The 114,412-nt window shown below is 71.5% G+C and carries 112 protein-coding genes, 1 tRNA gene, 3 rRNA genes and 1 riboswitch (2 of these 117 only partly in view); of the genes, 73 read left to right on the top strand and 43 right to left on the bottom strand.

Features of this window, described 5'->3' with window-relative positions:
* The 8 genes from IEX42_RS03105 to IEX42_RS03070 form a co-directional block, all read left to right on the top strand.
* Positions 1-232 carry the 3' portion of an acetylornithine transaminase gene (locus IEX42_RS03105; RefSeq protein WP_188778120.1) on the top strand. Its footprint begins 950 nt before the window's first position, so only the last 232 of its 1,182 coding nucleotides appear in the window; the start codon falls outside the window, past its left edge; it ends in the stop codon at positions 230-232.
* Positions 229-1,176: an ornithine carbamoyltransferase gene (gene argF / locus IEX42_RS03100; RefSeq protein ID WP_188778118.1), complete on the top strand. Its 948-nt coding sequence runs from the start codon at positions 229-231 to the stop codon at positions 1,174-1,176. Before IEX42_RS03105 ends, argF begins: the two co-directional genes overlap by 4 nt.
* Complete coding sequence (locus IEX42_RS03095) at positions 1,173-1,766, top strand: arginine repressor (protein WP_188778116.1); 594 nt, start codon at positions 1,173-1,175, stop codon at positions 1,764-1,766. The genes argF and IEX42_RS03095 overlap by 4 nt, the downstream gene beginning before the upstream one ends.
* Before the next feature lie 40 nt (positions 1,767-1,806).
* On the top strand, positions 1,807-3,237 hold the full coding sequence (argG, locus tag IEX42_RS03090) for an argininosuccinate synthase (protein WP_188778114.1): 1,431 nt from the start codon (positions 1,807-1,809) through the stop codon (positions 3,235-3,237).
* A 196-nt stretch (positions 3,238-3,433) separates the two neighbouring features.
* Positions 3,434-4,294 (top strand): class I SAM-dependent methyltransferase, encoded by an 861-nt coding sequence (locus IEX42_RS03085; RefSeq protein WP_188778112.1) that lies wholly within the window; start codon positions 3,434-3,436, stop codon positions 4,292-4,294.
* Positions 4,291-5,730, top strand: coding sequence for an argininosuccinate lyase (gene argH, locus IEX42_RS03080; protein WP_188778110.1), 1,440 nt, complete (start codon positions 4,291-4,293; stop codon positions 5,728-5,730). Before IEX42_RS03085 ends, argH begins: the two co-directional genes overlap by 4 nt.
* Positions 5,731-5,734: 4 nt before the next feature.
* Complete coding sequence (locus IEX42_RS03075) at positions 5,735-6,208, top strand: NUDIX hydrolase (protein ID WP_229660553.1); 474 nt, start codon at positions 5,735-5,737, stop codon at positions 6,206-6,208.
* Positions 6,201-6,821, top strand: coding sequence for a DNA-3-methyladenine glycosylase (locus tag IEX42_RS03070; protein ID WP_188778108.1), 621 nt, complete (start codon positions 6,201-6,203; stop codon positions 6,819-6,821). The genes IEX42_RS03075 and IEX42_RS03070 overlap by 8 nt, the downstream gene beginning before the upstream one ends.
* A gap of 53 nt (positions 6,822-6,874) precedes the next feature.
* Here the strand turns inward: IEX42_RS03070 and IEX42_RS03065 are convergent, their stop codons facing one another.
* From IEX42_RS03065 to IEX42_RS03050, 4 genes are read right to left on the bottom strand one after another with little or no spacing between them, the layout of a single operon-like run.
* Positions 6,875-7,645, bottom strand: a complete 771-nt coding sequence (locus IEX42_RS03065; protein WP_229660552.1) for a potassium channel family protein — start codon at positions 7,643-7,645, stop codon at positions 6,875-6,877.
* Between the two features lie 9 nt (positions 7,646-7,654).
* Complete coding sequence (locus IEX42_RS03060) at positions 7,655-9,973, bottom strand: GNAT family N-acetyltransferase (protein WP_188778106.1); 2,319 nt, start codon at positions 9,971-9,973, stop codon at positions 7,655-7,657.
* The gene (locus tag IEX42_RS03055; protein WP_188778104.1) at positions 9,970-11,289 is read right to left on the bottom strand and encodes a lysine N(6)-hydroxylase/L-ornithine N(5)-oxygenase family protein; all 1,320 of its coding nucleotides are present in this window, start codon (positions 11,287-11,289) and stop codon (positions 9,970-9,972) included. The genes IEX42_RS03060 and IEX42_RS03055 overlap by 4 nt, the downstream gene beginning before the upstream one ends.
* Positions 11,286-12,857, bottom strand: a complete 1,572-nt coding sequence (locus IEX42_RS03050) for a pyridoxal phosphate-dependent decarboxylase family protein (RefSeq protein ID WP_188778102.1) — start codon at positions 12,855-12,857, stop codon at positions 11,286-11,288. Before IEX42_RS03050 ends, IEX42_RS03055 begins: the two co-directional genes overlap by 4 nt.
* A gap of 183 nt (positions 12,858-13,040) precedes the next feature.
* On the opposite strand from IEX42_RS03050, the gene tyrS reads away from it, so the two are divergent.
* The 16 genes from tyrS to xerD all read left to right on the top strand — a co-directional run bounded on the left by tyrS (position 13,041) and on the right by xerD (position 32,036).
* On the top strand, positions 13,041-14,312 hold the full coding sequence (tyrS, locus tag IEX42_RS03045) for a tyrosine--tRNA ligase (protein WP_229660551.1): 1,272 nt from the start codon (positions 13,041-13,043) through the stop codon (positions 14,310-14,312).
* Positions 14,309-15,337 carry an alpha-hydroxy-acid oxidizing protein gene (locus tag IEX42_RS03040; protein WP_188778099.1) on the top strand — a complete coding sequence of 343 codons (1,029 nt, stop codon included), beginning with the start codon at positions 14,309-14,311 and terminating at the stop codon, positions 15,335-15,337. Before tyrS ends, IEX42_RS03040 begins: the two co-directional genes overlap by 4 nt.
* A gap of 511 nt (positions 15,338-15,848) precedes the next feature.
* Positions 15,849-17,369 (top strand): 16S ribosomal RNA (locus IEX42_RS03035).
* 361 nt (positions 17,370-17,730) lie between these two features.
* A 23S ribosomal RNA gene (locus IEX42_RS03030) occupies positions 17,731-20,837 on the top strand.
* A 105-nt stretch (positions 20,838-20,942) separates the two neighbouring features.
* Positions 20,943-21,059: ribosomal RNA gene (rrf, locus tag IEX42_RS03025) — 5S ribosomal RNA — on the top strand.
* Together the 16S, 23S and 5S rRNA genes form the textbook arrangement of a ribosomal RNA operon.
* Before the next feature lie 82 nt (positions 21,060-21,141).
* Positions 21,142-21,990 (top strand): tetratricopeptide repeat protein, encoded by an 849-nt coding sequence (locus tag IEX42_RS03020; protein ID WP_188781203.1) that lies wholly within the window; start codon positions 21,142-21,144, stop codon positions 21,988-21,990.
* Positions 21,991-22,135: 145 nt separating this feature from the next.
* Positions 22,136-22,507 (top strand): single-stranded DNA-binding protein, encoded by a 372-nt coding sequence (locus tag IEX42_RS18045; protein WP_229660550.1) that lies wholly within the window; start codon positions 22,136-22,138, stop codon positions 22,505-22,507.
* A gap of 13 nt (positions 22,508-22,520) precedes the next feature.
* A complete protein-coding gene (locus IEX42_RS03010; RefSeq protein ID WP_188778095.1) occupies positions 22,521-23,531 on the top strand; it encodes an HAD-IIA family hydrolase in 1,011 nt (336 codons plus the stop codon).
* 10 nt (positions 23,532-23,541) lie between these two features.
* Positions 23,542-23,868 (top strand): hypothetical protein, encoded by a 327-nt coding sequence (locus tag IEX42_RS03005; protein ID WP_188778087.1) that lies wholly within the window; start codon positions 23,542-23,544, stop codon positions 23,866-23,868.
* 13 nt (positions 23,869-23,881) lie between these two features.
* Entirely contained in the window at positions 23,882-24,697 is an 816-nt protein-coding gene (locus IEX42_RS03000; RefSeq protein WP_188780864.1) for a TlyA family RNA methyltransferase, read from the top strand.
* Positions 24,698-24,774: 77 nt separating this feature from the next.
* The gene (locus IEX42_RS02995) at positions 24,775-25,701 is read left to right on the top strand and encodes an NAD kinase (RefSeq protein ID WP_188778085.1); all 927 of its coding nucleotides are present in this window, start codon (positions 24,775-24,777) and stop codon (positions 25,699-25,701) included.
* Positions 25,698-27,431 carry a DNA repair protein RecN gene (gene recN, locus IEX42_RS02990; protein ID WP_188778084.1) on the top strand — a complete coding sequence of 578 codons (1,734 nt, stop codon included), beginning with the start codon at positions 25,698-25,700 and terminating at the stop codon, positions 27,429-27,431. The genes IEX42_RS02995 and recN overlap by 4 nt, the downstream gene beginning before the upstream one ends.
* 112 nt (positions 27,432-27,543) lie before the next feature.
* Positions 27,544-29,274 (top strand): CTP synthase, encoded by a 1,731-nt coding sequence (pyrG, locus tag IEX42_RS02985; RefSeq protein WP_188778082.1) that lies wholly within the window; start codon positions 27,544-27,546, stop codon positions 29,272-29,274.
* Positions 29,267-29,890: an NUDIX domain-containing protein gene (locus IEX42_RS02980; RefSeq protein WP_188778080.1), complete on the top strand. Its 624-nt coding sequence runs from the start codon at positions 29,267-29,269 to the stop codon at positions 29,888-29,890. The genes pyrG and IEX42_RS02980 overlap by 8 nt, the downstream gene beginning before the upstream one ends.
* A gap of 63 nt (positions 29,891-29,953) precedes the next feature.
* Entirely contained in the window at positions 29,954-31,072 is a 1,119-nt protein-coding gene (gene ald, locus IEX42_RS02975) for an alanine dehydrogenase (RefSeq protein ID WP_188778078.1), read from the top strand.
* 7 nt (positions 31,073-31,079) lie between these two features.
* Positions 31,080-32,036 (top strand): site-specific tyrosine recombinase XerD, encoded by a 957-nt coding sequence (xerD, locus tag IEX42_RS02970; RefSeq protein WP_188778076.1) that lies wholly within the window; start codon positions 31,080-31,082, stop codon positions 32,034-32,036.
* Between the two features lie 16 nt (positions 32,037-32,052).
* On the opposite strand, the gene IEX42_RS02965 is transcribed toward xerD, so the two are convergent.
* Both IEX42_RS02965 and IEX42_RS02960 read right to left on the bottom strand, forming a co-directional pair.
* Positions 32,053-32,772, bottom strand: coding sequence for a class I SAM-dependent methyltransferase (locus tag IEX42_RS02965; RefSeq protein WP_229660549.1), 720 nt, complete (start codon positions 32,770-32,772; stop codon positions 32,053-32,055).
* Between the two features lie 156 nt (positions 32,773-32,928).
* A complete protein-coding gene (locus IEX42_RS02960) occupies positions 32,929-34,227 on the bottom strand; it encodes a lipopolysaccharide biosynthesis protein (RefSeq protein WP_188778074.1) in 1,299 nt (432 codons plus the stop codon).
* Between the two features lie 50 nt (positions 34,228-34,277).
* On the opposite strand from IEX42_RS02960, the gene IEX42_RS02955 reads away from it, so the two are divergent.
* Positions 34,278-35,156, top strand: a complete 879-nt coding sequence (locus IEX42_RS02955; RefSeq protein WP_188778072.1) for a glycosyltransferase family 2 protein — start codon at positions 34,278-34,280, stop codon at positions 35,154-35,156.
* Positions 35,157-35,176: 20 nt separating this feature from the next.
* On the opposite strand, the gene IEX42_RS02950 is transcribed toward IEX42_RS02955, so the two are convergent.
* Positions 35,177-36,268, bottom strand: coding sequence for a methyltransferase domain-containing protein (locus IEX42_RS02950; protein WP_229660548.1), 1,092 nt, complete (start codon positions 36,266-36,268; stop codon positions 35,177-35,179).
* 16 nt (positions 36,269-36,284) lie between these two features.
* Between IEX42_RS02950 and rfbC the strand changes: the two genes are divergently transcribed.
* Positions 36,285-36,833 carry a dTDP-4-dehydrorhamnose 3,5-epimerase gene (gene rfbC, locus IEX42_RS02945; RefSeq protein WP_188778068.1) on the top strand — a complete coding sequence of 183 codons (549 nt, stop codon included), beginning with the start codon at positions 36,285-36,287 and terminating at the stop codon, positions 36,831-36,833.
* Here rfbC and IEX42_RS02940 read toward each other — a convergent pair.
* Genes IEX42_RS02940 through IEX42_RS02925 form a run of 4 tightly spaced genes read right to left on the bottom strand, consistent with a single transcriptional unit; the run spans position 36,816 to position 40,568 of the window.
* Positions 36,816-37,874 carry an NAD-dependent epimerase/dehydratase family protein gene (locus tag IEX42_RS02940; RefSeq protein ID WP_188778066.1) on the bottom strand — a complete coding sequence of 353 codons (1,059 nt, stop codon included), beginning with the start codon at positions 37,872-37,874 and terminating at the stop codon, positions 36,816-36,818. The genes rfbC and IEX42_RS02940 overlap by 18 nt on opposite strands.
* A 20-nt stretch (positions 37,875-37,894) precedes the next feature.
* Positions 37,895-38,548 (bottom strand): PIG-L deacetylase family protein, encoded by a 654-nt coding sequence (locus tag IEX42_RS02935; RefSeq protein WP_229660547.1) that lies wholly within the window; start codon positions 38,546-38,548, stop codon positions 37,895-37,897.
* Positions 38,545-39,330 (bottom strand): glycosyltransferase family protein, encoded by a 786-nt coding sequence (locus IEX42_RS02930; protein ID WP_188778064.1) that lies wholly within the window; start codon positions 39,328-39,330, stop codon positions 38,545-38,547. The genes IEX42_RS02935 and IEX42_RS02930 overlap by 4 nt, the downstream gene beginning before the upstream one ends.
* A complete protein-coding gene (locus IEX42_RS02925; protein ID WP_188778063.1) occupies positions 39,327-40,568 on the bottom strand; it encodes a class I SAM-dependent methyltransferase in 1,242 nt (413 codons plus the stop codon). The genes IEX42_RS02930 and IEX42_RS02925 overlap by 4 nt, the downstream gene beginning before the upstream one ends.
* Before the next feature lie 248 nt (positions 40,569-40,816).
* On the opposite strand from IEX42_RS02925, the gene IEX42_RS02920 reads away from it, so the two are divergent.
* The 10 genes from IEX42_RS02920 to der are packed head-to-tail and all read left to right on the top strand — an operon-like array spanning position 40,817 to position 48,638.
* Complete coding sequence (locus IEX42_RS02920; RefSeq protein WP_188778061.1) at positions 40,817-41,743, top strand: ParA family protein; 927 nt, start codon at positions 40,817-40,819, stop codon at positions 41,741-41,743.
* Positions 41,728-42,063 carry a hypothetical protein gene (locus IEX42_RS02915; protein WP_188778059.1) on the top strand — a complete coding sequence of 112 codons (336 nt, stop codon included), beginning with the start codon at positions 41,728-41,730 and terminating at the stop codon, positions 42,061-42,063. Before IEX42_RS02920 ends, IEX42_RS02915 begins: the two co-directional genes overlap by 16 nt.
* A gap of 8 nt (positions 42,064-42,071) precedes the next feature.
* On the top strand, positions 42,072-42,968 hold the full coding sequence (locus IEX42_RS02910) for a segregation and condensation protein A (RefSeq protein ID WP_229660546.1): 897 nt from the start codon (positions 42,072-42,074) through the stop codon (positions 42,966-42,968).
* The gene (gene scpB, locus IEX42_RS02905) at positions 42,965-43,621 is read left to right on the top strand and encodes an SMC-Scp complex subunit ScpB (RefSeq protein ID WP_188778055.1); all 657 of its coding nucleotides are present in this window, start codon (positions 42,965-42,967) and stop codon (positions 43,619-43,621) included. The genes IEX42_RS02910 and scpB overlap by 4 nt, the downstream gene beginning before the upstream one ends.
* Complete coding sequence (locus IEX42_RS02900) at positions 43,618-44,376, top strand: pseudouridine synthase (protein ID WP_229660545.1); 759 nt, start codon at positions 43,618-43,620, stop codon at positions 44,374-44,376. Before scpB ends, IEX42_RS02900 begins: the two co-directional genes overlap by 4 nt.
* A 25-nt stretch (positions 44,377-44,401) precedes the next feature.
* Positions 44,402-44,719, top strand: coding sequence for a chorismate mutase (locus IEX42_RS02895; protein ID WP_268236423.1), 318 nt, complete (start codon positions 44,402-44,404; stop codon positions 44,717-44,719).
* Positions 44,720-44,729: 10 nt separating this feature from the next.
* Entirely contained in the window at positions 44,730-45,812 is a 1,083-nt protein-coding gene (locus IEX42_RS02890) for a prephenate dehydrogenase (RefSeq protein ID WP_188778052.1), read from the top strand.
* Between the two features lie 10 nt (positions 45,813-45,822).
* Entirely contained in the window at positions 45,823-46,551 is a 729-nt protein-coding gene (gene cmk, locus IEX42_RS02885; protein ID WP_229660544.1) for a (d)CMP kinase, read from the top strand.
* 12 nt (positions 46,552-46,563) lie between these two features.
* The gene (locus IEX42_RS02880) at positions 46,564-47,289 is read left to right on the top strand and encodes a lysophospholipid acyltransferase family protein (RefSeq protein WP_188778050.1); all 726 of its coding nucleotides are present in this window, start codon (positions 46,564-46,566) and stop codon (positions 47,287-47,289) included.
* On the top strand, positions 47,286-48,638 hold the full coding sequence (gene der, locus IEX42_RS02875; RefSeq protein ID WP_188778048.1) for a ribosome biogenesis GTPase Der: 1,353 nt from the start codon (positions 47,286-47,288) through the stop codon (positions 48,636-48,638). Before IEX42_RS02880 ends, der begins: the two co-directional genes overlap by 4 nt.
* An 82-nt stretch (positions 48,639-48,720) precedes the next feature.
* Here der and IEX42_RS02870 read toward each other — a convergent pair whose 3' ends face one another.
* Positions 48,721-49,830, bottom strand: a complete 1,110-nt coding sequence (locus IEX42_RS02870) for a S1C family serine protease (protein ID WP_188778046.1) — start codon at positions 49,828-49,830, stop codon at positions 48,721-48,723.
* Positions 49,831-50,020: 190 nt separating this feature from the next.
* Here IEX42_RS02870 and IEX42_RS02865 point away from each other — a divergent pair.
* Positions 50,021-50,097 (top strand) — tRNA-Pro (locus tag IEX42_RS02865).
* Between the two features lie 116 nt (positions 50,098-50,213).
* Here IEX42_RS02865 and IEX42_RS02860 read toward each other — a convergent pair.
* The 4 genes from IEX42_RS02860 to IEX42_RS18040 all read right to left on the bottom strand — a co-directional run bounded on the left by IEX42_RS02860 (position 50,214) and on the right by IEX42_RS18040 (position 52,489).
* Positions 50,214-51,182 (bottom strand): site-specific integrase, encoded by a 969-nt coding sequence (locus IEX42_RS02860; RefSeq protein WP_188778044.1) that lies wholly within the window; start codon positions 51,180-51,182, stop codon positions 50,214-50,216.
* Positions 51,183-51,375: 193 nt separating this feature from the next.
* Positions 51,376-51,825 carry a hypothetical protein gene (locus IEX42_RS02855; protein ID WP_188778042.1) on the bottom strand — a complete coding sequence of 150 codons (450 nt, stop codon included), beginning with the start codon at positions 51,823-51,825 and terminating at the stop codon, positions 51,376-51,378.
* A complete protein-coding gene (locus IEX42_RS02850; protein WP_188778040.1) occupies positions 51,822-52,178 on the bottom strand; it encodes a hypothetical protein in 357 nt (118 codons plus the stop codon). The genes IEX42_RS02855 and IEX42_RS02850 overlap by 4 nt, the downstream gene beginning before the upstream one ends.
* A complete protein-coding gene (locus tag IEX42_RS18040) occupies positions 52,175-52,489 on the bottom strand; it encodes a helix-turn-helix transcriptional regulator (protein ID WP_229660543.1) in 315 nt (104 codons plus the stop codon). Before IEX42_RS18040 ends, IEX42_RS02850 begins: the two co-directional genes overlap by 4 nt.
* A 440-nt stretch (positions 52,490-52,929) precedes the next feature.
* On the opposite strand from IEX42_RS18040, the gene IEX42_RS02840 reads away from it, so the two are divergent.
* Both IEX42_RS02840 and IEX42_RS02835 read left to right on the top strand, forming a co-directional pair.
* Complete coding sequence (locus IEX42_RS02840; protein ID WP_188778038.1) at positions 52,930-53,154, top strand: DUF433 domain-containing protein; 225 nt, start codon at positions 52,930-52,932, stop codon at positions 53,152-53,154.
* A gap of 4 nt (positions 53,155-53,158) precedes the next feature.
* Positions 53,159-53,488, top strand: a complete 330-nt coding sequence (locus IEX42_RS02835; protein WP_188778036.1) for a DUF5615 family PIN-like protein — start codon at positions 53,159-53,161, stop codon at positions 53,486-53,488.
* Positions 53,489-54,721: 1,233 nt separating this feature from the next.
* Here the strand turns inward: IEX42_RS02835 and IEX42_RS02830 are convergent.
* The 5 genes from IEX42_RS02830 to IEX42_RS02810 form a co-directional block, all read right to left on the bottom strand.
* Positions 54,722-55,342, bottom strand: coding sequence for a response regulator (locus tag IEX42_RS02830; protein ID WP_188778034.1), 621 nt, complete (start codon positions 55,340-55,342; stop codon positions 54,722-54,724).
* Entirely contained in the window at positions 55,339-56,751 is a 1,413-nt protein-coding gene (locus IEX42_RS02825; protein WP_188778032.1) for a sensor histidine kinase, read from the bottom strand. The genes IEX42_RS02830 and IEX42_RS02825 overlap by 4 nt, the downstream gene beginning before the upstream one ends.
* Positions 56,752-57,465: 714 nt before the next feature.
* Positions 57,466-58,860: a COX15/CtaA family protein gene (locus IEX42_RS02820; RefSeq protein WP_188778030.1), complete on the bottom strand. Its 1,395-nt coding sequence runs from the start codon at positions 58,858-58,860 to the stop codon at positions 57,466-57,468.
* A gap of 186 nt (positions 58,861-59,046) precedes the next feature.
* Positions 59,047-59,706, bottom strand: a complete 660-nt coding sequence (locus IEX42_RS02815; protein ID WP_229660542.1) for a TMEM165/GDT1 family protein — start codon at positions 59,704-59,706, stop codon at positions 59,047-59,049.
* 519 nt (positions 59,707-60,225) lie between these two features.
* Positions 60,226-60,654, bottom strand: coding sequence for a DUF6941 family protein (locus IEX42_RS02810; protein ID WP_188778028.1), 429 nt, complete (start codon positions 60,652-60,654; stop codon positions 60,226-60,228).
* A 289-nt stretch (positions 60,655-60,943) separates the two neighbouring features.
* Here IEX42_RS02810 and IEX42_RS02805 point away from each other — a divergent pair, with 289 nt between their 5' ends.
* Entirely contained in the window at positions 60,944-61,630 is a 687-nt protein-coding gene (locus tag IEX42_RS02805; RefSeq protein WP_188778026.1) for a hypothetical protein, read from the top strand.
* A 250-nt stretch (positions 61,631-61,880) separates the two neighbouring features.
* On the opposite strand, the gene IEX42_RS02800 is transcribed toward IEX42_RS02805, so the two are convergent.
* Both IEX42_RS02800 and IEX42_RS18235 read right to left on the bottom strand, forming a co-directional pair.
* Positions 61,881-62,063 (bottom strand): hypothetical protein, encoded by a 183-nt coding sequence (locus IEX42_RS02800; protein WP_188778024.1) that lies wholly within the window; start codon positions 62,061-62,063, stop codon positions 61,881-61,883.
* Between the two features lie 132 nt (positions 62,064-62,195).
* Entirely contained in the window at positions 62,196-62,330 is a 135-nt protein-coding gene (locus IEX42_RS18235; RefSeq protein ID WP_268236422.1) for a hypothetical protein, read from the bottom strand.
* A 305-nt stretch (positions 62,331-62,635) separates the two neighbouring features.
* Between IEX42_RS18235 and IEX42_RS02795 the strand changes: the two genes are divergently transcribed.
* The 4 genes from IEX42_RS02795 (at position 62,636) to IEX42_RS02780 (ending at position 64,774) form a co-directional block, all read left to right on the top strand.
* Positions 62,636-63,124 carry a DUF3995 domain-containing protein gene (locus IEX42_RS02795; RefSeq protein WP_188778022.1) on the top strand — a complete coding sequence of 163 codons (489 nt, stop codon included), beginning with the start codon at positions 62,636-62,638 and terminating at the stop codon, positions 63,122-63,124.
* A gap of 25 nt (positions 63,125-63,149) precedes the next feature.
* Positions 63,150-63,842 (top strand): PAQR family membrane homeostasis protein TrhA, encoded by a 693-nt coding sequence (gene trhA, locus IEX42_RS02790; RefSeq protein WP_188778020.1) that lies wholly within the window; start codon positions 63,150-63,152, stop codon positions 63,840-63,842.
* A 54-nt stretch (positions 63,843-63,896) separates the two neighbouring features.
* Entirely contained in the window at positions 63,897-64,094 is a 198-nt protein-coding gene (locus IEX42_RS02785; protein WP_188778011.1) for a hypothetical protein, read from the top strand.
* Between the two features lie 299 nt (positions 64,095-64,393).
* Entirely contained in the window at positions 64,394-64,774 is a 381-nt protein-coding gene (locus tag IEX42_RS02780) for a hypothetical protein (protein ID WP_188778009.1), read from the top strand.
* Positions 64,775-65,077: 303 nt separating this feature from the next.
* On the opposite strand, the gene IEX42_RS02775 is transcribed toward IEX42_RS02780, so the two are convergent.
* Complete coding sequence (locus IEX42_RS02775; RefSeq protein WP_229660540.1) at positions 65,078-65,461, bottom strand: MerR family transcriptional regulator; 384 nt, start codon at positions 65,459-65,461, stop codon at positions 65,078-65,080.
* A 157-nt stretch (positions 65,462-65,618) separates the two neighbouring features.
* Between IEX42_RS02775 and IEX42_RS02770 the strand changes: the two genes are divergently transcribed.
* The gene (locus tag IEX42_RS02770; protein ID WP_188778007.1) at positions 65,619-67,124 is read left to right on the top strand and encodes a SulP family inorganic anion transporter; all 1,506 of its coding nucleotides are present in this window, start codon (positions 65,619-65,621) and stop codon (positions 67,122-67,124) included.
* A gap of 1,181 nt (positions 67,125-68,305) precedes the next feature.
* Positions 68,306-70,453 carry a CocE/NonD family hydrolase gene (locus IEX42_RS02765; RefSeq protein WP_188778006.1) on the top strand — a complete coding sequence of 716 codons (2,148 nt, stop codon included), beginning with the start codon at positions 68,306-68,308 and terminating at the stop codon, positions 70,451-70,453.
* Between the two features lie 611 nt (positions 70,454-71,064).
* Here IEX42_RS02765 and IEX42_RS02760 read toward each other — a convergent pair.
* Positions 71,065-71,700, bottom strand: coding sequence for a hypothetical protein (locus tag IEX42_RS02760; protein WP_188778004.1), 636 nt, complete (start codon positions 71,698-71,700; stop codon positions 71,065-71,067).
* Positions 71,701-71,991: 291 nt separating this feature from the next.
* Between IEX42_RS02760 and IEX42_RS02755 the strand changes: the two genes are divergently transcribed.
* From IEX42_RS02755 to IEX42_RS02735, 5 genes are all read left to right on the top strand, one after another.
* Complete coding sequence (locus tag IEX42_RS02755) at positions 71,992-72,444, top strand: DUF6941 family protein (RefSeq protein WP_188778002.1); 453 nt, start codon at positions 71,992-71,994, stop codon at positions 72,442-72,444.
* A gap of 436 nt (positions 72,445-72,880) precedes the next feature.
* Positions 72,881-73,375, top strand: coding sequence for a C40 family peptidase (locus IEX42_RS02750; RefSeq protein ID WP_188778000.1), 495 nt, complete (start codon positions 72,881-72,883; stop codon positions 73,373-73,375).
* 77 nt (positions 73,376-73,452) lie between these two features.
* Positions 73,453-74,262, top strand: coding sequence for a spermidine synthase (locus IEX42_RS02745; protein WP_188777997.1), 810 nt, complete (start codon positions 73,453-73,455; stop codon positions 74,260-74,262).
* Between the two features lie 56 nt (positions 74,263-74,318).
* Positions 74,319-77,114, top strand: a complete 2,796-nt coding sequence (locus IEX42_RS02740) for a DEAD/DEAH box helicase family protein (protein ID WP_188777995.1) — start codon at positions 74,319-74,321, stop codon at positions 77,112-77,114.
* 27 nt (positions 77,115-77,141) lie between these two features.
* On the top strand, positions 77,142-77,711 hold the full coding sequence (locus IEX42_RS02735) for a hypothetical protein (protein WP_188777993.1): 570 nt from the start codon (positions 77,142-77,144) through the stop codon (positions 77,709-77,711).
* 24 nt (positions 77,712-77,735) lie between these two features.
* Here IEX42_RS02735 and IEX42_RS02730 read toward each other — a convergent pair whose 3' ends face one another.
* Entirely contained in the window at positions 77,736-78,191 is a 456-nt protein-coding gene (locus IEX42_RS02730) for an HNH endonuclease (protein ID WP_308422191.1), read from the bottom strand.
* 253 nt (positions 78,192-78,444) lie between these two features.
* Between IEX42_RS02730 and clsA the strand changes: the two genes are divergently transcribed.
* The 11 genes from clsA to IEX42_RS02675 all read left to right on the top strand — a co-directional run bounded on the left by clsA (position 78,445) and on the right by IEX42_RS02675 (position 89,030).
* A complete protein-coding gene (gene clsA, locus IEX42_RS02725) occupies positions 78,445-79,047 on the top strand; it encodes a cardiolipin synthase ClsA (RefSeq protein WP_188777991.1) in 603 nt (200 codons plus the stop codon).
* Positions 79,031-79,900: a DUF881 domain-containing protein gene (locus IEX42_RS02720; RefSeq protein ID WP_188777989.1), complete on the top strand. Its 870-nt coding sequence runs from the start codon at positions 79,031-79,033 to the stop codon at positions 79,898-79,900. Before clsA ends, IEX42_RS02720 begins: the two co-directional genes overlap by 17 nt.
* Positions 79,897-80,229, top strand: coding sequence for a small basic family protein (locus IEX42_RS02715; protein ID WP_188777987.1), 333 nt, complete (start codon positions 79,897-79,899; stop codon positions 80,227-80,229). The genes IEX42_RS02720 and IEX42_RS02715 overlap by 4 nt, the downstream gene beginning before the upstream one ends.
* Positions 80,222-81,049, top strand: coding sequence for a DUF881 domain-containing protein (locus IEX42_RS02710; protein WP_188777985.1), 828 nt, complete (start codon positions 80,222-80,224; stop codon positions 81,047-81,049). Before IEX42_RS02715 ends, IEX42_RS02710 begins: the two co-directional genes overlap by 8 nt.
* A gap of 155 nt (positions 81,050-81,204) precedes the next feature.
* A complete protein-coding gene (gene gcvH, locus IEX42_RS02705) occupies positions 81,205-81,591 on the top strand; it encodes a glycine cleavage system protein GcvH (RefSeq protein WP_188777983.1) in 387 nt (128 codons plus the stop codon).
* Positions 81,592-81,798: 207 nt separating this feature from the next.
* Positions 81,799-82,332, top strand: a complete 534-nt coding sequence (locus tag IEX42_RS02700) for a double zinc ribbon and FHA domain-containing protein (protein WP_188777980.1) — start codon at positions 81,799-81,801, stop codon at positions 82,330-82,332.
* A gap of 10 nt (positions 82,333-82,342) precedes the next feature.
* Entirely contained in the window at positions 82,343-83,062 is a 720-nt protein-coding gene (ftsR, locus tag IEX42_RS02695) for a transcriptional regulator FtsR (protein ID WP_188777978.1), read from the top strand.
* Between the two features lie 51 nt (positions 83,063-83,113).
* Positions 83,114-83,626 carry a bifunctional nuclease family protein gene (locus IEX42_RS02690; RefSeq protein ID WP_188777976.1) on the top strand — a complete coding sequence of 171 codons (513 nt, stop codon included), beginning with the start codon at positions 83,114-83,116 and terminating at the stop codon, positions 83,624-83,626.
* 222 nt (positions 83,627-83,848) lie between these two features.
* Positions 83,849-84,448 carry a MerR family transcriptional regulator gene (locus IEX42_RS02685; RefSeq protein WP_188777974.1) on the top strand — a complete coding sequence of 200 codons (600 nt, stop codon included), beginning with the start codon at positions 83,849-83,851 and terminating at the stop codon, positions 84,446-84,448.
* A 225-nt stretch (positions 84,449-84,673) separates the two neighbouring features.
* A riboswitch (glycine riboswitch) is annotated at positions 84,674-84,772 on the top strand.
* Between the two features lie 117 nt (positions 84,773-84,889).
* Positions 84,890-87,763, top strand: coding sequence for an aminomethyl-transferring glycine dehydrogenase (gcvP, locus tag IEX42_RS02680; RefSeq protein WP_188777972.1), 2,874 nt, complete (start codon positions 84,890-84,892; stop codon positions 87,761-87,763).
* Positions 87,764-87,770: 7 nt separating this feature from the next.
* Complete coding sequence (locus IEX42_RS02675; RefSeq protein ID WP_188777970.1) at positions 87,771-89,030, top strand: serine hydrolase domain-containing protein; 1,260 nt, start codon at positions 87,771-87,773, stop codon at positions 89,028-89,030.
* Positions 89,031-89,039: 9 nt separating this feature from the next.
* On the opposite strand, the gene IEX42_RS02670 is transcribed toward IEX42_RS02675, so the two are convergent.
* Both IEX42_RS02670 and IEX42_RS02665 read right to left on the bottom strand, forming a co-directional pair.
* Positions 89,040-92,096 (bottom strand): AAA family ATPase, encoded by a 3,057-nt coding sequence (locus IEX42_RS02670; RefSeq protein ID WP_188777968.1) that lies wholly within the window; start codon positions 92,094-92,096, stop codon positions 89,040-89,042.
* On the bottom strand, positions 92,096-93,304 hold the full coding sequence (locus IEX42_RS02665; protein ID WP_188777966.1) for an exonuclease SbcCD subunit D: 1,209 nt from the start codon (positions 93,302-93,304) through the stop codon (positions 92,096-92,098). Before IEX42_RS02665 ends, IEX42_RS02670 begins: the two co-directional genes overlap by 1 nt.
* A gap of 106 nt (positions 93,305-93,410) precedes the next feature.
* On the opposite strand from IEX42_RS02665, the gene IEX42_RS02660 reads away from it, so the two are divergent.
* Positions 93,411-94,268, top strand: coding sequence for a formate dehydrogenase accessory sulfurtransferase FdhD (locus IEX42_RS02660; protein ID WP_229660539.1), 858 nt, complete (start codon positions 93,411-93,413; stop codon positions 94,266-94,268).
* A gap of 31 nt (positions 94,269-94,299) precedes the next feature.
* Here the strand turns inward: IEX42_RS02660 and IEX42_RS02655 are convergent, their stop codons facing one another.
* Both IEX42_RS02655 and IEX42_RS02650 read right to left on the bottom strand, forming a co-directional pair.
* Positions 94,300-94,914: a flavin reductase family protein gene (locus IEX42_RS02655; RefSeq protein WP_188777964.1), complete on the bottom strand. Its 615-nt coding sequence runs from the start codon at positions 94,912-94,914 to the stop codon at positions 94,300-94,302.
* 9 nt (positions 94,915-94,923) lie between these two features.
* Entirely contained in the window at positions 94,924-95,973 is a 1,050-nt protein-coding gene (locus tag IEX42_RS02650) for a DUF418 domain-containing protein (protein ID WP_188777962.1), read from the bottom strand.
* Between the two features lie 48 nt (positions 95,974-96,021).
* Here IEX42_RS02650 and IEX42_RS02645 point away from each other — a divergent pair, with 48 nt between their 5' ends.
* Positions 96,022-96,936: an alpha/beta hydrolase gene (locus IEX42_RS02645; protein WP_229660538.1), complete on the top strand. Its 915-nt coding sequence runs from the start codon at positions 96,022-96,024 to the stop codon at positions 96,934-96,936.
* Here the strand turns inward: IEX42_RS02645 and IEX42_RS02640 are convergent.
* Together IEX42_RS02640 and IEX42_RS02635 are read right to left on the bottom strand one after the other, a co-directional pair.
* A complete protein-coding gene (locus IEX42_RS02640) occupies positions 96,927-98,066 on the bottom strand; it encodes a redoxin domain-containing protein (RefSeq protein ID WP_188777958.1) in 1,140 nt (379 codons plus the stop codon). The genes IEX42_RS02645 and IEX42_RS02640 overlap by 10 nt on opposite strands.
* Before the next feature lie 10 nt (positions 98,067-98,076).
* Positions 98,077-98,769, bottom strand: a complete 693-nt coding sequence (locus IEX42_RS02635) for a peptidylprolyl isomerase (RefSeq protein ID WP_229660537.1) — start codon at positions 98,767-98,769, stop codon at positions 98,077-98,079.
* 118 nt (positions 98,770-98,887) lie between these two features.
* On the opposite strand from IEX42_RS02635, the gene IEX42_RS02630 reads away from it, so the two are divergent.
* The 4 genes from IEX42_RS02630 (at position 98,888) to IEX42_RS02615 (ending at position 103,478) form a co-directional block, all read left to right on the top strand.
* Complete coding sequence (locus IEX42_RS02630; protein ID WP_188777956.1) at positions 98,888-100,156, top strand: GAF domain-containing protein; 1,269 nt, start codon at positions 98,888-98,890, stop codon at positions 100,154-100,156.
* A 123-nt stretch (positions 100,157-100,279) separates the two neighbouring features.
* Entirely contained in the window at positions 100,280-101,803 is a 1,524-nt protein-coding gene (gene exaC / locus IEX42_RS02625) for an acetaldehyde dehydrogenase ExaC (protein ID WP_188777954.1), read from the top strand.
* 202 nt (positions 101,804-102,005) lie between these two features.
* Positions 102,006-102,431, top strand: a complete 426-nt coding sequence (locus IEX42_RS02620) for a DUF779 domain-containing protein (protein ID WP_188777952.1) — start codon at positions 102,006-102,008, stop codon at positions 102,429-102,431.
* A 48-nt stretch (positions 102,432-102,479) separates the two neighbouring features.
* Complete coding sequence (locus IEX42_RS02615; RefSeq protein WP_188777950.1) at positions 102,480-103,478, top strand: NAD-dependent epimerase/dehydratase family protein; 999 nt, start codon at positions 102,480-102,482, stop codon at positions 103,476-103,478.
* 16 nt (positions 103,479-103,494) lie between these two features.
* Here IEX42_RS02615 and IEX42_RS02610 read toward each other — a convergent pair whose 3' ends face one another.
* From IEX42_RS02610 to IEX42_RS02600, 3 genes are read right to left on the bottom strand one after another with little or no spacing between them, the layout of a single operon-like run.
* A complete protein-coding gene (locus IEX42_RS02610; RefSeq protein ID WP_188777949.1) occupies positions 103,495-103,959 on the bottom strand; it encodes an SRPBCC family protein in 465 nt (154 codons plus the stop codon).
* A 60-nt stretch (positions 103,960-104,019) separates the two neighbouring features.
* Positions 104,020-104,814 carry a CoA-transferase subunit beta gene (locus tag IEX42_RS02605; protein ID WP_188777947.1) on the bottom strand — a complete coding sequence of 265 codons (795 nt, stop codon included), beginning with the start codon at positions 104,812-104,814 and terminating at the stop codon, positions 104,020-104,022.
* Complete coding sequence (locus IEX42_RS02600; RefSeq protein WP_229660536.1) at positions 104,811-105,767, bottom strand: CoA transferase subunit A; 957 nt, start codon at positions 105,765-105,767, stop codon at positions 104,811-104,813. The genes IEX42_RS02605 and IEX42_RS02600 overlap by 4 nt, the downstream gene beginning before the upstream one ends.
* A 200-nt stretch (positions 105,768-105,967) precedes the next feature.
* On the opposite strand from IEX42_RS02600, the gene IEX42_RS02595 reads away from it, so the two are divergent.
* Positions 105,968-106,243: a hypothetical protein gene (locus tag IEX42_RS02595; RefSeq protein ID WP_229660535.1), complete on the top strand. Its 276-nt coding sequence runs from the start codon at positions 105,968-105,970 to the stop codon at positions 106,241-106,243.
* 7 nt (positions 106,244-106,250) lie between these two features.
* Here IEX42_RS02595 and IEX42_RS02590 read toward each other — a convergent pair whose 3' ends face one another.
* The 5 genes from IEX42_RS02590 to IEX42_RS02565 all read right to left on the bottom strand — a co-directional run bounded on the left by IEX42_RS02590 (position 106,251) and on the right by IEX42_RS02565 (position 110,254).
* On the bottom strand, positions 106,251-106,751 hold the full coding sequence (locus IEX42_RS02590) for a DinB family protein (RefSeq protein WP_229660534.1): 501 nt from the start codon (positions 106,749-106,751) through the stop codon (positions 106,251-106,253).
* A 56-nt stretch (positions 106,752-106,807) separates the two neighbouring features.
* On the bottom strand, positions 106,808-107,245 hold the full coding sequence (locus IEX42_RS02585) for a cytidine/deoxycytidylate deaminase family protein (protein ID WP_229660533.1): 438 nt from the start codon (positions 107,243-107,245) through the stop codon (positions 106,808-106,810).
* Complete coding sequence (locus IEX42_RS02575; RefSeq protein WP_229660532.1) at positions 107,242-108,213, bottom strand: peptidoglycan-binding protein; 972 nt, start codon at positions 108,211-108,213, stop codon at positions 107,242-107,244. Before IEX42_RS02575 ends, IEX42_RS02585 begins: the two co-directional genes overlap by 4 nt.
* 95 nt (positions 108,214-108,308) lie before the next feature.
* On the bottom strand, positions 108,309-109,058 hold the full coding sequence (locus IEX42_RS02570; RefSeq protein ID WP_188777945.1) for an SDR family oxidoreductase: 750 nt from the start codon (positions 109,056-109,058) through the stop codon (positions 108,309-108,311).
* A 29-nt stretch (positions 109,059-109,087) separates the two neighbouring features.
* Positions 109,088-110,254 (bottom strand): low temperature requirement protein A, encoded by a 1,167-nt coding sequence (locus IEX42_RS02565; protein WP_229660531.1) that lies wholly within the window; start codon positions 110,252-110,254, stop codon positions 109,088-109,090.
* Between the two features lie 85 nt (positions 110,255-110,339).
* On the opposite strand from IEX42_RS02565, the gene IEX42_RS02560 reads away from it, so the two are divergent.
* The gene (locus IEX42_RS02560) at positions 110,340-110,762 is read left to right on the top strand and encodes a DUF2177 family protein (protein WP_188777943.1); all 423 of its coding nucleotides are present in this window, start codon (positions 110,340-110,342) and stop codon (positions 110,760-110,762) included.
* Here the strand turns inward: IEX42_RS02560 and IEX42_RS02555 are convergent.
* The gene (locus IEX42_RS02555; protein WP_188777941.1) at positions 110,713-111,291 is read right to left on the bottom strand and encodes a dihydrofolate reductase family protein; all 579 of its coding nucleotides are present in this window, start codon (positions 111,289-111,291) and stop codon (positions 110,713-110,715) included. The genes IEX42_RS02560 and IEX42_RS02555 overlap by 50 nt on opposite strands.
* A 65-nt stretch (positions 111,292-111,356) precedes the next feature.
* Here IEX42_RS02555 and IEX42_RS02550 point away from each other — a divergent pair, with 65 nt between their 5' ends.
* From IEX42_RS02550 to IEX42_RS02540, 3 genes are all read left to right on the top strand, one after another.
* Complete coding sequence (locus IEX42_RS02550; RefSeq protein WP_188777939.1) at positions 111,357-111,764, top strand: VOC family protein; 408 nt, start codon at positions 111,357-111,359, stop codon at positions 111,762-111,764.
* A gap of 106 nt (positions 111,765-111,870) precedes the next feature.
* Positions 111,871-113,265: an HNH endonuclease signature motif containing protein gene (locus IEX42_RS02545; protein WP_188777937.1), complete on the top strand. Its 1,395-nt coding sequence runs from the start codon at positions 111,871-111,873 to the stop codon at positions 113,263-113,265.
* Between the two features lie 151 nt (positions 113,266-113,416).
* Positions 113,417-113,788 carry an iron chaperone gene (locus IEX42_RS02540; RefSeq protein ID WP_188777935.1) on the top strand — a complete coding sequence of 124 codons (372 nt, stop codon included), beginning with the start codon at positions 113,417-113,419 and terminating at the stop codon, positions 113,786-113,788.
* Positions 113,789-113,866: 78 nt separating this feature from the next.
* Here the strand turns inward: IEX42_RS02540 and IEX42_RS02535 are convergent, their stop codons facing one another.
* The gene (locus tag IEX42_RS02535) at positions 113,867-114,295 is read right to left on the bottom strand and encodes a TA system VapC family ribonuclease toxin (protein WP_188777933.1); all 429 of its coding nucleotides are present in this window, start codon (positions 114,293-114,295) and stop codon (positions 113,867-113,869) included.
* On the bottom strand, positions 114,292-114,412 hold the 3' portion of the coding sequence (locus IEX42_RS02530) for a hypothetical protein (RefSeq protein WP_188777931.1). It continues 104 nt past the right edge of the window; 121 of the gene's 225 nt are visible here — the last part of the coding sequence; its start codon lies beyond the right edge, outside the window — the gene reads right to left on this strand; it ends in the stop codon at positions 114,292-114,294. The genes IEX42_RS02535 and IEX42_RS02530 overlap by 4 nt, the downstream gene beginning before the upstream one ends.

Here is a 114,412-nt window from a genome sequence, read left to right as displayed (position 1 = left end):
CCCGCACGTGGTCGAGGTGCGCGGCGAGGGCCTGCTGATCGGGATCAGCCTCGACGCCGAGGTCGCGCCCGCCGCCGTCGCCGCGGCCCAGGACGCCGGCTTCATCATCAACGCGACCGGACCGGACCGGGTCCGCCTGGCGCCTCCGCTGGTGCTCACCCGGGCCGACGCCGACGCGTTCCTCACCGCCTGGCCGCAGATCCTGGCCACCGCCTACGAGGAGGGGTCGTGACCACCGGGGTGCGGCACTTCCTGCGGGACGACGACCTCTCGCCGGCCGAGCAGGGCGAGGTGCTGGAGCTGGCCGCGACGCTGAAGGCCGCGCCGTACGACATCAAGCCGTACGCCGGGCCGCAGTCCGTCGCGATGATCTTCGACAAGGCCACGCTGCGCACCCAGACCTCGTTCGGGGCCGGCATCGCCGAGCTCGGCGGCAACCCGATGCTGGTCGAGGGCAAGCTGGCCGGCATCGGGGTCCGCGAGTCCGTCGAGGACGTCGCCCGGGTGCTGGGCCGTCAGGTCTCCACGATCGTGTGGCGCACCTTCCTCCAGAGCGACCTGGAGACGATGGCCGCCCACGCCGGGGTGCCCGTGGTGAACGCCCTGACCGACGACTTCCACCCGTGCCAGCTGATCGCCGACCTGCTGACGGTGCGCGAGCACCGCGGCGCGCTCGCCGGGCAGACGGTCGCCTTCGTCGGCGACGGCGCCTGCAACATGGGCAACTCGTGGCTGCTCGCCGGAGCCACCGCGGGGATGCACGTACGCATCAGTGCCCCGGAGGGCTACGTCCCCCGACGCGAGATGTTCGACCACGCCTCGGCGATCGCGGCCGGCACCGGCGGCTCGGCGAGCGCGGTGCCCGATCCGGTCGAGGCGGTCGAGGGTGCCGACGTGGTCGTCACCGACACCTGGATCTCGATGGGCAAGGAGACCGAGGAGGAGGCCAGGACCCGCGTGTTCGCGCCCTGGTCGCTGACGGCCGACCTGCTCGGCCACGCCGCCGAGGGGGCGACGGTGCTGCACTGCCTGCCGGCGTACCGCGGCAAGGAGATCGCCGCCGACGTCCTCGAGGGCCCGCAGAGTGCGGTCTGGGACGAGGCGGAGAACCGCCGGCACGCCCAGAAGGCGATCCTCGTCTGGCTGATGCAGCGGGCTGCGGGGGCGACGTCGTGACCCAGCCCGCCCACGAGCCGCACGCCTCGCACTCGCCGCTGACGAAGTCCGCTCGGCAGCGGCGGATCGTCGACCTGCTGGAGAGTCGCCCGGTGCGCTCGCAGAACGAGCTCGCCGAGCTGCTCGCCGCCGCCGGTGTCTCGGTCACCCAGGCCACGCTGAGCCGCGACCTGCTCGACCTGGACGCGGTCAAGGTGCGCACCCCGGAGGGGCACCTGGTGTACGCCGTCCCCGCCGAAGGTGGCGACCGCACCCCGCTCCTGGTGCGCTCGACGGCCTCCTCGGGTGCGCGTCTGGCCCGCCTGGCCGGCGAGCTGCTGGTCAGCGCCGAGGCGTCGGGCAACCTCGTCGTCCTGCGCACCCCGCCCGGCGCGGCGCAGTTCCTCGCCTCCGCGCTGGACAAGGCCGAGCTGGACGGTGTCCTCGGCACCATCGGCGGCGACGACACCGTCATGGTGATCGGTCGCGGCACCCGGCAGTCCGACGGGGAGGCCCTGGCCCGACGACTCGTGGACCTCGCCACGCACGCGGCGAGGTCCGACCACAGCACCGCGGTCGACGAGGACCCCTCGGGTCCACGCCCCGTCTGATCCGTTCCACTCCCACCCCAGTCACGAAGGAGCTCACCTCATGAGCAAGGTCCTCACCTCCCTGCCCTCCGGCCAGCGCGTCGGCATCGCCTTCTCCGGCGGCCTGGACACCTCCGTCGCGGTCGCCTGGATGCGCGAGAAGGGTGCCGTGCCCTGCACCTACACCGCCGACATCGGCCAGTACGACGAGGCCGACATCGACGGCGTCCCCGCCCGCGCCAAGGAGTACGGCGCCGAGATCGCCCGCGCGCTCGACTGCCGCAGCCAGCTGGTCGAGGAGGGCCTGGCCGCGATCGCCTGCGGCGCCTTCCACGTACGCTCCGGCGGGCGGACGTACTTCAACACCACACCGCTCGGCCGCGCGGTCACCGGCACCCTGCTGGTGCGCGCGATGCACGAGGACGACGTCGACATCTGGGGCGACGGGTCGACCTTCAAGGGCAACGACATCGAGCGGTTCTACCGCTACGGCCTGCTGGCCAACCCCGACCTCCGGGTCTACAAGCCCTGGCTGGACGCGGAGTTCGTCACCGAGCTCGGCGGTCGCACCGAGATGAGCCAGTGGCTGACCGAGCGCGGGCTGCCCTACCGCGACTCCGCGGAGAAGGCGTACTCCACCGACGCCAACATCTGGGGTGCCACCCACGAGGCCAAGACCCTCGAGCACCTCGACACCTCCCTGGAGACCGTCGAGCCGATCATGGGCGTGAAGTTCTGGGACCCGAGCGTCGACATCGAGACCGAGGACGTCACGATCCGCTTCGAGGAGGGCCGCCCGGTCGCCATCGACGGCAAGCGCTACGACGACGCCGTCGAGTTGGTCCACCAGGCCAACCTCATCGGCGGTCGCCACGGCCTCGGCATGTCCGACCAGATCGAGAACCGGATCATCGAGGCCAAGTCGCGCGGCATCTACGAGGCGCCCGCGATGGGTCTGCTCTGGCCGGCGTACGAGCGGCTGCTGAACGCGGTCCACAACGAGGACACCATCGAGAGCTACCACACCCACGGCCGCCGGCTGGGCCGGCTGATGTACGAGGGCCGCTGGCTGGACCCGCAGGCGCTGATGCTGCGGGAGTCGATCCAGCGCTGGATCGCCTCGCTGGTCACCGGCGAGGTCACGCTGCGGCTGCGGCGCGGCGAGGACTACACGATCCTCGACACGCAGGGGGAGAACTTCTCGTACCACCCCGACAAGCTGTCGATGGAGCGCACCGACAACGCCGCCTTCGGTCCCACCGACCGGATCGGCCAGCTGACCATGCGCAACCTGGACATCGCCGACTCCCGCGACAAGCTCGAGCTGTACGCCGGCCAGCCGCAGGACCAGGGTCACGTCCTCGTCGAGAACGGGACCCTGTTCGGCGAGCTGCCGGCCGGGGGAGCGGGGCGGATCTCCTCCAACCCGAGCGCCCGCGGCGACGCCGAGAAGGCGCTCGACGAGGCCGCGATGGAGTTCGGCACGGACTGAGCCGCTCGCGCGGTGGTCGAGCCCGAAGCGAGCGCAGCGAGCGAGGCGATGTCCTGAGCAGCGACGGAGGAGCGCGACGAAGGGACGTCGAGACCACTCCCCACCGACCTCGTGAGGACCTGCGATCGGGGTACCTCGTCGCGCAGGACCACCCGACCCACCTGACCCGCCCGACCCCACCCGACTCGGAGGACCAGTGGACGACACCCTGACCGGCAAGGCCGACTTCGAAGACATCTACACCGCCCCGGACCCGCGGCCCTACTTCCGCACGCTCGGGCCCCTGGACTACCGGATCCCCGGCGAGATGCTCCCGCTGGTCGTGCAGGCCCTGCGCTCGGCGCCGGGCCCGCAGCGCCCGGTGCTCGACCTGTGCTGCTCGTACGGACTGAACGGCGCGCTGCTGCGCACCGACCTCGACTTCGCCGGGCTCACGGCGCACTACACCGGCGCCGACCTGGACGAGGGCACGCCCGAGGCGCGCATCGCCGCCGACCGGGAGTTCGTCGGTGCCCACCTGCGTGGCGACGCACCCGTCGTGCGGGGGCTGGACATCGCAGCGCCCGCCATCGACCACTCGGTCGCGGTCGGCACGCTGAGCGCGGGCTGGGCCGAGGACCTGGAGTCCGCCGACCCGTCGGCCGAGCTCGCCGCCGGCATCGCGGACACCGGGTTGCTGATCTGCACCGGCGGCATCGGCTACGTCTCGCAGACCTCCGTCGAGCGGATCCTGGGCTGCCTGGAGCACCCGGAGCGCGTCTGGGTGCTGTGCAGCGTGCTGCGCTCGGTGTCGTACGACGCCGTGCGCGGCGCCTGCTCGTCGTACGGCCTGGTCACCGAGCAGGTCCCGGTGCCACCGCTGCGCCAGCGGCGCTTCGCCGACGCGACCGAGGCCCGCTCGGCGGTGGAGGGCGCGCGCGCCTGGGGCTGCGACACGACCGGGCTGGAGGACGACGGCTGGTGGTACGCCGAGGCGTGGCTCAGCCGGCCCGCCGCCGACGCGGAGGCCCTGCCGGTCGAGGACCTCGCGGCCGCGGCTGGCAGGCTCGCCGCGTGACGAAGGACCTCTCGACCACGCGCACCGGTGCCCTGTGGGGCGGCCGGTTCGCCGACGGCCCCAGCCCTGAGCTCGAGGCGCTGTCGCGCTCGACGCACTTCGACTGGCGGCTGGTGCCGTACGACCTCGCCGGCTCGCGGGCGCACGCCCGCGCTCTCTACCGGGCCGGTCTGCTCGACGACGCCCAGCTCAACGGCCTGCTGGACGGGCTGGAGGCGCTGGGGGACCGCTTCGCCGCCGGCAGCCTGCGACCCGACCCGGGCGACGAGGACGTCCACGGCGCCCTGGAGCGGCTCCTGGTCGAGGAGGTCGGGGCCGACCTCGGCGGGCGGATCCGGGCGGGTCGCTCGCGCAACGACCAGATCGCCACCCTGCTGCGCGCCTACCTGCGCGACCACGCCCGTGTCGTCGCCGGTCTCGTCCTGGACCTCGTCGAGGCGCTGGCCGAGCAGGCGCGCGCGCACCTCGGCGCGACGATGCCGGGCCGTACGCACTTCCAGCACGCCCAGCCCGTCCTGCTCTCGCACCACCTGCTCGCGCACGCCTGGCCGCTGCTGCGCGACGTCGAGCGGCTGCGCGACTGGGACGCGCGCGCCGCCGAGTCGCCGTACGGCGGCGGCGCGCTGGCGGGTGCCAGCCTCGGGCTGGACCCCGAGGCGGTCGCCGCGGACCTCGGCTTCGACCATGCCAGCCCGAACTCCATCGACGGCACGGCGGCGCGCGACGTCGCCGCGGAGCTCGGCTTCGTCGCCGCGATGGTCGGCGTCGACGTCAGCCGGATCGCCGAGGAGGTGATCGTGTGGGCGACCAAGGAGTTCGGCTTCGTCCGGCTGCACGACTCCTGGTCGACCGGGTCGAGCATCATGCCGCAGAAGAAGAACCCCGACATCGCCGAGCTGGCGCGCGGCAAGGCCGGCCGGGTGGTCGGCAACCTCACCGGGCTGCTCACCACGCTCAAGGCGCTGCCGCTGGCGTACAACCGCGACATCCAGGAGGACAAGGAGCCGCTGTTCGACTCCGTGGACACCCTCGAGCTGGTGCTGCCCGCCTTCCGCGGGCTGGTCGCGACCCTCGTCTTCGACACCGAGCGGATGGCCGAGCTCGCCCCGCAGGGCTTCGCGCTGGCCACCGACGTCGCCGAGTGGCTGGTGCGGGAGAAGGTGCCGTTCCGCGAGGCGCACGAGGTCGCCGGCGCGTGCGTACGCCGCTGCGAGGAGCTCGGCTGCGAGCTGTGGGACCTCACCGAGGACCAGCTGGCCGCCATCGACGCCAGGCTCGTGCCCGAGGGCCGGCCGAGCGTGCACGCCGTGCTCACGCTGGAGGGGTCGGTGTCCTCCCGCGACGGTCGCGGCGGCACCGCCGAGGTACGCGTGCGCGAGCAGCTCGACGAGGTCGACGCGGCCGTGGGGGCTCACCGGGCGCGCCTGGCGGGCTGAGACCGTGCCCGCCCACAGCTACGGTCTCGTGCCCTGGCGGCGCGGAGCGGACGGCGTGGAGGTGCTGGTCGGCCACATGGGCGGACCGTTCTGGACGCGCAAGGACGAGCACGCCTGGACCTTCCCCAAGGGGCTGCCGGAGCCGGGGGAGGAGCCGCTGGCCACGGCGCTGCGGGAGTACGCCGAGGAGCTCGGGGTCCCCGCCCCCGACCCGGACGTCGCCGACCTGGTCGCTCTCGGCGAGGCCCGCCAGTCCGGCGGCAAGCGGGTCACCGCCTGGGCCGTCGAGGTGGACCTCGACCCCGCCGACGTCGTGCCCGGCACGTTCGAGATGGAGTGGCCGCCGCGCTCGGGGCGCACGCAGTCCTTCCCCGAGGTCGATCGCGTGGAGTGGGTCCTGCCGGACCGGGCCCGCACCCTGCTGGTCAAGGGCCAGGTCGGTCTGCTCGACCGGCTTCTGGAGCAGCTCGGTGGCTGAGCTCGACGAGGTGGTCCTCGGTCGAGTCGAGGAGGTCGCACCGCTGCTGCTCGGCGCGCACCTGACGTACGCCGGCGTGACCGTGCGGCTCACCGAGGTGGAGGCGTACGCCGGCCCGCCCGGGCAGTACGGCGACGACGACCCCGGCGACCCCGGCGCGCACTCGTACCGCGGTCCGACCAAGCGCAACCGGACCATGCTCGGGCCTCCGGGACGCTGCTACACGTACTTCACCTACGGCATGCACTGGTGCGCCAACGTCGTCACCGGCCCCGCCGGCACCGCCTCGGCCGTGCTGCTGCGCGCCGGCGAGGTCGTCGAGGGACATGACCTGGCGCGCGAGCGCCGGGAAGCGGCCCGGCGCAGCGACCGTCCCCTGGTCGACCGGGAGCTCGCCCGTGGCCCGGCCTGCCTGTGCCGGGCGCTCGCCATCGGCCGGGACCAGGACGGCCTCGACCTCACCGCTCACCTGGAGCTCGCGGGGCCCGTCCCGGCGGACCGGATCAGCACCGGCCCCCGGGTCGGCCTGCGCCTCGCCGCCGACCGCCCGTGGCGGTTCTGGCTCACCGACGACCCGACGGTCTCGCGCTACGTCCGCGCCCCCTCCCGGTAGTCCCTGACGTTTCGGCGGTCGTTCGGCCGATCTGACCGCGAGAACGTCCTGGACTACCCCTTGCGTGAGCGGAGCTCGCCGACCTCCGCCCGGAGCGCGGAGACCTCGTCCAGCAGCCGGTGGATGTCGTCGCGCGTGGCGGCCTCGGCGGCATCGTCGGCGGCGTCGTCGTCCGCCGACACCTTGTCGATCAGCCACGACGCCAGGGACGCGGTGACCGCACCGAGCAGCGCGATGCCCGCGAGCATCAGCACCGCGGCGACCAGCCGGCCCGTCACTGTGACGGGGTAGAGGTCGCCGTACCCGACGGTGCTCACCGTCGTCAGGGCCCACCACACCGCGTCGCCGAACGTCTCGATGTTCGCGCCGGGCGCGCCACGCTCGGCGTCGAGCCCGGCCAGGGCGCCGGTGAGCACGACCAGCGTCGCCGCACTGGCGACGTACGCCGCGACCCGGCCGCGGAACGAGCTGCCCGCCGCCGAGCGGTTCAGCTGGCCCAGGAGGTTCAGCAGCTGCAGCATGCGCAGCGGCCGCAGGGCCGGGAGCACGACGACCAGCAGCTCCGGCACGTGCGTACGCAGGAACCGCGGCCGGTCCTGGCTCACCGCGACCCGGACGACGTAGTCGACCACGAACACGACGTACGCGGCGGCCGTCAGCACGCCGCAGGCGACGCGCCACCCCCTCGGGAGCCCGGGCTGCAGGATCGGCCAGGCGTACGCCGCCAGGAACACCACTGCCGTCACTGTCAGCGGCCACTCCATCGCCGCCTCCCACCGCTCTCTCCGGCTGGGGGGCGGGGCGGGGGCGAGGTCGCTGGTCACCCGCAGACTCTAGGCAGGCCGGTGCGCCGCCAGCGGGTTCACCAGCTCTCCGACGATCGCCAGCGAGCCGGCGGGGTCGGCGAGGTCCAGCATGGAGGTGTTGTCGCGCAGCTGGAGCCGGTTCAGGCAGGACAGCGCGAACGTCGGCGCGAACAGGTCGTGCGCGGCGAAGCGGTCGGCCAGCTCGGGGTGCTCGCGCTGGTACGCCGCCACGACGTCCGCCGCCTGCGCCCAGAAGGCGTCCGCCTGCAGCAGCCCGGACTCGTCGAGCCGCGCGGCCAGGAACCGCAAGAAGCAGTCGACGACGTCGGTGAAGATCGACAGCGTCTGCAGGTCGGGGTCGACGTCGGTCAGCCGGATCCGCTCGGCGAGCTCGGGCAGCTCGACGTCGGCGTCGAAGACCGCCACCTCCTCGCCGACGTCCTTCATCAGCGCACGCACCGGCACGTGGTCGCGCAGCACGAGGATCAGGTTCTCCCCGTGCGGCATGAACACCAGCCGGTGGGCGTAGAAGCAGTGCAGCAGCGGGCGCAGGTACGCCGTCAGGTAGCGGCGCACCCACTCCTCGGCCGCCAGCCCCGAGCCGCGCACGTGCTCGGCCGCGACGGACCGCCCGGAGGCGTCGACGTGGAGCAGCGACGCCATCGTGGCCAGCCGCTCGCCGGGTCCGACCAGGTCGACCGGCGACTCCCGCCACAGCGCGGACAGCATCTTGCCGTACGGCGTCCCGCCGGGCCGCTGCGCGCCGACCTCCTCGTACTCCGCGTGCAGGTAGCCCGTCCCCGCCACCTCGCGCAGCACGTGGAAGCCCACCGAGCGCAGCTCCTCGTCGCCCGCGACCAGGTCGGCCACCCAGCCGCACACCGCCGGGGTGGTGCGCATGTACGCCGGCGACAGGCCGCGCATGAAGCCCATGTTCAGCACCGACAGCGCCGTCTTGACGTAGTGCCGGTCGGGACGGCTCAGGTTGAAGAACGTCCGTACCGACTGCTGCGCCTGGTGCAGGTCCTCGCCGACGCCCAGGCAGACGATCTCGCGCCGTGCCACCTGCGGGGCGAAGGTGACCGCGATCTTGTGCTCCCACTGCCACGGGTGGCAGGGGAGCAGGCGGTAGTCGTCCGGGTCGAGGGCGAGGCCGGTCAGCCGCCCGGCGAAGCGCTCGCGGGTCCCGCTGGAGAGCTCGCCGGCCATCAGGTCCTCGTACGACGGCCCGTCCGTGGCGAAGACGGACAGGTCCCGGCGCACGGCCAACCAGAACAGCCGCACCTCCGACCCGGTCTCCGGCGCGTACGCGGCGTGGTCGCGCACCCCGTAGCCCAGGCGGCCGTTGTTGGCGATGAAGCACGGGTGCCCCTCGGTCATGCCGGACTCGACGTCCTGGAATGGCGCCCGCGACAGCGCGACGGCGTCCAGCGCCTCGGGCCGCTGCTTCCACGCGTGGCCGGCCAGCGTGGCCGCGATCTCCTCGAGGTAGACCGGCAGGGTGGCCGGCCCCATCGGCAGGGTGTCGACGAGGTCGAGCACCAGCCGCTGGGCCTGCACGGCCGAGGGCTCGCCGCCGGCCGTGCGTTCCAGCGATGCCGGATCGACGGACCAGTGGTCCAGCGGAAGCCGCCGCGCGGCGAACGTCCACTCGACGCCGGGGACGTCGGTCGCCAGTCGGAACCGGCCCTCCCCGAGGTCCTCCGGCGCCAGCACCCGCTCGTGGGCGAGCTCGCCGATCGCCTTGGCCACCAGGGCCCGGTCGGCGCGCTGCATCCGCTCGGGGGTCAGGTGCGCCACCCAGGACGCCGGGTCCGCGACGGCACCGCGGTGCTCGACCCAGTCCTCGCGCGTGCAGAACGACAGCAGCGCGTCCTTCTCCGGCAGCCTGACGACGCCGGCGGGGACGAAGCCCGCGGCGGCGTTGAGCACCTGCACCTTGCCGTTGCGCACGTCCGGCTCGACAACCACACGCGTCGCACCGGGCTGCGCGAAGCACAGCTCCAGCACCGCGTCCATCACCGCGCGCGACCAGCCGTGGACCCGCTCGCCGGACGGGGGCGCGACGAGCACGTGCATCCCGACGTCGCCGGGCCGGACGTCGTACGCCTCGGCCAGCTCGCCGATCGCCGGGTCGTAGCGCTCGGCCAGGAAGGCTGGCTCCCCGTCGTGCAGCCCGAGGAACGCCTCGTGGTGGCCGGACGCCGCGATGCCGGCGTACTCCTTCTCGACGTCGGCGACCGACGCGTCCTGCATGTCCCAGAAGGCGGCGTACGGCCGGGTCACCCAGTCGTGCAGCAGCGCCGCGTCCGCAGCGGGGTCGACGGCTCGGAACGTGAACCTCATGCCTCATCCCTCCTCAGGTCGGTCGGCACACCGAACTCCTGCACCGCGATCCGCTGCTCCACCGGGTACGGCGTCCGGCCGGTCACCTGCGCGAGGATCACCGAGCTGCGGTGCGCCCCCATGCCGAGGTCGGGGGCGACGAAGCCGTGCGTGTGCGCCTCGGCGTTCTGCACGAAGATCTCGCCACCGGTGTGGTCGACGGCGTAGTGCTCGTCGGCGTCGAACCGTCCCTGCTCGTCCCACCGGATCCGGTCCCGCACCGGCTCCAGCAGGTCCGGCACCTGAGGCCGGTAGCCGGTGGCCAGCACCAGGGCATCGGTACGCATGCGCAGGGCCTCCCCGCTCTCGGCGTGGTCGGCGTCGATCACGTACCCGGTCCCGGGGGCGTCCTCGCGACGCACGGCGGTGACCTCCATGCCGGTGAGCAGCCGCGTGCGCGAGGTGTCGTCGAGCGCGTAGAGCGTGTCGAAGACGTCGTCGACGACGTCGCCGGAGATCCCCTTGTAGAGGCCCTGCTGCGAGCGCAGCAAGGGGTCGCGCACCTCGGCGGGGAGCCCGCGGAAGTAGTGCGAGTACTCCGGCGAGGTCATCTCCAGCGTGAGCTTCGTGTACTCCAGCGGGAAGAACCGCGGTGACCGGGTCAGCCAGGTCAGCGCGCCGGACGTGCCGCGTTCGCGCAGCAGGTCGCGGAAGACCTCGGCCGCGCTCTGACCGCTGCCGACCACCGTCACGCTCTCCTGCCGCAGCAGGTCCTCCCGGTGGGCGAGGTAGTCGCCGGAGTGGACCACCTGCTTGTCGGCAAGCACGTCGCGGGCGACGTCCGGGACGTACGCCGGCGTGCCCACCCCGAGCACGACGCGTCGCCCGCGGTGGACGTACGAGGCGCCTGCGGCGTCGCGCGAGCGGACGACGTAGTGCTCGCCGTCGTGCTCGACGCTGCGGACCCGGCGGTCGAACCGCACGCCTTCCACCCGGTGCGCCGCCCAGCGGCAGTAGGCGTCGTACTCCCTGCGCAGCGGGTAGAAGCTCTCCCGGATGTAGAACGGGTAGAGCCGCCCCGTCTCCTTCAACCACGCCAGGAAGGAGTACGGCGAGGTCGGGTCGGCCAGGCTGACCAGGTCGGCCAGGAACGGCACCTGCAGCACCGCGTCGGGAAGCAGCATCCCCGGGTGCCAGGCGAAGTCGTCCTCGGCCTCGAGGAACACCGCGTCGACGTCGTCGAGCGGGTCGGCCAGGCACGCCAGCCCCAGGTTGAACGGGCCGAGCCCGATCCCCACCAGGTCGTGCACCGTGCCGTCGTCGTACGCACCCCTCACGACGCCTCCCTCGTTCCCGAGCGGGTCGAGGAGTCGGCCTCGTCGACGACGTCGGCGGCGTGCCGCTCGAGCAGGTCGACGACGTGCTCGAGGTCCGCCACGGTGGTCGCCGGGTTGAGCAGGGTCAGCTTCAGCCAGGACCGGCCGTCCACCTTGGTGGCGGCGACGGCCCCCTCACCCGAGGCGAACAGCCGGTCGCGCGCCTCGTCGTTGGCCCGGTCGAGCAGGTCGCCGTCGGGCACCCCGTCGGGCCGGACCCGGAAGACCACTGTGCTCAGCGGCGGGTCCAGCAGCACCTCGACACCCGGGCGCGCTCGGTAGGCCGCCGCTCCCGCCGTGGCCAGGTCGATGCAGGCGTCGAACATCGTTCCGATCGCGTCCGCGCCAGTCGTCCGCAGCGTCAGCCACAGCTTCAGCGCGTCGAAGCGGCGCGTGGTCTGCAGGCTCTTGTCGACCTGGTTCGGCTTCTCCTCCGGGTCGGCGTCGACCGGGTTGAGGTAGTCCGCGTGGTACGTCGCGTGGCGCAGCGTCCGCCGCTCGCGGACGACGACGACGCTGGAGGCCACCGGCTGGAACCAGGTCTTGTGGAAGTCGACCGTCACCGAGTCGGCCGAACCGATCCCGGCCAGCCGGTCGGCGTACGACGGTGAGGCGAGCAGCCCGCCGCCGTACGCCGCGTCCACGTGCATCCACGCGCCGTGGGCCCGGCACAGGCCGGCGATCGCGGCCAGCGGGTCGATCGCACCGAAGTCGGTCGTCCCGGCGGTGGCCACGACCGCCATCGGCACCAGGCCCTCCTCACGCATCCGGGACAGGGCCCGGCTCAGCGCCTCGGGATCCATGCGCCGGTCGTCGTCCACGGCCACCGGGACGACGGCGTCGCCGCCCATGCCCAGCAGCGACGCGGCCTTGACGACGCTGAAGTGCCCGTCCTCGGAGGCCAGGATCCGCAGCCGGTGCAGCGCGGGGGAGTCCACTGCCTCGCCGCAGAGCATCAGCGTGTGGTCCCGTGCCAGCAGCAGCGCCTGCAGGTTCGACGTCGTGCCACCCGAGGTGAAGACGCCGTTCGCCCGGGGGCCGAGCCCGATCCGGTCGGCGGTCCAGCGCACCAGTCGCCGCTCGATCATGGTCGCGCCCGCGCTCTGGTCCCAGGTGTCCATGGAGGAGTTGATGCTGGAGGCGATGACGTCGGCCGCGATCGCCGGCACGGAGATCGGGCAGTTCAGGTGGGCCACGTAGCGCGGGTGGTGGAAGTAGACGGCGTCGTCGAGGTAGAGCGGCCCCAGCTCGGACAGCGCGTCGTCCAGCCCGCCCAGCGGAGTGTCCAGGTCGGTCGCCGCGACCCGACTCTCCAGGACACCGGGGTCGGCGCCGGTGAACGGCCCGTCCGCGCGGCGTACGGCGTCCGCGGCGACGCGGGTGGCAGCGTGGACGGCGCCGACGAGCGCCTCGCTGGTCTCGGCGTGCAGCAGGGCGTCGTGCCACGGCGCGCGCGGCCGGCTGCCGTACGACGTCGGCGCGGCGTCGGTGGTGACCGGCTCCAGCGGTGGGCGGGGGTCCCGAGACATGGTCGTCCTCTCCGGGGGAAGTAGGTAAGCCTCACCTAAACGGGTCCGGGGTGGCGACCGCAACCCCGGTCCGGGCGAGGCCGGTCACACCCGGGCCGACGCGCGCCGCGCACCGCCGTACGGCAGGCTGGTCGTCGAGCGGCCGCACGGCAGCGGCCCCGACGAACGCGGAGGATGCGCCCCGTGCCCAGTCCCCAGCCGGACCCGACCCTGCTCGACGACCTGGAGTGGCGCGGCCTGCTCGCGCACACCACGGACCGCGCCGCGCTCCGCGAGGCGCTCGGAGCGGGCAGCGTGCGGTTCTACGTCGGCTTCGACCCCACGGCGCCGAGCCTGCACATGGGCAACCTGGTGCAGATCCTCACCGCCAAGCGTCTGCAGCGTGCGGGCCACACCCCGTACGCGCTGGTCGGTGGCGCCACCGGGATGATCGGCGATCCCAAGGACTCCGGCGAGCGCACCCTCAACGAGCTGGCCACTGTGCGGCAGTGGGTCGACCGCGTGCGCGGCCAGATCGAGCCCTTCTTGTCCTTCGAGGGTGAGAACGCCGCGACGATGGTGAACAACTACGACTGGACCTCGACGCTGTCGACCATCGACTTCCTGCGTGACGTCGGAAAGCACTTCCCGGTCAACCGGATGCTGGCGCGAGACGTGGTCCGCAACCGCCTCGAGGCGGGCATCTCCTACACCGAGTTCTCCTACGTCCTGCTGCAGTCGATGGACTTCCTCGAGCTGTTCCGCCAGCACGGCGTCACGCTCCAGTTCGGCGGCTCCGACCAGTGGGGCAACCTCACCGCGGGCGTCGAGCTGATCCGGCGAGCGGAGGGCGGGCACGCGCACGCCTTCGCCACGCCGCTGGTCACCAAGACCGACGGGACGAAGTACGGCAAGACCGAGGGCGGCGCACTCTGGCTCGACCCCGAGCTGATGTCTCCGTACGCGTTCCACCAGTTCTGGCTCAACGTCGAGGACGAGAAGGTCGGCGAGCTGCTGCGGATCTTCACCTTCCTGCCCCGCGAGGAGATCGAGTCCCTCGAGGAGGAGACGCGCGAGCGCCCGTTCGCGCGTGCCGGCCAGAAGGCCCTGGCCGACGCGGTGACCACCGAGGTGCACGGTGCAGGGGAGACCGAGCAGGCCAAGCAGGCGGCCGCCGCGCTCTTCGGCCGCGGCAGCCTCGACGACCTGGCCCCGGCCACGCTGGCCGCCGCGCTGGGGGAGGCCGGGGCCAGTACGGCCGCCCCCGCCGCCTCGGTGCTCGACCTGCTGGTCGTCGCCGGGCTGGCCGCCAGCCGGGGGGAGGCCCGCCGCACCGTCCAGGAGGGCGGCGCCTACCTCAACAACGAGCGCGTCACCGACCCCGACCTCGTGCCCGGGGAGGAGCACCGGCTGGGGGAGTGGCTCGTGCTGCGCCGGGGCAAGAAGCGGATCGCCGGGGTCAGGGTCCTGCGGTGAGCGGCCGCTGGCTCGACGAGATCGAGCAGCTCGCCCGCGAGGCCCTTCCGCCCAGCGTCCACCGCTACATCACCCAGGGCGCCCGCGACGGCGTCGTCACCGGTGAGGCGACCGCCGCGTGGCGCGCCGTGCGCCTCCTCCCGAGGGTGTTGCACGACGTCACCGACGTGGACCTCCGGACGACGTTGCTCGGCACCGAGGTCGCGGCTCCCGTCGCCGTGGCGCCGACGACGCTGCAGCGGGCGGCCCACCCCGACGGCGAGATGGCGATGGCCGCCGCGGTCCGGGACGAGCACGGGCTGATGGTGGTCTCGAGCAACGCCGGCACCCCGTTCGCCGAGATCGGCGGGACCGGCGTCGCGTGGTGGCTGCAGGCGTACCTCACCCAGGATCGCGACCTGTGCCGCCCGATGCTGGAGGCGGCCGCCGCGCACGGCGCCCGCGCGGTCGTGCTGACCCTCGACACCCCCGTGGTCGGCACCAAGTACGACGACGGCAGCCCCACTGTCTGGGACGACGTCGACGTCTCGTTCAACCGGCTCAACCTCGGGCCCGCCGCGACCGCACCCAAGGCGACGGACCTGGGGTCCGACGACCTGGCGTGGGTGGGCGAGGTCAGCGGGTTGCCCGTCGTCGCCAAGGGCGTGCTGCGTCCCGACGACGCTCGGCGTTGCGCGTCGTCCGGTGCGGCCGCGGTCTGGGTGTCGAACCACGGTGGGCGCCAGCTGGACCGCGCAGCCGCGACCGCGTCCTGCCTGGCGCCGGTGGCAGCTGCGCTCGGGTCGACGAGCACGGAGGTGTACGTCGACGGTGGCCTCCGCTCCGGCCTGGACGTGCTCTGTGCGTTGGCGGCGGGAGCGCGCTCGGTCTTCCTCGGACGCCTGCCGCTCCTCGCGCTGGCGGCCGGCGGCCCCGACGGCGTACGACGGTGCCTCGCGGACGTGAGCGAGGAGCTCGAGGAGTCACTGCGTCTCGCTGGATACGCCGGTCTGACGGGGCTCAGCGACCTGATCGCACCAGTGTGACCGGCGACACGTCCTCTCGATTTGCGCGGTCGGGCCCAGCCGCATAATGTTCTGTCTGTCGCCAGGGAGCGGCGGGACACAAGGCCAGAAGGCAGGGTGTCCGGCCCCGAGGCGGTGAGTCACCTTGAAGTTCGAAGCGACAGACTTCCGAGAACGCCTCAGTCGGGCTCGGGTCTGGTCCCACCGGACTTGGTGAAGGTGGCGAGGGAAGGCTGACAGCGAGTTTGACTCGCCGAGGACGACCCGGTAAGTTTCACCAGGTTGCCCCCGAGGCAGGCCGAGAGGCTGGCTAGGGTGCGCGCTGGATCCTTGAGAACTCAACAGTGTGCCAAAAGTCGACGAATTAGTTTGATACCCCGTCGATGCGGATGCTTGGCCTTCGGGTCGGGCTGAAGCTAGACGGTTCCTTTGGTAAGAAACGATGATTCTGACAGCGAATGTCAGTGATTCGGTCTCTTGCCAGGACATCTCTAAGAGTTTGATGCGTGGCTTGCCACGTGTCGCATGAACTTCAACGGAGAGTTTGATCCTGGCTCAGGACGAACGCTGGCGGCGTGCTTAACACATGCAAGTCGAGCGGTAAGGCTCCTTCGGGAGTACACGAGCGGCGAACGGGTGAGTAACACGTGAGCAATCTGCCCTCCACACTGGGATAACCCCCGGAAACGGGTGCTAATACCGGATACGACCACTTCGGACATCCGACGGTGGTGGAAAGCTCCGGCGGTGGAGGATGAGCTCGCGGCCTATCAGCTTGTTGGTGAGGTAACGGCTCACCAAGGCTTCGACGGGTAGCCGGCCTGAGAGGGTGACCGGCCACACTGGGACTGAGACACGGCCCAGACTCCTACGGGAGGCAGCAGTGGGGAATATTGGACAATGGGCGCAAGCCTGATCCAGCAACGCCGCGTGAGGGATGACGGCCTTCGGGTTGTAAACCTCTTTCACCCAGGACGAAGCGAAAGTGACTTAACTGGGAAAAGAAGCACCGGCCAACTACGTGCCAGCAGCCGCGGTAATACGTAGGGTGCGAGCGTTGTCCGGAATTATTGGGCGTAAAGGGCTCGTAGGCGGTTTGTCACGTCGGGAGTGAAAACTCAGGGCTTAACTCTGAGCTTGCTTTCGATACGGGCTGACTAGAGGTATGCAGGGGAGAACGGAACTCCTGGTGTAGCGGTGAAATGCGCAGATATCAGGAAGAACACCGGTGGCGAAGGCGGTTCTCTGGGCATTACCTGACGCTGAGGAGCGAAAGTGTGGGGAGCGAACAGGATTAGATACCCTGGTAGTCCACACCGTAAACGGTGGGCGCTAGGTGTGGGACTCATTCCACGAGTTCCGTGCCGCAGCTAACGCATTAAGCGCCCCGCCTGGGGAGTACGGCCGCAAGGCTAAAACTCAAAGGAATTGACGGGGGCCCGCACAAGCGGCGGAGCATGCGGATTAATTCGATGCAACGCGAAGAACCTTACCTAGGTTTGACATATACGAGAAGCCTCTAGAGATAGAGGTCTCTTTGGACACTTGTATACAGGTGGTGCATGGCTGTCGTCAGCTCGTGTCGTGAGATGTTGGGTTAAGTCCCGCAACGAGCGCAACCCTCGTCTTATGTTGCCAGCACGTAATGGTGGGGACTCATAAGAGACTGCCGGGGTCAACTCGGAGGAAGGTGGGGATGACGTCAAGTCATCATGCCCCTTATGCCTAGGGCTTCACGCATGCTACAATGGCTGGTACAAAGGGCTGCGATACCGCGAGGTGGAGCGAATCCCAAAAAGCCAGTCTCAGTTCGGATTGGGGTCTGCAACTCGACCCCATGAAGTTGGAGTCGCTAGTAATCGCAGATCAGCAACGCTGCGGTGAATACGTTCCCGGGCCTTGTACACACCGCCCGTCACGTCATGAAAGTTGGCAACACCCGAAGCCAGTGGCCCAACCCTTGTGGGGGGAGCTGTCGAAGGTGGGGCGAGCGATTAGGACGAAGTCGTAACAAGGTAGCCGTACCGGAAGGTGCGGCTGGATCACCTCCTTTCTAAGGAGCATCACTGGCGGACGCGGCCATCGGTCGTGATTCGTCCAGGCAGTCTGTTTCGGTGGCAAACGTCCATCGGCAGACACTGCTCACTAGTGGAACGTCGACTATTTGGCCGGCAGCGATCGTGATCGCTCGTCAGTACTGTCCTTCAGGCCTCGCCTGATCGACGTGGAACCTCGAGCAGGATCGTGAGCAGTCGGCCAGGCACACTGTTGGGTCCTGAGGGATCGAGCGATCGACCTCGAGCAGGATCTTCTGTACGTCGAACCACCCGCTACGAGCGGACAGGCGACGAGCTGGCAGGAGAGACCGCCCGTATCTTGAGAACTACACAGTGGACGCGAGCATCTTTGTAGCAAGACAAGCTACTAAGGGCACATGGTGGATGCCTTGGCACCAAGAGCCGATGAAGGACGTAGGAGCCTGCGATAAGCCCCGGGGAGTCGGCAACCAGACGTTATATCCGGGGATTTCCGAATGGGGAAACCCAGCTGGAGTCATGTCCAGTTACCTCTGTCTGAACACATAGGGCAGTAGGAGGGAACGTGGGGAAGTGAAACATCTCAGTACCCACAGGAAGAGAAAACAACAGTGATTCCGAGAGTAGTGGCGAGCGAAATCGGAAGAGGCCAAACCTCATATGCGTGATAGCCGGCAGGCGTTGCATATGAGGGGTTGTGGGGCCGTCATGTCAGAGCTGCCGCTCTGACGCAGAGTCATAAACCATCGATGAAGTCGAAGCGGACTGGAAAGTCCCGGCGTAGAGGGTGATACCCCCGTACACGTAAGTCGATGGCTCTGAGACGTCACCCCAAGTAACACGGAACCCCTGAAATTCCGTGTGAATCTGGCGGGACCACCCGTTAAGCCTAAATACTCCTTGGTGACCGATAGCGGACAAGTACCGTGAGGGAAAGGTGAAAAGTACCCCTGGCGGGGAGTGAAATAGTACCTGAAACCATGTGCCTACAATCCGTTGGAGCCTCGACTTGTTCGGGGTGACAGCGTGCCTTTTGAAGAATGAGCCTGCGAGTTTGCGTTGTGTCGCGAGGTTAACCCGTGTGGGGAAGCCGTAGCGAAAGCGAGTCCGAACAGGGCGACGCAGTGGCACGATCAAGACCCGAAGCGGAGTGATCTATCCATGGGCAGGTTGAAGCGCGGGTAAGACCGCGTGGAGGACCGAACCCACCAGGGTTGAAAACCTGGGGGATGACCTGTGGATAGGGGTGAAAGGCCAATCAAACTCCGTGATAGCTGGTTCTCCCCGAAATGCATTTAGGTGCAGCGTTGCGTGTTTCTTGTCGGAGGTAGAGCACTGGATGGTCTAGGGGGCCCACAAGCTTACCGAAATCAACCAAACTCCGAATGCCGACAAGTGAGAGCGCAGCAGTGAGACTGCGGGGGATAAGCTCCGTAGTCGAAAGGGAAACAGCCCAGACCATCAGCTAAGGCCCCTAAGCGGTGACTAAGTGGAAAAGGATGTGGAGTCGCACAGACAACCAGGAGGTTGGCTTAGAAGCAGCCACCCTTGAAAGAGTGCGTAATAGCTCACTGGTCAAGTGATTCTGCGCCGACAATGTAGCGGGGCTCAAGTCACCCGCCGAAGCTATGGCATTCACGCATTAAACTAGGCCTTCGTGGTCCAGGTGTGTGGATGGGTAGGGGAGCGTCGTGTGGCGAGTGAAGCGGCGGAGTGATCCAGCCGTGGACGCCACACGAGTGAGAATGCAGGCATGAGTAGCGAAAGAAGAGTGAGAACCTCTTCCGCCGAATGATCAAGGGTTCCAGGGTCAAGCTAATCTGCCCTGGGTAAGTCGGGACCTAAGGCGAGGCCGACAGGCGTAGTCGATGGACAACGGGTTGATATTCCCGTACCGGCAAAATAGCGCCCATGACGAACCCGGTGATGCTAAGTGCCCAAAGCCTGATGGATCCTTCGGGACGATTCAGGTGGAGCGCACGACCCGAACCGGTACTAGTCAAGCGATGGGGTGACGCAGGAAGGTAGTCGAACCGTGTGCGATGGTTGACCACGGCTAACTGTGTAGGGCGAGTGGTAGGCAAATCCGCCACTCACGTGCCTGAGACAGGACAGGGAGTCCTTCATTGGACGAGTCGATGATCCTATGCTGCCGAGAAAAACCTCTAGCGAGCTATACGCCGCCCGTACCCCAAACCGACTCAGGTGATCAGGTAGAGAATACCAAGGCGATCGAGTGAACCATGGTTAAGGAACTCGGCAAAATGCCCCCGTAACTTCGGGAGAAGGGGGGCCGGATCCGTCAGCACACTTGCTGTGCAAAGCGGTGATGGCCGCAGAGACCAGGCCCAAGCGACTGTTTACTAAAAACACAGGTCCGTGCGAAGTTGTAAGACGATGTATACGGACTGACTCCTGCCCGGTGCTGGAAGGTTAAGGGGACGTGTTAGTTGGTTCGCCAGCGAAGCGCAGAACTTAAGCCCCAGTAAACGGCGGTGGTAACTATAACCATCCTAAGGTAGCGAAATTCCTTGTCGGGTAAGTTCCGACCTGCACGAATGGAGTAACGACTTGGGCGCTGTCTCAACCGTGGACTCGGCGAAATTGCACTACGAGTAAAGATGCTCGTTACGCGCGGCAGGACGGAAAGACCCCGGGACCTTTACTACAGTTTGGTATTGGTGTTTGGTTCGGCTTGTGTAGGATAGGTGGGAGGCTTTGAAGCGGCGACGCCAGTTGTCGTGGAGCCATCGTTGAAATACCACTCTGGTCGTACTAGATGTCTAACCTAGGTCCGTTATCCGGATCAGGGACAGTGCCTGATGGGTAGTTTAACTGGGGCGGTTGCCTCCTAAAATGTAACGGAGGCGCTCAAAGGTTCCCTCAGCCTGGTTGGTAATCAGGTTTCGAGTGTAAGTGCACAAGGGAGCTTGACTGTGAGAGTGACACCTCGAGCAGGGACGAAAGTCGGAACTAGTGATCCGGCGCTGGCATGTGGAAGCGGCGTCGCTCAACGGATAAAAGGTACCCCGGGGATAACAGGCTGATCTTCCCCAAGAGTCCATATCGACGGGATGGTTTGGCACCTCGATGTCGGCTCGTCGCATCCTGGGGCCGGAGTAGGTCCCAAGGGTTGGGCTGTTCGCCCATTAAAGCGGCACGCGAGCTGGGTTTAGAACGTCGTGAGACAGTTCGGTCCCTATCCGCCGCGCGCGCAGGAGACTTGAGAAAGGCTGTCCCTAGTACGAGAGGACCGGGATGGACGAACCTCTGGTGTGCCAGTTGTTCTGCCAAGAGCACGGCTGGTTAGCTACGTTCGGGAGTGATAACCGCTGAAAGCATCTAAGCGGGAAGCACGTTTCAAGATGAGGTCTCCCACCGGTTCATCCGGGTAAGGCCCCCAGTAGACGACTGGGTTGATAGGCCGGAGGTGTACAGCAGTAATGCCCAGCCGACCGGTACTAATAGGCCGAGGGCTTGTCCCTCAAAGATGTTGCGCGTCCACTGTGTGGTTCCCGAGTTGCGGTCGGGAACCGACGAGATCCGGCCCTGGTGCCAGGATCTGCGTCACCGATACAACTCCATAGAGTTTCGGCGGCCATAGCGAAAGGGAAACACCCGGCTCCATTCCGAACCCGGAAGTTAAGCCTTTCTGCGCCGATGGTACTGCAACCGGGAGGTTGTGGGAGAGTAGGACGTCGCCGGACATCACTTCGCGTCAGGGCCACCCCATGGGTGGCCCTGACGTCGTTTTCATGTGATCGACGTGATGAACAGGATGATCGAGCAGTGAGTGAGCCCAGGGACGGTCGACGCAGGCCGCAGCAGGACGGCGCTCGGCGCGGTGGCAGTGGCCGCGACGGTGGCCGGCGCTCCGGCGATGGTCGCGAGCGCTCTGCGCGAGACCCGCGCCGCGAGGGCGGTGGTGGTCGCACGGCAGCACGCTCGGAGTCGCAGCAACGCTACGACGGCCCCGAGATCCCTGAAGAGATCACGGGCAAGGAGCTCGATCGATCCGTCCGCGACCAGCTGCGCAGTCTGCCCGAGAAGCTGGCACTCCGCGTGGCTCGACACCTTGCCGCGGCGGGTCTCCTGATCGAGTCCGACCCGAAGACGGCGCACCAGCACGCGCTCGCGGCGCGTGCGCGTGCGCAGCGACTGGCGGTCGTTCGCGAGGCGGTGGGCGAGACCGCGTACGCCGCCGGCGAGTACGCCGTGGCGCTGAGCGAGCTGCGCGCCGCGAAGCGGATGAACGGGGCGTGGGACTACGTCGCCATCATGGCCGACAGCGAGCGCGCACTGGGCCGACCCGACCGGGCGCTGGACCTCGCTGGCCGCGCTCCGCACGACCAGCTGAGCAAGCCGTTGCTGGCCGAGCTGACCATCGTGGAGTCGGGAGCGCGCCGCGATCGTGGTGAGCTCGATGCTGCCCTGCGGGTCCTCGAGCAGGCCCCGTTGCAGTCGCAGTCGCGCGACCCCTGGGTCGTCCGGCTTCGCTACGCGTACGCGGACACGCTGGTGGCCGCGGGCCGCCGCACCGAGGCGCTGGAGTGGTTCCACCGCACCGAGGCGATCGATGGTGAGGAGATCACCGACGCGGGGGCTCGTGCCGCACAGCTCACCTCCGACGAGGACTGAGGCAGTCAGCGTCCGTTCCGGGTCCACAGGCCCGGTTGCACCATTCGGTGTCGACAGCCGGCGGGCCTCGTGCCGTGCGACGCGACGGCCGAGCCGGACGATTGCTCCTGCGTGGACGTCGGTCTGCGCGGGAGAGGAGTCGGCCGTGGGCGCCACATCATCGGGCACTGAGGACGAGAGCGGCTTCCGCAACGAGGTCGTGCTGCGCGGGCGGGTCAGTGCCGCGCCGCAGGAGCGCACGCTGCCCAGCGGGGCGCGTGTCGTCGTGGTGAGGCTCGTGATCGGACGGGAGCAGACGGTGATGACGCGCGGCTCGCGTCAGCGGTCGGACTGGGTCGAGTGCGCGGCGTGGTCGGGAGGTATGCGTCGCAAGATGTTGCGGTGGGACGAGGGCGACGTGGTCGAGGTCAGCGGCTCGTTGCGCCGTCGGCACTACCGCTCGGCGGCCGGGTCCTCCAGCATCGTCGAGGTGGAGGCGCTCGACGGGCGGCGGATCACCCGGGCCTCGCCCACGTGACAGGATCGTCGGCGTGCTCCGTGGATCCGACCAGGCGCTGAGCGCCGTCTACGACATCGCCGTCCTCGACCTCGACGGGGTCGTGTACGTCGGCGAGGCCGCGGTGGACGGGGCGGCCCACCATCTCTGGTCCGCCAGCGACGCGGGGATGCAGGTCGCGTACGTCACCAACAACGCCTCGCGCACCCCCCACGCCGTCGTCCGGAAGCTCGACGGTCTCGGGATGCCGGTCGCCGACGGCGACGTCGTCACGTCGGCCCAGGCTGCGGCGCGCGTGCTCGCCGACCAGCTCGCGCCGGGCGCTCGTGTCTTCCTGATCGGTGGCGACGGCCTGGAGACGGCCCTCGTCGACGCCGGGCTCACGCCCGTCCGCGAGGCGGCCGAGGATCCCGAGGCCGTGGTGCAGGGATTCGGCCCCGACCTGCCCTGGTCCCGTGTCGTCGCCGGGGCGACGCTCGTCCGGCAGGGGCTGCCGTGGGTGACCAGCAACACCGACCTGACCTTCCCGACCGCGCTCGGGATCGGACCGGGCAACGGCACCCTGGTCCGGCTGATCGCCGACTTCGCGGGGCGCGACCCGGTCGTGGCCGGCAAGCCGTCGCCGCCGCTGCTGCAGGAGACGCAGCGCCGCGTCGGTGGGCAGCGCCCGCTGATGGTCGGTGACCGGCTCGACACCGACATCGCGGGCGCCGACGCGGTGGGATGGCCGAGTCTGCTGGTGCTCACCGGCGTGACCGGGCTGCCCGAGCTGGTCGCCGCGCCTGCGGGGCAGCGGCCGACGTACCTCTGCGAGGACCTCGGCGGGCTGCTCGTCGCCCATCCCGAGCCGAGCCGGACCGACGAGTGGTGGACGGTCGGCGGCTGGGCCGCGCGAGTGAGCGACGGAGCACTCGAGGTGGACGGCGACGGCGTGCCCGACGACTGGTGGCGGGCCGTGGCCTCGGCCGCCTGGTCGGCGCTCGACCAGGGCGCGCCGCCCCCCGACTGCTCACGGGTGCGACCGCCTCGTGACGACGACCGGTAGCGTGCACGCCATGACAGAGCAGTCCGGACCGTCGACCGGTCCCGTCCCGGCCGAGCCGAGCACCGAGGGGCCCGCCGACAGCACGCCGGAGCCCGACGCGCTGGGCCACGTCGAGGAGCAGGAGCGGGTGCCCGACGAGGAGAGCACGGTCGCCGAGCCGGGCGAGGCGCTCGAGGAGCTCCTCCCCGCACTGCAGGCGACGGGGCACGACGGGGTCGACGACGCTCTGGCGACGCTCGAGGGGATGTCGGAGGAGTCGGTGCACGACCACGTGGAGGTCTTCGACGCCGTCCACCAAGAGCTCCGCCGCACCCTGGACCAAGCCGCCGACCAGTAGTCGCCCGGCGATGATGGCCGCTCGTCGGCTACGCCTCGACGCCGAGCTCGTCCGCCGTGGTGGAGCCCGCTCGCGGGAGCATGCGCGGGAGCTGATCGCCGGCGGGCGGGTGAGCGTCAACGCGATGCGCGCGCACAAGCCGGCGACGGTCGTCTCGGTCGACGACGACATCGTGGTGCGCGAGGACCCCGGCCGTCCCGACTACGCCTCCCGCGGTGGCCACAAGCTCGCCGGCGCACTCGTCGACCTCGCGCCGCTGGGACTCAGCGTCGCCGGCAGACGGGTGCTGGACGCCGGCGCCTCGACGGGCGGTTTCACCGACGTCGTTCTCCGGCACGGCGCCGAGGCGGTGCTCGCGGTCGACGTGGGCTACGGCCAGCTCGTCTGGGAGCTGCGCCAGGACCCCAGGGTCGAGGTGCACGACCGGACCAACATCCGCGACCTGGACCTCACGCTCACCGAGGGCCCGGTCGACGTGGTCGTCGGCGACCTCTCCTTCATCTCTCTGCGACTCGTGCTCGACGCGCTGATCGGGGTCGTCGACCCGGCCGGCGACCTGCTGCTCATGGTCAAGCCCCAGTTCGAGGTCGGGCGGGACCGGTTGGGCAAGGGTGGCGTCGTGCGCTCGGCCGAGGACCGCGCGGAGGCGGTGCGGGGCGTCGTCCGTGCTGCCGCCGGGCGCGGGTGGGGCGCCCGTGCGGCCACGGTCAGTGCGCTGCCCGGACCCGCGGGCAACGTGGAGTTCTTCGTGTGGCTGCGCCACGGGGAGCGTGAGCTGGGCGACGACGAGATCGACGCTCTCGTGGCGTCCACCGTGGCCACGCACTGAGCTCGCCCGTGATCGGCCGGGGCAGGCCTGGGGACAGCCGGCCCCCGCTGTCGGCACCGGGTGAGAGGGTGAGGCACGTGAGCGAGCGACGCCGAGTCCTGGTGGTGACCCACACCGGACGTGACCAGGCCCGCCAGGCGACCCATGCGGCCGTGCAGGGACTGCGCAGTGCAGGCATGCTCGTGCGGCTGCTCGAGCAGGAGGCGTACGACCTCGGGCTGGACGACTCGCAGGTCGAGGTCGTCCCCGAGGCCGGAGCGGCACAGGGCTGCGAGGTCGCGGTGGTCATCGGCGGCGACGGCACGATCCTGCGGGCCGCCGAGATCACCCGGCCCCACGACGTGCCGCTTCTCGGGGTCAACCTCGGCCACGTGGGCTTCCTGGCCGAGGCCGAGCCGGAGGACCTGCCGGTCACGATTCGTGCGATCGTCGACCGGTCGTACCTGATCGAGGACCGGCTGACGCTCGAGGTCGACGTCCGTCGCGGCGGCGACGTGGTGTGGAGCACCTGGGCGCTCAACGAGGCCAGCGTCGAGAAGTCCGCGCGGCAGCGGATGCTCGAGGTCGGCGTCGCGATCGACGGCGAGGCGCTCTCACGGTGGGGGTGCGACGGCGTCGTGTGCGCGACGCCCACCGGCTCCACCGCGTACAACTTCTCAGCCGGCGGCCCGGTGGTCTGGCCCGACGTGGAGGCACTTCTCCTGGTGCCGATCAGTGCGCACGCCCTCTTCGCGCGGCCCCTGGTCGTCGGGCCGGACTCCGCGGTGCTGGTCGAGGTGCTCGCGGCGGCCGAGGGCGTCGTGTGGTGCGACGGCCGGCGCAGCCTGGACCTCGTGCCTGGCGACCGCGTCGAGGTGCGTCGGGGGATTCGCCCGGTGCGGCTGGCGCGACTGCACCGCGCGCCCTTCTCAGACCGGCTGGTGGCCAAGTTCGGCCTGCCCGTCGAGGGCTGGCGGGGTGTGGCGGAACGGCGGCACCGCGAGCGGGAGGAGGGGACGGCGTGATCGAGGAGCTGCGGATCACCTCGCTCGGCGTGATCGAGGAGTCGGTGCTCGAGCTGGACCACGGGCTGTCGGTGATCACCGGCGAGACCGGCGCGGGGAAGACGATGCTGGTGACCGCCCTCGGTCTGCTCCTGGGCTCGCGGGCAGACTCCGGGGCCGTGCGGACCGGGGCCGGGCGGGCCCGCGTCGAGGGCCGGTTCACCGCCGGTCCCGAGGTACGGGCGGCTCTGGAGGAGCTGGGCGGCGATGCCGACGAGGACGGCAGCGTCCTGCTCGCCCGCCAGGTCTCGGCCGAAGGCCGGTCCCGGGCGTTCGCCGGCGGCGCGTCGGTCCCGGTCGGGACGCTGGCGGAGCTCACCGCACCACTGGTCGCGGTGCACGGTCAGTCCGACCAGCACCGGCTGCTGCGCCCGGAGACCCAGCGCGAGTGCCTGGACCGGTTCGCCGGCGCGCCGGTCGAGGAGCCGCTGGCGCGCTACGGCGAGGACTACCGGCGCCTCCGCGAGGTCGAGCGCGAGCTGGACGAGGTCCTGCGCAGCACCCGAGAGCGCGCCCAGGAGGCCGACCTGCTGCGCCACGGCCTGGAGGAGGTCGAGCGCACGGCACCGCAGCCCGGCGAGGACGTGGCCCTGCTCGCCGAGGAGCAGCGGCTGGGCAACGCCGACACGCTGCGCGTGGCCGCCGAGCAGGCCCGTGAGGTGCTCTCCTCGGAGGACGGCGCGCCCGACGCCCTCGGCGCGGTCGCGGCTGCCCGACGCCTGCTCGAGGACGTCCGCGCCGACGACCCCGAGGCCGCGGCGCTGGCGGACCGGCTGGCCGAGGCGAGCTACCTCCTCGGAGACGTGGCCGCTGACGTGGCGTCGTACTCCACCGGGCTGGACTCCGACCCGGCCCGGCTCGCCGAGGTCTCCGAGCGGCGGGCCGCCCTGTCGGCCCTCACGCGGAAGTACGGCGACACCGTCGATGAGGTGCTCGCCTGGTCCGAGCGCTCCGCGCGACGACTGCTCGATCTCGACGACACCGACGAGGTGCTCGGTCGACTGCGCGCCGAGCGGGAGACGCTGCGAACCACCCTCGGTGAGCTGGCCGCGGAGATCTCACGGGCGCGGGCGGAGGCGGCCGTCCGCCTCGGGGAGCAGGTCACCGCCGAGCTCACCGAGCTGGCGATGCCGCACGCGCGGATCGAGGTGACGCTGACCCGCGCCGAGGCGGAGGAGAGCGACGGGCTGCCGGTCGAGGGGCGTCACCTGCGCTTCGGTCGCGACGGTGTCGACGAGGTGGCCATGCTGCTCGCCGCGAACACCGGTGCCGAGCCGCGGCCGCTCGGCAAGGGTGCCTCGGGCGGTGAGCTCTCCCGCGTGATGCTCGCCGTCGAGGTGGTCCTCTCCGACGTGGTGGCCGCGCCGACCTTCGTCTTCGACGAGGTCGACGCCGGTGTCGGTGGCAAGGCAGCCGTCGAGATCGGCCGGCGACTCGCCGCGCTGGCGCGCCACGCCCAGGTCGTCGTCGTGACCCACCTGCCGCAGGTGGCGGCCTTCGCCGACCGGCACGTGGTCGTCCGCAAGTCCAGCGACGGACTCGTCACCACCTCGGGCCTGCTGGCCCTCGACGACGCCGACCGGGTGCGCGAGCTCTCCCGGATGCTGGCCGGGCTGGAGGAGTCCGAGACTGCGATCGCCCACGCCGAGGAGCTTCTCGCCACGGCACGCGAGGTGCGCGGCGCCGGGTGAGCCGTCGAGTTGCTAGGCTCGAGGCCCGTGGACGACGTCGAAGCACTCAGCCCTCGGAGCGGGTCGCTGTCGCGACCCGCGACCCCCACCACGACCAGTGGGGGAGCCGCTCGTGGTTGACCGACAGCCCGTCCGGCACGTCTTCGTCACCGGAGGCGTCGCCTCCTCGCTCGGCAAGGGGCTGACCGCCTCGAGCCTGGGTTCGCTGCTGAAGTCGCGCGGCCTGCGCGTCACCATGCAGAAGCTCGACCCGTACCTCAACGTCGACCCGGGCACGATGAACCCGTTCCAGCACGGCGAGGTCTTCGTCACCGACGACGGCGCCGAGACCGACCTCGACATCGGCCACTACGAGCGCTTCCTCGACACCGAGCTGAGCCAGGCCGCCAACGTCACGACCGGGCAGGTCTACTCCGACGTGATCGCCAAGGAGCGTCGCGGCGACTACCTCGGCGACACCGTGCAGGTGATCCCGCACATCACCAACCAGATCAAGGACCGGATCCGCGCCATGGGCGAGGGCGACGTCGACGTCGTCATCACCGAGATCGGGGGCACCGTCGGCGACATCGAGTCGCTGCCGTTCCTCGAGGCGGCACGGCAGGTCCGTCACGACATCGGCCGGGAGAACTGCTTCTTCCTGCACGTCTCCCTCGTGCCGTTCATCGGTCCGTCGGGAGAGCTGAAGACGAAGCCCACCCAGCACTCGGTGGCCGAGCTGCGCTCGATCGGCATCCAGCCCGACGCGCTGGTCTGCCGCGCCGACCGCGAGCTGTCGGACTCGATCAAGAACAAGATCTCGCTGATGTGCGACGTCGACCGGGAGGCCGTCGTCACCGCGGCCGACGCGCCGTCGATCTACGACATCCCCAAGGTGCTGCACCGCGAGGGTCTGGACGCCTACGTCGTCCGCCGGCTGAACCTCCCGTTCCGCGACGTGGACTGGACCCTGTGGGACGACCTGCTGCGTCGCGTCCACCACCCCTCCGAGGAGGTGCGGGTGGCCCTGGTCGGCAAGTACGTCGACCTGCCCGACGCCTACCTGTCGGTCGCCGAGGCGCTGCGCGCCGGCGGGTTCGCGCACGAGGCGAAGGTGCACCTGGACTGGGTCCCCTCCGACGAGTGCGCCACGCCCGAGGGTGCGGCCCGGCACCTCGCCGACGTGGACGCGGTCTGCGTCCCCGGCGGCTTCGGCATCCGTGGCATCGAGGGCAAGCTCGGTGCGCTGACCTATGCCCGCACCCACGGGGTCCCGACCCTCGGACTGTGCCTGGGACTGCAGTGCATGGTGATCGAGTACGCCCGCAACGTCCTCGGGCTCGCGGAGGCCGCGTCGACCGAGTTCGACCCCGAGGCAGCCGAGCCGGTGATCGCGACGATGGCGGAGCAGGAGGCGTACGTCGAGGGGGCCGGTGACCTGGGCGGCACCATGCGCCTCGGCCTCTACCCCGCGGACCTCGCCGACGGGTCGCTCGTCCGGGCGGCCTACGGCGCGGCGCAGGTCTCCGAGCGGCACCGGCACCGCTACGAGGTGAACAACGGCTACCGCGACCGGCTGGCGGAGGCCGGGCTGGTCTTCTCGGGGGTCTCGCCCGACCACCAGCTCGTGGAGTACGTCGAGCTGCCCGCCGAGGTGCACCCCTACTACGTCGCGACCCAGGCCCACCCCGAGCTGCGCTCGCGACCCACGCGGCCGCACCCGCTGTTCGCCGGACTCGTCGGTGCCGCGATCGCGCGCCAGCGGGAGCTCAGGTTCCCGATCGACGAGACCGGCCTGCGGTCGACCCGTTCCGAGGACGGAGCAGGCGCCTCGACTCACGACGAGGTGGCCGGCGGTGCCTGAGCCGGACGGGGGCGACGCGGTCCGCGACGAGCCGGTGTCCTGGCCGGTCGTCTCCTCGGTGGACCTGCACCGTGACGACTGGGTGCTCGCTCTGCGCGCCGACACGGTGCACGCGCCCGACGAGCCCGGGACCACCTTCCGCCGGCTGGTCGTGGAGCTCCCCGGCGCCGCGATGATCCTCGCCGTCGACGAGGAGGAGCGTGCCGTCCTGGTCCAGCAGTACCGCCACCCCGCACAGGCGAGGCTGCTCGAGGTGCCGGCCGGTCTGCTCGACCAGCCGGGAGAGGACCCACTGGTCTGCGCGCAGCGCGAGCTGCGCGAGGAGGTCGCACTCGGCGCGGAGCGCTGGGAGCACCTGCTCACGGTGCGGCCCTCGCCCGGCATGAGCACCGAGACCCACGCGATCTTCCTGGCGACCGGGCTGCACCCGGTCGACCGCGGCTTCGTGCTCGAGCACGAGGAGGCGGAGATGTCGGTCCTCCGGGTGCCGGTGGACGACCTGCTGGACGCGGTGCTCGACGGGCGGGTGCAGGACGCCCCGCTGGTCACCGCCGTGCTCGCCTACGACGTCCGGCGCCGCCGCGGAGGTAGGGTCGCGGGGCAGCCGGAGTCCTGACAGGACAGCGCCCGTCCGGGGCGCCGGGACGTCTTCGGCGCAGGCGAAAGGCAGGCGCAGGCAGTGCGACTCGGCGTACCCCGTGAGGTCAAGAACCACGAGTACCGCGTGGCGATCACGCCGCTCGGCGTGCACGAGCTGGTCACCCACGGCCACGAGGTGCTGGTGGAGAAGGACGCCGGTCTCGGCAGCCAGATCACCGACGACGAGTACGTCGCCGCCGGCGCCCGCATCGTCGGCGAGGCCGACGAGGTGTGGGGTCAGGCCGAGACCGTCCTCAAGGTCAAGGAGCCGGTCGCGGAGGAGTACCACCGCCTGCGCGAGGACCTCACGCTGTTCACGTACCTGCACCTGGCCGCCGACCGGCCGCTGACCGAGCGGCTGCTGGAGTCGCGGACCACCGGCATCGCGTACGAGACCGTGCAGCTGGGCAGCGGTGCGCTGCCGCTGCTCTACCCGATGTCGGAGGTCGCCGGGTGCCTGGCTCCTCAGGTGGGGGCGTACTCGCTGATGCGGGCACAGGGCGGCCGCGGCGTGCTGATGGGCGGCGTCGGGGGAGTGGCGAACGCCAAGGTCGTCGTGATCGGCGCCGGGGTCTCGGGCCAGAACGCCGCCAACATCGCGCTCGGCATGGGCGCCGAGGTGACCCTGCTCGACACCGACCTGGACAAGCTGCGGATGTCGTTCTGGCGCTACGACAACCGCGTGCACGGACTGGCGTCCTCGTCGCTGACCGTCCAGCAGCAGGTGCGCGAGGCCGACATGGTGATCGGCGCGGTCCTGATCCCCGGAGCGAGGGCTCCGAAGCTGGTCAGCAACGAGCTGGTCTCCCAGATGAAGCCGGGCTCCGTGCTCGTCGACATCGCCGTCGACCAGGGCGGGTGCTTCGAGGACACCCGCCCGACGACCCACGCGGACCCGACGTACACGGTCCACGGGTCGGTGTTCTACTGCGTCGCCAACATGCCCGGCGCGGTGCCGCGGACGTCGACGTACGCCCTCACCAACGCGACGCTGCCCTACACCGTCGCTCTCGCCGACAAGGGCTGGCGACGCGCGTGCGCCGACGACCCGGCTCTCGCGCTGGGCCTCAACACCCACGCGGGGAGGCTCACCAACACCGCCGTCGGCGCGGCCCACGAGATCGCGGCGGAGTCGCCCGCCGACACCCTGGCCGGCTGAGCCGCCGGTGGTCGGCGACGCGTCGGGGGCCGAGCTGCAGCGGGCGGTCCGCACCTACCTCGACCACCTCGGCGTCGAGCGGGGCCTGGCGCGCAACACGCTCGCGTCGTACCGACGCGACCTCAGGCGCTACCTGGCCCACCTGCAGCACCACGGGGTGACCAGCCTGGACGAGGTCCAGGAGACGACGGTGACCGAGTTCCTGATGGCGCTGCGCGAGGGCGACGACGAGCACCCACCGCTCAGCGCGTCCTCGGCGGGGCGCGCGGTGGTGGCCGTCCGAGGGTTCCACCGGTTCGCCGTGCGCGACGACCTCGCCGGACGGGACCCGGCCGCACGGGTGCGCCCACCGGCGCCGGCCAAGCGTCTGCCGAAGGCGCTGTCCACCTCGGACGTCGAGGCGCTGATCGAGGCCGCCGGGGCGCCGGGCACGGCCCTGGCCCGGCGTGACCGCGCGCTGCTCGAGCTCCTCTACGCCACGGGTGCCCGGATCTCGGAGGTGGTCGGGCTCGACGTCGACGACCTCGACCTGGACGCGATGGACGCCGACCAGGCGGTCGTGCTGCTGCACGGCAAGGGCGGCAAGGAGCGGGTGGTCCCGGTGGGCAGCTTCGCGGCCGACGCGGTCGGTGGGTACGTACGCGCGGCCCGCACCGACCTCGTCTCGGCCGGGCGGGGGAGCCCGGCACTGTTCCTCAACGCGCGCGGCGGGCGGCTGTCGCGGCAGAGCGCGTGGACGGTGATCGTCCGCGCGGCCGAGCGGGCGGGGATCACCGCTGAGGTCTCGCCGCACACGCTGCGGCACTCCTTCGCCACGCACCTGCTGGAGGGTGGGGCCGACGTCCGTGTCGTGCAGGAGCTGCTGGGGCACGCCTCGGTGACCACCACGCAGATCTACACGCTGGTCACGGTCGACTCGCTGCGGGAGGTGTACGCGGCGGCGCACCCGCGTGCGCTCGGCTGAGCCGGTCCCGGAGGAGTCAGGGCTTGGTCGCGACGATCATCGTGGACACCCCGAAGCGACGGATGCCGGGCAGGTGGTCCCAGGACCGGAAGTGGCGCTGGTAGAACGCGATCCCCCGGGCGGGCAGCCACGGGTAGTACTCCAGGACCGGCCAGACGAACTCGACGCCGTCGACGTGCAGGCCGGCGCGCTGCACGAGACGACGCATCTGACGGGGCCAGTAGTTGCGTGCGGTGCGGACCGGGCGGGTCATCCGGTCCGGCAGCCAGGGGACGAGGGGGCTCGGGCTGTTGATCTCCTTGCCGCGGACGACCAGGCGGTGCCCCTCCACCGGGAACCAGCGGTTGGGGCTCATCAGCAGCAGGCGGCCGCCGGGGCGCAGCACGCGGGCGATCTCCGAGAGCGCCACGCCCTCGTCCGCGACGTGCTCGAGCACCTCGTTCATGAAGACGCCGTCGAAGCGGGCGTCCTCGAACGGCAGGCGCGAGCCGTCGAAGGCCTGGAACGTCGCTCCCGGGAGGTCGCGGGTCAGCGCCTCGGCGATCCGCTCCTCCATCACGTCGACGCCGTCGACGCTCTCGGCCCCGCGCTGCAGCATCTCGGCGACGTAGCCACCGTCCGCGCACCCGAAGTCCAGCCAGCGGCCGTGGAGGTACGGCTGCACCCGGTCCATGCGGTAGGTGACGTTGAGCGGGCTCGCGGTGCTGCTGCCCGGCTGTGGCGTTCCGACTGACACCGCATCCCCTGTCGTGGCCGAGCGGTCGTGACGAGACGCCCACGCTCGATGTGAACGACACGAAAATTAGCAGAGTCCTGCCCGCCCGCGGACGGCAATGACAGGCGACGAGACGGCTGTCGTCGCACGCCCCCGAGCCCTCGTGCCTGCGGCCCTTCAGCGCTCGTCGGCCGGCACCCGCCCGCCGGCACTGCCGGGGTCACGGGCCAGGGCGAGGTCGAGGACGGCTGCGCCGCTCACGACCACCTGGATCACGACGTAGGCGACACCCAGGAGCGTCAGCGACCCGTGCACCGGGAGGGTCACGACGGCCAGCACCATGGCGAGCGCCGGCACCGTGTTGACGAGCACCAGACGTACCGTGCGGTCGGCCGCGAGGTGGATGCCGACGACCATCGAGCCGATCACGCGGACCAGCAGGCCGAGGCAGACCAGGCGGAGCAGCGTGGTCCCCTCGGCGGGGTAGGTGCCGCCGAAGACGTGCAGGAGCGGTGCGGACACGGCCGCCGCGAGGAGCAGCGGTACTCCGAAGAGCGGCAGCACCCGCCGCAGCGCCTGCCGGAGGAGGACGACGGAGTCTCCGCTCAGCCGGACCACGAGCGCACTCGCGAAGCCCGCGGCCGCCTGCTCGATGGCGGCCACGCCGTTCCAGACGATGAAGAACACGGCGCCGAGGGCGGGCCCGTACGTCGCCGTGACCACCAGCGGCACCAGGCTGATCATCAGCGTCATGCCGAAGGTGGAGACGTAGATGGACCCGGCCATCCTCACCGCGGCCTGCCGCGTGGGCAGCTCCCCGGGTCGGCCGTCGAGCCGCCTGCGTCGTACGAGCAGCACGGCGAGGAGGACCAGCACGGCGAGGGCGGTCGGGACGACCCACGACCAGACGACGCCGAGAGCACCGTACGGGTGGGCCAGGGCCACCAGCAGGACGATGCGTGCGACGCCGAAGGTGAGCATCTCGACCGGCACCCACCGGGCCGCGCCGAGCCCGGTCAGGACGAAGTTCTGGACGTGGAGGAGGGTCCAGGCCAGCGACGCGAGCACGAAGAGCAGCACCGCCCAGTGCGCGGTGAGGCCCATCTGGCTGCTCAGGCTCCCGCGGGTCGCCACGCCCCAGACGACCGACACGACGAGTGCCGATGCGATCACCCCGACGTACACCCGGGTGAGGATCCGGTGGGTGTGTGCACCCGCGCGCGGCAGCCACTTCAGGCACGCCTGCCCGAGCCCGAGCTCGGCGACACCGGCGCAGAAGACGAAGGCGTTGACGAAGGCGGAGGCGCGACCGACCTCGGTCGGGTCCAGCAGCCGGGCTGCCAGCAGCCAGCCGAGCAGTCCCACCAGGGCACTGGCGACGGCCGAGAAGCCGAGCGAGACGCCGTCGGTCAGGAAGGCACGCTCGTCCGCTGCGTCCGTGGTCGCGGGAGGGATAAGGTCCCGGTCATGGCTCACGGGGTGCCCCTCTCGCGGTGGCGCGGCGCGCACGAGCACACGGTTGCCCGATGAGGGGGCCGAAGGTCAGCGTGTGCGTTCCCGTCCACCAGGGCGAGAAGCACCTCGCGCGGACCATGGCGAGCGTGCTCGCGCAGGACTACCCCCACCTCGAGGTCCTCGTGCAGGACAACCAGAGCACCGACGGCACCGCCCGGATCCTCGCGGGTCTGGACGACCCCCGGCTGCGCGTCCTGCACACCGACACGCTCCTGCCGATCGCGGCGAACTGGAACAGTCTGGTGGAGCAGGCCTCGGGCGACCTCGTCAAGGTGGTCTGCGCCGACGACCTGATCCACCCGCGGGCGGTGAGCCTGCAGGCCGAGGCGATGGCGGCGGACCCGGGCCTCGCCCTGGTCTCGGCCAAGCGGCACATGATCTCCGAGGACGGCGCGCTGGTGGCCGCGTCGCGCGGCCTGCGAGGCCTCTCCGGGCGCTACGCGGGTGGCGACGCGGTCAGGCGCGTCGTCCGACGCGGTGGCAACCCGATCGGCGAGCCGGCGTGCACGATGTTCCGGCGCGAGCAGTTCCTCGCCGAGAACGGCTTCGACGCCTCGCTGCTGTTCCCGATGGACATCGACCTGTGGGTACGACTGCTGCGGCACGGTTCGTTCCTCGGCATCCCGCTGGCGCTGGCCGCCTTCCGGCTCGGGGCGTCGTCGATCAGCGCGGCGCTGAGCGCCGCGCAGTACGCCGACCAGCAGGTGTTCACCGACCGGATCGGCAGCGACCCCCGCTGGCAGCTCGGCTACGGGCGCAGGGCGGCGGGCCGGGCGGCGAACGTACGCGCACGAGCGCGGCACCGGGCACTGTTCGTCGTCTCGGCCTGGCGCGACCGCAGGGTGGGTGGGGAGCCGTCGTCGCGACCCGACCTCGAGTGGTTGCGCTGAGCAGGTGAACGCGGACGTCATCACGTCAGCGGGCTCGACCAGCGGCCGCGCAGGCCGGGGAAGGTCGCCTCGACCTCGTCCCGCAGGTCGGGAAGCAGCAGCCACACGCGCGCGGGCTCGGCGGCGACCAGGTCCTCGGGGGAGATGATCGGGATCCGCGAGCCGGGGAGCGTACGTCCCTGCTTGCCGGGTGAGGCGTCGGCCACGGCCACCAGCTCATCCGGGGTGGCGCCGGCCCGCTGGAGCACGGCGACGGCGCGGGAGGCCGCGCCGTACGCGTGCCAGGGCCCGCCGTGCGCGAGTGCGCTCCTCAGCTCCTCGGACTCCTCGTCGGCGGCTCCCTGGAGCGTGCGCCGGACGGCGCCGTGGTCGGTGACCCCCAGGTCGGCCTCGGCGCCGAGGATGTCGAGGAGCGGCGGCTCGGGGACGCCGGCGCGGGTCGCCGCCAGCGCGATCGTCCCGGCGTACAGGTCGAAGGTCCAGCCGGTGACCGCGGTCAGCCCGACCTCCTCGAGCAGCCCGGCGAGCGCGGTCGTCGAGTAGTAGCCGACGTGCCCGTGCCGCAGCGAGCTCCACTGGCCGTGGGTCACGATGGTGGCCAGGCTGTGGAAGACCAGCACGAGGACCCCGTCGTCGGCGAGCGAGTCGACCCGGCGGCGCAGCGCGGCGGCCTGGTCCTCCTCGTGCATGAGGCCGAACGTGTCGACCACGAGGTCGGCCGGCTCGTCCTGAGCGGCCCGCCAGCCGCGGTCCTCGAGGAGACCGAGCCAGGAGCCGCCGTGCGGCGAGCCGAACTCCCGCACGCTGCCGCCGACCCGCTCGGCGACGGGGCCCCATGCGTGCAGCCTCGCGACCGCGTCCTCGGCCTGGTCGCGCAGCGCCTGCGGCTCGACGGCGAGGGGCTCCTCTGCGGAGGTGTCGTCGCGCACCAGCTGTGCCAGCCCGCAGACCGGGCACAGCCACATGGCCAGCGGGTGGAGCGGGTCGGGGCCGGGGTCGTCCGGCGCCGGGAAGTGGTCCGCGGCCGGGACCTCGCCGAGGTCGAGCACCACGTGCCCGTCGGCGTACGGCGTGCCGCAGGCACGGCAGTCGGGGTTGGGATCAGCGGTCACTGGCAGGATCCTCCTCATGCGGGTGGAGCGGACGCGACTCGACGGGCTGCTGGTGCTGGTGCCCGAGGTGCACGCCGACGAGAGGGGATTCTTCTCCCGGACCTTCGACGACCGCACAGCGGCCGAGGCCGGGATCGACCCGCGGTCGTTCGTGCAGGACTCGCAGTCCCGCTCCCGGCAGGGTGTGGTGCGCGGTCTGCACGGCCGCGGGGGGACCGGTGAGGCCAAGCTGGTGCGCTGTGCGCGGGGTGCGGTCCTCGACGTCGTCGTCGACGCCCGGCCGGGGTCGCCGACCTTCGGGCACTGGGTCTCGCACCGCCTCGACGACGTCGAGATGCGGCACCTGTTCATCCCGGCCGGCTTCCTGCACGGCCACCAGACCCTGACCGCGGAGGCGGACGTCTGCTACCGGATCGACGCTGAGCACGCGCCGGAGGACGACCTCGCGGTCCACCACCTCGACCCCGAGCTGGCGGTGGTCTGGCCGGAGCCGATCACGGTGGTCAGTGAGCGCGACCGGGCCGCCGGGAGCTGGGCACACCTGGTCTCACGCCTCGGGGGCTGAGCCGGCCGTGGTGCCACGGGGCCCGACCGGCCGCAGGGCGGCGTCGACCTCGCCGGCAGCGAGACGCTCGCGGAGCACCTCGAGACGCACCTGGTCGTGACCGAACGCGCGCTCGGTCAGGCCGTGCCGGGCGTACGCGTCGGCCAGCTCGCGCGCGCCGCGGGCGATGTCCCACTGCGCCCGCCAGCCCGGGAGGGCCGCCCGAACCTTGGCGAAGTCCACGCGGTACGAGCGAGGGTCGCCGCCGTACTCGCCGGTGATCTCGACCTCGGCCCCGTCCACCGCGTCGGCGACGTGCTGGGCGATCTCGGCGACGGTCACGTTGTTGGCCTCGTCGCCGACGTTGAACGCCTGGTCGTGCACGGCCTCGCGAGGTGCGGTCAGGCAGGCCTCGAAGCAGGTGGCGATGTCCTCGGCGTGCACCAGCGGACGCCACGGGGTCCCGTCGCTGAGCACGAGGACCGTGCCGGTCAGCACGGCCGAGCCGACCAGGTTGTTCAGCACGATGTCGGCCCGCAGCCTCGGCGAGAACCCGAACGCCGTGGCGTTGCGCAGGGAGACCGGCGTGAACGTCTCGTCGGCGAGGTCGGAGAGCGCGGCCTCGACCTCGACCTTGGAGACGGCGTACGGGGTGACCGGGTGCAGCTCGGCGGTCTCGTCGACCAGCGACTCCCCGGCGGCGCCGTACACCGAGCAGGTGCTGGCGTAGAGGAACCGGCCGACGCCTGCCCCCTTGGCCGCGCGCGCGAGGCGTACCGACGCCTCGTGGTTGATGGCGTACGTCAGCGCAGGGTCCAGGGCACCGAGGGGGTCGTTGGACAGGGCTGCGAGGTGGATCACGGCGTCCTGCCCGGCGAGGTGCTCGGGGGTGACGTCGCGCAGGTCGACCGTCAGGCCGGGCGGGTCCTCGGGGACGGGACCGACGACCCGGTCGGCGAACAGTCCGGTGTCCAGGCCGGTCACCTCGTGGCCCGCGTCGGCGAGCACGCGGGACATGACGGTGCCCAGGTAGCCCTGGTGGCCGGTGAGCAGGACGCGCATCGAGGTTCCTTGGGTCGGGGTCAGGTCGGGAGCGAGAGGACGAGCTTGTCGACGCAGAACGCCTCGGCGTAGCGATGGTGGCACTGCACGCCACGGATCCGCATCAGGGCCAGGAAGGACTCCCGGTCGAACCAGTCGTGGTCGGCCTGCGAGGGGTAGCACTCCTCGATCAGCCGGACCTTCTCGGCAGCGAGGTCGTCGGGGACGGGCAGGTAGGCGGCCGTGCGCGGCAGGTCGCTCTCCCACTTGAGGACCTCGTAGCCCAGGTGCAGCGAGTCACGGAACGACGTGGGGACGAGCTCGCCGAGCAACCGGTGGTCCTGGTGCGCGTCCGCGGCCTGGGGAGCGACGACGAGGTCGGCCCCGTCGCGGGCGATCACCTGCAGCGCGTCCTTGACGCTCGCACGGTGGTCGGGGAGTCGTCCGTCCGGCAGGTCGAGGACGGTGAGGTCGGCCTGCGGCGCCATCCGGTCCATCGCCGCGCGCTCCTCGGCCTCGCGCTCGGTCCCCCCACCGGTGAGCACCAGTGCCCGCACCTCGAGGTCCGGTACCGCGCGCGCCAGTGCCAGCACGGTCGCGCCGGCGCCGATGGCGACGTCGTCGCAGTGTGCTCCGACCAGGACCACTCGGCGCACGCGAGCCGGACCGTGCCCGCCCAGGGACAGCGGGATCACGCCGGTCGCTCCCACACGGCCCACGGCCGCGTGCCGGCCGCCCACAGTGCGTCCAGCTCGGCACGCTCCTTGAACGTGTCCGCCGGCATCCAGAACCCGTCGTGCTGCTGGGCGATCAGCGTGCCGCGTGCCGCGAGACCGGCGCAGGCGTCCTCGACGAGGTCGCCGTTCTCCGGCAGGTGGTCGAACACCTCGGGACCGAGGACGAAGTAGCCGCCGTTCACCCTCAGCGGGAGGTCTGCCGCGCGGTGGATCTCGGCGACGTACGGCGGGGTGGGGCACTCGACGTAGTGGAAGGACGACGGCGGCGGCACGACCATCATCGAGGCCGACGCACCGGTCTCCTGGAAGGTCGCGACCATCTGGTCCAGGGGCGCGTCGGTCAGCACGTCGGCGTAGTTGGCGAGGAAGGGCTCGCCCTCGTCGAGGTGGTGGCGTACGCGGCGCAGCCGCTCGCCGATCGGGGTCGTCAGGCCGGTGTCGACGAAGGTGACCGACCAGTCGAGGTCCGTGGTGTCGCCGAAGATCTCGACCGTGCCGCCCTTGCTGAGCTTGAAGTCGGCCGACGCGGTGCGGTCGTAGTCGCGGAAGTACTCCTTGATCGCCTGGCCGCCGTAGCCGAGGCAGAGGATGAACTCCGTGTGCCCGTAGTGGGCGTAGTAGCGCATGACGTGCCACAGCAGCGGTCGCGGCCCGACGAGCTGCATGGGCTTGGGCAGCCCCTCCCCGCCGTCGCCCCGCATCCGCATGCCGAAGCCGCCGCAGAACAGCACCACCTTCATCGCGCGCCTCCGGCGGGGGAGACGTCCAGGTGCGGCAGGGGGTAGACGAGCCGGGCGCCCCAGTCGCCGGTGTGGGCGAGCTGGGCGTCGAGCTCGGTGCGCAGGTTCCAGGGCAGGACCACGATCACCTCGGGCTTCTCCTCCTCGATCGCCTCCGGCGACCGGATCGGGATCCGCGTCCCGGGGGTGGACCGGCCGTGCTTGTAGGGGTTGCGGTCGACGATCCACGGCAGCAGGTCGGCGCGGATCCCGCAGTAGTTGAGCAGGGTGTTCCCTTTGCCGGGCGCGCCGTACCCGGCGACGCGGACGCCGTCGCGGGCACACTCGATGAGGAAGGCGACGAGGTCGTTGCGGATCTGGGCGACGCGGTCGGCCAGTCCGAGATGACCCTCGACGGTGTCCAGGCCGGCAGCGGCCTCGGTCGCGATCACCTCCGCCACGGCCGGTGCGACCGGGGCGTCGAGCTCCTCGGGCCGCGCCCAGACCCGGATCGAGCCGCCGTGGGTGTCCAGCAGCTCGACGTCGACGACCCGCAGGCCGCCGCGCGCCAGCGCGCGCTGGATGGTGAGGACCGTGTAGTACTGGAAGTGCTCGTGGTAGATCGTGTCGAACTGGGCCTCGGCGACCAGGTGGAGCGCGTGGTGCACCTCGATCGAGACCCATCCGTCGTCGGCGACCAGGGCCTTGAGCGCGCGGGTGAACCCGTTGAGGTCGGGGATGTGGGCGTAGACGTTGTTCGCGGTGACGAGGTCCGCCGGGCCGTGCTCGGCGCGCACGGTGCGGGCGACGTCCTCGGAGAGGAACGCGGTCAGCGTCGGAACCCCGATCCGGCGTGCCTCCTCGGAGACGTTCACGGACGGCTCGATGCCCAGGCAGCGGATCCCGTCGTCGACGACGTGACGCAGCAGGTAGCCGTCGTTGGAGGCCACCTCGACGACGAGGGAGTCCGGCCCCAGGCCGGCACGGACGGTGGCGTCGTCGACGTACGTCCTCGCGTGCTGCACCCAGGAGTCGGAGAACGACGAGTGGTAGGCGTACTCGGTGAAGGTCTCCTCGGGCGTGATCAGCGCGGGGATCTGCAGCAGCAGGCAGTCGGCGCAGATGCGCAGGTGGAGCGGGTACGTCGGCTCCGGCTCGTCCAGCTGCGCCGCGGTGAGGAACGACTCGCACGGCGGGGTGGCCCCGAGGTCGAGCACGCTGCGCAGGTCCGAGCCGCCGCACAGCCGGCAGGTCAGCATTGGTGGTCCCTTCCCCCCGACGACGCCCGTCGAGGCGAACGATAGGGGAGATCGCGCCGCCGTACAGGCGCTCCGAGGACGTGGTGGTGTGACCACGGGTGGTCCACCGGCGCACGGGCCGCGGACTCGCCGGGGGCGTGCGGCTCGCCGGGGTCCCGGCGTGGTTGAGTGCGTCCTGAGCCGGAATCGACGTGTCGACATTCGCCGACTCGATCCCGTGCCGGCCCGTCAGAGCAGGAGGCGAAGCGATGAGCCCGTCAGGACCAAGCTACGAGGACGAGCCGCTGATCGACGCCGGTCCGCCTCGCACCGCGGGACCCACCGCGGAGACCTCCGACCTCGACGAGACCGGGCGTCCGCGGGTCGAGATCCCCGACCCGCCGCCGCTGACCGGTCACGGCCCGGCCCGCGTGGTGGCGATGTGCAACCAGAAGGGCGGGGTCGGCAAGACCACCACCACCATCAACCTCGGCGCCGCGCTGGCCGAGCTGGGCCGCCGGGTGCTGCTGGTCGACTTCGACCCCCAGGGCTCGCTGTCGGTGGGCCTCGGGCTCAACCCCCACCAGCTGGAGCACACCGTCTACAACCTGCTGATGGAGCGCGAGGTCAGCCTCGCCGACGTCGTGGTGCCCAGCGGCGTCGAGCGCATGGACCTGCTGCCCTCCAACATCGACCTGTCGGCCGCCGAGGTGCAGCTCGTCCAGGAGGTCGCCCGCGAGCAGACCCTGCAGCGCGTGCTCGCGCCGGCGCTGCCGGACTACGACGTCATCCTGGTCGACTGCCAGCCCTCGCTGGGGCTGCTGACGGTGAACGCCCTGACCGCGTCCGACGGCGTGATCGTGCCGCTCGAGTGCGAGTACTTCGCGCTGCGCGGTGTCGCCCTGCTGAAGTCGACGATCGACAAGGTCGGCGAGCGGCTCAATCCGCGTCTGCGGATCGACGGCGTGCTCGGGACGATGTTCGACGGTCGCACGCTGCACGGCCGCGAGGTGATGGCCCGGCTCGTCGAGGCGTGGGGCGACACCGTCTTCCACACCGTCATCCGCCGCACCGTGAAGTTCTCCGACTCCACGGTCGCCGGTGAGCCGATCACGCAGTACGCCGGCTCCTCCGGCGGCGCCGACGCGTACCGCCGGCTGGCGAGGGAGGTGCTGTCTCGATGGCACGCCGCGTGAGCATGCCCACCGCCGACGACCTGTTCCGCCCGACCGCCCCGGAGCAGCCGGCTCCTGCCGCGGCCGACGCGGTGCCGGAGCCTGCCGAGCAGGGGCCGCGCCAGCCGAGCGGCCGGGTGCGCCACGACGAGAAGATGACGGTCTACGTCACCTCCGAGGAGCTCCTGGCCATCGAGCAGGCCCGCCTCGTCCTGCGCGGCACCCACGCGCTGGCGGTCGACCGCGGCCGGCTGGTGCGCGAGGCGGTGGGCATGGCGCTGGCCGACCTGGAGGAGAACGGCGAGCGGAGCCGGCTGGTGCGCCGCCTGCGCGGCGAGTGAGCGCGCTCGTGCCGGCCACGGACACCGCGCCGGAGGATTCGGTCGCGACGGGTGGGTTCGCCGTACGCCTGGAGAACTTCGAGGGCCCCTTCGACCTGCTGCTCAGCCTGATCGCGAAGCACAAGCTGGACATCACCGAGGTCGCGCTCTCCCAGGTCACCGACGAGTTCATCGCCCACATCAAGGCGGCCGGCGAGGTCTGGGACCTCGAGCAGACCACCTCGTTCCTCCTCGTGGCCTCGACGCTGCTCGACCTCAAGGCGGCCCGGCTGCTCCCGCAGGGCGACGTCGAGGACGAGGAGGACCTGGCGCTGCTCGAGGCGCGCGACCTGCTCTTCGCCCGGCTGCTGCAGTACAAGGCGTACAAGGAGGTCGCCGGGGTGCTCAGCCGGCGGATGGCCGAGGAGAGCCTGCGCCACCCGCGTGCGGTCGGGCTGGAGGAGCGGTTCGCGCGACTGCTGCCCGAGGTGCTGATCGGCCTCGGCCTGGAGGAGTTCGCGGCACTGGCCGCTCGGGCGCTGGAGCCGAAGCCCGCCCCGCCGGACATCTCCTTCGCCCACCTGCACGCCCCGACGGTCTCCGTGCGCGAGCAGACCGCACTGGTGGTGGACCGGCTCCGGCGCCAGCAGACGATGACCTTCCGGGCGCTCGCCGGCGACGCCGACGACACGCTGACCCGGGTCGCGCGCTTCCTGGCGCTGCTGGAGCTGTTCCGCGAGGACGTCGTCAGCTTCGACCAGCTCACCCCCCTCGGCGAGCTGACCATCCGCTGGACCGGCACCGACGAGGGCGAGATCGAGATCACCGACGAGTTCGAGGGGACCGCGGCCGACGGGGCTGCGCCCGGCGAGCACGTGCCGGACGGCGTCGTAGCCGACGCGCAGCACAGCGAGGAGGAGCGATGAGCGAGGAGACCACCGGGCAGGAGCCGGCCGAGGAGACGCTGGCCGTCCCGCTCGCCGAGCTGCGCCCGGCGCTGGAGGCGCTGCTGATGGTGGCCGACCAGCCGATGGACGAGGTCACCCTGGCCACGGCCGTCGGCTACCCGACGTCGGAGGTGACGGCCGCGCTGACCGCCCTCGCCACCGAGTACGACGACCAGGGCCGTGGCTTCGAGCTGCGCAGCGTGGGCGGCGGCTGGCGCTACTACACCCGTGAGGCGTACGCGCCCGTGCTCGAGCGGTTCGTGCTCGAGGGGCAGCAGGCCCGCCTGACCCAGGCGGCGCTGGAGACGCTCGCGGTGGTGGCCTACCAGCAGCCGGTCAGCCGGGCCCGGGTCTCCGCCGTCCGCGGGGTCAACGTCGACGGCGTGATGCGCACCCTGCTGGCCCGCGGGCTGGTGGAGGAGGCCGGGGTCGACGAGATCACCGGCGCGCACCACTACGCCACGACCAGCTACTTCCTCGAGCGGATCGGCATCACCTCCCTCGCCGACCTGCCCGAGCTGGCGCCCTACCTGCCCGACCTCGGGGAGCTCGAGGAGGACATCGCCGCGCTGGAGAACCGCCAGGACGCGCGAGACGTCGCCGCCGAGGCGGGCCCGGAGGACGGGTCGTGACCGCGGAGCTGCCGGTCGACGAGGACGGGCTCGTCCGACTGCAGAAGCTGCTCGCCCGGGCCGGGGTCGCCTCACGCCGCAAGTGCGAGGAGCTGATGCTCGACGGTGAGGTCGAGGTCGACGGCGAGGTGGTCACCCGGCTGGGGACGAAGGTGGACCCGACGACCGCGGTGGTCCGCGTGCAGGGTCGCCGGCTGCCGCCGGTCAGCGCCCACGCCTACCTCGCGCTGAACAAGCCGCGCGGCGTGGTCTCGACGATGTCCGACCCGCAGGGCCGGCCGACGCTGAGCGACCACACCGCCGGTCGCCCCGAGCGCCTGTTCCACGTCGGCCGGCTCGACACCGACACCGACGGGCTGATCCTGCTCACCAACGACGGCGACCTGGCCCAGGTTCTCGCGCACCCGTCGTACGAGATCGACAAGACCTACGTCGCGGAGGTCGACGGTGTCGTCGCGAACCAGACCCTGCGCAGGCTCCGCGACGGCGTACGGCTCGACGACGGGCCGGTGCAGCCCTCGTCGGTGCGGCTGGTGTCCTCGCACGAGCCCAGTGGGCGCAGCATCGTCGAGCTGGTGATCCACGAGGGCCGCAACCGGATCGTGCGGCGGCTCCTGGACCACGTCGGGCACCCCGTACGCCGGCTCACGCGCACGCGGCTCGGACCCGTGGCCCTGGGGCGGCTGCGGCCGGGGGAGTCGCGCGAGCTGACCGCCGACGAGCTCGGTGCCCTGCTGGACCTCTCGGGGCGCTGAGCCTCCTGGCACTACCGTGTCCGCCGTGAGTACCCCAGACGCCGGGACCGATGCCGCCCGCGCCGAGCTGCTGCGCCTGCGCCAGAGCATCGACAACATGGACGCTGCGCTGATCCACCTGCTCGCCGAGCGGTTCCGGATCACCCAGCGCGTGGGCGAGCTGAAGGCCGAGCACGGGCTGCCGCCGGCCGACCCCGAGCGCGAGGCCGCCCAGATCGCCCGGTTGCGCTCGCTGGCCGAGGACGCCCGGCTGGATCCCGAGTTCGCCGAGAAGTTCCTCACCTTCGTCGTCGCCGAGGTGGTACGCCACCACGAGGCCATCGCGGCGCGGACCCCGTCCTGAGACCCCGGCCATGGCACATCGAGACACCGAGCACGACCTGATCGGCCCGGTGCACGTCGTCGGCGCCGGCCTGCTGGGCACCTCGGTCGGACTGGCGCTGAGCCGGGCGGGCGAGACCGTCTGGGTCTCCGACGTCCACGACGACAACGTGCGCACCGCCGCCGGTCTCGGCGCCGGCGTCGCGCTCCCCGAGGGGGCCGAGCCCGCGCTGGTCGTGGTGGCGGTGCCGCCGTCGGTGGTCGGTGTCGAGGTGGTCCGCGCGCTGTCCGCGGCCCCGCGCGCGGTCGTGACCGACGTGGGCTCGGTGAAGGCGCAGCCGCTGGCCGAGGTGCTCTCGGCGGTGCCCGAGCACGTGGCGCGGTACGTCGGCGGGCACCCGATGGCGGGCAGCGAGCGTTCGGGACCGCTGGCCGCCAGCGCCTCGCTCTTCGAGGGACGGCCGTGGGCCGTGACACCCCACCCGCGCGCGGAGGAGGGGGGCGTACGCGTGGTGGAGCGGCTGGCCACGACCTGCGGCGCCGTACCGGTGGCGCTGACACCCGAGCAGCACGACCGTGCGGTGGCGCGGACGTCCCACCTGCCGCACCTGATGTCGGTGCTCACCGCTGCGCGCCTCGCGGGCGCCGAGCCGGCCGAGCTGTCGCTGTCCGGACAGGGCGTGCGCGACGTGACCCGGATCGCCGCCTCCGACCCGGTGCTGTGGCAGCAGATCATCGTCGGCAACGCCGGAAGCGTGCGCGAGCTGCTGGTCGACGTACGCCGCGACCTGGACGCCCTGATCGGCGAGCTGGACGACCCGGCAGCGCTCGCGGTCCACCTGCGGCGCGGGAACGACGGCGTGGCCGAGATCCCGGGCAAGCACGGGGGCGAGGCGGTGCCGGTGGAGGTCGTCACGGTCTCCGTCCCGGACCACCCGGGCGAGCTGGCGAGGCTGTTCGGTGACGTCAGCGCGATCGGTACGAACATCGAGGACCTGCGCATCGACCACGACCCGGGCCGCCCGGTCGGGCTCGTCGAGCTGCACGTCGCGCAGCGGTCGGCCGCGGGGTTGCGGGACGCGCTCGAGGCGCGCCACTGGGCGGTGCAACGGTAGGGTCCCCGCCGTGAGCAGTACAGGAGTCGGTCCGACCGGTGCCCCCGGCACCCCGACGCCCGTGGGTGGGACGACCGCTCTCGACACCGTCGTGGTGGCCCTCGACGGTCCCTCGGGCTCGGGCAAGTCCAGCACCGCGCGCGGGGTGGCGCGAGCCCTCGGCCTGCGCTACCTCGACACGGGTGCGCAGTTCCGCGCCGTGACCCAGTGGATGCTCGACCATGACGTGGCGGTCGAGGACCCCGACGCGGTCGCGGCGCGTGCGGGCGAGCCGCTCGTCGAGTCCGGCGAGGACCCCGAGGACCCGACCATCACGGTGGACGGCGTGGACGTCTCGCAGGCGATCCGCGGGGCGGACGTCACCGGTGCGGTCTCCGCGGTCTCCGCGGTCGGCGCCGTGCGCGAGCAGCTCCTGGAGCTCCAGCGTCGGATCATCGGCCGCGGCGGCATCGTGGTCGAGGGACGCGACATCGGGTCGGTCGTGGCGCCGGGCGCGGCGGTCAAGGTCTACCTGACCGCCGACACCGCCGCCCGGGCGGAGCGGCGTGCGGCCGAGAACGGCGGCGGGTCGATCGACGACACCGCGGCAGGTCTGCTGCGCCGCGACTCCGTGGACTCGGGTCGGGAGTCGGCGCCGCTGGTGGCGGCCGAGGGCGCCGTGCACATCGACACGACGTCGTTCACGCTCGACGAGGTGGTCGCGCAGGTCGTCGACCTGGTGCGCGCCGCCGTTGACTGAAGCGAGCCGTTCGTGCACGGGGACCTCCCCCGGACCGAGGGCGTACGACGGCCCCGGACGTGGGCGCTGCAGCACCTGGCCGGAGCCTCCCGGGGGCTGGTCGGTCGGCGCTGGGACGTCGAGGTCCGCGGGGCCGAGCACTTCCCGACCCACGGGCCGGTGATCGTCGCCGGCAACCACACCGGGTGGGTGGACGGGCCGCTGATGGCGATCTTCGCGCCACGACCGCTGCACGCGCTGACCAAGACCGAGATGTTCGCCTCGCCGCCCATGGCCGCGTTCCTGCGCTGGGCCGGTCAGGTGCCGATGCACCGCTTCGAGGTCGACCCGCTCGCGCTGAAGACCTCCGTGGCCGTGCTGCGGGCCGGGGGAGCGGTCGGGATCTTCCCGGAGGGCACGCGCGGCGACGGGTCCGCGGAGCGTGCTCGCGGTGGGGTCGGGTGGCTCGCCCTCGTCACCGGGGCGCCGGTCCTGCCGGTCGCGTTTCTCGGGACCCGGGTGCCGGGTGGCACGATGGGGTCCGTACCGCCGGCGGGGTCGCGGTTCGTGATCGAGTACGCCGAGCCCCTGCGGTTCGCCGCGCGGCCCTGGCCGCGTCGCCGGGCCGACGTCGCGGCGGTGACCGAGCAGGTGCGCGAGGCGCTGGCCAGGCACGTGAGCCAGGCACGTCGACGTACGGGCATCGCGTCGCCGGGACCGGTGCCGAGGGACGTCACAGAGGACGAGGAAGAGCAGTGAGCGAGAACAACGAGCCGGGCCCCGACGAGGGGCCCACCCCGGTGCTGGCCGTGGTCGGTCGCCCCAACGTGGGCAAGTCGACCCTGGTGAACCGGATCATCGGACGGCGTGAGGCGGTCGTGGAGGACCGCCCCGGCGTCACGCGCGACCGGGTGTCGTACGACGCGACCTGGAACGGGCGCGCCTTCACCGTCGTCGACACCGGCGGCTGGGACCCGGACGCGCGCGGGCTGGCCGAGCGGATCTCCGCCCAGGCCGAGGTGGCGGTGTCGGTGGCCGACGCCGTGCTGTTCGTGGTCGACGCGGGGGTCGGGATCACCGACGCCGACGCGGCGGTCGTGAAGGTGCTGCGCCGCTCGGGCAAGCCGGTCGTCCTCGCCGCCAACAAGGTCGACGACGCGCGCACCGAGGCCGAGGCGGCGGGGCTGTGGAACCTCGGGCTCGGCGAGCCGCAGCCGGTCTCGGCGCTGCACGGGCGCGGGTCCGGCGACCTGCTCGACGCGGTGCTCAGGGCGCTGCCGGCGACCCCGCAGGAGTCGTTCGAGGAGCTCGGCGGTCCTCGCCGGGTGGCGATCGTGGGACGGCCGAACGTCGGGAAGTCCTCGCTGCTGAACAAGCTCGTCGGCTCCGACCGGGTGGTCGTCGACGACGCGGCCGGCACGACCGTCGACCCGATCGACGAGCTCGTCGTGCTCCGCGAGCGGGAGTGGCGCTTCATCGACACCGCCGGCATCCGGCGTCGCGTGCGCGAGGCGTCGGGGCAGGAGTACTACGCCTCCCTGCGGACCGCGACCGCCATCGAGCGGGCCGAGGTCGCCGTCCTGGTGGTCGACGGGTCGCAGCCGATCTCCGAGCAGGACCAGCGGATCATCGCCACGGTCCAGGAGGCCGGCCGCGCGCTGGTGATCGCCTTCAACAAGTGGGACCTGGTCGACGAGGAGCGGCGCTACTACCTGGACCGCGAGATCGAGCGCGACCTCGTCCGGGTCCAGTGGGCGCCGCGGATCAACCTCACCGCGCGCACCGGCTGGCACATCGACCGGCTGGTCCCCGCGCTCGACGCGGCGCTGGGCGGGTGGGAGACCCGCGTCGGCACGGGCGCGCTGAACTCGTTCCTCGGCCGCCTCGTCGCCGAGCACCCGCACCCCGTCCGCGGCGGCAAGCAGCCCAAGATCCTGTTCGGCACGCAGCCCTCGACGTCGCCGCCGACCTTCGTCCTGTTCACCTCCGGCAAGCTGGAGGCGTCGTACCTGCGCTTCGTCGAGCGGCGGCTGCGCGAGGAGTACGGCTTCGTCGGCACCCCCGTCCTGATCCAGCAGAAGCCCCGCGAGAAGCGCGGGCGCCGCTGACCCGGCCCCTCGTGGGGCCTCGGCGTGCGCCTCCCTCGGTGGACGACGCCGGGGGGTGCGCACGCCCACCGAGGGAAGCAGCTCAGGCGACCGGGCCGTCGCCGAGGGTGACGGTGGCGTCGTGCGACGCCCCGGCCTGGTCGGTCCAGGTCAGCGACACCTCGTCGCCTGGGGAGTGGGCGGCGATCGCGCGGCTCAGCCCGGAGGTGCCGGACACCGATGTGCCGTCGATCGCGGTGATGGTGTCGCCCGCGGCGAGTCCCGCGGACGCGGCGGCCGAGTCGTCGTACACCCCGGCGAGCGTGCCGCCCTGCCCGAGGGCCACACCGAGGAAGGCGGGGAGACCGTAGGTGTAGTCGGCGCCGCTGACCCCGTCGCTCAGGTCGTCCGCCACGGCGAGCACCCGGTCGATCGGGATCGCGTAGCCGGTGACCTCCGCGCTGCCGCTGGACGCGGCGGTGGTCATGCCGACCACCTCGCCCTCGGCGTCGTACGTCGCGCCGCCGGAGTCGCCGGAGATGACGTCTGCGTCGAGCTCGATCAGGCCGGTGAGGCGCTCGCCCTGGACGGTCTGCTCCGACTGGGTCGTGATCGACCGGTCCAGTGCCGTGACGGTGCCCGCGGCGGAGCTGAGGTCCGCGGTCCCGTTGGCGTCGCCGACCGCGGTGACCGCGTCGCCGACCGACAAGCCGTCGGTGTCGGTACGGACCGTGGTCAGGCCGGAGGCGTCCTCGAGCCGGAGCACGGCGACGTCGTCGGAGGCGTCGGTGCCGACGACGCGGGCGGTGTACGTCCGCCCCGTCGCCATGTCCGTGGCCTCGATCGCCGTCGCGCCGGCGACGACGTGGTGGTTGGTGACCACCTCGCCGTCGGAGGTCAGCACCATGCCGGTGCCGGCTGCCTCGCCCTCCCCGAAGTCGACCTCGGTCTGGATCCGCACCAGGCCGGCGACCTGGGTGTCGTCGGCCTCCTGCGAGGCGCTCTGCGTGCCGCGGCGCACGACGGCACCGGAGCCGGGGAACGCGCGGTTGTCGGGGCGTGCGATCGCGGTGGTCCGCTCGCTGTGCGTGCCGTCGACGCCGTCGGCCACGGCGGAGCCGACGGCGAGCGTCGTACCCCCGGCGAGGAGGACCGCGGCGGACGCGCCGACGGCGGAACGGAGCAGGCGGCGCGACGTGCGGGAGTGGGTCATGGGTCCTCCTCGAGGTTCGGTGGACCCAGCACACCGCTGCGGGGGAAGAGGACGCCGAGGGGCCGCTGTGCGGTCGCTGTGGAGCCTGGAGGAAGTCCCTGAGACGTCACAGGCGGCACTCAGGCCCGTGGTCCGAACTGGCTCCGCGCTGCGGTAGTGTGCTCTCCGGCCGCTGAGAACGACGCGGCATCGGGCTGTGGCGCAGTTTGGTAGCGCACTTGACTGGGGGTCAAGGGGTCGCAGGTTCAAATCCTGTCAGCCCGACCACACGAACCGCCTCTGACCTGCTGAGATGCGGGTCAGAGGGGCCTCGAGGATTCGACTAAAGTCGCTCGAGGTGGGCGAAAAGTGGGCGGAAACTCGAACGCCCGGGTCGCTCGTGGTCAGTGCCGGTCGGCGCCGAACACCTGCAGGTGCTCGCGCAGGTCGGGCGCCTGCTTGGCCTTGGCGACGTAGTACTGCGCGGTGATCGCCTCGCTGCTGTGACCCAGCTGCGCGGCTGCGGCCCGGGTGTCGGTGGCGAGGTCGATGGCGGTGGCGACCGACTTGCGGAAGACGTGGAAGGTCACCCAGTCGAACTCGGTGCCGTGCACCAGTCGGCCCCACTTGGTCTCGAGGTTGGCGACCTGGTGCCAGATGCCTGTGCGGGTGGCGAACACTGCGTTGATCGGGTTGGCCGGCTTCTCCACCTGACGGCGCAGGATCACGTTGACCCCGAAGGGCGGCAGCGCCAGCACCCGATGGCCGGCGTCGGTCTTCGGCCAGGGCTGTCGGAAGGTGCCTCTGCCGGTCTCGGTGACGACGGTGCCGGAGACGGTCAGGGTGGGCAGGTCGCTGGCGAGGTCGACGGCGTCGTAGGTCAGCGCGAGGATCTCACCGATCCGGCACCCGGTGGCGAGCAGCAGGTCGACGATGTCGCGCAGGTCGTCGGTCATCGGCGGCCCACACCGCTTGAGGGCCATCGTGCGGTTGATGTGAGCGCGCAGGTCGCCGACCTGGGCCGGAGTGAGGACTGCGACGGATCGTCTGCTGCGCCTGATCCGGGCAACTTGGTCCACCGGGTTGGCGGCGAGCACGTCGTGGCGGACTGCGAGCGCGAACATCTGGCGCAGCGCGTTGCGCAGCTTGGCCACGGTCGCGCCGGTCTCGGCGTGCGTCTTGATCACCCGGTCGATGACGCTGGTGCGGCATGAGGCGATCGGTCGGAGTCCGATCGCCGGGACGATCTGGTTGTCGACGACGCCGCGGTAGCCGCGCAACGTGTTGGCGGCGATCCCAGCCACTTGTTTCTCGGCGAGCCACAGCTCGGCCAGGTCGGCGATGGTGGACTCGCCGGTGAGCTCGTCGCTCACGCCGTTGCTCTCGTTGAGGGACCGCAGCTTGAGTGCGAGCGCGGCCCTTGCGGCCGAGGCGGAAGCGCCGCGGGCTCTCTGCTGACTCTCCCGCTGAACGAGCGGTAGCGCGCCTCGGCCTGGTGGCTGCCACTGGCGACACGGGAGACCGTGATGGTTCCCCAGGTACCGGGCGGCATCGCTGGTCGCCCTGTCACGACGATGACCTCGGCGTGTACCTCGCACCGGCCTGTCGCGACCCGCCGTCTTGATTGGTGCCCTCGGCCATCGCCTGCTCCTCGTCCGACGGTGCTCGACGCCGGTCGTCGTCCGCCGTTGCTGTCGAGGCGTTCACAGTAGGCGCCTGCACGGACGGTGGGCCCGTCTCTGCGGCTTGTTGTGGAAGGCGCCGCAGTCGTGCTGCTTCGTGGACGGGGAGCCCGCATGCTGCGGCGGTCTCGCTCAGCGTGGGCCATCCGATGTCCTTGATCTCGGCCAGCAGGCGGCCAGCGCGAAGGTCGAGCTCGGCGACCAGGGCGTCGCGTTGGGCACGGGTGTCGCGGACCTGGGCGACGAGTCGCTCGGCGTGACGGCGGCGTACCCGGCTCTTCTGCGGCGTGAAGCGGTCGCGGCGGGCTCGCTGGCGGTCGGTCTGTTGGCTCATCGGTCCGCCCACCTCGGTCGGGGGACGGGGTCGAAGCGGATGCGGTCGATCTCGCCTTTCACGCCGTCCCAGCGGGCGTCGGTCAGGAGCCCGGCCTTGGTCCGTTCGCGGATGCCGCGCAGCACACGGCGGCAGCCTTTGGGGGAGTCCAGCACGATGCGCACGTGCTCCTCGAGCGAGAGCTCCACGGGCACGAACTCCTTGCCGATCGCACCGGCGGCAGCCGCGCGTCGTTCCTCAGAGGCGGCGCGGCGGCAGCGGGCCGAGCACCAACGCCGCGGACGGCCCGCCGGCCTGGGCACCACCTCATTCATCGCGGTGCCGCACCGCGGACACAACCGTTCGACGATCACTGCTGCTGCTCCATCTCGACCGTCCAGGCGATCTCCGTGGCTGCGCGCCACCGCAGGTGCTTGCCGACCCGGAAGCCCTGCGGCCCGTAGCCGGTGGTCCGCCAGCAGTAGATCGTCTGCTTGGGCACGCCGAGGTAGTTCGCGACCTCCTCGACCGTCCACAGCTCGCTGAACTCCATCGGCATCGTGGGTCGCCGCCCGGATCCCATCACGTGCTTCGCATTCCGGCTCGGAGAGGTCGCCGATGCCGTCGGCTCTCCGGTTGCTTCCCACAGCGACGGCTGGGTCTCGTGCTCTGCGTTGTTCGTCATGCCTTGATCTCCTTGCGAGTGCCTGGGCGTTAGCCCCTCATCACTCACTAATGGCCTCCGAGCGTGGTGTGCGCTCATCTCGAGCCCTTGCCGATCGCCGCCGCGCGACGCGGATCGTGGTGCACAGCCACCCCCCGGCGGGACTCACCGAGCAGCGAGCGCTGGCGTCGATGGGGGCTCAGGTAAGCGGGAGAGGGCCGCGGACGCGCGCCCACGCAATTTCGTCCGGCGGAGCCGTGCCCTGGATGCAAGAGGTGTGTGTGACTTCGTTGAGCTTGGTCCCCCCTTCATTTGCTGCGCGATGGAGATCTTGGCTGTCGGCAGTCGGACAGGTCGATGTGAGCGGCGGGGATCCGTAGCATGTGTGCCGCTGCTTGATGGGTTGTCGCGGACGAAATCGCTCTAGACCATCGCGCGACTGTTCTCGGTACGCTGCCGGCATGGCGCTCTTGGACCGCATCGCGATTGATCCCGAGGTCGTGCACGGTCGTCCTGCTGTGCGGGGCACGCGAATGAGGGTCTCCGACGTACTGTCTCTGCTCGCCTCCGGCGCCGACGAGGCGGAGATCCTCGACGACTATCCGTATCTGACGTCCGAGGACATCCGAGCCTGCCTCGCGTACGCCGCCGCTCAGGCCGACCACGCGGTCGTCGACGCCTCCTGAACCGATGCGGTTCTTGGTCGACGCGCAACTGCCGCCGGCCCTGGCCACGCTTCTGCGCGAGCACGGCCACGAGGCAGAGCACATCACCGACATCGGCCCAGCCGACGCGACGGACCGCGAGATCTGGCGGTTCGCGCTTGAGCACGACGCGGTCATCGTGACCAAGGACGAGGACTTCGCCGATATGACTGCGACGGGCCGCAAGGCCCCGCCCGTCGTCTGGATCCGCGCTGGCAACACGCGACGCGCGACCCTGCTCGCATGGTTCGAACCGCTCATTGAGCCAATCATCGAGACACTTGGTTCTGGCGACCGGTTGATCGAGCTGCGATAACGCGGGCGCGCACACGACCCAACCCGCGGGTCGGGAGATCAGCACCTCTATGGCGAGTAGGGCCCATCCGAGAGCCGCTTTCACAACCTGACGGAGGCGTGCCCAGATGGCGTTCCTTCCCCGGAAGCTCACCGGACGGGTGTATCGGGACAAGGCGTCACCGCCGGCACCTCCACAAGAACCGTCGCCGCAAGTGGTTCGTGAATCGGGACGCACAAGTGGCGCCCACATCCTGCTCGGTGATCGCACGACGCGGCTTGGGTCACGTCAGTCCTAGGAGACCGGTCGCTCCGTTGGTTGGCGAAGGTGGCGAGGGCCCGGCAGCGGTCGCGCAGTGCGTGCGCCCGGCGAGCGAACGGCTTGCGGAGGCCATGACGTTGACGGCGGCCCTGTGCGCCGGTGACCGGCTCCGATGAAGGCGGAATGCCAAATCCAACCGACGAAGTTAGGGAACCAACTCCAGTCCATGACTGCTCCAATCTATCGTTGAAGTGCTCTAGTACCCGGGCCCAGCCACTAGCTGTCGTTAGACAGACCGGGCTTAATCCTCGTTAGGGATTTTCCACGCGGCACGTGAAGTGCCCTCACGCCCATAAAGTCGTAGGTCCGGAGTCCCTACTACTCCGGCTCACCGACGACTGGTGTAGGTCGCTGGCTACCTTGGCTGAACACAATCCCGTACCCGCGAGCGACCAGTTCTGGCCAGTCCACAGTGGGCGACTCGACCTCGCAAACCATCCCACCCAGACCGTCCATCGTGACGCGGGTGAACCGTCCGAGAGCCCCACCAAGATTCGCCATCTGACCTACTTGGGGCACTCGAGCGAACACTGTGCGCCCCACGAGCCAGACCTGTCTGCCATCTCTGACACGCATTGGCTCGCGCGCACCGTTGAGCGGCGTCACCCAGACAGTTCCTGGCGGCATCCGGCGAGCCTTCTTCTGTTCTGCCATCCGCCCATCATCGCCCGGCCGACGCCGACTGGACTCGGTCACCGGGACGGGGACGCCGCGGGCACCTCGATGGAGAGCTCAGAACTTGGTGATGAGGCCCCGCCGGCGTTGGCCGTAGCGGGATCGCTCTACGGTGACGCGATGCCATCGGCCTGGTCGCCGCGCAGGGTCAGAAGCGATCGTTTGTGAGAGCCCTTCTTGTGTTCCTCGTCGGTAGCTGGTCGCCAGCGTGTGCATAGTCGGTGCGTGCGTGCGTGCGCTCGTTTACCGCTCCATCCCTTAGTCGAGGTGGTCGCGTGCCCACATCGCCGCGCTCGTGCGGTCGGAGACTCCAATCCGGCGGAACACGCTGCCCAGGTGCGCCTTCACGGTGCGCTCGGTGATCCCCAGAGTGCGAGCGATCTGCTTGTTGGCCCGTCCCTGCGCGACCAGCCGCAGCACTTGGACCTCGCGCGGGCTCATCGCGACGGCCGACCTCGTCGTGGTGCCGGGGAGCAGTGACGAGGCGACTCGCGGGTCGAGCGGCGCGTGGCCCGCAGCCGCGGCACGTACGGCTGCGAGCAGCTGGTCGGGCTCGGCGTCCTTGAGCTGGTATCCGATGGCTCCGGCCGCAACGGCCGCGCCCACCCGCGCCTGGTCTGAGAACGACGTCAGCACCACCACGCGCACGTGTGGGTGGGCGGCGGTGATCGCGGCCGTGGCTGCGACGCCGTCCATGCCGGGCATGGATAGGTCCATCAGCACCACGTCGGGTGCTGCGCGGTCCACCGCCGCGAGAGCCTCCGCGCCGTCCGCGGCTTGGGCGACGACGCTCAGGTCGTCCGTGGCGTCGATCAGCCCGGCGAGCCCGGCGCGCACCATCGCGTGGTCGTCGGCGAGCAGGACGGTGGTGCTGGTCATCGGTCTCCTCCGGTGGAGCTGGGGTCGGACTCCACGTCGCCGTCGTCGTCGGTGTCGCCGGCTCGCACGTCCTCGGGAAGTCGCAGGGACCATCGGGTGCCTGCGCCCGGTGCGGTGGCGATCGCCAGGGTGCCGCCCGACCCGGAGACCAGGTCGGTCAGTAGCTGCAGGCCTAGGTGACCCGGCTCGCGGGACCAGCGCTGCCGGTCGAGGTCGAACCCCGGCCCGGTGTCGCTCACCTCGAGCACGACGCCGGTTCCCGAGCGAGCGAGGGTGAGGTGCGCAGAGCAGGGGGCAGCGTGCTTGGCGGCATTGCGCAGCGTCTCCTGCGCCACCCGGAAGACCAGTCGCTGCTGCCGGGTGCTTAGCTGGTCGACCGCCGCCTGCTCGAGCCTCAGAGCGACCTTGAAGTCGTCGGCGCGCACTGATTGGGTCAGGTCGCCGAGCGCAGCGGCCAGGCCTGATCGGGCCAGGCTCGGCGGGTAGATGTCGACCAGCAGGGAGCGAACCGCGCGGATGCTTGTGCGGACGCTGGCCGACACCTGCTGCAGGTCCTTGGCCAACGCCGTCTGGCCGGAGCGTTGCGCGCGCGCCGTGGCGCCGGCGACGGCGAACGAGGTGGCGGCGAGGTCCTGGACTGGCCCGTCGTGCAAGGTTCCTGCGATGCGCCGCCGCTCGGCGGAGGACGCGTCGACCGCACGCTGCAAGAGTACGACGCGCTGCTGCTGGGATCGGCGCACGCGACGCAGCAGGTGGACGACCACCGGGATGACCAGCACCACGAAGAGCAGCAGGGTCGACACGGTGACGCCCGCGAACCCGCGCCAGAGCTGTCCTGTACGCCGGTTGACCTGGTTGTAAGGGGTGTAGATCTCGAACAGCGCCTCGCGCCCTGCGGCGGTCCACACCGGGCGGTACACCTCGACCAGTCGGGCGCCGATCCGGCGGTCGAGCTCGTTTTCGGGGCGGCTGAGGCCGGAGATCTCGGCCTCGGTCCGTGGCGTGTCGAGCACGGCGCGCTCGTCCTCTTCCAGACCGAAGCGTCGACCGATGAGATCAGGCTGGTCGGAGTAGACGATGCTGCCCTCGGGGGACCAGATCTTCAGCCGGACGACGCCGTCGCCCAGGACACGGGTGCGCACCAGCCGGTCGAAACGGGCCACCGCTGCGGGGTCACCGTCGAGGAGCGCGTCGGTGAGCGAGGGCTGCACGACCGCCTCGGCCAGCACGTCTGCCATGGCCGCCGCGTCGTTCACCGACTCACGCTCGGCCAGTCGTCGCGAGGCCAGCGAGCCACCGAGGGTGACGACCAGGAGCGCGACTATCACGCCGGCGGCGAGCTGGAGCACGAGACGGCGCACGCGCAACGGCGGGTCGGACGCGGTGTCGTCACCGGGAGCGACCAGCACCCGCCACCGTGCGGAGTGCGCCTGGTTAACGGTCGGGGACGCCGGGGTCGTGACCTCAGTCGTCTGATCCGTGTCCACTCGAGCCCCTGTCGTCACCGCCGTGGTCGTCACCGGCAGCTCCACCACCGTGCCCACCAGTGTGACCCGGTCCCGAGGTCCTCGTCGGCGTTCGACCACCGTGGTCGTCCCCAGGCTCGGCGTGACGCGTGCGGCCACCGTGGTCGTCCCCAGGCTCGGCGTGACGCGTGCGGCCACCGTGGTCGTCCCCACGCTCGGCGTGACGCGTGCGGCCACCATGGTCGTCCCCACGCTCGGCGTGACGGGAGTGAACCACGTGGTCTTGCACCCCGGGGGATCGGGGCGCCGCAGCGGTGGCTGCACTGGCGGGAGCGTCGACGGGGCTCGTCGCCGTGGTGGCGGCCGAGCTCGGCGGCCGCACCGGCACGGCGCGGGAGAACGAGGCGTTGCCGGCGAGCCCGACGACGGCCGGTACTAGGGCGGCGGCGGCCGCCGCGGCGGTGAGGGCGATGCGCTTCTTCATGGGTGAGACCTCCATCTCGACGGGGCGACGGCGGTTGGTGCTCGTCGCTGGTCCCAGACTCGGTACGCCGGTGGTACGCGCGCCATCGGGCATTGGTCGTAGTACCCCGGCGACGGGCGCGGCGACGTCGCGACCTCGACGGCCATCCTCGGGTCAGACGTCTCGGACCGGTGTCAGAGCCTCGGCGCGCGCCCGAGGGACCACACCAGGACCCATACCGACCCGGCCACCAGCACCATCGCGCCCGGGATGTGGACGGCGAGGGTGTCGCGGCCACCGGTGGCCGCCTGGACGAAGCTCAGCACGAACACCACGACGGCGAGGATCGCGACCGCCGGAGAGGTCCGCGCGCGGTACCAGTGGACGCACGCTGCGATGGCGACCAGACCGCTGGTCACGTGCAGGGTGATAGCGCCGGCCGCGTGCAAGTCGTCGGGTCCGGGGAAGAGCTCACCCGCGGTGACGAACTGCCAGGCGACGTTGACCACGCTCAGCACCGCGAACAGCTGCAGGAGACGCAGAGCGGTCGCGCTCGGGCGCGCGGACGTGCCGGAGCTGCTGGGGGTGTCGGGGTGGACGGTCATGGGACTTCCTGTTCGTCGTACGGGTCGAGTGAGCTGAGGTCGAGGGTCGCCCGCGCGGGGCGGGCGACCCTCGACCGATCGGCGCGACGGGGGATCAGCCGCCGATCGGGGTGGGGTTCTGCGGGTCGGGGGGACCGGCAGCGACCCGCGGATCCGGTTCTGCGCCTGACAAGCTTGCGTGCAGCTGGTTGCGCCCTGGCTCAGCTCGATCGCGTCCTCACCGAGGACTCCGCCCATGCGCCCGCCGGACGCGACCGACCAACGGGTGGTGGTCCCGTCCTGGAAGGTCTTGGTGGCGACCTGCGGGCTGTCCTTGCCCAGGAGCATCTGGTGAGCTCCGGGGCCGGAGCTCACGGCGTCCTGACCGTCTGCGAAGTTGATCTTCCCGGTATAAGAGTTCACGAAGTAGAACAGCGTCGGGCCGAGCTTGTGCTCGATGACGACGTTGCTTGTCCCGAACTCGGGCTCCATCTGGAAGATCCCGCCCTGGGGCGCGTCCTTGGCCTGGACCTTCAGCTTGCCGGCCGAGGTGGTGAAGATCGCGGTCAGCGTGTCGTCGCGTACCTCGAGCTGGCTCAGCCGGGCACCGCTGCGCTGGCTCGCGGTCAGCGAGGGGACCTTCGAGGCGAAGATGACCGTAGGCCTGGTGACCATCCGGTCCGGTGCCTGCGCCCCGGTCAGGGAGTAGTCGTAGACCCCCAGGGTGGAGGGGTCGATGAGGAAGCCCACGTGCACGCCCTTGACTGCCACACGGTCGCGCACGGTGACGTCCCTGAGCTTGACGTCCTTGCCGGCGGCGGGGTTGTAACTCACGCCGTTCACCGTCACCGCGAAGTCACCGGCGGCCGAGGCGCCGCCGCCGGCGTGGTCGTCTTCGGGCTCACCGCCCTTGGCCTGAGCGGCCGGCGCGAGGGCCAGCAGGGCGGCCACCAGGCCGCCGAGGGCCGCGGCACGAAGCCCACGAGAAGAGGTGGGAGCGAGCATGAGCATCTCCAGGAGTGCGGGCGCGCGCATGGCGCGCGGACGAGTGACCCGGGCCGGGTCAGGAGAATCAAACGGCCCGCACGGTCCTAGTTGCGAGATGGACATTGGTACTAGTACCCGCCTCATCCCCGCAGCGGCATCACCCGCAGTCGTCGCGCGCGGCTGTCACGGACACCCGTCCGCCGGTCAGCCGAGCACGCCGGATCCTTCGAGGACCAGCACGACCCCGAAGAGGGCGAACAGCGCGGCCGCGCCGAACTTGATGGCCTTCTCGGGCAGCTTCTTGGCCAGCAGCGCACCAACGACGATGGCGAGCGCGTCGGCGGCGACCATACCGACCGTGCTGCCGATCCACGTGCCGAGCCAACCCTCCTGGGTGGCCAACGTGATCGTAGCCAGCATCGTCTTGTCGCCCAGCTCGGCCAGGAAGAACGCCACACCCACGGCCAGGATCGCGGCGCCGGTCGCACCGCGGGCCTTCGACGCCTCCTCCTCGGTGAGCTCGTCACCGCGCAGCGTCCACACCGCGAAGCCGAGGAACGCGACCCCGGCGACGATCGAGATCACGCCCTGGTATTGGGAGAACCCGGCACCGATGAGCGCACCGATGCCTACCGAGGCCAGGTGCACCACGGCCGTCGCGACCGTGATGCCCAACAGCACGTCGCGGGCGCGATAACGGGAAGCGAAGGTCATCGCCATCAGCTGGGACTTGTCCCCGAGCTCGGCGACGAAGATGACGGCGGTACTGAGCAGGAACGCATACATGCGAGATGTCTCCTTGCCGGACGTACCTGGCGAGGAGACGAGAGAAGCTGCGGACGTCCCTTCGACCAGGACGCCCACGACGGGTGGGGTGTCTGGTCGAAAGTCTCGTCCGCCCGACCCTGGGGCCTGGCCCGCTGCACCGGAGCAGAAGCTCAGTGTGTCGACGCAACGATCGGGGACTACTTCCTTTCGCCGGTGAGTTTGGCACATTACGTGCTCGCGGCCACCGTTGAGGCGCGTGTGGTCGCTCACGTCCCCGGCGATAGGCGGTCGATCGAGGCTTGGAGGCCTGACGGAGCTCGGCTTAGTCGCGGACTATTGCCGTGTCGCGAGCGCATTGCCCACGGTTGCCGGAGTGCATCGCACTCCCGGGACGCGCAGCGTGGCGTCTAGACCAGGTTGTTCGCGTTAAGACGCCGAGGGTGTCGTGGACTGGTGTCCATCCCGAATCTCGGTTCCACGGACTGGATCTACGGCAGCGTCAACGAAATCGCTAGGCCGAAATCGTCATGTCCCGCAGGACGATCGCTCTACGGTGACGCCGGCGCTCCGCCTAGTCCCCGCCAGCAGGGTCGCCTGTCCGCGTCGGCCAGGGGTCTAGCTGTTCGCGACGGCGAAGCTTCGCCTTGCGATAAGGGTCTGGTCGATCTCGAGTCGCCACTCGTAGCGGGTGTTGTCTTTGAGTGCCATCCCGGCGGCGATGTTGAAGGCCAGCGCGTTGGTGGTCGAGGTGCATGGAGTGTGTCCGGCTTGGGCGGCGGCTTCGATCTTGCCTGCGATGGTCAGCGGTGCCGGTTGGTCAGTGGTCGGGTCGGTGCCGAACAGGACCTGGGTGCCGTCCTCGTCGACCAGCTCCAGATGGAGGTCGCGACTGGTGAGCTGCTCGTGGGGTTCCAGCTCGAGGAACACCACCACGGCGCACTGCCCCAGCGGGGTGGTGGTCTGCGTCCATCCCAGGCCCAGCGCGTGGACGGTTCCGCTGGAGTCGCCTTGCGCGCTGTTGGCCAGCAGCACGGTTGCTTCCACGGTTGAAGCCTCCACGGGTTCGATCCCGGAGCACAGGTACCCCTAAGGGTATCGACGGACGTCGGCGGGCATTTGGCACAATCAACACTAAGTGCAGGCTGTCCGCAGTTCTCCACGCGTCCGCTGACATCGTCCGAGAGAGTTCGAGCACGTGCTGGTGGCCCCTCGCCGAGTCGGTAGGCCGCAGGCCGGTGCGGCACGACGGCCGGGACGGGTTCCGGTCCACAGCGGCGACCGTGCCCGTGTCGGACGCAGAAGCCTGGTCCGGACGTCGGTGTGGACGCTGCCGGTGGTCGCCACCGCGACCGCAGCCCCCGCCATGGCGGCCTCGTGCAGCACCCAGTACGCCGGCACGCTGGACTGGGCCAGCAACTACACCCGCAGCAGCGCCACCTCTGGCACCGCCAGCGTCCCGGTCGGCGCGGCGGGCAACGTCGGAGTCACCCTGTCCTCGACGTTCACCGGGTACACCGCATACACCCAGACCCCGCCCAACCTGTCCTCGTACTCGCCGGTCGGGGGCACCGGGGCCGCCGGGCTGTCGCTGGTGCAGACCGCGAACAGCGCTTCGGTGACCAACAACTCGGCCAACAACCAGACGCTCACGATGACGTTCAACCGTCCCGTCTACAGCCTGAGCTTCCTGATCACCGACCTGGACTACAACGCCAACCAGTACCGCGACGGAATGGCGGTCACCAGCACGGCCGCCTACACGACCACCGTGCCGAGCGGATCGACCGTCGTCGGGGCGGGCACCACCGCCAGCCCCTTCCAGTCCTCGGCGAGCGCCGCCTACGACAACAACACCGGCACCGCAGGAAACATCCGGCTCACCTTCGCCGGACCCGTCAACTCGGTCCAGTTCATCTACTGGAACCTCCTGCCCCCCGCACAGGCGACCGCCACCGCACTCAACCAGGGCGCCTGGATCTCCAACATGACCCTCACCGCCCGCAACCCCAACTGCGCCTAAAACCAAAGCAAGGGTTGTGACCCCTGAACATCGCATCGGGCGACGGCACGGGCAAACCGCAGAGCGAACCTCATCTGGCGTCCTTGGACGCCGCGCCCCGGCGCCAGCCTTCGTCAGTCCGCTCGGGGATCGCTAACTGGCGATATCGCAGCTGACCATCGCGAGGTTGGCCGTGATTGTCAACGAGAGCGGCGGTATCGCGCAAGGGTCGGATCGTTGTCGGGTTCGGTTTGAACCGGATGAGAGGGGTTCAGAAGCCGCCGCCAGCGCCGCCACCGCCGCCACGGATGTTGTTGCGATAGGCGGCGGCGCGGGCCTCGTCGGCCTTCGGGTCGTTGCGCTGGCCGACCCCGCCGGGGCCCATCCGTCCGCTGGTCACCCAGGCGATGATGAGACCGACGATCACGACAATGGCGGCGATGATCCAAAACATGAGATGCCTCCTCGATGGGCGGTTGCACTAAACGTACGCCGCTGGACGGGTATGGGGTGCTCCGTGCCGGTCAGGTTCGTGGGACGCGCCGTGGTTCCCCACCGAGGGCCGTTCTAGGTGCGGCAGGCTAGCTCAGCGGCGGTGGGCCAGGGGCGAGTCGGTGATCGTGCGCTCGGGGTTCAGCCGGTTCGGGGCCGCCGGCGACTCGTCCGCGTCGGGGACGCGGAAGGTGAGCCGCAGCGGGTTCGCAACGGTCCGGTGGTCCAAGTCGGGCCGCGTCGCTGTGGCCGTTGACGCCCAGCGTGTCTCCAGGTGCCCACAGCAAGGTTGGGGGCCGACGACAGCGCGGGGAACCAGCAGTAGAACAGGGTGAGCAGCGCCAGCCGCTCCAACCAGCGCACGGGCGCGGACGTGCTCTAGCTCGACTGCTCGGAGGTGTCCGCAGGGGGGCTAACCCTCATCATTCATGTTCGGCGCAGCGTTTCGCAGATCCATCGGGGCACCGAGGCTTCACAGCCCGAATGGGGATCGTCGACCGGAACCGCGGCTCGACGTCCGCGCGTTGGAGAGGCATGGAGCGGCACATTCCCACCCGAGCGAGCTGGGCAGCGCCGTGCGCGGCGCTGTGGTGCGCCACGTTCGCGGGTCTGCACCTCTTCTGGGCCTTCGGCGGCTCCGCTGGTCTCGCGTCCTCTGCCGGTCGCGATCTCGCGGCACGGCGGCCGACATGGTTCGTCGTCTTCGGACTCTACGGAGTCGCGCTCGTGCTGCTCGTCGGCGTTGGCCTTATCGCGACGGCGAGCGCGACCCAGCTCGGCAGGTGGCGTCGCCTCGTCGTCGCGCTGCTGAGTGTGGTCGGCCTGCTTCTCCTGCTGCGCGGTGTCGGACTCGAGCTGGCGCTCGCCGCGAACGTGGGCGGTATTCGAGCTCAGGTGGGGCCGACGGAAGTCCACTGGAGCCAGATTCTCTGGAACCCGTGGTTCGCCCTGGGCGGCGCCTCGTTCATCGTGGCGTCACTGCAGCTTCGCCGATGTCCGTACGATCCGGCTGCGTCGCGCTGAAGGATGGTCCAGCGGTGGCACAGCGATGGACACTGTTGGCGTGTCGGGGGTCAGAGTGTCTGCTCAAGAAGTTGCTGAGCGTGCGCCTCGACTGCGGGGTTGGCTCCACCTGGGGGCATCTCCGCTAGCGCTGATCGGCGGGCTGGTGCTCGCGCTGGCCTCTCCTGATGCGCGGACCCAGGTCGGCTCGGCGATCTTCACAGCCGCGGCCCTGCTGAACTTCCTCGCGTCGGCCGCGTTGCACCTGGGCAGCTGGCCTCCTCGCGCCGCGCCTTACGTGCGGCGGATAGATCATGCCAGCATCTTCGTGCTGATCGCCGGGAGCTACACCCCGTTCACGCTGCTGATGCTCACCGTCCCGCACCAGGTGGTTCTGCTGTGGCTGGCCTGGGGAGGCGCGACGCTCGGTGTCGTGTTCCGGCTGGTCTGGAGCACCGCGCCGAGGTGGCTCTACACGATGCTCTACCTAGTCCTCGGCTGGGGCTCAGTCTTGTTCCTCACCGACTTCGCCGACTACACCCCCATCGCCGTACCCCTCTTGCTGGCGGCCGGCGGAGCGCTCTACACCGCCGGCGGGGTCGTCTACGCCGTGCGCCGCCCGAACCCCTCGCCAGGCTGGTTCGGCTTCCACGAGGTCTTCCACGCCCTCACCATCGCGGCGTTCGCCTGCCAGTACGCGGGCGTCTTGATCGCTACCATCTCTCGCCGGCCAGGCTGAGTCTGTAGGCGAGAACGTGCGTTCGACCTGTAGACAGGGGCTGTGGCGCAGAGGGTGACGATCGTCGTTCCTGCCAAGCACCACGAGGAGATCTGGCACCAGGTCAATGCTTCGCCGGTTGTCCGTGACCGCACTATGGCTGACCACGGCGAAGTGATGACGATCGAGTTCGTCACCGATGCGATCGAGCAGGTGATCACCTCGGCACTGATCGATATCTGTCGTGCAACCGTGGTCTCGACACCGATCTAGGACGGCTGCAGGGTAGCCATCACGGCTCCCGCGACATCTGAGCCGCCCGCGCCCATTCTCGACGCAGCCAGAAGGACGACGTCGCCGCGTGTGATCGACCACGTCAGTACTCCATGCCTGTGCCGTGGAACGAACGGCATGCGGTACGTGCCCAGTGCGGGGATCCCCGACCCCTCACGACGTTAGTCAACGGGTGGCGTTCTCGCGTGCTTGGCGATCAGCCTGCGTTGGTCGCAATGCTGGGGAAGTATAAATAGGCGCCTACCCACGCAGAATCTTGAGCTTGCCGAGGGGGGACGATGCCCGAGTCGCCTAAGCAGTCCGCGCGTGCGGACAACAGCGACACCGGTGACGCTGCGCCAGCCGGCGTACGGGACAATCGCAGCGCCAAAGTCGCGTTCGTGGTGCTGATACCCGTCTCGCTCCTTTCCGGCACAGTCTCCCCCTTCGTCGCTGAGGGCCAGTGCGCCGACTCGTGTAACGACGCCCTGTCCGCCGCTGGGATCATCGGCGGGTGGGGCTCTGTCGCGGTGGCCATTCTTATCGGTCTCGTAGCCGAACTACTGGTGACCACGGGAAGGAACCACCGTCCGATGGCGCCGTGGGCATGGGGTGCGGTCGCCCTGCCGATAGCCGGCGCCGTGTTCGCCGCCGCGATGGGATCTATCGCTGCTGGCTGAGCCCTGGGTAGTCGCCCACAGCCAGCACGCCCGGAAGAAGTCAGTTCGTAGGACGACGCGAACCTCTCGCCACGCTCGGACCGAACAGCGAAACCAGCCCGTCTGAACGCCCCCGTCGCGCAGGGCGCCCACCCAGTGCGAGGTAGCCGGTAGACGCCGGGGGTTGAACCAGCTGGGGATGGCTCTACGGTGACAATGGTGAGAGCGGTTCGGCTGCATGCCGAAGGGTCGCAAAACATAGTTCTGACCTCGTGCACATCGACCAAGACGATGGTGCTGGCGTGAACCAAGGTGTGGACCTCATCAGGCGTCGGCCTCACGGCGCACCAGCGTGATGAATTCGTCGGCCATGGCGAGCTGCCGGGTCAAACGGTCGCGCCGCTCTGCGGCCTCGCTGAGCACGCCGCGCAGCCGTCGACGCGCCCCGTGAAGGTCGCCGGTCGCGGCGCGGATTGTCTCGATGTCGGCCATGACGGCCTTCATCTGCTCCAGCGAAAACCCGAGGGGCTTCATCCGCCGGATGACGAGGATCTTCTCGACGTCGTCGGCGGTGTAGAGACGGAAGCCGCCCTCGCTGCGACCCGACGGGACGACCAGGCCCACCTCATCCCAGTGGCGCAGGCTACGCAGCGAGAGCTCGGTGCGTGAGGCGACCTCGCCGATGTGCATGACGTCGTCGGTGGTCACGAACCTGATCCTGGCACGACGATTTCAACTCTACCCTGACGTAAGGGTAGAGTCTGGCTCAGACTTCCGCTGATCCCCCCAATCAGCCCTATGCCCACCGTGGGCGCGCGACCGTGTCGCCGCCGCCCGTGGGACCTACCCCGATCGGAGTTCGCCCGTGCCCACGTCCGCCCGCACCGAGGACCGCACCCCCAGCGTCGCCGCGGTCCTACGCTCGCCACGACTGCTGCGGACTGAGGCCCTCGCCGGCCTCGTCGTCGCACTCGCGCTGATCCCTGAGGCGATCTCGTTCTCCATCATCGTCGGCGTCGATCCCCGCGTCGGGTTGTTCGCGTCGTTCACGATGGCCGTGGCCATCGCCTTCCTGGGCGGGCGCCCGGCGATGATCTCCGCCGCGACCGGTGCCATTGCTCTCGTCATCGCCCCCGTGATGCGCGACCACGGGTACGACTACCTGATCGCCACCGTGCTGCTCGGGGGCCTGATCCAGGTCGCCCTTGGGCTCGTGGGCGTCGCCCGGCTGATGCGGTTCGTCCCGCGCTCAGTGATGGTCGGCTTCGTCAACGCGCTCGCCATCCTGATTGCGGAGTCGCAGCTCGAGCACGTGATCAACGTGCCGTGGGCCGTCTACCCGATGATCGCGATCGGCGTCGCCGTCATCGTCGGCTTCCCCCGCATCAACACCGTCGTGCCGGCCCCGCTGGTGGCCATCGTCGCCCTGACGGCGTTCACCGTCCTGGCGGCGGTGAATGTGCCCGACGTCGGCGACCAGGGCGCGCTCCCGGACAGCCTCCCGAGCGTGTTCGTGCCCGATGTGCCGCTGACGCTACACACGCTGCAGGTCATCGCGCCGTACGCCCTCGCGATGGCCGTTGTCGGCATCCTCGAGTCGCTGCTGACCGCCACGCTGGTCGACGACATCACCGACACACCCTCGAGCAAGAAGCGCGAAGCCGTCGGCCAGGGCGCCGCCAACCTCGTTACCGGATTCTTCGGCGGGATGGGCGGCTGCGCGATGATCGGTCAGACCATGATCAACGTGCGCGCCTCCGGGGCGCGCAGCCGCGTCTCGACCTTCCTGGCCGGGACCTTCCTGCTCGTCCTGGTCGTCGGGTTCGGCGATGCGGTCGCCCGCATCCCGATGGCCGCGTTGGTCGCGGTGATGGTCATGGTCGCCGTCGGCACCTTCGACTGGCACTCCGTGCGCCTCTCGACCCTGCGCCGGATGCCACGCTCCGAAACCGCCGTCATGGTCTCGACGGTTGCGGTCACCGTCGCCAGCCACAACTTGGCAGCAGGGGTCGTGGTGGGAGTGCTGGTCGCGATGACCCTCTTTGCCCGCCGGGTCGCCTGCCTCACCCGCACGCACCGCGAGGTCGTCATCGACGACGACGGTGCGGCCGTGGCGACGTACCGAGTCACCGGCGAGCTGTTCTTCGCCTCCAGCAACGACCTCGCCACACAGTTCGCCTACGCCGACGACCCCAACACCGTCGTCATCGACCTATCGAACTCCCACATCTGGGACGCCTCCACCGTCGCCACGCTCGACGCCATCACCACCAAATACGCCCGGCGCGGCACACACGTGCAGATCACCGGGCTCAACACCAACAGCGCAGACCGCCACGAGCGGCTCTCCGGCCGCCTCGCCAGCCACTGAATACCTGCGACCAGAACGATGGGCGAAGCCACCCGCGATGACGCGGCGGCTTACATGCCCCGGATAGCGAACCCCAACCGAGACCCCGCAGGCGAGGCCCACACGCCGGCGATGGACCCGGGGTGACGTTCCCGTAAGACCCGTCCGGATGTCGTCACCGGGACAGGGGCGTTATCCGGACCGAGCGTGCGAGGCAGACGCTGCCACAGCCGGTCGCGAAAAATGCGTGTCGAAACCGCGGGCTGCTACCTGTGTCTGGCCCGACGTGCCCAGCACCTCGCGGCTGCGCGGCGCCGAGTGTCCGAGCGTCCCCAGATGGTCGCTGCCCATACCGAGCTCTCTCACGAAGCCGACGGTGTCATGCGTCGAGGTCGAGCAGCGTTACGGCGATCAGGCCCGTGGGGGAGCGGGTGTCAGAAAGCTGCTGGCTCAGGGACGAAGGTCGTCAATCGTGTCGACGCGTCGGGATCAGTGGCGTTGCGGTGTCACAGTCTCGTCTTGGCGCACGGAGCGCACCTCCTACGCCGAGGAGGCTTGACGTTCTCGGGGTCGGGCCGCACATCGCGCGCCTCTGAGGAGCAAATTTGGCGGGCGAAAAGTGGGCACAAAGTCAGCCGGAACTGACCGTCGTCAACAACGAGTGACCAGCACGAAACGCAGTAGAGGCGAGTGAACGTGCAGGTCAGAGGCCTAAAGACCAAAACAGACGACAGTTCTCCCCGACTACGAAGAAGGCCTCAGGAATTCCAAGGGGTCGCAGGTTCAAATCCTGTCAGCCCGACCACACACACCGCCTCTGACCTGCGGGGATGCGGGTCAGAGGGCGTCGATGCCTCGGTGAGGATCGCTCGAGATGGGCGGGAATTCGAAGGCTCGCGTGCCGGTGGCCAGCACTGGTGGCGCCGAGCAACGGCCCACGCCCCAGCCTTCGTCGACGGCGCCGCGCGGGACGGCGGTTCCCCTCCGATGGCGGCGGCGGTCGCCGAGGCTGCCGCCCTCCTGTGCGCTCGAGGACGTCGACTCTCGCTCGGCTTCCGAGACGGCCGCTGATGCCTGGATCATGGCTGACCCGCTCACCGAGGTGCCGGCCTCCGGGACGGCCGGGGCCGTCTTGCGAGTCGGTAACCGAAACGACCTCCGCTCGTTGCTCACGCTGAGTGCCGTTGACCGAGGAGCCCGGGATGTTGCGTCGAGTGTTGCACCTCGCCGTGGCCACAGCGCTCGCGGTGACCGCCGCCCTTGCTCCCGATCAGCCGTCGGCGAGCGCGGCGCAGGCGCCGTACACCGCCACTGACCTGCACTTCAAGGTGACGGTGGGACCAGGCGGGGACCAGACGTGTGACATCGAGGGCACCGTGTACGTGCCCGACGACGCCGGACCGTCGAGCCGGGTGCCGGCGATCCTGTCCACCAACGGCTTCGGGGGCAGCAAGGACGACCAGGACCCGCTGAGCGCGTACGCGGCCTCGCACGGCTACGTCGCGCTGACCTACTCGGGGCTCGGGTTCGGCAACTCGAGCTGCGACATCACCCTCGACGACCGCGACCACGACGGCGAGGCCGCCGCCCAGCTGATCGACTACCTCGGCGGGAAGGCGGGCATCGCCTTCACCAACGCTGACCACACGGAGACCGCCCCGCCGCTCGACGCGGTCCAGCTCGACGGCGACGCCGCTGATCAGGACCCCCGGGTCGGCATGGTGGGCGGCTCGTACGGAGGTCAGGTGCAGTACGCCGCAGCCGCCGTGAGCGACAAGCTGGACACGATCGTCCCGATCATCACCTGGAACGACCTGAGCTACTCCCTCGGCCCGAACAACACCGACCAGCTCGACTCGCCACCGCAGGTGAGCACGCGGACCCCGGGGGCGCCGAAGACGAACTGGGCACTGGCCTTCAGCGCGATCGGCCTGACCGGCGACGTGGCGAACCAGCAGCCCGACCCGCTGACGTCGGCATGCCCGAACTTCCGTGAGGAGGTCTGCCCTGCTCTCGCCGGTGGCGTGGTCAACGGCGCGTTGGCCCCGGAGGACGTGGCGTTCCTGCGGCACGCCTCGGTGCGCGACTATGCCGAGGACGTCACCATCCCGACGCTGATCCTGCAGGGTCAGGCCGACACGTTGTTCAACCTCAACGAGGCCGCTGCGACGTACACCGCGCTGCAGGAGCAGGGCACCGACGTCAAGATGAGCTGGATCGAGTACGGCCACTCCGGCCCGCCCGCCGACGGCGAGCTGGACCTGGGTGCTCCCGACCCCGCGACGCAGCACATCACCAAGCGGATCTTCGACTGGTTCGCCCACTACCTCAAGGACGAAGCGACGGCCCCGACCGGGCCCGAGTTCTCCTACTTCCGAGACTGGGTGGACTACGAGGGCATCGCGACCCCCGCCTACGCCTCCAGCGACAGCTACCCGGTCGGCCGCCGTTCGACGTACCACCTCTCCAGCACGCCGAGCAGCACCGGCACCGGCGGGATGCTGGTCACCGACCGGGCGGACGTCACCACGGGCAGTCAGAGCTTCGCCGCCACCGCCGTCCCGGTTCCCGACGAGGACCTGGACGTGGTCGGGATGTTCCTCGACCAGCCCGAGCAGCCGGAGCCGGCCACCGACCTGCCCGGCACCGCAGCCCGCTACGACACCGCCCCGTTGGGCCGTCACGTCGACGTCGTCGGCTCACCCGAGGTGCGGCTGCAGGTCGAGGCGCCGACGGTCGAGCAGACGCAGGGAGGCGACGTCGGCAAGCTCGTGGTCTACCTCAAGATCCGCGACATCGCCCCCGACGGCACGTCCGAGGTGGTGCGCAACCTCGTGGCACCCGTCCGGTTCCCCGACGTCGCAGATCCCGTCACCGTGACCATGCCGGCATTCGTGCACCGGTTCGAGAAGGGCCACAGGATCCGGCTCTCGGTCAGTGGGAGCTCGCCCAACTACCGCGGCAACACCGCCGCGGTCCCGGTGACGGTGGACACCACGAGCGGCCCCGGCGCCGCGGCCGCGGGCGGGGGTCTGCCGCTGCAGAGCATCACCCTGCCCACGCTGGGCGACATCCCACCGTCGGCGGGAACACCGCCCCGGAGCGGACCGGAGCCCGGCACGAACGATGACCCGAGCGCTGGTCCCGGCGACCGGCCCGAGCACGACGACGCTCGGACCTCCGCCGCGGGCAACGGCACGCCCCGTGCTGCGACAGGTGACTACTCGTCCTCCGGCTCGTCGTTGCCCGACACCGGCGGGCCGGTGCTGTGGCTGCTGATCCTGGGTGGCGTTCTGCTCGCGTCGGGCGCGGTGCTGCTGCGCTCCCGCGGATCCGCACGCCAGGGGTAGCAGGGGGGGCTGTGGGCAGCGCGGGCCCAGGTCGTCGCAGTGGAGTCGCCCGAGCGACGATCACTGTGCTGGAGGCGTCGACGAGGCGACGCCGTCCTGCTTGCGCCGGGGTGACGACATGAAGGGGTGCCGATGCTCTCGGTGGACCGGCCACGAGTGGTGAGCTGGGCGTCTGGGAGGGGGCCGACTCCGGAGTCAACCGCAGCTCGCGCGAACCCGAGTCGGCGCTCGAAGTGCTCGACGCCCTGTTCACCAGCGACGTGAGGGACCGGTTCGGCGACCGGACTCCGGGCGAGTGGAACCTGCCGCTCGCGACGCCGTCGGACGTCGGTCCTGCCTCGCTGACGACCGCCCCGACGGGGTTGATCGACGCACTGCGGGTCCGCAAGGCGTGGCTACGCCACCTGGTCGTACCTCACGCCCCGGTCCGAGTCCGTCGTCACCACCGAGATGCGGGCGCTCGCCGAGGGACGAGTCTCGATCAGCGCACGCCTCGGCGAGCTGGCCGCCGTCTCGACGACGAACGACGAACCGGGTCAGGTCCGGGCATCGCCTAGAGCACACCAGCCGGCGAACGTCCGGCGTGTCACGAGCCACCGCGTCGCCGCTGGTCAGCAGCCGGATCGCAGGAAGCTGAGGTTGCTGATCCCGATCACCGGGACGGTGCTGTTGCTGCCTCCTTGCTGGGCGTAGCGGATCGACACCGACGTGGTGGGTCCTGCGTAGACGAGGTCGACGTTGCCGGCGTTGCTCGAGGGGTCGACAGGGGTGTTGTTGTTGGGCTGGATGAACGGGGCCGCCGCGGTGCCGGAGCCCGTGACGGTGCTTCCCGTGGGCCGGGTGAAGGTGAAGCCGGTGCTGGGCTGGACCGAGTCGTAGTAGGCGACGGTGGTGGTGCCGTTGGTGGTGCTGGAGGCGGAGTCGATGTCCAGCAGCGAGAACCGCAGGTCGGTGACGGCGGAGGAGAAGGTGAAGGTGACGGTCTGCACCTGACTGGTGCCGGCCGGCAGCGTCAGCGCGAGATAGCCGGTCACCGCGCCCTGTTGGGTGTTGCGCGCGGTGAGGTTGTTGGCGGCGGTGGTGTTGCCGGTGCCGTTGGTCGTGACGCTGATCGGCGCGGCCTGCGCGCCGGTGGCCGTGACGGTGGCGCCTTGCTGGCTGTTGGGGGCGTACGTCGCCCAGTTGACTGTCTGCCGCTGACACTGCGGCGATGCGGCGAAGACGGGAGCCGCGGCGACGGTGGCCACCACCGGCAGCGTCCACACCGACGCGCGCACCAGCCCTCGGCGTCCAACTCCAGGAACCGCTCGCGGGGCTGAGCTGCGACCGACCTCGTCGGCGGACGCGTGGTTCGCGGAGACGCTGAGGGGGCCTGGCTCGGTACGGGTCAGGGCGGGTGGCACAAGCGTTCCTCGTCGTAGGTCGTCCCGAGACCGCAGACAGTGCAAAAGACGAACGGCCTTCGGCACCAAGTCTCTCAGGGATTGGTATGCCACGATTTGCCCCCTCCGGGGTGCCCGATCGCCGGCCACGGTTTCTTGATCGAGAAGGAGAGCGGCCCCATGCACGCAACCGTGTTGCTGGCCAACAGCGCCCTGGGTGACTCGACCGGCGTGGTCCACGCCCTGGGCCTGGGGTGGAGCCACACCGGAACCCCGCTGGGTCAGAGTGCGGTCGTCGTTTTCCTCGAGCTCGAGCCTCACGAGCAGCACAGTGCTCACCAGCTCCGCCTGGAGCTGGTCGACGAGGACGGCAACCCGATCACGTTCGGAACCAACGGCGTCGACGGCGACCCGGCTCCGCTGACCATCGAGGGCAAGATCGACGGTCTCGTCCGGCCGGGCGAGACGGCCTGCACCTCGACCAGTCACGCCATCGCCTTCACCATCGCCGCCGGCATGCCCCTCAGCGCGGGCACCCGCTACGAATGGCGACTCGACATCGACCAGAGCTTCCTCGCACGGCGCAGCTTCGCCGTCGTCGACAGCTAGAGAGCCTGCCTCCTCCAGTCGACGACGGTCACGATCGATCGCTTCTGAGGTCACCACCCATTGGCTGGCCAGCGGATCGCCCGGGTAGCCGGGTGACGGTCCTGGTCATGATGGGGATGCCGTTCGTCGGCGGCGGCCTCGACGCGTTCTCCCGCCCCGGCGTGCTCGGCGCGACCACCGGTGTGCCACGGTAGGTGGCTGCTCCGGGTCCGTCACCGACGGGAGCGGGGCTGCGGGTCACGCACCAACGACCCGTGCGAGACCTCGCCGGACGGCGGGGCCGCCCGAGGCGCGTCGAGGCCCGCCACGCCTTCGGGTGGACACTCACACGAGACGGCGATGGCGGGCAGCGGACGACCACGGTGGCCGGGTGGAGCCCAGTGAGGACCCGGGGAGGGGCACCGGTAGCCCGTGCAGGCGTCGCCGAGGACCATGCATGTCGCACCCCAAGCACAAGCTCGACCGTCCCCGCAGCACCGGCCGCCGCGCCCTCGCCGGCACCGCCGCCGCCGCGGGACTGGCCGTCGCTGCGGCTCCGGCGCTCAGCGTGCCCGCCCAGGCGGCGACCAAGCACCACCACGCCGTGTCCAACGCCAAGGTGGTGAAGGTGGCACGGAACCAGAAGGGCACGCCGTACGGCTACGGCGGCAACGGCCCGCACCGCTTCGACTGCTCCGGCCTGGTGCAGTACGTCGCCAAGAAGGCCGGGCGGCACCTGCCGCGCACCTCCTCGGCCCAGTACGGCGCGGTGAAGCACGTGGGCCGCAAGCAGGCGCGCGCCGGGGACCTCGTCTTCTTCAAGAGCGACGGCGACGTCTACCACGTCGGGATCAAGACCGGGCCGGACCGGATGATCGACGCCTCGCGTCCCGGCACGGACGTGAGCACCCACCCGATCTGGCACAAGCAGGTCGGCTTCGGCCGGCTCTGAGTCGGTCTGCGCGAAGGCCCCCGGGAACCGACGGCTCCCGGGGGCCTTCGTACGCCCAGGCTCCCTACGCTGGGCCCGTGGAGGACGTCGAGCTGGTGCCGGACCCGGGCAGGGACGACGCGTTCACGCTCCGGGTCGGCGGGGCCGACCAGTCCCACGTCGACCTGACGGACCCGCTGCGGCTGGACTTCGACTACGTCCAGCGCGCAGCCGACGTCCTCGACGCGGCGCTGCCACGGCCGGACCGGCGCGCGGTCCTGCACGTCGGGGGTGCGGGGCTGACGCTGCCGCGCTGGGTCGCAGCGACCCGGCCGACGTCGCGCCAGGTGGTGCTCGAGCCCGACGCGGCGCTGACGACGCTGGTGCGCGAGCGGCTCCCGCTGCCGCCCCGCAGCCGGATCAAGGTGCGTGAGCAGGACGGCCGCCGAGGCGTCCGCGAGCTGCGTGACGGGTGGGCCGACGCCGTGGTGCTCGACGCCTTCGCCGGCGCCCGGGTGCCGGCCGAGCTGACCACCGAGGGCTTCTTCGCCGATGTCGCCCGCGTCCTGGCCCCTGAGGGCCTGCTCGTGGCCAACCTCGCCGACCGCGCGCCGTTCGGGCACCTGCGGCGAGCGCTGGCCGGCGTACGACTCTCGCTGCCGCAGCTGCTCGTCCTCGCCGAGCCCGCGGTGCTCAAGGGCCGCCGGTTCGGGAACCTGGTCGTCGCCGCGTCGCGCCGGCCGCTCCCGGGCGCTGCGCTTGCGCGCCGCTCGAGCGGTGCCGCCTTCCCGTACCGGGTGCTCGCGGAGGACGAGGTGGCGGACCGGTTCGGCGGGGGAGCGCCCTTCACCGACGACGACCGGGCGCCCACGCCGTTGCCGCCCGGGGGAGTCCTGGCGCTGCGATGACCGGTCTCATGCCCGGGGCGGACGATGCAGTCGGTGGCACACCCTAGGCTCGGGTCGTGCAGCTGCGTCGTCACCAGGAGCTCGCCCTCGCGGCGCTCGAGAAGGCCTGGGACGCGGGCAGCCGTCGCAGCCAGGTCATGCTGCCTCCGGGGGCCGGGAAGACGTACCTCGGCGTCGAGGCGGGTCGCCGGCTGCTGGACTCCGGCGACGTCGGCCGGGTCGTGGTGCTCGGCCCGAACACCGCGATCCAGGGGCAGTGGGCACGTGCCGGCGAGTCGCTCGGGCTCGAGTCCGGCACGGACCGCGGGCTGGGCACCGCGCTGACTGCGCTGACGTACCAGTCGCTGGCCGTGTTCGACACCGACGACGAGGTCGACGAGGACGGGACCGAGGCATCGGCGTCCCGCGACCGGGACGCGCTGCTGGACGACCTCCACCCCAACGCGCGCGCACTCGTCGCCGAGCTGACGGGCGCGGGACCGCTGCTGCTGGTCCTCGACGAGTGCCACCACCTCCTCGAGGTGTGGGGGCGGCTGCTGGCCGCGCTGCTCGACGAGCTGCCGCAGGCGCGCGTCCTCGCACTGACCGCGACCCCTCCCGAGGTGCTGTCCAAGGAGCAGCTCGCGCTGACCGACGAGCTGTTCGGTGCCCCGGTGTACCAGACCTCGATCCCCGCGGTCGTGCGCGAAGGGGACCTGGTGCCCTTCTCCGAGCTGGTCTGGCTGACCACGCCGACGCCGACGGAGAAGGACTGGCTGGCGGAGGGTGCGGTCCGCTTCCGCGAGCTCACGACCGACCTGTGCGACCCCGGGTTCGGCGACCCGTCGTTCCTCGGGTGGCTCGACGCGCGCTACGCCGGCGAGGGCCGGCCCTCGTGGGCGACGCTGCTGCGGACCGAGCCCGAGCAGTGCCGGGCGGCCCTCCGGATGCACCACGCCGGCCTGCTGGCACTCCCCGCGGGCGCGGCGCTCACCGAGGAGCACCGGGTGTCGCCCAGCGTGGAGGACTGGACGCAGCTGCTCGGCCGGTGGCTCGACGAGGCCGTGCCCGAGGACGACGTACGGGTCCGCGAGGCGGTCCGCCGTGCGCTGCCCTCGGTCGGGTACGTCCTCACCCGTGCCGGCGTGCGCCGTGGTCGTACGCCGGTGGACCGGGTGCTGGCGCGCTCGGAGTCCAAGGCGCCCGCCGCCGTGCAGATCGTCGCCCAGGAACGTGACGCGCTGGGCGACGGCGCCCGCGCGCTGGTGCTGTGCGACCACGAGGTGGCGAGCGCGACGCTGCCGGCCGACCTCGACGGTGTGATCGCGCCCCAGGCCGGGTCCGCTCGCGCCGTGCTGTCGCACCTGCTCGACGACCCGGCGGGCGCCGACGCGCTGCTGGTCACCGGGCGCACCGTCGCCGGCGCGCCGGTGACGCTGCAGGCACTCGTCGAGCACGTCCGCCGCTCGGACCCCGCGACGGCGGCGAGTCTCAGCATCGTCCCCGTCGAGGTCTCCGGCGACCTCCCTCGGCTCGAGGGCTCGTGGACCAGCCGGACCTGGGTGCGGCACGTCACCGACTTCTTCGAGGCAGGGGAGTGCCACGTCCTGGTCGGTACCCGCGGCCTGCTCGGCGAGGGGTGGGACGCGCGCCGGATCACCACGCTGGTCGACCTGACCGCGATCACCACGACCACCGCGGTCGTCCAGACGCGCGGCCGGGCGCTGCGTACGGACCCCGCCTGGCCGGAGAAGGTCGCACTCACCTGGTCGGTCGTGTGCGTCGCCCCCGAGCACCCGCGCGGGGACAACGACTGGCAGCGGCTGGTGCGCAAGCACACCGGCTTCTTCGGCGCCGACGAGACCGGCTCCGTCGTCGACGGCGTGGGACACCTGGACGAGGTGTTCTCGCCCTACGCGCCCCCGCCCGCCGAGGACTTCGCCGAGATCAACGCACGGATGCTGGTGCGTGCCCAGGACCGCGGCGCGGTGCGCGAGCGCTGGCGCGTCGGGACGGCGTACGACGACGAGGCGGGCGTGAGCCTGCGCGTCCGGGGCGCTCGGAGCGCCGGCGCCGAGCGGCCGGCCGCGAGCGGGGTCCCCGCAGCCGTGGGCGCACCCGTCGGCGTCGTGCAGCGCGAGGACCGTCTGGAGAACCGAGGGGAGCTGCCGCCGCTGCCCCGGTGGCCCCTGCTGCTGGTCGCCGGGCTGACCGCCTGGGGGGTCGGCCTGGCCATCCCCGAGCTGCTGTCGTGGGGGTTCGTCATCCCCGCGGTGATCGTGCTGCTGGTCCTGGCGGCCGTCCCGCTGACGATGGCTCTCGCCCGACGTGGCCAGGACCTGGTCGAGGCGGCACGCAGGACACCCGAGGTCGACCTGGTCGCCGCCGCGGTCGCCGACGCGATGCTCGAGGCGGGCATCAGCCCGGTCGGGTCCGACGGTCTGCAGGTGCGCTACGACGACGACGGGTCGGAGGCCGGCGTCGTGTCGTGGCGGATCGAGCTGGACGGGGTGGACGAGAAGACGTCCGCCGCGTACGCGACGGCGCTGGACCAAGCGCTCGCGCCACTGGCGGCGCCGCGCTACGTCGTTCCTCGCTGGATGTCGGCGCCCGGTGATCTCGACCTGGCGACGGCGGTCGGGATCGGGCTGGGTCGGGCGCACCCGGCCGACGGCACGGTCTGGCACCCGGTCCCTGACGTGCTGAGCACGAAGGCGGACCGGGCACGGGCCTACGCTCGCGCGTTCGACCACTGGGTCGGCGGCGGGCCGGCGCTCTACACCGCGACGCCCCAGGGGCAGGGCGTGCTGAAGGCCCAGGGAGGCTCCGACCCGTTCGCCGTCTCCACCACGATGCGCCGGACCTGGGACTGACGCGGGCCTGTCGGGCAGACTGGCGGCGTGTCCGACCACCTGCCGACCGATCGCCGCCGCCCCCCACGGAGCGACGGCGCCGCGCAGGGCGACTCGCGCGTGCTCCGGCAGGCGATGTGGGCGGTGCTGGCCATCGCGGTGATCGGCCTGAGCCTCTTCGCGGGCAGCCTCGTCTTCGGCGGTACGTCGGGCGGTTCCCCGTCCGCCGAGAGCACGGTCGAGCCGATGACCAGCGCGCCGGCCCCGCCGTCGTCGCCCGCGCCCTCCTCGAGCAGCCCGGCGACACCGCAGCCCACGGCCGAGTCGATGACGACCTTCCTCGACGACTACCTGCGCGACGTCTCCGACGACCCTGCGACGGCGTGGGGCAGCCTCACGCCGGGATTCCAGCGCACCAGCGGCGGCTTCGCGGCGTACCGCGAGTTCTGGGCGCCGATCGCCGGGGCCGAGCCCGCCGACGTCGAGGCGGACCCGGAGGCACGGACGATCGCCTACGACGTCACCTACACCTACGCCGACGGGCACACCACGCAGGACTCGACCCGGCTTACCCTGGCCTACGAGAACGGCACGTACCGGATCTCCGGCGAGGGCTGAGCATCGCCGCCCCGGGTAGGGCACTCAGTCGGAGATCTGGGCCCGCGTGGGAATCCACGGGCGCACGCGCAGCCGCATCCCCGCCTCGTCCGGGGTGCGGTCGGCCTTGCGGCTGTTGCACGGGCCGCAGGCCGAGACCGTGTTCAGCCACGTCGACCCGCCACCGCGGGACAGCGGCAGCACGTGGTCGAGGGTGTTGCCGACCGCACCGCAGTACGCGCAGCGGTGCCGGTCGCGACGCAGGACCGCGGAGCGGCCGTACACGGCCGGCCGGTGCATCCACGTGGTGACGACGTACTTCACCAGGCGCACCACCTTGGGCCAGGGGTGTGGGCCGATCATCCGGTCGTCGAGCGCCTCCTCGACCACGGCGACCTCGCGGAACAGCATCCGTACGGCGTGCTGGAAGGACACCAGGTGCAGTCGCTCGTACGACGCGTTGAGCACGATCACCGCGGCCATCGCGGGCCATCTCCTCACGGGGTCCCTGCCTCCGACTGGGTGCCGGAGCGGTGGGTGGGGCAGCGCTGTCGGCCCGGTGCGCGGGCCGACCTCGTCCATCATGCGCCGCGGTCGGCCCGGAAGGGAACAGGCTTTCACCGCGTCGCCGGGCGCCGAGCGGCCCGGTGAGCCGTACCCCGAGGTCCCGAGGTCGGGCAGGACGGTCGATACAGTGGCCAGCGCGTCACCGGCCGGGGGCGCGGCAGCGACGGGCGGCGGGAGCGGGTGAGCGGTGGAGCGGCAGCGCCGGGGTGACCGGGTCTGGACCTTCCCCAACGCGCTCAGCGCCCTGCGGCTGCTCGGCGTACCGGTGTTCCTCTGGCTGGTCCTCGGCCCGGAGGCGGACGTCCTCGCGCTGCTGGTGCTGGTCGTCTCCGGCGTCACCGACTGGCTCGACGGGTACCTCGCCCGCAAGCTCGACCAGACGTCGAAGCTGGGGGAGATCCTCGACCCCGTCGCCGACCGTCTCTACATCCTCGCGGTCGTGATCGGACTGGGCTGGCGCGACATCATCCCGTGGTGGATGGTCCTGATCCTGCCGGCCCGCGACGCGTTCCTCTGGTGCCTGGTGCCGCTGCTGCGCACCCGCGGCTACTCCGCGCTGCCGGTGCACTTCCTGGGGAAGGCGGCGACCGCCAACCTGCTGTACGCGTTCCCGCTCCTGCTGCTCGGTGACGGCAGCGACGTGTTCGCGCGCCTCGCCGAGGTCTTCGGCTGGGCGTTCGCGCTCTGGGGGATCGGGCTGTACTGGTGGGCCGGTCTGCTCTACGCCTGGCAGGTGCGCAAGCTCCTCGCCGACCACGACCGACGCGCTCCCGATGTCCTCGCCCGCTGACCCCGGTCCGGGCTCGCGGGACGAGTCGCGCGACGACCTGCTGTCCTACCTGTCGGCGCACACGCTCGACGCGGACTACGCCCTCGTCGCCGCGCGGCGTACGGAGCCGCGCAGGAGCTCCGGCGCCCGCGGCTCGGGCCTTGCCCGTGCTGCGCTCCTCGCGGTGTTCGGTGTCCTCGTGGTGACCCTGTTCAGCCAGACCTCCCAGGACGCCGACTCGGAGAACAACGAGCGAGGCCAGCTGGTGAGCCAGGTCAGCGGCCAGCGCGAGCGGGTCGACGCCCAGCAGGCCGAGGTGGCCCGCGTCGGCGCCGAGAACGACGCCGTGCGGCAACGGCTGATCGCGCAGAGCAGCGGTGGCGCGCTCGGCCGGGCGGCTCGCGAGGGCACGCTCGTCGGGACCGTGGCGGCACGCGGGCCCGGGGTCCTGGTCGAGGTCGACGACGCGCCGAACGCCACCTCCGCCCGCAACCGGGTCCTCGACACCGACCTGCAGAAGCTGGTCAACGGGTTGTGGGCCGCGGGTGCCGAGGCGATCGCGGTCAACGGGCAGCGGCTGACCACGCTGAGCTCGATCCGGCAGGCCGGTGACGCGATCAACGTCAACTTCGTCGGCCTCACGGCGCCGTACCGCGTCAAGGTCATCGGGAACCCCGACACGCTGCCCAGTCGCTTCGCGGAGACCGCGAGCGGCGCGACGTGGTTTGATCTCCAGAAGCGGGTGGGACTGCAGTTCACCATGCGGACGCGCTCCTCGCTGAGCCTGCCCGCGGCCGACCGGGTGAGCCTCGCCTACGCCCGCTCGGCCAAGACCGCCTCTCCCTCTTCCAGCACTCAGGAGGACGACTCGTGATCGCCGTGCTCGGGCTCCTGGTCGGCGTCGTCGTCGGCGTCGTCCTGCAGCCGGACGTCCCGTTGTGGCTGCAGCCGTACCTCCCCATCGCGGTCGTCGCCGCGCTGGACGCCGTCATCGGTGCGGGTAGGGCGTTCCTGGAGGGCACCTTCTCCGACCGGGTCTTCGTGATCTCGTTCGTCTCCAACGTCGTGCTGGCGGCGCTGATCGTCCTGCTCGGCGACAAGCTCGGCGTCGGTGCCCAGCTCTCGACGGGGGTCGTGGTCGTGCTCGGCATCCGGATCTTCTCCAACACCGCGGCGATCCGCCGGCTGATCTTCCATGCCTGAGGGTCCCGGCGCCGGCCACGAGGACCCGCCCGAGGGCTCGCGCGAGGCGCAGCGCGACGCGGTGCCCGACCGGCGACCCGACCCGCTGCCGGGGACTCCCCGTCGCGAGGAGGTGCGCCGGCGGCTGCGGGGACTGCTGGTCCGACCCGGTCGTGGCCAGGTCGCCGCGGCCGTGCTGCTCGGCGTCCTCGGCTTCGGGGTCACGACGCAGGTGCGGGCCAACGAGACGAACGACGCCTACGCCGGCCTGCGCTCCGCCGACCTCGTCCAGGTGCTCAACGGTCTCAACGCCGAGTCCCGGCGAGCAGAGACCGAGCTCAACGAGCTCCGCGCCACCAGGAGCCGGCTCACCGACCGCAGCCAGAGCCGTGAGGCGGCGCTGGCGCAGGTCCGCGACCAGGCGTCGACCCTCGGGATCCTCGCCGGCACGCTGCCGACCCAGGGCCCGGGCGTACGCATCACGATCACCGACCCCGAGGGCAAGGTCAGCCTGAACACGCTGCTCGACGGGATCGAGGAGCTGCGAGCCGGAGGAGCCGAGGCGATGGAGGTGAACGACACCGTGCGCGTGGTCGCCCAGACGTCCTTCGACACCGACGACGGGACGCTTCTGGTCGACGGCCAGCGGGTCGCCCCGCCGTACGTCCTCGACGTGATCGGCAACCCGCCGACGCTCGCCAAGGTGCTCGACATCGCCGGCGGGTTCCGTTACGACGTGGAGTCCAGCGACGGCACCGTCGAGGTCCAGCGCCGTGACCGGGTCAAGATCGCCTCGGTGACCAGCGGCGACGACCCGCGCTTCGCCCAGCCCGCCGGCTGAGCCTGCGATCGTCCTCGCACCCCGTCGAGGACGCGGGCACCCGTCCACGCCCGTCCGAGATGTGGGTACGGTGTCCGCTGATCGGGTCCGGGCCGTCCGGACCGTGCCGAGCGACCGTCCGAGCGGCGGTCGTAGTCGAAGTCCGAGGAGCCGACGTGATACCTGACGACCTGCAGTACACCGCCGAGCACGAGTGGGTCCGGCAGCCCGGCGAGCAGGAGGGCTCGGTACGGGTCGGCATCACCGACTACGCCCAGGACGCACTGGGCGACATCGTGTACGTGCAGCTGCCCGAGGTCGGCACCTCCATCTCGTCCGGGGACGCGCTCGGCGAGCTCGAGTCGACCAAGTCGGTCAGCGAGATCTACGCCCCGGTCTCCGGTGAGGTCGTGGCGGTCAACGACGCGCTCGACGCGACACCGGAGCTGGTCAACTCCGACCCCTACTCCGCGGGGTGGCTCTTCGAGGTCGTCCCGTCCTCGGCCGGCGAGCTCGACGACCTGCTGGACGCCTCTGCCTACTCCGCAGTCCTCGACGGCTGAGGCGGCCCGAACCCACCGAGTGGCGGCCTCCGGCCACCTTCCGCCGACGGCTCCCGGTGCGACCGGTACCTGTAAGGTGCGGTCCTCACCATCGACCGCCTGCGGAGGGATCGGGCCGGACGTCCGGACCGTCGACGCGAGCCGCGGTCGCCGTGTCCCAGCCCTTCTCCTCGTCCCCGCACCCCACCTCGTACAGGAGCACCGCCGATGCCGTTCTGCACCCAATGCGGCCATGAGAACCCGGACCAGGCCCGGTTCTGCTCGCAGTGCGGCACCCGGCTGGAGAGCGCGGCCGGCTCCGGGGAGTCCTCGGTCGTGGACTCCTCGGCGACGATCACCTTCGGCGTGGGCTCGGGTTCTGCGTCGGCGGAGGGTGGCGAGGAGCGCGACCGCCTGGCCGCCGACGACGCCGCCGCGGTCGACGGGCTGCCACGCAACAGCGCCCTGCTCGTCGTCCAGCGTGGTCCTGGCGCCGGGAGCCGCTTCCTGCTCGACCAGGACGTCGTGAGCGCCGGACGGCACCCCGACTCGGAGATCTTCCTCGACGACATCACGGTCTCGCGCCGTCACGTGGAGTTCAGGCGCGGCGAGCGCGGCTACTCCGTGGTCGACGTCGGCAGCCTCAACGGTACCTACGTCAACCGCGACCGGATCGAGGAGAGCGACCTCAGCAACGGCGACGAGGTCCAGGTCGGCAAGTTCCGCCTGGTCTACTTCTCCGGCGGACCCACGGCCGGCTGAGGACCCACGGGTGGCATCTGCAGCACACGCGCGGCTGAGCATCGGGGAGGCACTGGCTCGGCTGAAGGCGGACTTCCCGGACGAGGACATCAAGGAGTCCAAGATCCGGTTCCTCGAGACCGAGGGACTCGTCGAGCCCGAGCGCACCCCGTCGGGCTACCGGAAGTACTCCGAGGCCGACATGGACCGGCTGCGCTACGTCCTGCGCGCGCAGAAGCAGTACCTCCCGCTGCGGGTGATCCGCGAGCAGCTCGCCGCCATCGACCGGGGGGAGGTGCCCACCGGCCCCGGAGCCGGTCTGGTGCCCTCGGAGGGTGTGCCGCTGCTGCACCTGGCGCCGGACGGCCTGCCTTCCGCGGCGGCGTACGCCGACGACCGCGGTGACGAGCGGATCTCACGCAACGAGCTGATCAAGACGGCGCCGATCGCCGAGGAGCTGCTCGTCGCGCTCGAGGAGTACGGCCTGGTCCGCCCGCGCACGGGGTCGCGCTACTACGACGGCGAGTCCCTCGCCATCGCTCGGGTGGCCGGGCGGCTGGCCGCGTACGGCATCGAGCCGCGGCACCTACGCTCGTTCAAGGCCGCTGCGGACCGCGAGGTCGGGCTGGTCGACCAGGTGGTGACCCCGATGCAGCGCGAGAGTGCCGAGCAGGCCGTCCGCGAGATCGCCGAGCTGTCGGTCCGTCTGCACGCCAGCCTGGTGAAGGTCGGTCTGCGCAGGCTGCGCTGAGCGCGACGCCACGTCGTCACGACACGTGCAGCGCGGAGTAGGGTTCGAGGCGTGCGCGAGGTCGAGGTCGTCGGGGTCCGGGTCGAGATGCCCTCCAACACTCCGATCGTGCTGCTGCGCGAGAGCGGGGGCGAGCGTTACCTGCCGATCTGGATCGGCGCCGTCGAGGCAACCGCGATCGCCTTCGCCCAGCAGGGGGTCGTCCCGCCGCGACCGCTCACCCACGACCTGCTCAAGGACGTGCTCGACGCCACCGGGAACGACCTGGCGGAGATCCGGATCACCGAGGTCCGCGACGGCGTCTACTTCGCGAGTCTCGCGTTCGCCTCCGGGCTCGAGGTCAGTGCCCGTCCCTCCGACTCGATCGCCCTGGCTCTGCGTACCGGCACCCGCATCGTGTGTGCCGAGGACCTCCTGGAGCAGACCGGCATCGAGGTGCCTGACGAGCAGGAGGACGAGGTCGAGAAGTTCCGCGAGTTCCTCGACCAGGTCACGCCCGAGGACTTCGAGCCGCCGGAGGAGCCGGACGGCGGGGGATCCGCCGGTCCGGAGCCGCGGAGCTGAGCCGGCGGGCCCGACCCTGACCTTGAAGTGGAGGTTGAGGCCGACACGCCGGGACGGCTCGTTGCCAAGGCGAGCGGGCGGCCCTACCGTCTGAGGAAGTGTCGCGGGTGTAGTTCCACGGATGTGCTGCCCCGGGACCCGTCGCCGACTGACCGGTGACTCCCCCCGAGCACGACCCCGGCCGATCCCGAAGGGCACGGCCACAACCGGAAGGTGCAGTCGATGAGTGGTGAGCTCGACAACCGGTCGAACTCGCGTGAGAGCGCGCAGACCGAGGCTCAGCAGGAGGCCCGCGAGCAGGGCCTGCTCTTCGACGATGACGTGTCGCCGCTTCCCGACGACCTCGGCTACCGCGGACCGATGGCATGCAGCGCTGCCGGGATCACCTACCGGCAGCTCGACTACTGGGCCCGGACGGGTCTGGTCGAGCCCACCGTGCGCGGCGCCACCGGCTCCGGCACGCAGCGGCTCTACTCGTTCCGCGACATCCTGCTGCTGCGGGTGGTCAAGAGCCTGCTCGACGCCGGCGTCTCGCTGCAGCAGATCCGGACCGCCGTGCAGCACCTGCGCCAGCGCGGCACCGAGGACCTCACGCAGGTGACGTTGATGAGCGACGGCGCCACGGTCTACGAGTGCACCAGCAGCGACGAGGTCATCGACCTCCTCCAGGGCGGCCAGGGAGTCTTCGGCATCGCCATCGGCGGTGTGTGGCGCGACATGGAAGGTTCGCTCTCCGATCTCCCCAGCGAGCGGACGGCCCCCGACGCGGTGGCCACGGACGACGAGCTGTCCGCCCGCCGCCGCGCGCGCGAGGCCGGCTGAGTCTGGCCCACCGGACACCTCGAGCACGTTCCACAGCGCTGACCGGGCAGTTCCTGCACGTCGCACGTGCAGGAACTGCCCGCTCGGCGTGATGGGGTGTGCAGGAACTGCCCGCTCGGCGTGCTGGGGTGTGCGGGAGCTGCCCGGTCGGCGTTCCTGGTGTCTCGTGTCCGGGCGGCACAGCCCTCCGCGACCCGTCCTCGGTGGTAGGTTCGGCCGTGCTGACGACCCTGCACGGGAGAGTCTTCGTCACCGGCCGGTGACGGAGCGCCGAAGGGGCAACACTCCCCGGAACCTCTCAGGCGCCAGGACCGTGCGGTCGAGGCAGCTCAGGAGCACGCGACGTGGCGGGTGACTGAGGGGGAGGCGACCGGCGGCGAGACGTGGGCCCGAACAGGCTCCCGTACGAGCCGCACCGCCTGACCCCCGGAGGACCACGCGATGTCCGACCACCGCACCCTGGCCGACCTCGGCCACCCCGACTTCGTGCAGCGCCACGTCGGCCCCGACGCCGGCGCGGTCGAGACCATGCTGGAGCACATCGGCCAGCCCTCCCTCGACGCGTTGATGGACGCCGCCGTCCCCGGCGGGATCCGCAGCGGCGCGCTGCAGCTGCCCGACGCCGCCACCGAGGAGCAGGCCGCCGCCGAGCTGCGCGCGCTGGCCGCGATGAACAACCCGCTGGAGCCGATGATCGGGCTCGGCTACCACGGCACGGTGACGCCGCCCGTGGTGCGGCGCAACGTGCTCGAGGACCCGAGCTGGTACACCGCGTACACGCCCTACCAGCCGGAGATCTCCCAGGGTCGTCTGGAGGCGCTGATCAACTTCCAGACGATGGTCGCCGACCTGAGCGGGATGGGCGTCGCCAACGCCTCGCTGCTCGACGAGGGGACGGCCGCGGCCGAGGCGATGACGCTCGTCCGCCGGGCCAACCGCAAGGCCGAGGGCCCGTTCGTCCTCGACGCCGACGCACTGCCGCAGACCATCGAGGTGGTCCGCACGCGCGCCGAGGCGATGGGGATCGACGTGGTCGTCGCCGATCTCGCCGACGGGCTCCCCGAGGGGCCGGTGTGCGGTGCGCTGCTGCAGTACCCGGGCACCTCCGGCCGCGTCCTCGACCCGCGTTCGCTGGCCGAGCAGCTCACCGAGCGCGGCGCGATGCTCGTCGTCGCCGCCGACCTGCTCGCGCTGACGGTGCTGGAGTCCCCGGGAGCGCTCGGGGCCGACATCGTGGTCGGCAGCTCGCAGCGCTTCGGCGTACCGCTGTTCTACGGCGGCCCGCACGCCGGGTTCATGGGCGTGCGCACAGGGTTGGAGCGACACCTGCCGGGCCGGCTGGTCGGGGTGTCCCGCGACGCGACCGGACGTCCGGCGTACCGGCTGAGCCTGCAGACGCGCGAGCAGCACATCCGCCGCGACCGAGCGACCTCCAACATCTGCACCGCGCAGGTACTGCTGGCGGTCGCCGCCTCGATGTACGCCGTCTACCACGGACCTGACGGTCTGCGCGCCATCGCGGAGCGCACCCACCGGCACGCCGTCGTGCTCGCCGCCGCGCTGCGCGAGGCCGGGGTCGAGGTCGTGCACGAGGAGTTCTTCGACACCGTGCGCGCCCGCGTGCCCGGCCGTGCGACCGGCGTGGTCGCCCGTGCGCACGACGAGGGCATCCACCTGCTCGCCGTCGACGCCGACACGGTCGGGGTGTCCTGCTCCGAGCGCACGACGCTGGCGCACGTGGCCGCGGTGCTGCGGGCGTTCGGCGTGGCTGGGGAGTCGACGGACCTGGCGGGTGTCGACCTCCGGTCGCCGGACGCGCTGCCGCCGGCGCTGCGCCGCGAGTCGTCGTACCTCCAGCACCCGGTGTTCCACGCGCACCGCTCGGAGACGGCGATGCTGCGCTACCTGCGCCGGCTCTCAGCCCGCGACTTCGCGCTGGACCGCGGGATGATCCCGCTCGGCTCCTGCACGATGAAGCTCAACGCCACCACCGAGATGGAGCCGATCAGCCTGCCCGGCTTCGCCGACCTGCACCCGTTCGCGCCCGCCGAGGACGCGGCGGGCTACCACCGTCTCGTGGCCGACATCGAGGGCTGGCTGGGCGAGGTCACCGGGTACGACCGGGTCTCCGTCCAGCCCAACGCCGGCTCCCAGGGCGAGCTGGCCGGGCTGCTGGCCATCCGTGGCTACCACCGCTCGCGCGGGGACGAGCACCGCGATGTCTGCCTCATCCCCAGCAGCGCTCACGGCACCAACGCGGCCTCGGCCGTGATGGCGGGCATGCGCGTCGTCGTGGTCGCGGCCACCGACTCCGGCGAGGTCGACCTGACCGACCTGCAGGCCAAGTGCACCGAGCACGCCGACGACCTGGCCGCGATCATGGTCACCTACCCCTCGACGCACGGGGTGTACGAGTCCGGCATCGACCGGTTGTGCGCGATCGTCCACGAGGCGGGCGGCCAGGTCTACGTCGACGGCGCGAACCTCAACGCGCTGCTCGGCTTCGCCAAGCCGGGCGAGTTCGGCGGCGACGTCTCGCACCTCAACCTGCACAAGACGTTCTGCATCCCCCACGGTGGGGGAGGGCCCGGGGTCGGACCGGTCGCGGTGCGCTCGCACCTGGCCGACTTCCTGCCCTCGCACGGGATGCACCCCGAGGCCGGCCGTCGCGAAGGCATCGGCCCGGTGAGCGCGGCGCCGCACGGCTCGGCCGGGATCCTCCCCATCTCGTGGGCGTACGTCCGGATGATGGGCGGGGAGGGGCTCACCCGCGCGACCGCGGTCGCGGTGCTGTCGGCCAACTACGTCGCGGCTCGCCTCCGTGAGGCGTTCCCGGTGCTCTACACCGGGGAGCACGGGCTCGTCGCCCACGAGTGCATCCTCGACGTCCGCGACCTGACCAAGGACACCGGCGTGAGCGTCGACGACGTCGCCAAGCGGCTGATCGACTACGGGTTCCACGCCCCGACGATGAGCTTCCCGGTGGCCGGCACCCTCATGGTCGAGCCGACCGAGAGCGAGGACCTCGGCGAGCTGGACCGCTTCTGCGAGGCGATGCTGGCGATCCGCGCCGAGATCGACCGCGTGGCGGCCGGGGAGTGGGACGCGGAGTCCTCGCCGCTGCGCGGCGCGCCGCACACGGCGGCGGTGCTGCTCGGCGCAGAGGCAGAGCTGGGCTACCCGGCCGCGCTCGCGGCCTACCCGACCGGAGTCGACGCGGACAAGTACTGGCCGCCGGTCTCGCGGATCGACCAGGCCTACGGCGACCGCAACCTGGTCTGCGAGTGCCCACCGCTCGAGGCGTTCGCGGAGTAGCCCGGTCGTGGACGGATCGACCTGGCGCGACGACCTGCTCGCCTCCACGCAGCGAGCAGGTCGTCTGCCCTCCGTCGTCGGCGGTGTCGTCGACGCTCGGAGGCGGCTGACCTGGAGCGGGGCCGTGGGGGAGTGGGCCGCGGAGAGCGGCGGCTGGCCCACCGACCCGACCGACGTGCAGTACCGGATCGGCTCGATCAGCAAGACGCTGACGGCGGTGCTGCTGCTCCAGGCCCGTGACGCCGGGCTGCTCGACCTCGCCCGCCCGCTGTCGGCGTACGTCGCCGGCGTGCCGTACCCCGACCGCTCCGTGCGGCACACGATGGGTCACGTCGCCGGCCTCCCCGCGGAGCCGGCAGGGCCTTGGTGGGAGTGGCACGGCCGAGGTGACCGCGCTGCGCTGCTCGCGGCGGAGGAGGAGCGTGCGCCTGCGGCCGTGGCCGGGCAGGAGTTCCGCTACTCGAACCTCGGGTACGGGCTGCTCGGCGCTGTCGCCGAGGAGGTGCTCGGCGACTCCTGGTGGGAGCTGGTCCGGCGCCGGGTGCTGGCTCCGCTGGGGATGGCGCGGACCAGCTACGTACCCGAGGGGCCGCACGCGCAGGGGTGGTCGGTGGCGCACCTCGACGGCGGGCTCGTCGCCGAGCCGCACAGCGACACCGGGGCGATGGCGCCGGCCGGACAGCTGTGGAGCACGCTGGACGACCTCGCGACGTACGCGGGGTTCGTCCTGGCCGGTGACGGCGACGTGCTCGCGAGGTCGACCCTGGAGGAGGCCTCCGTCGAGGTGCTGCCGGGGACGGGGTACGGCCTCGGCTTCCGCGTCGACGCCGGACTGGTCGGGCACACGGGGACGATGCCAGGGTTCATGGCCACCGCTTTCGCCGACCGCGCCGCGGGCCGGGCGTACGTCGGTCTCGCCAACGGCACCACCGGCCACCCCTCCGTCCCGCTCGCGCACCGGATGCTGTCCGCGGACCCGGTCGACGTCGTGCCCGCCGGCACCGGCTGGTGCCCACCTCCACCGCCTCCTCCCGACGTGGCCGGCCTGCTCGGGTCGTGGCGGTGGGGCGAGCGGCCCTTCGAGCTGCGGTGGGACCGGGGGCCGCAGGGGGAGCCGGAGCTGCAGCTGGTCGAGCTGCGCCCCGTATCGGCCTTCGAAGAGTACACGCAGCGCGACGGCCGCTGGATCGGCACCGACGGCACCGAGCTCGAGCTCGGTGACCACGAGCTGATCACGCAGACCTACCGCTTCCGGCGGCCGGGCTGAAGCCGGCGCTCACGCGCTCGCGTGCACCACGGCGACGCTCGAGCCGTCCCGCTCCTTGGTGACAGCCAGCTGGGTGCCGATCCGGCTGCGCAGCTCGGGCACGTGGCTGACCACGCCGACCACCCGTCCGCCCTCGCGCAGGTCGTCCAGGCTGTCCATCACCAGCTCGAGCGTGTCCGGGTCGAGGGACCCGAAGCCCTCGTCGACGAAGAGGGTGTCGATCCGCGTGCCTCCGGACTCGGCGGTGACCACGTCGGCCAGCCCGAGCGCGAGGGCGAGGGAGACCACGAAGGTCTCCCCGCCGGACAGGGTGACCGGGTCGCGCACCTCGTCGGTCCACTCGTCGCGGACCAGGAGGCTGAGCCCTCCTCGCCTGTCGCCGACGCTGCGCTCGGCGGTGTGCTCGAGGACGTAGCGCGAGTCGGACATCAGGGTCAGCCGCTCGTTGGCGGCAGCGACGACCTGGCTGAGCCGCGCGGAAAGGACGTAGGCGGACAGGCTCATGGCGCGGTGGTTCTGCACACCCTTGCCCTCGGCCAGCTCGGCCATCGCCCGGGCGACCTCGAGCGACTCCCGCACGGGAGCCCAGTCCGCCAGGACGGCACCGAGCGCAGCGACGTGGGCCCGCACCGCGCGCTCCCGCTCGCGAGCGCGGGTCGCGCGCGTCAGCGAGACGGCGTCGAGGTCCGCTGCCTCGTCGTGAGCGGCCTCCGCTCGGGTGAGGTCCGGACGCTCGCCGCCGAGCGCGGCGCGCACGTCGGGGTCGGCGAGCACCTGACGGGCCGCCGCGCTCGCGTCGGCACGGGTGCGCAGCTCGTCGCGCAGGGCCTCGAGACGCTCGGTGGGGATCACCGCGGCGACGGCCTCGGCACGGTCGGCGAACCCGGCGTCGACCGCCGCGGCATCGGCCTCCTGCTCGGCGGACGCGGCCGCCGCACGCTCCCGATCACGCCGTTCCAGTGCCGTGCGAGCCAGACGCAGCGAGTCGGCCGCCTGTCGCTGTCGGTCGGTGAACTCCCGCACCGCGGTGGCCAGATCGGCGTCGGCGGCGGCCTCGTCGACCTCCTCCGCCCCGAGCATGCCGCGCAGTCGGCCAGCGGTCGCATCGGTCCGGCGAGCAGCAGTCTCGCGCTGCTCGGCCAGCCCCGAGCGGCTGCTGCGCATCGCGGCGAGGTCGCGATCGTGCCGGCTGCGCTCCTCGGCACTCGCGCGGAGCCGCTCTCGCGCGGACACCAGGTCGGCGGCCGCGGTGGTGGCCGTGTCGAGAGCCTGCTGCAGGTCGCGGCGCTGCTCGGCGAGCTCCAGCGGTCCGAGTGCACCGGGCTCCACCGCGAGACCGCGCAGGGTGCTCTCCACTCCGCTGAGCTCCTCGCGGGCCACCTGCTGCGCCGACTCGGCATCGTCGGCGGCGACCTGGGCGGCGCGCTCGTCGGCCTCGGTCGGCGCCCCGGGTGCCGGGACGGCCAGGTGCGGGTGGTCGTGGCTGCCGCAGACCGGGCAGCCGGTGCCGTCGGCGACCCGGCAGGCGAGCTCGGCGGCCATGCCGAGCAGGCGTCGCTCCCGCAGGTCGTCGCGGCGCTCACGAGCCACCGCGCGCGCCTCGTCGGCGGCGTGGAGCCGATCGCGGGCCGTACGGGCCAGCCCTTCCAGCTCGGCAACCCTCGCGTGCCGGCTCAACGAGCGGTCGACGTCGTGGAGCGCGGTCCTGGCCTCGTCGATCCCGGCGGCTGTCGCCTCGAGCGCGAGCACGCGGGCGTCCAGCCTGGCCTCGTCCTCCGCGCTGGTCCGCGCACGAGCGTCCAGGGACTCGAGCTCGTGGTCCGCGGCGGTGATCCGCTCGTCGAGCCGGTCGAGCTCGCGCCGCAGGTCGCTGAGCTCCTCGACGTGCGGCGCCAGGGCCTCGGCGAACGTGGCTCGGCGTGCCGCCTCGTCGGCCCGGGTCCCGATCTCCTCCGCGGAGTCCGCCGTTGCCTGCCGCCCCGCCTCGTCGTCGCCCGGCAGCGAGGCCTGCACCCCGGACAGCACACGCACGGCCTCGCGCTCCGCGCAGTCGGCCGTGCGACGGGCCGCCTCGGCCCGCTCCGCCCGCACGGCGACCGCTGCGGCGCGTGCGGCGTCAGCCACGCGGCGCTCGTCGCGCTCGGCCCGCTCCTCGCCGGCTCCGAGCCGGTCGAGCTCTGCACACGCGGCAGCGTGGCGGCGTACGAGGTCGGCGTGGATGCGCGCAGCGTCGAGAGCGGTCCGGGCCGAGGTGAGGGCGTCCCCGGCCGCGGTGTGCTCTCGCTGCGTGGCCTCGCTCTGCTCCACCGCCGCCTGCTGAAGGGCGTGGGCCCAGGTCGACGTGCTCCCCGAGGCGGCCGCCTCGTCGGGTCGCTCCACGAGCTCCACGGGCACGGCGGTGCCCGTGGCTTCGCTCAGCCGGTGCAGGAGGGCGCTCACCCGAGAGGCGTGGGCCTCGCCCTCGCGCCGCAGGACGGAGCGTCGCTCCACCAACCACCGCTGCACGGCCTCGAAGCGGTGGGTCGCGAACAGCTTGGTGAGGACCTGCTGGCGGTCCTCGGCGCTCGCCGAGAGGAAGGAGTCGAACTGGCCCTGCGGGAGCAGCACGACCTGGTCGAACTGGTCCTTGGTCATCCCGAGCAGGTCGTCGACCAGGAGACCGGCCTCGTCGGGGCGCCCGGCGACCGCCACCCAGGACTCGTCGCGGAGCTCCTCGACGAGCACCTTGGCCTTCTCCTCGGTCAGCCCGGTGCCGCGGCGCTTCGGCCGCTGCCAGGCCGGGGACCGCGTGAACCGCAGCCGCCGCTCGGCGAAGCTCGCCTCGAGCCGGACGCTCGGACCGACGCCGTCGGCAGCGAAGTGGCTGCGCAGCTGCTTGGCCTTCGCCCGACGGCTCGGGAGGTCGCCGTAGAGCGCGAAGCAGACGGCGTCGAGCACCGTCGTCTTGCCGGCTCCGGTGTCCCCGCACAGCAGGAAGACACCGGAGGCGCCGAGGTCGTCGAAGTCGACCTCGGTCGTGCCGGCGAACGGCCCGAAGGCGGTGAGGCTCAGCGAGTGCAGCCGCATCAGCGCACCACCCGGGCGTCGCGGACCGCGACCGTGTCGTGCCCGACGGCGTCGACGGCCTCGCCGAGCAGCGACCGCTCGGCGGCGTCGGCGTCCTGGCCCCGCACGTCGCGGACGAAGTCGAGCAGGACCTGGCGGTCGGACGTGCCGGTGGTGACGCTGGCACCGGGCACGGCGGACGCGGTCGCGCCCGCGGGCTCGAAGGCGAGGGACAGCAGGTGCGGGAACCGCTGCTCCAGGCGCGGCTTGGCCTGACGCGGGCGCACCCGGTCGGTCAGCACCGCCTGGACCCAGCCGTCCTCGGCAGGCGCGTGCCGAGGGTCGTCGAGCAGCTCGTCGAGCGTGCCGCGCAGCCGGTGCAGCGCACGAGGCACGGGGGAGGGCACGAACTCGGACCGGACGACGCCGCCGGCACCGAGGTCGACCAGCCACGAGCCCTTGCGGTGGCCGGCCTCGGAGAAGGAGTAGGCCAGGGGCGACCCGGAGTAGCGCACGGTCTCGCTCAGCGTGGCCCGCCCGTGCAGGTGGCCGAGAGCGACGTAGTCGAGGTCCGCGAACAGCGACAGCGGAGCGATCTCGACACCGCCGACGGAGATGTCACGCTCGCTGTCGCTGCGTGTCGCACCCGCGTCCGGCTCGGGACGAGGCTCGCTCGCCGCGACGTCGGCGACGAACGCGTGGGCCAGCAGGACGCTGCGGGTGCCCCCGGGGCGGGCGGCGAGGTCGGCGCGGACCCGGCGCAGGGCCTCGCCGAGGACGGCGGCGTGGCTGCGCTCCTCCAGCGCCCACGTCTGGCGCAGTCCGTCGGGATCGAGGTAGGGCAGGGCGTGAACCACGACCGGGCCGTGCTCATCGGTGAGCTCGACGGGGGTCCCCACGCCGGCTGGATCGGTCCGCAGGTGGACGCCCGAGCGTGCGATCAGGCTCGAGGCGAAGCCCAGGCGCAGCGCGGAGTCGTGGTTGCCGCTGGTGAGGACAGCCGTGGCCCGTGAGTCGGCGAGCCGCTCGAGGGTGCGCTCGAGCAGGGCGACCGCCTCACCCGGGGGGAGGGCGCGGTCGTAGACGTCTCCGGGCACGACGACGAGGTCGACCTCACGCTCCTCGACGGTCTCGAGCAGGTGGTCGACGAAGGCGGCCTGGTGGACGAGCATCCCGACGCCGAGGAACGACCGGCCCAGGTGCCAGTCGGAGGTGTGGAGGATGCGCACGACGAGAACGCTAGGCAGGGCCACCGACAGTCTCGGACCGCCACGCGGAGCCTGTGGCTGGTGTGACGGATGAGCCGCTCGACCGCGGCGGGTCTAGGGTCGACGCGTGCGATCCGACCGCCGCCCCGGGCCGACCGTGCGGGCCGGTGTCCGCGAGCTGAGGGACGGCCGGTGGACCGCGCACGAGGACAAGGTCGTCACCGAGGAGCCGCTGGAGGTGCGGCTCGCGTCGCCCGGCGTGCCGGCCAGGCGGGTGAGCGTGACGATGCGGACCCCGGGGCACGACTTCGAGCTGGCCGCCGGCTGGATGTTCCACGAGGGGGTGCTCGACGGGCCCGACGACCTGCAGCAGGTGGCGTACTGCACCGACCGCGACCTCACGCCCGAGCAGGAGCTGAACGTGGTCACGGTGACGACGTCGGTGGCCGAGCGCCGCACTCCCGGGGGGCGCTACCCGGGGATCACCTCCGCCTCGTCGGCGTGCGGGGTCTGCGGGGCGGACAGCATCGAGGAGGTGTTCGCCGGACTGGCCGGCCGCCCACGGACGGTGCCGCAGGTGGAGCTGGACGCCGACGTCCTCCGCGGGCTGCCCGACGCCATGCGAGAGCGCCAGCGGCTCTTCGACCGCACCGGCGGCCTGCACGCGGCAGGGCTGTCGACCACGGCCGGTGAGCTGTGCGTCGTCCGCGAGGACGTCGGGCGCCACAACGCGGTCGACAAGGTCTCCGGTGCGCTACTGCTCGGCACCGCGAGCCTGCAGGGCCCGCCTGTCCTGGTGACCAGCGGGCGCCTCGGCTTCGAGATCGTGCAGAAGGCCGTGGCGGCGGGAGTGACCGCGGTGGTCGGGGTGGGGGCTCCGACGTCGCTGTCGGTGGAGCTGGCGCGCGGGGCGTCGACAGTGCTCGTCGGGTGGAGCCGAGGCGGCCGCGCGGTCGTCTACGTCGGGGCGGACCGGCTGGTCTGACTGCGCCGCACCCGCGCGAGCGGGAGCGGGGTCAGCGCCCGCGCCTGGTGTCCTCGACGGACGCCGGGCGCTCGATGCTGAAGACCTCGGGCGGGCGACCCCACTCGTCGCGGCCGAGGCGGGACAGCGGCTGCAGCGCCGCCATCGTCGGGTGGCTCCCGTCCAGGGCGTCGGTGGCCACGTCGACGCCCAGCACCGTCCCGAGCACCACGGTGTTGCTCCCGACCTCGACGAGCCGGTCGAGCCGGCACTCGATCGCCGCGGGGCTGTCACGCACCCGGGGCGGTGCCACCAGGTGCGAGGGAGCCATCGCCACCCCGAGTGCCTGGGCTTCGTCCTCGCCGTGCTCGAAGGGTGCGCTGGAGTCGTTGACCTCCTGCAGCATCCCTGCCGTGGCCACGCTGATCGTGAACTCCCCGGTGGCCGTGACGTTGCGGACCGTGTCCTTGTGGCCCACGGAGGTGAACATCACCGTCGGCGGGTCCGCGCTGGCGACGCTGAAGAAGGAGTGCGGCGCGAGATTCCCCCGTCCGGACTCGTCGAGGGTCGACACCCAGGCGATGGGCCGTGGGACCACCAGCGCCGTGAGCAGCCGGTAGCCGTCGACCCCCTCGTCCCCGATCCGGAAGGTGGTCCGCTCATCCATGCCGCCAGGCTACGCAGCGCGGACCGGGGCGCTGGCCCGGGTCAGCCGGTGTACGACCGCCTCGAGCGGTCCGCGGGCGAGCGGCGTACCCCCGAGGAGGCGCGCCCAGGCGGCGGCGAGGACCACGCTGCCGAGCACCAGGACGGCCAGGAGGAGCCAGGAGTCGTCGGTGGCCACCGAGGTGCCCCCGAGGCCGCGGTCGGAGACACCGGCGGCGATCCAGGCCTGCGAGGCGAGGACCTGGACGACGTACAGGCTCAGCGTCATCGCTCCGGCGGGAGCGAGGAGTCGAGCCGTCCGCGGGAGCACGGCGGCGGCCCGACGTACGACGAAGGTCACGGCGACCACGAGGAGCGCCTCGAGCACGAGCTCGGCCCAGCGGCCGGAGTACGGCTCGAGCGTCACCGCGTCGAGCTGTCCGAGCAGGAGCAGCACCGCGCTGCCCGCGCAGGCGGTGGCTCCGGTGATCATGCCCACCGGACCTCCCGCCGCGTGCCGGGCCACCAGCACGCCGAGGCACGCCATCGGCACCAGCACGGTCAGGCGGTAGGCGTCGCCGCCCGCGGCCAGCTCCACCAGCTTGGGAAGCAGGTCGACCGGGCTGACGATCCCGGCCCCGTGCCGCTCGGGGGCCGCGGACTGCAGCCAGTCGCGGGAGCGGTCCAGCAGCGTCGGCTCGACCAGGACGAGCCCGGTGGCGAGGACGACCAGCCACCGAGAGCCCAGCCGGGACAGGGCACCCATGACCCAGATCAGCAGCGCCAGCCAGGGCAGGATGACGTAGATCTGGTCGATCGCCGGCTCCAGCGCGAGACCCACCAGGAGGACGACCAGGCCGCGGACCGTGACGTCCCGGACCGACTCGCGGCCCCGGGCGAGCGCGAGGTGCGCGCTCCAGCCGATGAGGAAGGCGAACAGCGGGGCGGTGAGGTACTCGCTGAGCCCGAGCACGCCGCCGGGACCGTCGCTCGGTGCGAAGTGGGCGACGTACATCGACACCAGCGCGACAGCGCGGACGACGTCCAGCCCGGTCTCGCGAGGGGCCGGACCGCTGCGCATGGGCGGATCGTAGAGGCCGACCGTGCTCGCCCGGTGCATACTCACCGGGTGCGCACGGACGAGACGGTCGACAGCTCCGGCACCCCGCTGGCGGTGTGGCACTACGAGGCCGGGAGCGACACCCTGGCCACGGCTGCCGGACGGCCGTGCGTGGTGATGGCCCACGGCTTCGGGGCGACACGCGCGGACCACCTCGCGCCCTACGCCGAGCGCTTCGCCGCGGCGGGGCTGGACGTCATGGTCTTCGACTACCGCGGCTTCGGCGACTCCGGCACCGAGTCCGGCGTGCCGCGGCAGCTCGTCGACCACCGCCGGCACCGGGCGGACTACCACGCCGTCCTCGCCCACGCGCGGTCGACGCCGGGAGTCGACCCGGACCGGGTGGCCGTGTGGGGTTCGTCGTACTCCGGCGGGCACGTCGTGGCCGTCGCGGCGCAGGACCCGCGGGTCGCCGCGGTCGTCTCCCAGGGTGCGGCGATGGACGGCGCCGCCGCCGTCCTGCAGATCCTGTCGTACGCCGGCCCGCTCGCCCTGGTGCGCCTGTCCGGTCACGCACTGCTCGACGCGGCGCGGGGCGTCCTGCGCCGCAGCCCGCACGAGATCGCGATCTACGCCGCGCCCGGGGGAGTGGCGGCGATGACCTCGCCCGACTCCGAGTCCGGCTACGGCGGCATCGTGGGCCCGGACTTCGTCAACCGGATGCCGGCGCGTGCGGTCCTTCCCATCGCGCTCAACCGACCGGTGCGGCTGGCGCCCCGGGTGCGGGTGCCGATGCTGCTCGTGGTCGCCGGGCGCGACTCGGTCGCGCCGCCGTCGGCGGTGGAGAAGGTGGCGCGGACCGCCGGCGGTCCCGTCCGCACCGAGCGGTTCGAGGTCGGGCACTTCGAGATCTACCTCGGCGAGGTCTTCGAGCGGTCGGTCGCCGCCCAGGTGGAGTTCCTGACCGAGGCGCTTCAGGCGTAGGTCACCGCGTAGACGCGCAGCCCGGCGGACACCTCGAGCGTGACGGTGCGCTCCCGGGCCTCGTCGGCACGGAGCAGACCGACGAGTCCGGGCGCTCCCGAGACCTCGACGGTGCGGCTGCCCTCCTCGGTGCTCACCGTGATCGTCCCGGTGCCGCCGACGACGGCGTCGACCCGGCTGCTGCGGGCCCGCACCCGCAGACGTGACTCGCCCTCGGCCGTGACCGCGGCGGTGTCCGCGGTCCAGGTGCCGCCCAGACCCCAGCTCCCCGTGGGCTGGTCGGCCCCGAGGCGGTAGTCCTCGCTCCGCCCGGCCACCGGTCGCGACGGCGCGCCGGCGTAGGTGTCGGCGTGCGTCCAGCCCAGGCGGACGCCCGGTGTCGTCGAGGTGGGTGGGAGCGGCGGGGCGTCGACGTCCCCGCTGACGGGGGAGGGCAGCTCGACGTCCGGCCGTGCGGCGCGCAGGAGGGTACGGATCTGCCGCTCGGTGCGCTCGTACCCGCCCTCGCCGAGCTGGACCGCGCGGACGGCACCGCGCGCGTCGAGCAGGAAGGAGGACGGCCAGTAGCGGTTGCGGTAGGCGGTCCACGTCTCCAGCCGGGGGTCCATGACGACCGGGTGCTGGACGTCGAGGCCGGCGAGGCCGGCGGCGACGTTCGCGGGCCGCTTCTCGAAGTCGTGCTCGGGCGACTCGACCCCGATCACCTGCAGCCCGGCGCCCCGGTAGGCGTCGTACCAGGCGTTGACGTACGGCTGGTGCCGCACGCAGCTCGCGCACGGGTAGGACAAGAAGCTGACCAGCACGACCTTCCCGCGCTGGGTCGCGGGGGGCTCGGCGCGGCCGCCGGGAGTGTTGAACCACCGGGTGGTGCCGGAGAAGGCGGGTGCCTTCCCGCAGTCGGCCAGCGCGTCGGCGCCGGGTCGGCACCGGGAGAGCGCCTCGTTCTCCGGTGAGGTCAGCGAGGACAGGCTGCCGCCGGTGCCGCGCGGCGGCGCGGTGCCGCTCGCCGAGGGCGACGGTGGGGTCGGGCGGGGGGACTCGTCGTCGGTGGCCGAGCGCACGAGGACGCCGACCACGAGGACGACGGCGAGCGCCGCGACCGCGAGGAGCCCGAGCCGACGGCGGTCCACGAGCAGCGGGTCAGCCGCGGGTGACGCCGGTGACGGTCACCGCGGTGGCAGGGGGACCGTCGTACCCGTCGGGCTTGCCCTTCACCGCCGCGGCGGCGGCCTTCTTGGCGACGGCCAGTCCGGCGGGGGTGAGGGTGCCGAGGACGGTGTACTGGGCCGGCAGCTGGGTGGTGTCGTACACGATGAACAGCTGGGCGCCGGTCGTGTCGGGCTGGGTGGTCTTGGCCATCGCGATGGTGCCCGGCTCGTAGCTGGTGTCCGCGTCCACCTCCTCGGCGAAGCGGTAGCCCGGGTCGCCGGTGCCCGTGCCCGTCGGGTCTCCGCACTGCAGGACGTGGAAGCCGCGGGAGTCGCTGGTGATCCGGTGGCAGCTCGTGTCGTCGTACCAGCCCTGCCGGGCCAGGCTGAGGAACGAGTTCACCGCGCACGGGGCGGTCTTGCCGTCCAGCGTCGCGCTCAGGTCGCCGAAGTTCGTGGCGATGTCGACCGGGACGTCGCCCTTCTCGGTCGGCTCGGCCGGCGGCTTCTGCACGGGCTTGGCCGCCTCCTGGCCGGAGTCGACGTACGCGCACCCGCCCTTGCCGGGCGAGGCGCTGCTCGAGGACGGTGCCGACCCTGCGTCGGACTGCTCGGAGGAGCAGGCCGTCGAGAGCATCGCCGCGGCGAGCGCCAGAGCCAGTGCGGGCACGGTCTTCACGGTCACGAGGCCCGAGCGTAGCCAGCGGCACCGCACACGGCGCTCGTCGGAGCCTGCCGGTCGGGGGAGAACAGTCCGGTCGGCCAGGTGTGACGAGGCCCACGTCCGTCGTACGCTCCGATTCGTGGGGCAGGACTTCGCCATTCCCCGAGGCGCGGACAGCACGCAGCTGACCCGCCTGCTCGACGCTGCCCACGACCGGTTCCTGACCACCGGTGAGGCCGACGACGGCGTGCGCTCGCTGGTGCTGGAGTCCTGGCGTCGTTCGCTGCGCGAGGGCGTCGACCCGGAGCGGACCTCGGCCGCGGTCGGGATCTCCGACGACGCGCTGGCCGACCTGCGCGCCGCGCACCCGCTGACGGCCGTGATGCCAGTGATCCGGCGGCTGCTGGTCGACTCCGCCGCCGAGGCCGGACTCGTCGTCGCGGTCAGCGACGCGGCCGGTCGGCTGCTGTACGTCGAGGGCGCGTCCGCGCTGCGCTCGCGCGCCGAGGCGATGGCGTTCGTCGCCGGCGCCGACTGGAGCGAGGCCAGCGCGGGGACCAACGCCCCGGGGACGGCCCTGGCGCTGGGTCGCCCGGTGCAGATCCTCGGTCCCGAGCACCTCTCCCGGCGGGTGACGCCGTGGAGCTGCTCCGCCTCGCCGATCCGCGACCCCGACACCGGCGCCATGCTCGGTGTCCTCGACGTCACCGGTGGCGTGGAGGTGGCGACCCCGCACGCGCTCCACCTCGTACGAGCCACCGCGGCGGCCGCGGAGGCGGAGCTGCGGATCAGCCGGCTCACGGGCGTCGGCGCGGCCGCCGGGCCGTCGCGACCGCAGCTGCAGGTCCTGGGTCGCCACGGCGCCGTGCTGTCCCACGGGCCGACCACGACCCGGCTATCGATGCGGCACAGCGAGATGCTGCTGCTGCTCGCCGAGAGCGCCGAAGGCCTCAGCGGTGCCGAGCTGGCGGTCGGGCTCACCGAGCGGGACCAGGCGGGCGTCACGATGCGCGCCGAGGTCTCCCGCCTGCGCCACCTGCTGGGGCCGGTCGAGCTGGCCTCGCGCCCGTACCGGCTCCCGCGCGGTCTGAGCACCGACCTGGACGAGGTGCGCCAGGCGGTGCGCTCGGGCCGGATGCGCCAGGCCGTCGCCTCGTACCGCGGCCCGGTGCTGCCACGCTCGGAGTCGCCCGCCGTGGTGCAGATCCGCGAGGACCTGCACGCGCGGCTGCGCTCCGCGGTGCTGGCCAGCCGTGACCCCGACGCGATCCTCTCGCTCGCCGACACCGAGTTCGGTCGCGAGGACTACGCGGTGTGGGCCTGCGCCCTCGACTCGCTGCCCGCCGACTCGCCCCGGCTCGGGCACGTCGAGCGGCACCTGCGCGAGCTGGACGCCCGGCTCGGCTGACGCCGTTCCGGCGCGCAGCGACAGCGTCGCAACCTCTGTGCAACTGAGGTCTCCCTAACGTGGCGTGCACCACATCCGGCCGGTCCCCAGTCGACCGGTGCTCATCGACGAAGGAGTCGTGCCATGCCTGTCTTCGCCCAGCCGGGGACCGAGGGAAGCCCGGTCAGCTACAAGCCGCGCTACGACCACTGGATCGGCGGCGAGTACGTCGCGCCGAAGGGTGGTCAGTACTTCGAGAACATCTCCCCGGTCAACGGCAAGGTGTTCTGCGAGATCGCGCGCGGCACCGAGGCCGACATCGACGCCGCCCTCGACGCCGCGCACGCCGCCGCACCCGCCTGGGGCAAGACGTCGGTGGCCGAGCGCGCCGTGGTCCTCAACAAGATCGCCGACCGGATCGAGCAGAACCTCGAGATGCTCGCCGTCGGCGAGACCTGGGACAACGGCAAGCCCATCCGCGAGACGCTGGCCGCCGACCTGCCGCTGGCCGTCGACCACTTCCGCTACTTCGCCGGCGCGATCCGCGCCCAGGAGGGTCACCTCTCGCAGATCGACGACGACACCGTCGCGTACCACTTCCAGGAGCCGCTGGGCGTGGTCGGGCAGATCATCCCGTGGAACTTCCCGCTGCTGATGGCGGTCTGGAAGCTGGCCCCGGCGCTCGCCGCCGGCAACGCCGTGGTGATCAAGCCGGCCGAGCAGACCCCGGCCTCGATCATGCTGCTGATGGAGCTGATCGCCGACCTCGTCCCGGCCGGCGTCATCAACGTGGTCAACGGCTTCGGCGCCGAGGCGGGCGCCCCGCTGGCGTCGTCCAGCCGGATCCGCAAGATCGCCTTCACCGGCGAGACCACGACGGGCCGCCTGATCATGCAGATGGCCAGCCAGAACCTGATCCCGGTGACCCTCGAGCTGGGCGGCAAGTCGCCGAACATCTTCTTCGAGGACGTCGCCGCGAAGGACGACGCGTTCTACGACAAGGCGCTCGAGGGCTTCACCATGTTCGCGCTCAACCAGGGCGAGGTCTGCACCTGCCCGAGCCGCGGCCTGATCCAGAACTCGATCCTCGAGCAGTTCCTGCCCGCGGTGACCGAGCGGACCAAGCTCGTCAAGCAGGGCAACCCGCTCGACACCGACACGATGATCGGTGCGCAGGCCTCGAACGACCAGCTCGAGAAGATCCTGTCGTACTTCGAGATCGGCGTGCAGGAAGGCGCCCGCATCATCACCGGTGGTGAGCGCGTCGACCTCGGTGGCGACCTCTCCGGCGGGTACTACGTCGCTCCGACGATCTTCCAGGGCCACAACAAGATGCGGATCTTCCAGGAGGAGATCTTCGGGCCGGTGGTCTCGGTGACCGGGTTCGACGACTTCGACGACGCGATGAGCATCGCCAACGACACGCTGTACGGGCTCGGCGCCGGTGTGTGGTCGCGCGACACCAACACCGCCTACCGTGCGGGCCGCGAGATCCAGGCCGGCCGCGTGTGGACGAACTGCTACCACGCGTACCCCGCGCACGCGGCGTTCGGCGGCTACAAGTCCTCGGGCATCGGTCGCGAGAACCACGCGATGATGCTCGACCACTACCAGCAGACGAAGAACCTCCTGGTCTCGTACGCCGAGAACAAGCAGGGGTTCTTCTGAGCGGAGACGCGCCAGCGGATCCGCTGATGGTGGTCGAGCTGCGACCCGAGACCGAGCGGAGCGAGGAATCGGGTCAGTGGTGGTCGAGCAGCGACTTCGGGCGAGGAACGAGGCCGGAACGGAGCGTGTCGAGACCTCAGTGCGCCCCGACGCCAGGCCAGCCGCTGCCAGACCGACCGCGGCCGAGACGAAGGACGTGACCATGACCGACGACGACATCGAGCGAGTCGAACGCGTCGCCGTCACCCCGGAGGCCGCGGACGTGCTCCGCGGCCTCCGGGCCAGCCACGGCAAGCCGCTGATGTTCCACCAGTCCGGCGGCTGCTGCGACGGGTCGGCGCCGATGTGCTTCACGCAGGGCTTCTACCTCGTCGGGCCGACCGACGTGCACCTGGGAGACCTCGACATCGGTGCGGACCCCGACGTCGATCCCGACGGCATCGTGCCGGTGCACATCTCGCGCGAGCAGTTCGCCTACTGGTCGCACACCCACATCACGATCGACGTGGTGCCGGGCAGGGGAGCGGGGTTCTCGATCGAGGGTCCGACCGGCAAGCGGTTCATCATCCGGTCGCGGATCTTCACCGAGGAGGAGACCGCACGGCTCGCCGCCGAGCCGGCTCGCTGAGAGCAGAATGCGCTGGTGTGCCCGGACCCAGGCTGATGGGATCGGCTGATGCGCATCCTCGTCCTCGGCGGCACCGCCTGGCTCGGTCGAGAGCTCGCGGCCCGGGCGGTCGCGGCCGGGCACGACGTCGTCTGCCTCGCCCGCGGCGAGGCGGGCCCGCACGCACCGGGGACCCGTCTGGTCCGGGCGGACCGGGACGCGGACACCGGGCTGGCCGCGGTGGCGGACCGGTCGTGGGACGCCGTCCTCGACGTCGCCCGCCGACCGTCACACGTTCGCAGGGCAGTGCGTGACCTGCGGACCGGGCACTACGTCCTCGTCTCGACCGGCAACGTCTACGCCGACACGCTCACGGCCGGCCAGGACGAGGCGGGCCCGCTGCTGCCTCCCGGCGACGAGAACGGCACGCCCGAGGGGTACGGCGCGGCGAAGGTCGCCTGCGAGCGCGCCGTGCTCGAGGTGTACGAGGGACGCTGCACCATCGCGCGCTCGGGTCTCCTCGGTGGTCCGGGTGACCCCCACGACCGGGCGGCGTACTGGCCGTGGCGGTTCGCGCACCCGAGCGGCGCCGAGGTTCTCGTCCCCGATGCCGGCGCGCAGGCGACGGCGCTGCTCGACGTGCGGGACCTGGCGTCCTGGCTGCTGCGCTGCGTCGCGGAGACGGTCGCCGGGGTGTTCAACACGACGGGACCGGTGACGCCGATGGCCGAGCACCTCGCAGTGGCGGCGGCCGTCGGGGGCGGCACGGCACGGACGGTGCCGGTACCGGAGGACTGGCTGCGGGAGCACGGCGTGGAGCACTGGGCCGGTCGTCGCTCGCTGCCGCTCTGGCTGCCCGAGACCATGGCCGGCTTCTGCGCCCACCGGTCGGACCGGGCGTACGCCGCGGGTCTGGCACCCCGTCCACTCTCGGACACCCTCTCCGACGTCCTCCTCTGGCGTGCCGGGCTGGACCGGGAGTGGTCAGCGGGCCTCGCGGACACCGAGGAGCGCGACCTCCTGGGGGCCTGGCACGCGGACCGTCCCGGAGGGGGCGGTCAGCGGTAGGTGGACACTCGCCGGCCTACTCGGCACACGGCTCGGCAAGCGCGGCGAGCCGTACCAGCGAGGCGAGCAGCATCTCCTTCGTGGTGCCTCTCGCACGCTCGAGACGGGCCTCGTCCTGCAGCCCGGTCCAGTCGTAGGTGTGGACCACCCGGGTGCCGTTCGTACCGATCGGCTCGAGCTCCCAGCGCCACAGGTGCCCGCCGAGCTCCTCGCCGGGCGTGCCCGGCTTCCAGGCGATCAGCCGACCCTCCTCGAACTCGACCACGTGGTTCTCGCGGACACCGCGTCGCGTCAGCGTCGTACGGAAGACGTCGCCGACCGCGCGCACCCGCTGACCGCCGTCGGCCTCGGCGAGGTTGTCGTTGCCGTCCCACTCCGGCTGGCGCGCGGGGTCCGCGATCAGCTCGAAGAGCACGTCGGGGTCGGCGGCGATGTCGCGCGTCGCCGTGACCACGCGCTGCTCGTCGGTCTCCGCATCCATGCGCCCATTCAAGCGGGTGTCCTGTCCGTGGTCACGGTCGCTCCCGGGAGGTGCTGGCCCTCATCGCAGGTAGAGGCGCACGATGTCGATCTCCTCGCGCAGCAGCCGTACGTCCTCGACGCGCGGCCTCCGGGTCTCGACGACGTCGGGCGACACCGCGACGTCCCATCCCGTGCTCGCCCGCACCTCCTCCAGGCTGACCCCCGGGTGCACGGAGGCGACCTCGAGCTCGCCGAACCGGTCCCGGCGGCGCAGCACCGCCTTGGGGGTGATGAGGGTGCGCAGCCCGAAGCCCCGAGGCACGGCGCGGGGGTCGGCGGCCCGCGCGGCCACCGGGCTGGGTGAGGTGCAGAAGTCGAGCCGGTCCGGCAGGGCACCGGGGTCGTGGCGCCGGAGCACGACGACGACCTCGCCCGCGTTGGCCATCACCTCGACGGCGCCACCGGCGCCGGGCAGCCGTACGTCGGGCCGGGCGCCGTCACGCCAGGACCCGATGAACGAGGTGTTTAGGCTGCCGTACCGGTCGACCTGCGCGGCCCCGAGGAAGCCGACGTCGACGTGCCCGCGCTGCAGCACGTAGCCGAAGAGGACCGGCATGGGGACGACGGCAGCGGCGCCGGAGACCAGGACCGAGTCGGCGATGCCCTCGGCCATCGCCTCCGGCCGTGCGCCACAGACGCCGGACTCGTAGACGAGCTCCAGGTCGGGGTTGAGGGTGCGCACGGCCAGGTCGACGGCGAGCGTCGGGAGCCCGACCCCCGCGAAGACCCGCTGCTTGCCCTCCAGCTCGCGTGCGGCGACGGTGGCCAGGAACTCGGTGCTCGCCGGTGGGACGTCGCTGAGCGGCCCGGTCACTGCGCTGCCTCCTGCGGGGCGTACCGCCGGCCGTAGTCGACCCGGCCCGAGAGCCTCTCGTCGACGGCGACGCTGCGCCACCGCTCGGCGCCGACCTTCTCGACGTACGCGGTGCGGTCGGGGACCTCGTACACCCACTCGCGCAACCAGGCCTGCAGCAGCGCCGGGTCACGGCTGATCGGCGTCCACTCGCGGTAGAACGCGTTGTCCCGGTCGTAGCAGCCCTGGGCGTAGGACGGGTGCGCACCACGGGGGCACGCGACGACGGCGTCGACCGCGTGGGCGGGCAGCACCGTCCGGTTGGGGTCGGCACGGACGACCTCGTCGTCGACGATCTCCTCGACGGTGACGATCACGCGGTCGGCTGCGTACGCGGCCTCCTGCTGGGCGCCGAGGATGCCCCACATCTGCACGTTGCCGTGCCGGTCGGCGCGCTGGGCGTGGACGATCGTGACGTCCGGGTTCAGCGCGGGGACGACGTGGATGTCGGGGCCGCCGTAGGGATCGGTGACCGTACGGATCCGCGGGTTCAGCTCGGGCAGGTCGCTGCCGGCGTAGGAGCGCAGCGGGAAGAACGGCAGCCGCGCGGCGCCGGCCTGGTAGCGGCAGACCATGCCGTAGTGGCTGTACTCCTCGACCTCCAGCGGCGCGGGGTCGGCGTCCTCGACGCGGCGGCGGACCTCGTACAGGCTGCCGGCGGAGCCGCTGGCGAAGAATGCGGACACCAGCCGGCGTACGCAGCCCGCCGCGACCATCTGGTCGGCCAGCAGGTCCGGCGTCATCCGGCAGAAGGTGAGGTCGCGCCGGCCCTGGCGGATCACCTCGTGCCCGGCGGCGAAGGGGATCAGGTGCCCGAACCCCTCGAACGCGACGGTCATCCCGTCCTCGACGTGGGCGGCGACGGCGCTCGCCAGGTCCGTCACCACCCCTGGCGCGGACGTGTCGACACTCACGCGCCCCAGGGTGGCCTGCCCGGTGGCGATCGTCCACTACCGACTCGGCCCAGAACCGGTGCCGCACGGGTGCCGTCGCGCTGCGTCCCTTCGGGGTCGAGTCGCGCGTGCTGGCGCGGTTCGTGCGAGGTGGGCGGCTGGTACGGATGCCGACCAGGCGGACGAAGCGTCTGCTGACGCTGGCGTGGCACGGTGGAGGCGTGAGCGCACCTGACGTGACAGCCATGGCGCTGAACGTGGCGGTTCCCCCCGACCTGCAGTGGAGCGACGAACGGCGCGAGGTGACGTACGTCCTCACCTCGATCACCGTGCGCGTGCTGCCCGACGGGACGCTGGCCGCGAAGGCGTACGGGGGTCCCGAGGCCGGGGGCCGCGGCGGCTACACGTCGTTCCCCGTGCCCGACCGGCCGGAGCTCGCCGACCTCGTGGACCGCGCGGCAGCCGAGGCGGCGCGGCGCTGGGCCGCGCGGCGCTGAGGACGACTCAGTTGCCCACGGACCCGTCGGCCATCTCCCGCAGCAGGTCGAGGTGGCCGTTGTGCCGGGCGGTCTCCTCGATCAGGTGCAGCAGCGTCCAGCGGAGGTTCTGGTGCCGGCCCCTTGCCGGTACGACGGCCAGGTCGTCCAGGTGCGCACCGGCGACGATCGCGTCGTCCACCTCGATCTGCTCGCGGTAGCCCGCGACGATCTCGGCCAGGGGAGTGTGCAGACCCAGGCGCAGGTCGGCGTCGGGGTCCGCCCGTGTCCACGGCCCGCGGTCCGGCCGACCGGCGAACCGCCGCTCCACCCAGCTGTGCTCCACCCAGCGCAGGTGGCTCAGCAGCCCACCCGGCGAGGTGAGCGGCGAGGTCGGCAGGGGAGCGCGCTGCGCGTCCGCGTCGGCGAGCCCCTCGACCTTCCAGATCGCGGTCCTTCTGGTGTAGTCCAGCATCCGCAGCAGCGTGCTGCGCTCGTCGCCGGCATCGGGTACGTCGGTCCTCGTCACGCGCGCAGCATGGCGTGCGTGCACGAGCGCCGTCACCCGTGTTTTGACCGCGTCGGTCAGCGCTCGACGCCTTCGGGGGAGCGGTAGGCCCAGGGGAGCAGGTCGGTGCAGGCGACGCTCACGAGCCCGTCCTCCGCGGGCAGGACGACCCGGCACGCCGGGTAGTAGTCGAGCAGCACCTGCCGGTCGCGACCGCACGGCGCCAGGACGCCGCGGCCGCGGCTGCCGACGGCGACGATCGCACGGACGTCACGGGCCCCCGCGGCACGGGCTGCGCCGAGCGCCACCAGCTCCGCGCACGGTCCTCCCGTGAAGTGGTAGAGGTTCACGCCGACGTGCATGCCGCCGTCCGCGTCGAGGACGGCAGCCCCCACGGTGTGGATGCCGTCGCCGTCCCCGGGGTCGTCGGTGTGGTCGTCGATCGTGCGCGTGGCCAGCTCGACCAGCGCGCGCTCGAGCCCCTCGACCGGGCGCGCGCCGGTGAGCCCGCTCACGACCAGGGGGAGGCGCCGGTGAAGGCGGCGTTCCAGGTGGCCTTGTCGATGGTGCCGGTCTGGGGGAGTCCGTTGGCCTTCTGGACGGCGAGGACGGCGGTCTTGGTCTTGGCGTAGTAGCAGCTGGTGGCGGTGAAGTGGTACGGGCTGCCGAGGGTGTTCATCTGCTGCTGGAAGGTCTTCAGCCCGGCGGCGCACTGCCCGGAGCGGTAGACGACGCCCGGCCACGCGGGAGCGTCGGCCGGCGCCGGCGTGGCGGCCGTGAAGGGGTTCGTGCCCGAGAAGGCGGCGTTCCAGGTGGCCTTGTCGATGGTGCCGGTCTGGGGGAGTCCGTTGGCCTTCTGGACGGCGAGGACGGCGGTCTTGGTCTTGGCGTAGTAGCAGCTGGTGGCGGTGAAGTGGTACGGGCTGCCGAGGGTGTTCATCTGCTGCTGGAAGGTCTTCAGCCCGGCGGCGCACTGCCCCGAGCGGTAGGCCACGCCCGGCCAGGTCTTCGTTCCGCCGGACGGTGCCGGGGGAGTCGGGGGAGTCGGGCTCCCGGTGGCGCCGGAGACCTGCTGTGCCTCGGCGTACGTCGGCTTCACCTTCGAACGTGCGTCGGAGTCCTCGCGCAGACCGAGCTTCCTCGCGCAGGTCCACGGCTGCCAGCCGCGCATCCGGTAGAGGTACAGCGCGCGGTAGTCCTGCTCGAGCCGGGTCGCCTTCTCGGGGCTCCCGGTGCCGCCGACGCTGGCCCAGGTCCCGCGGTCGAACTGGTAGGCGCCGTAGTGCCCGTTACGGGCGACCACTTGGTAGTTCCCGCTGGACTCGCAGCTGCGCAGCGACGCCCATGCCGACGGCGAGGGGTCGGCCGAGGCGGTCGGGGCGGAGAGCCCCTGGAACGCGGCCGTGCCGATGACGGCGAGCACCAGCCCGGCACCCAGACGGCGGAGCAGACGGCGTGGACGGGACGACCCGGATCGCAACATGGGACAGCACGCTAAACGTCTGACCCAGAAGTCACAAGAACCACAGAACGTCTCACAGGTTTCAGATCTGCTCGGGGACCCGGGTCGGCGTGTCGTCAGCGCACTTGTTCGGTGGGGCGCAGCAGCACCTCGTTGACGGCCGCGTGCGCGGGCCGGGTGAGGATGTACCGCACTGCGTCGGCGACGTCCTCGGCCCCCAGCGGGGCGCCCGTCGAACCGTCCGGGGCGCCGGTGTAGCCGGCCGTGGTCATCTCGGTGCGGACGACACCCGGCTCGACCAGCCCGACGCGTACCTGCTTCTCAGCCAGCTCCTGGCGCAGGCCCTCGCTGAACGCCCCGACCGCGTGCTTGGTCGCTGCGTACACCTGGCTGTACGCCTGCGGCACGCGCCGGCCGGCGATCGAGCTGATCGTCACGACGTCGGCGACACCACGGGGACCGGACGCCGAGCGGACCAGGTGCGGGAGCGCGGCGTGGGTGGTGGCCAGGACGCCGTCGACGTTGACCGAGACCATCCGGTGCCACTCGGCGAGATCCGCCTCGAGCGCAGGCATGTTCGCCAGGTAGCCCGCACAGCCGACCAGGGCGTCCAGCCCGCCCAGGTCGACGGCCACCCGGTCGACGACCGTCGTCGCCTCGGCGCTGTCGGCGACGTCGGCGGCGTACGCATGGGCCGTGCCACCGGCTGCCGCGATGTCCTCGACGAGGTCGTCGAGCCGCTCGCGGCGCCGGGCGACGAGGGCGACGACTGCGCCGTCCGCGGCGAGCAGCCGGGCCGTCGCGGCGCCGATTCCGCTGGACGCTCCGGTGATGAGGACGCTGGCGTTCTGGAGAGAGGTGCTCATGCCCGGCGCCAACACCGGGCGAGGCGTGTTCAGTCCTGGGGTGCGGGCCGGACCACCAGGACCACGACGACGAGTGCGAGCACGACCGCGCTCACGCCGAGGGGGAGCGGGGAGACCGGGTCGAGGAGCACCAGCACGGCCCCGAGGGGGACCACGACGTCGACCACTCGGTCGCGGACGGTCCGCAGTGCCAGCCACCAGATCCCGAGCACGAACACCGCGACCGGGACGGCCACGGTGTAGTCGGACGCGACCCGGCTGAGCTCGGACTCCCCGGTCTCGGCGTCGATCAGCACCTCGACCCCGGCCGAGAGTGCGCCGGCGGCGGCGAAGACGAAGTAGTGGACGTAGCCGTAGCGCAGCGACTGCCGGATGGTGCCGATCGCCCGGTGGTGCGGTGGCCAGAAGTAGATCCACCACAGGGCTGCAGTCACGACGAAGGTCAGCACCGAGATCGAGATCAGCGGGGCCAGGGCCTCCTCCTCGTGAAGGGCCTCGATGACCGCGTTGGCCGAGGCGAGCAGGCTCTCGCCGAGGAGGATCAGGGTGAACAGCCCGTAGCGCTCGGTGATGTGGTGCGGGTGCCACGGCGTGGTCCCGCGCAGCTCCGCGACCACCGGCACCGCGATCTCGGCGAGGACGAGGACGGGGACCGCGACGTACTGGGCCGAGTGGGGCAGCAGCAGCATCAGCAGCCACAGGACCTGGACCCCGGCGACCCCCACGGCGTACGTCGACGTCGTCGCCCTCAGCTGCGGGTTGGCGGCGGCCGCGCGGACCCACTGCGCGACGAGTGCGACGCGCATGACGACGTACGCCAAGACGAGGAGCGTGAAGTCGTCGTCCTTGAACGCGGGCTCGATGCCGGCCGCCAGCACCAGGACCCCCGACATCTGCAGCAGCGTCAGCACCCGGTAGAGCCAGTCGTCGGTGTCGAACGACGTGGCGAACCAGGTGAAGTTCATCCAGGCCCACCAGATGCCGAAGAACGCCACCGCGTAGATGGCCAGACCGTGACCGACGTGCCCCTCGCTCAACGAGTGGTGCAGCTCGGCGGCGGCGACGCTCACGGCGACCACGAAGACGAGGTCGAAGAACAGCTCGAGCGTGCTGGCCGCGCGTCCGGGCTCGTGCGGGTCGCGCGGGCGCATCGCGCTCAGCAGCAGGCGTCCGGACTCCGGCGAGCTCGTCGTCATGGGCCGATCGTGCCAAAACCCGGTCGTGCGTGCCTCTCCTGCGCGCGCTTCGCCCGCGTCGGGCCGGTCCCGCTAGCCTTCCGAGGTGATCCGGTCCTTCGTCGTGGCTGCCGTCGTGATGCTCGTCCTGGACTCCGTCTGGCTCCTCGCCGTGGCGTCACCGCTCTACCGCGCCGAGCTCGGCGACCGGATCGCCTCCCCGCCCGACCTCGTGGCCGGTGCGCTGTTCTACGTCGTCTACGTGGGCGCCCTGCTCTGGTTCGCGGTGCGTCCGGGCCTGAAGGACGGTTCGGCACGGGTTGCGGCGATCAACGGAGCGGTGCTGGGCCTCGCGGCGTACGCCACCTGGGCACTGACCAACCGCGCCGTCCTCTCCGACTGGCCGTGGGCGCTCGTCCCCCTGGACGTCGCCTGGGGGACGGTGCTGTCCGCGGTGACGGCCGCGGTGACGACGACGCTCAGCCGCCGCTGGGGGCGTACGTCACCACCAGTACGCCCGACTGCGTGACGGTCTGCGCGACGAGCTCGAGGTCGTGGCGCTCGTCGGTGCCGAACAGCCGCTCGCCGGAGCCGAGCACGACCGGATGGACGAACAGCAGCATCTCGTCGACGAGACCGTGGGGGAGCAGCGAGCGGACCAGCTGCCCGCTGCCCATCACGACGAGGTTCCCGCCCGCCCTCTCCCGCAGGTGCGCGACCTCGCCGGCGACGTCACCGGTGAGCAGGGTCGAGCTCGGCCACCGGAGCTCGGTGGACGGGTCGGACGAGGCAACGTACTTCGTCGTGCGGTTCAGGCCGGCCTTGAACGGGCCACCGCGGTCGTTCCAGGCCGAGAGCATCCCGTCGTAGCTGCGTCGTCCGAAGAGCCAGGCGAACCCGTCGACCATCCGCTGACGCATCGCCTCGCCGAGCTCGGGACCCGAGCGCTGTGTCGCCCACCCTCCGTGACGGAACTCGTGCCGGGTGTCCTCGTCGGGCGCTCCTGGCGCCTGCATGACCCCGTCCAGGCTGAGGTGGTTGATGACGACGACTCGCACGACTGCTCCTTCCCACGGCCCATCGACCCCTGGTGTGGACCGTCCGCGCGGCGCAGACTCATCGCGTGAGCGCCAGCCTCTCCGTCTTCACCCTGTACGCCGACCCGGCCGCCGCCGTGCGCTGGCTGGTGGAGGCCCTCGGGTTCGTGGTCGTGAACTCCGCCGTCGCGGGGGACGAGCAGCTGCTGCACGCCGAGCTCCGGCTGGGCGAGGCCGTCGTGATCGTCGAGCGTGCGTCAGAGGGCCAGGCAGCCTCGCCGGTCGTGGATCGCTCGACGAGCCGAGCGCCGGTCCTGTGCCTCGACGACGCGGCCGCAGTCGATGCGGCGTACGAGCGCGCCGTCGCGGCGGGCTCCACGACGCTCCGTGAGCCGGAGGACACCCCCTGGGGGAACCACCGGTTCGAGGTGCTCGACCCCGAGGGCCACCAGTGGTCGGTCGGCAGCTACACGCCCGGTCGCCCTTGGAGCTGAACGACGGGGGCAGCAAGCGAGCCGTCCGACAGGCTCGGAGCGTTCGTCGGCGATCGCGCGGGTGCGGGTGGCTGTGGCCCCGGCGTGAACGACGGCCGCAACCACGGTGGTCGAGCTTGTCGAGACCACCATCCAGAATCCGAATGCGGTAAAACGACCTCGCTCGGCTGGAGGTCGCGAATCTTTGTCAGAATGTTGTCCACCATGCGGGCAGTGCAGCCTTTCTGTTGCAGAAACTGTCGGTGCCGACGGGTTGAATCGATTCATGGAAACGACCTCCACCCACCCGGTCAGCGCGGCGATCGCTGCCGCACAGGTGGCGTTGGGTGAGGTCGCGCAGTCGCCGGTGTGGTCGCTGCCGGGGGTGGAGATCGCTGCAGATCTGGGGCGGTTGTCGGTGCTGGCGGCGCAGGTGGCGGAGCTGGAGCTGCGGCTGGTGTTCCAGGCCGAGGCGTCCGGTGTCGCAGGCGATGCCGGTGCGACGTCGGCGGCGGTGCTGTGGTCGAGCGCGACGTGTCAGGACCGGGCGGTGGCCAAGCGGCGTGCCGATCTCGCGCGGGCGTTGGACGGGCCCCGGACGGTGACGCGGGAGGCGATGGGTCGTGGTGAGGTCTCCGAGGCCCAGGCACGGGTGATCGTCGACGCGGTCGCCGCACTCGAGGAGATCCCGTCCGTGCTGGGTGTCGAGGTCGATGCCTCGATCGTGGAGCGTGCGGAGAAGGACCTGGTCCGCCTGGCGGGCGAGCACCCGCCGCGGGAGCTGCGGGTGCTGGGCCGGCGGATCCTTGACGTGGTCGCCCCCGAGGTCGGGGAGGAGGCCGAACGCGCCGCGTTGGCGAAGGAAGAAGAAGCCGCCGCTGCGGCGGCCCGGTTCACCATGAGCAGCGACGGCCACGGGCAGGTCCACGGCCGGTTCACGCTGCCGACGCTGCACGGGGACATGCTTCGCACGATGCCGGCGGCGGTGTGGACACCGCACCTGGGTGACGGGCCGCGTGGTCAGGGCCGGGCGTTGATGGAGGTCGTCGAGCGCTACCCGGCCGATGTCCTGCCCGAGCACGGCGGTGTCGCGGCGACCGTCACGGTCACGATGACCCACCGCGAGCTGGTCGACGCCGCCGACGCGGCCGGGGTGGTCGAGACCGGGCTCGGCACCCGGATCACTGCTGGTGAGGCGCGACGGTTGGCGTGCGGTGCAGACCTGGTGCCGGCTGTGCTGGGCGGGGCCTCCGGCGTGCTGGACGTCGGGCGCCGGTCCCGGTTCCACACCCGGCCCCAGCGGGTCGCGATCGCGCTGCGGGACAAGACCTGCACCGCTGAGGGGTGCGACTACCCACCCGGTCTGTGCCATATCCACCACGACGACCCTTGGTCAACGGGCGGCGCCACTAGCGTCGCCAAGGGCCGGCTGCTCTGCCCGAGCCATCACCGGATGATCCACTCCGCACACCACGAGATATCCATTTCCAAACACGGCCGACTCGTATTCCGGCGCATCTAGCAGGAATCGGATGAAGGGTCATTTCCGATTCTCGCAGACTTGCCCCCAACATCTCCATGACGTCCGAGTTCTCGGCCCCGTCGAGACGATCTCGGCGCGCGCGTCGCGGGTTCGGCTGCCAGGTGGTCGACGCGCCTCTAGAGTCGGTCCCGTGGACACCCACGAGGAGTACCTCGCCACGGTCGAGGACGACGCACACCGCGAGAAGCTCTCCGGGATCCTGGCCTGGGTGAACCAGACCTGGCCGAACCTCGTACCGGTGGTCAAGTGGAACCAGCCGATGTTCACCGACCACGGCACGTTCATCATCGGCTTCTCGGTCTTCCCGAAGAACATCGCGGTCAACCCGGAGCCGCCGGCGATGGATCACTTCCGTGACGCGATGCACGCCGCGGGCTACACCACGTCGTCGCGGCTGATGCGGATCACCTGGGCCGACTCGGTCGACCACGACCTGCTCGGTGAGCTGATCGAGTGGCAGATCGCAGGCAAGACCGACGTCACCGGCTTCTGGAGGCCCTGAGAAGCGTCGTCGGGCCGTCATCGGTATCGCCGATAATGAGCATTATGTCAACTAGTGCAGAACCGCTGCACGTCCCCGTCACCCGAGGGCGTGGACTCGTGCGGCGTCGGCCGGCACCATCGCTGCCGCAAGTCTCCGGTCGAAGGTGACTAGGACGGCGTCGTGCCGCGCAGCGAGGTTGGTCAGGTGCCAGTCGGTGACCTGGCGATGCCCGGTCAGACCTGTGGTGTCGACTGCGGCGTCGGTCAGGCTGGTGTCGTCCGGAAGGAACTCGGCCCGGCGATCGGTGCGGACACCGGCCAAGATCGTGAGCGCGAGTCGCGTGCTGACCGGCTGCCCCGTGACCACAGGGTTGAGGAGCATGCGAAGCAGCCCGCTCTCGGTGATCGGCGTCGTGGCGTACCGCGACGTCCCAGCCAGCCACCGGTGCGCCTCACGGTGGAACTCGTGCGCCGGGTTGGTCAGCGCGACGAGAACGTTGACGTCGGGGATCGCGAGATCGGTCACGACTCGTCGAGCGCAGCGTCGACCATCTCGGCGGTGATGGTGTGCCCGTCGACCGACGGCAGCATCGGGAACCCGGTGTCCGGACGTACGGAGTCCTCGTCGGCGTCGTACCCGAGC

The organism is Marmoricola endophyticus, assembly GCF_014644415.1.
Taxonomy (GTDB): domain Bacteria; phylum Actinomycetota; class Actinomycetes; order Propionibacteriales; family Nocardioidaceae; genus Marmoricola; species Marmoricola endophyticus.
The sequence above is the reverse complement of the archived record's forward strand: the minus strand, read 5'-3'. Positions and strand labels throughout refer to the sequence as shown.

Bases quoted from the DNA above. Each gene is read 5' to 3' on its own strand.
- IEX42_RS02920 (WP_188778061.1), top strand. From the start codon at position 40,817: ATGAGCCCGTCAGGACCAAGCTACGAGGACGAGCCGCTGATCGACGCC.
- IEX42_RS02930 (WP_188778064.1), bottom strand. From the start codon at position 39,330: ATGAAGGTGGTGCTGTTCTGCGGCGGCTTCGGCATGCGGATGCGGGGC.
- IEX42_RS02925 (WP_188778063.1), bottom strand. From the start codon at position 40,568: ATGCTGACCTGCCGGCTGTGCGGCGGCTCGGACCTGCGCAGCGTGCTC.
- IEX42_RS03005 (WP_188778087.1), top strand. From the start codon at position 23,542: ATGACAGAGCAGTCCGGACCGTCGACCGGTCCCGTCCCGGCCGAGCCG.
- IEX42_RS02650 (WP_188777962.1), bottom strand. From the start codon at position 95,973: ATGCGCAGCGGTCCGGCCCCTCGCGAGACCGGGCTGGACGTCGTCCGC.
- IEX42_RS02620 (WP_188777952.1), top strand. From the start codon at position 102,006: ATGACCGACGACGACATCGAGCGAGTCGAACGCGTCGCCGTCACCCCG.
- IEX42_RS03000 (WP_188780864.1), top strand. From the start codon at position 23,882: ATGGCCGCTCGTCGGCTACGCCTCGACGCCGAGCTCGTCCGCCGTGGT.
- IEX42_RS02750 (WP_188778000.1), top strand. From the start codon at position 72,881: ATGTCGCACCCCAAGCACAAGCTCGACCGTCCCCGCAGCACCGGCCGC.
- IEX42_RS02615 (WP_188777950.1), top strand. From the start codon at position 102,480: ATGCGCATCCTCGTCCTCGGCGGCACCGCCTGGCTCGGTCGAGAGCTC.
- IEX42_RS02685 (WP_188777974.1), top strand. From the start codon at position 83,849: ATGAGTGGTGAGCTCGACAACCGGTCGAACTCGCGTGAGAGCGCGCAG.
- scpB (WP_188778055.1), top strand. From the start codon at position 42,965: ATGAGCGAGGAGACCACCGGGCAGGAGCCGGCCGAGGAGACGCTGGCC.
- IEX42_RS02565 (WP_229660531.1), bottom strand. From the start codon at position 110,254: ATGACGACGAGCTCGCCGGAGTCCGGACGCCTGCTGCTGAGCGCGATG.
- exaC (WP_188777954.1), top strand. From the start codon at position 100,280: ATGCCTGTCTTCGCCCAGCCGGGGACCGAGGGAAGCCCGGTCAGCTAC.
- IEX42_RS02610 (WP_188777949.1), bottom strand. From the start codon at position 103,959: ATGGATGCGGAGACCGACGAGCAGCGCGTGGTCACGGCGACGCGCGAC.
- IEX42_RS02855 (WP_188778042.1), bottom strand. From the start codon at position 51,825: ATGAGCCAACAGACCGACCGCCAGCGAGCCCGCCGCGACCGCTTCACG.
- IEX42_RS02700 (WP_188777980.1), top strand. From the start codon at position 81,799: ATGCCGTTCTGCACCCAATGCGGCCATGAGAACCCGGACCAGGCCCGG.
- IEX42_RS03050 (WP_188778102.1), bottom strand. From the start codon at position 12,857: ATGTCTCGGGACCCCCGCCCACCGCTGGAGCCGGTCACCACCGACGCC.
- IEX42_RS18040 (WP_229660543.1), bottom strand. From the start codon at position 52,489: ATGACGAACAACGCAGAGCACGAGACCCAGCCGTCGCTGTGGGAAGCA.
- rfbC (WP_188778068.1), top strand. From the start codon at position 36,285: ATGCGGGTGGAGCGGACGCGACTCGACGGGCTGCTGGTGCTGGTGCCC.
- IEX42_RS02780 (WP_188778009.1), top strand. From the start codon at position 64,394: ATGCCCGAGTCGCCTAAGCAGTCCGCGCGTGCGGACAACAGCGACACC.
- IEX42_RS02765 (WP_188778006.1), top strand. From the start codon at position 68,306: ATGTTGCGTCGAGTGTTGCACCTCGCCGTGGCCACAGCGCTCGCGGTG.
- IEX42_RS02795 (WP_188778022.1), top strand. From the start codon at position 62,636: ATGGAGCGGCACATTCCCACCCGAGCGAGCTGGGCAGCGCCGTGCGCG.
- IEX42_RS02710 (WP_188777985.1), top strand. From the start codon at position 80,222: ATGCCTGAGGGTCCCGGCGCCGGCCACGAGGACCCGCCCGAGGGCTCG.
- IEX42_RS02915 (WP_188778059.1), top strand. From the start codon at position 41,728: ATGGCACGCCGCGTGAGCATGCCCACCGCCGACGACCTGTTCCGCCCG.
- IEX42_RS02655 (WP_188777964.1), bottom strand. From the start codon at position 94,914: ATGGATGAGCGGACCACCTTCCGGATCGGGGACGAGGGGGTCGACGGC.
- argG (WP_188778114.1), top strand. From the start codon at position 1,807: ATGAGCAAGGTCCTCACCTCCCTGCCCTCCGGCCAGCGCGTCGGCATC.
- IEX42_RS02570 (WP_188777945.1), bottom strand. From the start codon at position 109,058: ATGAGCACCTCTCTCCAGAACGCCAGCGTCCTCATCACCGGAGCGTCC.
- IEX42_RS02835 (WP_188778036.1), top strand. From the start codon at position 53,159: ATGCGGTTCTTGGTCGACGCGCAACTGCCGCCGGCCCTGGCCACGCTT.
- gcvP (WP_188777972.1), top strand. From the start codon at position 84,890: ATGTCCGACCACCGCACCCTGGCCGACCTCGGCCACCCCGACTTCGTG.
- IEX42_RS03060 (WP_188778106.1), bottom strand. From the start codon at position 9,973: ATGAGGTTCACGTTCCGAGCCGTCGACCCCGCTGCGGACGCGGCGCTG.
- IEX42_RS02955 (WP_188778072.1), top strand. From the start codon at position 34,278: ATGAGGGGGCCGAAGGTCAGCGTGTGCGTTCCCGTCCACCAGGGCGAG.
- IEX42_RS02670 (WP_188777968.1), bottom strand. From the start codon at position 92,096: ATGCGGCTGCACTCGCTGAGCCTCACCGCCTTCGGGCCGTTCGCCGGC.
- IEX42_RS02840 (WP_188778038.1), top strand. From the start codon at position 52,930: ATGGCGCTCTTGGACCGCATCGCGATTGATCCCGAGGTCGTGCACGGT.
- IEX42_RS02720 (WP_188777989.1), top strand. From the start codon at position 79,031: ATGTCCTCGCCCGCTGACCCCGGTCCGGGCTCGCGGGACGAGTCGCGC.
- IEX42_RS02870 (WP_188778046.1), bottom strand. From the start codon at position 49,830: ATGACCCACTCCCGCACGTCGCGCCGCCTGCTCCGTTCCGCCGTCGGC.
- trhA (WP_188778020.1), top strand. From the start codon at position 63,150: ATGGACACTGTTGGCGTGTCGGGGGTCAGAGTGTCTGCTCAAGAAGTT.
- IEX42_RS02830 (WP_188778034.1), bottom strand. From the start codon at position 55,342: ATGACCAGCACCACCGTCCTGCTCGCCGACGACCACGCGATGGTGCGC.
- IEX42_RS02800 (WP_188778024.1), bottom strand. From the start codon at position 62,063: ATGTTTTGGATCATCGCCGCCATTGTCGTGATCGTCGGTCTCATCATC.
- IEX42_RS02940 (WP_188778066.1), bottom strand. From the start codon at position 37,874: ATGCGCGTCCTGCTCACCGGCCACCAGGGCTACCTGGGCACCGTCATG.
- IEX42_RS02890 (WP_188778052.1), top strand. From the start codon at position 44,730: ATGGCACATCGAGACACCGAGCACGACCTGATCGGCCCGGTGCACGTC.
- IEX42_RS02575 (WP_229660532.1), bottom strand. From the start codon at position 108,213: ATGTTGCGATCCGGGTCGTCCCGTCCACGCCGTCTGCTCCGCCGTCTG.
- IEX42_RS02820 (WP_188778030.1), bottom strand. From the start codon at position 58,860: ATGCTCGCTCCCACCTCTTCTCGTGGGCTTCGTGCCGCGGCCCTCGGC.